Consider the following 101841-nt stretch of genomic DNA (forward strand, 5'->3'; position numbering starts at 1 on the left):
GCGGGAGGTCACCTCGGCGTTGTGGGTCAGGTCGCCGCTGGCGGTGGCGTCCAGCGTCCGGTGCAGCGCGTTCATCGAACGAGTCATCTGGCGGGAGAAGATCTGCGCCAGCGCGAGGGCGAGCAGCAGGCCGGCGACGAGCAGCACGATGATCAGGGTGCGGGCGGACTCGTAGCGGTCGGTGGCGGCGGCGGTCATCGCCCCGGTGGCCGTCTGCTCGTAGTCCGCCAGCCGCTTGAGCGCGTCCTTGAACTCGGTGGTGACGGTGGTGAACTCGTCGACCAGCTTCTTGATCTCGGCGGGGGAGACGGTCGCCGTCGCCGCGTTCTGGCCGAAGGTGACGGCGTCACGCAGGGTCTGGAACCGCTTCCACGCGTCGTCGAAGTCCGTCATGGCCTTCTGCCGCGCGGAGTCCGCCGGGGCGGCGGTCCGGTAGGCCTCGAACTCGCTGGTCACGCCCGCGGTGGCGTCCTCGACGCTCTTCTTGAAGACGGCCTTGAGCTGGGGGTCGGGGACGCTGGTGTAGCCGAGGGTGGCGTCGACCATGTCGGCCATGTTGCCGCGCATGTTGCTGAGGTGCACCAGGCGCTCGACGTTGCCCTCCTTGACGGCGGTCAGGTCGTCGTTCAGCGCGCTCATGCGGGTGAGCGCCACCGTGCCGACGCCCGCGGCCATGGCGGCCATGAGCAGGACGGTGATGAGGATCTTGGTGTTGATGCGGCGGTCGGCGAACCACCCCAGCACGGGGTTGCGCCGCACGGTTATCACGGGGCCCGGGGTGCGGGCAGCAGGGGCGGTCAAGGTCTGATCCTTTCCGGCACACGATCGATGAGCCGCGAAGATGCCGGGTGGCAGAGGCGGCCGGAACACCTCATCGACAGTGGCTGACGCCATATGAGCCGTTCGGGGCGGTGATGTTCGGAAGCGTCCCCCGGTATCACCGCGCGCCGGAAGGGTACGGAAAGTAGCTGTAGTGCTACTTAGCGTGCTGAATGCGAATTCCCGCCGACCATTCAGCCAGACGAGGACGACATGAGCGAACAATACGATCGAAAAACCGACAATCTGGCCCGGATGCTCGGCGTGGCCAGCCTGGGGCTGGGCGCGATGGAGATCATCCGACCGGGAGCCGTCAGCCGGCTCGGCGGCGTCGACGACTCGGGCCTGGCCCGCGCCGTGATGCCGGCGTTCGGGGCGCGGGAGCTGCTGCACGCGGCGCTCCTGCTGGGCGGGCGCAGGCCGGCCTCCCGGGTGTGGACCCGCGTCGCGGGCGACGCCCTGGACCTGGGCGCGCTGGGCAGGGCGATCGCCGCCCGCGACGGCCGGCGGCGCCGCCGAGCCCTGATCGCCATGGCGGCGGTCCTCGGCATCACCGCCCTCGACGTCTACACCATGGTCCGCGCGGGCCGGCGCCGGTCGAAGCCCGGCAGCGCGCAGGGCGAGCACGCCGCGGTCCTGCAGGCGGCCCGGCGCGACGACACCCTCCACGCGGCGATCACCATCGACCGCCCGCGCGAGGAGGTCTACCGCTTCTGGCACGAGTTCGAGAACCTGCCCCGCTTCATGATCCATCTGGAGTCGGTGGAGACGGTCGGCGACGGGCTCTCGCACTGGAGGGCCGCCGGTCCGGCCGGGACGAGCGTCGCGTGGGACGCCGAGGTCGTCGAGGACCGCCCGGGCGAGCTGATCGCCTGGTGCGCCGTCGGCGGCCCCGTGAACGCCGGCGGTCGCGTGCGCTTCGCCGACGCGCCCGGCGGCCGCGGCACCGAGGTGCGGGTGGAGCTCTCCTACCATCCGCCGGGCGGCAAGGTCGGCCTGGCCGTCGCCAAGCTGGCCGGCGAGCACCCCGAGCAGCAGGTCAGAGACGATCTGCGCCGCCTCAAGCAGATCATGGAGGTCGGACAGGTGGTCCGTTCCGAAGGCAGCCCGGAGGGCACCCGCGCGCTGCGGCAGGCCGCCCAGCGCCCAGCCCAGCCCACGAGATGAGGAGAGACCGGTGAAAGCCAACTGCTGGATGGGCCGTACCACCGTCGAGGTCCGTGAGGTCCCCGACCCGAAGATCCTGAACTCCCGTGACGCGATCATCCGCATCACCGCCTCCGCGATCTGCGGCTCCGACCTGCACCTGTACAACGGTTACGTCCCCACCATGAAGAAGGGCGACATCCTCGGCCACGAGTTCATGGGCGAGGTGGTGGAGCTGGGCTCGGAGGTGCGCAACCTCAAGATCGGCGACCGGGTGGTCGTGCCGTTCCCGATCTCCTGCGGCAGGTGCGCCTCCTGCCGCGCAGGGCTGTACTCGGTGTGCGAGAACTCCAACCCCAACGCGGGCATGGCGGAGAAGCTCATGGGCCACTCGCCCAGCGGCATCTTCGGCTACTCCCACATGCTGGGCGGCTACCCGGGAGGCCAGGCGCAGTACGCGCGCGTGCCGTTCGCGGACGTGGGACCGGTCAAGGTCGACGACGACCTGTCCGACGAGCAGGCGCTGTTCCTGTCCGACATCCTGCCCACCGGCTGGATGGGCGCGGAGATGTGCGACATCAAGCCCGGCGACACGATCGCCGTCTGGGGCGCGGGGCCGGTCGGCCAGTTCGCGATGGCCAGCGCCTTCCTGATGGGCGCCGAGCGGGTCATCGCCATCGACCGCTTCCCCTACCGGCTGAGGAGGGCCGAGCGCGCGGGGGCCGAGACGCTGGACTACGAGGAGGTCAACGTCCTGGAGGCGCTGCGTGACATGACCGCCGGGCGCGGCCCGGACGCGTGCATCGACGCCGTGGGCATGGAGGCCCACCACCCCGTCGCCGTCATGCACGCCTACGACCGGGCCCGGCAGGCGACCCGGATGGAGACCGAGCGGCCGCACGCCCTGCGGGAGGCGATCATGTCCTGCCGCAACGGCGGCATCGTCTCGGTGATCGGCGTGTACGGCGGGCTGCTGGACAAGTTCCCGATGGGCGCGCTGATGAACCGGTCGCTGACGCTGAGGGCCGGCCAGTGTCACGTGCAGCGGTACATGGAACCCCTGATGGGCCGGATCCGCAACGGCGACATTGACCCCACCATGGTCATCAGCCACCGGATGCGGCTGGAGGACGCCCCGGAGGGGTTCGCGATGTTCAGGGACAAGCAGGACGACTGCAACAAGATCGTCCTGCGCCCGTAGCCGCGACGGTGAGCCTCCGGACCCCGACGGGCCCGGGGGCTCACCGGTTCAGGTGGCGGGCAGTGCGGTGGCCAGCAGGACCACGCCCACCGAGCCCACCAGCGAGGCCACCGCCGCCGCCCGCGCCAGCGCCGGGCGCCCGCCGCTCGAGGCCCACCCGTGCAGGGCCGCCGTCGCCATCACCGCGCAGAACAACGCCAGCTTGGCCGCCAGGATCCGCCCGTATCCCGGGTCGGCGAGCGAGGCCCAGGTGACGCCCTTGTGCCAGGCCAGCGCGACACCGGTGCCCAGCTGCACCGGCAGGAACACCGCCGCGGTGAACAGCCCGAAGCGGCGCCCGACCGCGCGCATCACCGTCGCGCGCCGCTCGTCGTCCAGCAGCCGCCGCGCCAGCGGCATCACCACCAGCGACACCGTCAGCTGCCCGCCTACCCACAGCGCCGCCCCCATCACGTGCGCGAAGCGCACCACCGACCACCACGTCACGCCAGACTCACCTTTCCCACCACGCTCGCGTCGTCATCATCGCGCGCCCCCCTGGAGCACCGCGCGGTGCCCTCGGAGCATCGCGCGCTCCCGTGGGCACCGCGCGGTGGTCTCGAAGCACTGCGCGTCCTCGTGGATCACGACGCGGTGGCCTCGAAGCACCGCGCGTTCCCCTCAATCACCGTGCGGCATCACCGCGCGGCGACCTCGAACAGGCCGTGCGCGCCGGCCTCGGCGCGGCGCATCGCGTGGTCGACCACCGGATAGCGGCCCGGCTCGGGGAAGACCAGCTCCGCGAAGCCGCCCTGGGCCGGGGCCAGGTCCAGCACCTGCGCCCCGCCCGGATCGCCGGAACGCAGCAGGTAGGCGCCCTCCTCGTAGACGGTGTCGAAGGGCGCGCCCACCATGTGCAGCGCGGTGCCCGAGCTCGGTCCCGCGGCCACCGCCCAGATCCGCACCCGCTCGCCAGCCTTCGCCTTCAGCGGCGCGTGGTCGTAGCCGGCCGCGGCGCCGTTGAACATCCACCCGTCGGGGCGGTCCTCGCGCAGCCTGGCGACCTGGCCGTCGCTGCCGGGCTCACCGAGGTACAGCTCCCCGGAGACCAGCAGGTACTCGCGGTCGGCCCGGGGCAGGCCCGGTGGGTCGATGATCACCGCTCCGTACATGCCGGCGGCGATGTGCAGGCTCATCGGCATGGTCGAGCAGTGGTACAGCCACGCCCCCGCGTGCTCGGCGCGGAACCGGTAGGTCAGCCGCTGCCCCGGGTCGATGGTGCGCATCACCGTGTCGGGGGCGTTGGCGCCGGCGTGGAAGTCGATGCCGTGCCCCACGGTGCCGCCGTTGACGAAGGTGACGGTGAACACGTCACCGACCTTGCCGCGCAGCACCGGGCCGGGCACGGTCCCGTTGAACGTCCACACCCGCTGCCGCACGCCGGGAGCGACCTCCAGCACGGTGCGGTCGTCGACGCGGATCTCCACGGCGTGCTCGGTGCCGCCGGGCGCGGGCTTCAGCGTCGCGTCGTACGGCTTCCACCCGGGCGAGAAGGGCGCGGCCAGGTCCAGCCCCGGCGCGCCGGGATCCGCGCTGCCGGTGCCGCTGCCGGGCGTCGTGTCGCCTGAGCCCGTGCCGCCCGTCCCGGTCGCCGTGTCACCCGGGTCCGTGCTGTCCGCGCCGCCCGCCGTACCGCCGGAATCCGTGCCGCCCGCCGTACCGCCGTCGGAAGACCGCGCCTGCCCGGCCGGGTCGTGCGTTCCGTGTCCGGTGCCGGCCCCGGCGAGCGCGGCGGTGGGCACGATGCGCATCGTCATGCCCGCGGCCCTGTGCCCGGCCACGGTGCACCAGCCCTCGACCGTCTCACCGAGCGGCTCCAGCCTCAGGGTGGCGCTCTGCCCGGCCGCCAGCATCGGCGTGCGCTCGCCGGTGGCCAGGCGCAGGTCGTGCCGCTGGGCGTCGGCGTTGGTGACGCGCAGCGTCAGCACCGTGCCCGGCGCGGCCTCGATCACCGACGGCCGCACCCGCATGCCCGACAGGGTCACCTCGACCGTCCTGGCGCCCGTGGCGGTCACCGAGGCGGCCGGGCCCGGATCCCCGGTGACGGCGACGACGACCGCGGCGGCCGTCAGCAGGCAGCCGGCGACCACCCCGGCCAGCGCGGGGGAGGCCGCCGCCCGGCGTGCGGGATGCTCCTCCGCCGCCGACCGCACCAGGGCGGCCACGGCCAGGACGACGAAGGCCGCGACCGACGCCAATACCAGCGCCCAGCCCAGCAGCGTCAGCGGCTCCGGCACGGGCAGCGCCAGCAGCGGCACACCGGCGTTCAGCGCCGCCAGCCGGACCGGCCAGCCGCGCTCCAGCAGGGCCGCGTTCTGCTTGAACCGGGCCGGACCGCCGCCCAGTACGGCCGGCAGCAGGTGCAGCAGCGAGCCCAGCAGAATCTGCGCGACGAACCCGGCCAGCACCAGCGGTACCAGCGGCTCCAGCGCGGCGGCGACCTGCTCCGTCGGCCGGCCGGCGACGATCACCAGGTCGGCGATGAGGGAGATCTCGAACCAGGCGACACCCGCGGCCAGCATCCAGGAGGCCCCGGTGTGCGGGCGGCGGGCGCGCACCGCCTCCGCCAGCGGTACCAGCGCCGCGCCCGCCCCGGCCGCGTACACCGCCAGGCCCGCGGCGGCGAGGACGCGCAGGTCCGCCAGGAGGCCGCCGGTCAACAGCACCAGGCCGGAGGCGGCCAGCCGCAGCCCGGCCCGCGAGGCCCGCCGGGTCCGCTCCGACATGCGGGTGCGCAGCACCGTCGGCCAGAGCGTGAACAGCGTGCCGAGCACGGTCAGGCCGACCCAGCCGAGCAGGTTCACCTGGGCGTGCGCGGCGTGCAGCCGCTCGTGCAGGCCGCCGTGGGCGACGTGGGCGGCCATCAGCCCGCCGAGGGTGCCGCCGACGGCCAGCGCCCCGGCCGCGGCCGCGTACCAGCCGATGACGTGGCCGAACCGGCCCGGCAGCGCCCGCCGTACCATGCCGACCAGGACGGCGGCGTGCCAGAGCACGACCGCCACCACCGCGGCCGCCCCGGCCGCCGCCACCGGCCACGGCCCGGCCGTCATGCCGTACAGCACGGCCACCGCGCCGGCGTTCAGCACGCCGAGGCGGATCAGGCTCCCGCGCGGCTCGGGGGTGCGGGCGCGCAGCAGCGCGACGGTGAAGTGCTCGCTCCAGATCAGGATGGCGGTGCTGACCGCGCCCAGCAGGAAGAGGTGGATCAGCAGCCAGCGGGGCGCGGGCAGCCCGTCACCGGCCAGCGCGGCCGCGACCGTCGCCGCCAGCCAGGCCACCACGAGCGCGTTGGCCCGCAGATGCCAGGAGGCGCGGTGGCGCACCGGTCCCGGCGGCGGTCCGGGCGGAGCCTTCTCGATGCGGATCTCGGATGTCACCTCGGTGCCTTCCCGGTCGCGGGTCCGGCTTCACGCTAGTGAGCACCGGTGCGCCCGGGACAGGACTCAAGGACCGTCCTGACAGGGGCCAAAGTCCCCGGTCCGGTACGGCCCGCGTGCCGGCGCCGGCGGCGATGCCGGTCGCCCGCCTGGGAGGAGGCGTCGGCTGGGTCATCGTCGCGATCCACGGTCTGTCCGACCTCGTCTACGTGGACCTGCTGCTGCAGGGCCGCTGAGAGGCGGCCGGCGGCGACCGATTCCTGCAAGACCGGAACGCCGCCGCCGGGGAAGGATGGCCCCATGAACGTCGACCTGTCCGCGGCCACCGCCTTCATGGCGACCCATGCCCGCATCCTGGACCGCCGCCGCTTCCGGCTGCTGACGGGTGAGAGCGACGATCCCGCCGCCGTGCTGGCGGCGCTGGACGGCTACCGCAACCCGGACGGCGGCTACGGCTGGGGCCTGGAGCCCGACCTGCGCTCCCCCGAGAGCCAGCCGGGGGCCGCCCTGCACGCCTTCGAGGTGTTCGGCGACGTCGGCCCGGCCGTCTCCCCGCGGGCGGCCGGGCTGTGCGAGTGGCTGGACTCGGTCAGCCTGCCGGACGGCGGCCTGCCGTTCGCGCTGCCGTCCGCGACCACCGCGGGCAACGCCCCCTGGTGGGCGGGCGCAGACCCGTCGGTCTCGTCGTTGCAGATCACCTCCGTGACCGCGGCCGCCGCCCTCCAGGTCGCCGCCCACGATCCGGCCGTGGCCACGCACCCCTGGCTCGAACGGGCCGTCCGCTACTGCCTGACCGCGATCGAGGCGATCGAGGAGACGCCGCACGCGTACGTCCTGGCCTTCGCGGTGCGCTTCCTCGACGCGGTGCACGACACCCGTCCCGAGGCCGCCGGTCTCCTCGCCGTCCTGGGCAAGCACATCCCCGCCGACGGCAGGGTCCGCGTCGAGGGCGGCACCGAGGAGGAGACACTCCACCCCCTGGACTTCGCGCCGTACCCCGACCGCCCCGTCCGGGCCCTGTTCGCGTCCGAGGTGATCTCCGCCGATCTGGACCGCCTGGCCGGCATGCAGGAGGCCGACGGCGGGTGGACGGTCGACTACGCCGTGATCTCGCCCGCGGGCAGCATGGACTGGCGCGGCTACACCACGGTGCGCGCCGTCGACATCCTGCGCCGCAACCTCAGGATCTGATCTCGGGCCGGTCCGCGATCCAGGCGGCGCGCTGCGCCATGCCCTCGGCCAGCAGGTGCCGCAGCTCGGGGCCTTCGACGAGGGCGGAGTCCGGCGCGGAGCTGTACCGCAGCCGGGTGAGCACCCAGATCTCCGTACGGCCCACCTCGGCGGCCTCCTCGGCCAGCTCCGGGGGGATGTCGTCCGGCTCCTCGGCGCGGTAGGCCGCGAAGACGTCGGGAAGCCGCATCCCCCGCCCGGTGGGGGAGAAACGCTCGGCCAGCTCCTCGGCGGGAGGGCGTCCGGACAGCGCGCGCAGCGACAGGGCGTAACCCAGGAAGTCGCCGATGACCTGGTCCGGATCGTCGGTGACGTTGTAGGACGGGCTCTGGAGGCGGACGGTGCGCATGCCGCAGAGTACCCGGCCCGCGGCCCGGACGGATCGACGCCTGTGGAGAGGCGGGGAGCCGGACCCGCGCGGGCGGGCAAGGGCCGGGACGGGGTAGTTTGCAGAGGCCCGACCCCGTCAGGAGGACCATGCCGCCCGCCCGTCCCCGCATCCTGTTCGTCACAGACCTGGCCTACGAGGCGCGCGGGCGCCGCTACTGCGACGAGGACATCTTCCTGACCTCCCGGCTGCGCGAGGACTTCGACCTGGCCCTGTGCCATCCGCTGGAGGCGGCCGCGCTGATGGACGCCTTCGAGATGGTCGTGGTGCGCAACAGCGGCCCGGTCCTGCACTATCGGGCCGGTTACGAGGACTTCCGCGCCCGCGCGCTGAAGGACGGCGTGCGCGTCTACAACGAGCTGACCGGCAAGGGCGACATGGCGGGCAAGGGGTATCTCCTCGACCTGAGCGCCGCCGGATACCCGGTGATCCCGACCGCCGGGCGGCGCGAGGACCTGGGCCGTCTGCCGGAGGCGCGGGAGTACGTGGTCAAGCCCGTGCTGGGCGCCGACTCCATCGGCCTGGAGTTCGTCTCCCGGGACCGGCTGGAGGACAGCGCCCTGGACGGCGTGCTCGTCCAGCCGCGCGTCGACTTCCGCTACGAGGTCTCCTTCTACTTCGTCGACCACGCCTTCCAGTACGCCCTGTACGCCCCCCGGCCCGACCGGCGCTGGGTGCTGGAACCGTACGACCCCACCCCGGCCGACCTGGCCTTCGCGCAGCGCTTCGTCGACTGGAACGCCATCGACCACGGCATCCAGCGCGTGGACGCCTGCCGCACCCCCGGCGGGGAACTGCTGCTGGTGGAGCTGGAGGACCTCAACCCCTATCTGTCCCTGGACCTGCTGTCCGACCGGACCCGGGAGTCCTTCGTCGCGGCGATGAAGGACTCGCTGCGCCGCCTGCTGGCCCGGTAGGACCGGCGGCTCGAAAATCTACGACGTAAAGGCGCTGTCCCTGGTGACACTCCTGGTGACGACTGAGGGGGCCAGCTCACCCAGGCCGCGCACGGTGAGGCGGTCCATCGAGCGCAGCGTGAACGCCCCCTCGCCCGCCAGCTCCTCGGCCATAGCGGGGTCGACCAGCACGGCGCCGGTGGGGGCCAGGGCGGTGAGCCTGCTGGCCAGGTTGACCGTGGTGCCGAACACGTCGCCCATGCGGCCGATCACCTGGCCGACCGCGAGGCCCACCCGCAGCGCCGGCATGCCCTTGGAGCGGGAGTGGACCTCCACCAGCCGCAGGGCGATGTCGGCCGCGGTGGCCGCGGTGTCGGTGACGAACAGCACCGAGTCGCCGAGCGTCTTGACCACCCGGCCCTGCGCGGAGGTGACGACGTCGGCCGAGCGGCTCTCGAACCGCTCGACGAGGGCGGCCAGCTCCTTCTCGGAGATCTGGCGGCTCAGCCGGGTGAACCCGACCAGGTCGGCGAAGCCCACGGCCAGCCGTACGGTGCCCGTCTCCTCCTGGTACACCACGCGCCCCGCGGCGGCGGCCAGCTGCCGCCGCCAGGCGTAGACCAGCAGCCGTTCCAGGTCCGGCACCACCCGGTCGGCCCGCGTGCGCCAGATGTCCGCGCGTTCCTCGCGGGGGACCCCGGCCTGGTCGAGCACCTCGACGCCGATCACGGCCTGGGACTCCGCCAGCCGGGCGGTGGCCCTGCCCAGCGACCGGGTCACCAGGAGCGCGTGCTCCTCGTCGTAGGTGCCGTCGCGGACCAGGGCGATCAGCGTCAGGAGCGCCTCGACGTCGGAGTCGGTGAACTCCACCTCGTCGTCGGCGACGTTGGCGAAGCCGAAGGCACGCCAGAACCGCCGCGCGCGATACATCGGTATGCCGGCCATGGCGGCCACCTGGCGGCTCGTGTAGCGGCGATGCTGTCGGAGGAACGCCCCCGCCAGTTCGTCGGTCACCGTCTCCTCGACCGTCGTCGGCTCTTTCTTATGACCCTATAAGGGGGATTGGCACCATACATCGCGGGGGCCGCGAGATGCCAGAGCGGCGTTGCCGCTACCCTGCGCAGGGTGTATGTGAAGATCTGCGGGCTGCGTGAGCCCGAGCATGTGGCGGCCGCCGTCGAGGCGGGCGCGGACGCGATCGGTTTCGTCCTGACCCGGAGCTCCCGGCGCGTCACCCCCGAGCGGGCGCGCGAGCTGGCCGCGCAGGTGCCCGAGCACGTGCTGACCGTGGCGGTCTTCGCCGGGGAGGGCCCCGAGCAGGTGCGGGCGGCCACGCTGGCCTCGGGCGTGCGCGCCGTCCAGCTGCACGGCGACCACCCGCACGGGGACTTCACCGCGCTGCGCGACCTCGGCCTCACCCTGGTGCGGGCCGGGGCGGCGGGTGTGGACCTGCGCTGCGGCGCCTTCGACGAGGACCTGCTGATCGTCGACGCGCCCCGGCCCGGCTCGGGCGAGCCGTGGGACTGGGCGGCGGTGCGCGGCCGTCCGTCGGGCCGCTGGATGCTCGCCGGGGGACTGGACGCCTCGAACGTGGCCGCGGCGATCGACGCGGCCCGCCCGTGGGGGGTGGACGTCTCCAGCGGGGTGGAGAGCGCGCCCGGGGTCAAGGACACCGGGCGCATCAGGGACTTCGTCACCGCCGCCCGCGAGGCCGCCGCCGGCTGATCCCCGCCGGAGGCACGGCGGCCGGGGCGGGCCGATCGCCGCGAGTGGCGTGGCGGCCGGGGCGGACGCTAGCGGTGCGTCCACTCCGGCTGGAGGAAGTCGGCCACCCGGGCGGTGCGCCCGAGCAGCACGATCTCGCGGAACTGCCACAGCAGCGCCCCGGTGGGGGCGTGGATCACCATCTGCGGGCCCAGGTGCATCTGCAGCAGCTGCCCGCCGTCCGGATGCGGCACCCAGCGCACCACGTCGGGCGCGGCCAGCCGGTGCAGCGGCACGTGGTGCACCGAGTGGACCTCCTCGGCGCTGGGGGTCAGCGGTCCGGGATCGGTCACCGCCACGACGATGGGGGTGATCGTGAAGTTCGACGCGGCGGGGAAGTCGTCGAGCCGCCCCAGTACGGCCTCCGGCGCGGCGCTCAGGCCGATCTCCTCGTGCAGTTCGCGCAGCGCCGCGTGCAGCGGGCTCTCGCCCGGCTCCAGGCGTCCGCCCGGCAGCGCCCACTGGCCCGCGTTGCGGCCCCGGTAGGCCCGCTTGATGACGATCACCGAGGGGAGCCCCTCGCGCTCCACGACGCACAGCGCCACCGCCGCCCGCCGTACCCCCGGCGCGTCGGGGAGCGTCGTGTGCCGGTGCGCCGCCAGCCGGTCGGCGGCGCACGCCCGCAACGCCGCCAGGTCGCCGAGGGGATCGTTCATGGACGCATCATGCCAGACCGTCATCCGCCCTCCGGCGAGGGCGAGCGTGGTCCGGCCGGAGGACCGTGATGCTTAGGTTTGACATAGATATGTGCCAAGGAGAAATTTCGGTCGAGTACATGTATGGTGACGGCATGAGCGAGCAGGCCGTCGGGCTGAGAGAACTGAAGAAGCGTCAGACCAGGGAGAACATCTCGAACCAGGCCACCAGGCTGTTCCTGGAACGGGGCTTCGACAACGTCACGATCGCCGAGGTGGCCGCCGCCGCGCAGGTCGCCAAGATGACCGTCACCAACTACTTCCCCCGCAAGGAGGACCTCGCCCTCGACACGCACGAGCTCTTCGTGCAGTCGCCCGCCAGGACCGTCCGGGAGCGCCGGCCCGGCGAGTCCGCGCTCGCCGCGCTCCGGGACGCCTACCTGGCCGCGGTGGCCGGGCACGACCCGATCATCGGCTTCTCCGGCCCGCGGTTCGCCCGCATGATCGTCGAGAGTCCCGCCCTGGTGGCCCGGCTGCGGGAGTTCCACGACGACCGTGAGAAGGCGCTGGCCGCCGTGCTGGCCGAGGAGACCGGCGCCGGGCCGGACGACATCACCCCCCGCGTGGCGGCGGTCCAGTTGAGCGGCGTCCTCCGGCTGCTGTTCGAGGAGACGCTGCGCCGCACTCTCGACGGGCACGATGACGAGGAGATCGCACAGGTCATCGCCGGCTACGCCCGCACCGCCTTCGGCGCCCTGGAGCCCTCACTCGCCGGCTACGCCGCCCGCCCCGCCCGATAGCCCCGGAGAAGGCCGGAGAAAGGCCGTACGGCGCCGCTTCGCGGCATGCATGACAGGGGCGGAGCGGGGTAGCGACGGCCCATGGCGTGCCGGATCAGTGGACCGGACGATCGGCCGGGGGGTGGATGCTGACCGTGATCGACTGGATGACCCGGTGCGTGCGCCGGTACCGGCTGGACGGCAACGAGCTGCGCCGCCGCTCCGACCGCCTGGAGACGGCGGCGCTGCTGGTGGCCTTGAGCGTGATCGCGCTCAGTGTGTGGCCCGCGGCGGCGCTGGGCCGGCTGGCCTACGCCGACGGGCTGGCCGCCGAGCGCACCGGTCCCGGCGTCAGGGAGCTGGTGACGGCGACGCTGGTGCAGGACGCGCCCGCTTCGGGGGCCGTCATGGGGGAGGGGGCGCCGAAGGTGACGGCGATGGCCCGGTGGAGGACCTCCGCCGGCGCGCAGGTGACCGGTGAGGTGAGCGTCCTGCCCGGAGCCGGGGCGGGCGCCGTGACCCGAGTGTGGGTGGGCGGCGACGGGCGCGTCACCGCGGCGCCCAAGCACCGGCTGGAGAGCGTGACCCGCGCCGTCGCCGCGGGCGCCGCCGTACTGGCCGGGGTGACGGGGGTGATGACGCTGTGCCTGCTGAGCTGCCGCGTGGTGCTGGATCGCGGGCGCTACGCCGAGTGGGAGGCCGCCTGGATCCGGGAGTTCGAGCGAGGCCCTCACCAGGGAGAGCCCAGTTAATCTGCAACCTGGTTAATCTACATCGTAAAGGCGACGGGTCGTTTCGAACCCGTTTCGAACCCGGCAAGGCACCCCGGAAAACGACGAGAGCGGAGGGCGTCCCCGGCTCAGTGGCCGTGCAGCACCTCGATGACCTGGACGCGGGTCTGGTCGAGACCGATGCCCAGGGCCTCGGGGCCCTCCTCGTGGACGAGGGCGAGCAGCAGGTGCTCGGTCCCGATGTAGCCGTGGCCGAGCCCGGCGGCCTGGTGGCGGGCCTGTGCGACGATGCCGTGCAGATCCGCCCCCGGCGCCCGGATGCGCGCGCCGCCGGCGTCGACGCCCAGGCGGGTGAGCACTGCGACGGCGACGTTGTCGTCGCGGGCCAGCGCCGCCAGGAGGTGCTGCGAGGTGGGACGATCGTCACCCCGGGTGCGGGCCTCGCGCTCCGCCGCCTCCAGCGCCTCCCGGGCGCGGTTGGTCAGCAGTCGCTCCAGTGAGCCGTGCAGGACCTTCCTGTGCCGTATGAGTCCGCGCAACATGGCGCCTCCTTGTGAGGAGAGTGCCCCGATTCTCTCACCGCGGCCGGGCGGCCGGTGCTCAGAAGCGGAACATCTCGGCGAACCGGTCGAGGTGGGCCGGGTCGCCGTGCAGGCGCAGGCTTCCCTCGGCCAGCACCTCTTCGGGGGTTCTGTCGCCGCTCATCAGCGCGGATCGGGTGGCCGGCGAGTCTTTCGATGACGAGGTCGGGCCGGGGATGAGGGCCGATGCCGACGGTGAGCCGTCCGTCGGTGACCTGCGCGTTGAGGGTGAAGTCGCCCATGCGGATCTCGTAGCCGGCGGTGAGGCCCCGGGCCGCGTCCGGCCGGTGGGCGGTGCGGAAGGACATGGCGACCGACTCGGCGGTGACGACCTCGCCGGGGCGGGGCTCGGCCAGCGTCCGGGCGCCCCAGCGGCCGAGCGCGATCAGCGCGGGTTCCAGGTCGCGGCCGTGGTCGGTGAGCTCGTAGACGGCCGCCCGCTCGGGATGCGGCAGCGCCCGGCGGTTGGCCAGGCCCGCCTCCAGCTACTTCCCGTCCATCGAGAAGAAGTACGGCCGCCCCGTCCGGGAGCGGATCGACCCGATCGGCTCCTCCGACCTGACCAGGCACTCCGAACTCGTCGCGTGGCTCAAGAGCGAACACGGCCTCGGTCACGGCCACGCCACGGCACTCGTCGCCCGCACTCTCGCCGGCCGCAAGTAGGCCGGGCTCCCCTCAGCAGCGGAACGAGGAGGTCAGGCGGTTCAGTTCGGCGGACATCGAGGCGAGTTCCACGGCGGCCTCGCGGGTCTGCCGGCTGGCCTGGCCGGCGTGGGAGGCGGCTTCGCGGACGTTGGTGATCGCCTCGGTGATCGCGGTGGAGCTCCGCGACACCTCGTCGGCGCCACCGGCCATCGCGCCGGTGACGGCGGTCTGCTCCTCCACGGCCGCGGCGATCACGCCCTGGTGGGAGGCGACCGACTGGATGACCGAGCCGATGCCGGAGACCGCCTCCACGACGCGTTCGGTGCCGGCCTGGATGTCGCCGATCCGCTGAGTGATCTCGTCGGTCGCCGTGGCGGTGGCCTGCGCCAGCTCCTTGACCTCGCCCGCGACGATGGCGAAGCCGCGACCGGCCTCTCCGGCGCGGGCCGCCTCGATGGTGGCGTTGAGGGCGAGCAGGTTGGTCTGCGAGGCGATGGCGGTGATGGAGCGCACGACCTCGCCGATGCGCTGACCGGCCTCCCGCAGCAGGTCGACGTCGGCGGTGGCCCGGTCGGTGTTGACGACCGCCTCGGCGGCCACCGTGGAGACCGCCGAGGTGTTCGTGCTGATCTCCCTGATCGCGCCCTGCATCTCCTCGGTGGCGGTGGCGATGCCCGCCAGGTCGTGGGCCGAGGACTGGACCGCGCGGTAGACCGTCTCCAGTTCCGTCGCCGTCTGCCCGACCGAGTCCGCCATCGCGGCGCTGGCGCCGTCCAGTCCGGCGGCGGCGTGCGAGAGGCGTTCGGCGGCCTCCCTGATGCCTCGGACGGTGCCGCCGACCTGGGTGGTCATCGTGTTGAACGAGCCGGCCAGCAGCGCGAGCTCGTCCTTGCCCATGATCTCCATGCGCTGCGTCATGTCGCCCTCGGCGGCCGCCATGGCCACCTTCGCGGCGTGCTTGAGGCCCTTGACGACGGTGAGCTGTACCGACAGCTGAATGTAGACGGCCAGGGGGATCAGCACGATCGGCAGCCAGAGCGCCACCGTGGAGAAGGTCTCCAGCCTGTCCCGGGCCGGTGCGCCGGCCGGCAGCAGTGCCGCCGCCTCATCGGCCGCACCGCTGCCCATCACGCTCAGCGTGACGATGCCGCCGATGTATCCGAGCAGTGCCATGGCGTTCCGGGCCTTGGCCGGAATCCGTTCTACCAAGCGGTACATATGATGCTCCCTACCTCGATCGGCTCCATCGGCGAGGCGGGGGAGGAGCTGAGGGTTTCCGGGAGTGGAAACCCTCAGGGACGGCAGGAGGCGGTGAAGCGTCGGTCCAGCCGGGTGATGCGCAGCAGCCGGGCGACGGGGCAGGAGACTCCGGCCAGCCGGATCCCGTGGCCGTTGCGGCGGGCGTGGTCGTCGATGTGGACCAGGGCGGTCAGGCCGGAGGCGTCCATGAAGGTGACGCCGCGCAGGTCCAGCACGATGTCCGCCGGGCGCCGCCGGGTGAGCAGCGTTCTGCGGATGTGCGCCTCGAGCAGGGGAGCGGTGGTGATGTCGATCTCGCCCCGGACCGTGACGACGGCGTCGCCGGTGGTGTCGGCGTGATCGGACATCATCAGGGGAACGTGCTGCGGGATCGATCGTGTATGTCTGAGTTTCATTTCCTTCTCCGCGGCGGGAGATCGGCCGGATCGGCCGGTGGTGGGCGGCGCCGTCGGCGGGCTGGGCCTCCTTCGGCGGATGTCCTCCGATGGTGGCTCCCACGGGACACGCAACTGTAGGGCCGAAGGTCCCCGAGCCGACCGGCCGACAGGAGCGTGTCTTTCTAGGACTTTGTGAATCTACAGCGTAAAGGAGGCTGTTTCTGAAAATCCAAGGGATAAAAACAAGACAACCACAACAATGGGAAAAGAGCGAAACGGGCGCCGGCGATGAAGACGGCCGTGACGCCGTGCGGGACGCCCTGCGGCAGGTCCCCGGCGTCGGCCCGGGCCATGCGGTCGTGGATCACCTCGGCGATGCGGCGGCGGATGTGGGCGACGCTGATGCGGGACGGGTCCCGTTCCCCGACCAGCCGGATCAGCGCCCGCGCCAGGGCGGACCGGCTGTCGGCCACCGGCGACGGCGGGCTGTTCAACAGCGAGATGACGCAGCTCATCCTCGACGGCGGGAGGCGCACCGGCACTGGCGGCGCCTGGTCGGCAGGTGGTTCACCGCCAGGCGGATGACCGCCCTGCGGCCCGCGATGGCCCGGATCGCCGAGGACCTCGTCGACGACATGGTCAAGCGCGGCTCGCCCGCCGGTCTGCGGGCGGGCCCGGGCTTCCCGCTGCCGGTGTACGTCATCTGCGACATGCTCGGCGTGCCGGCCGCTTCTCCTACTGGTCCGACACCCTGCTCAACCTCACCGAGTACGGCCAGGCCGAGATCGAGGCCGCCCAGGGCGCGTTCTTCCAGTACATGTCCGACCACCTCGCCGCCGGGCGCGCCGGGCCGGTCAGCCGGTCACCCGGCGGCGGGAGCGGGCCAGGGCCAGTGCGCCGAGGGTCATGGCGATCACTCCGAGGACCAGGTCCAGGTAGCCTCCGACTATTCCGTATCCGGTGCCGGGACCGCCCTCGGCGGCGGCCACGACCAGCCCGCCGACGGCCGCGCAGAGCAGTCCCGCCGCCAGGGCCACGACGGCGCCCCTGCGCCCGGTGCCGGAGCCGATCCGGCCCGCCGCGCGGGCCAGGGCCAGCCCGCCGACGATCACGCCGGTCAGTCCCGGCAGCGCGGCCACCAGGGACCACAGCCGCCCGGAGGTCAGGACGTAGGAACCGACGGGGTCCGGCTGGAGCAGGACGTGCAGGGCCGCCGGTGCGGTCGCGGCGGCGGTGAGCAGGCGATGGACTGACATGAGGTGCTCCTTACTCCTCCTGCGGATGGCGTCACTCCTGCGAGTGGCGTCACTCCTGCGAGTGGCGTCACCTGATCCTGTCGGCCGGACCCGCCGCCGGTCGTCCGGCGGACGCAGGCAATCCGCGATGCCGCCGATGCCGTAGCCGGCCGCCGCGGGCACCGCGGAGGCGGCAGGGGTACCGCGGATGCGGTAGGCGGGCGATCATCCGGGCGCATGAGCCGCCCGTGCGGGCATCCGGTTAAGGTGCGCCCATGGGTACAGAACGGTCCGGTCCGCGGGACGGTGTCGTGGACTGGGCGATCGCCGTCTGCGTGGCGGCGGCGCTGCTGGTGACCGGGCTGTCCGGGCAGGACTCCGCCACCGGTCTCGACCTGCTCGGCTGCGCGCTGCTGGTGACCGGCGGCCTGGCGCTGGCCGCGCGCCGCCGGGCCCCGGTTCCCGTCCTGGTCGTCACCGGAGCGTGCGCGGTGGGTTACCAGGCGGCCGGGTTCGACGTGCCCGCCGTGGCGTACCTGTTCGCGGTGTACGCCGCCGTGCGGGCGGGCCACCGTACCGTCACGGTGGTGGCGAGCACGGCCATGCTGGCCGCGCTCCCCGTCGCGGCCCTGGCCTCGGGTCTGCACGACACGGGCGAGGCGTTCGCGCAGGCCCGCGGCGCTCTGGAGCTGGCCTGGCTGGTCGCGGCCGGCGCCGCGGGTGAGGCGCTGCGCCAGGCCGAGCGGCGGGCCGAGGAGGCCGAGCGGACCCGTGAGGAGACCGCGCGGCGCCGGGCCGACGAGGAGCGGCTGCACATCGCGCGGGAGCTGCACGATTCGCTCACCCACCAGATCTCGATCATCAAGGTGCAGAGCGAGGTGGCCGTGCACCTGGCCCGCAGGCGCGGCGAGCAGGTGCCGGAGGCCCTGCTGGCGATCCAGGAGGCCGGGCGTGAGGCGACGCGCGAGCTGCGCGCGACCCTTCAGGCGCTGCGCGACGACGACACGAGCCCGCCGCGCGGCCTCGACCACCTCCCGGAACTGGTGGAGAAGGCCCGCACCATCGGCCTGGAGACGACGCTGACGATCGAGGGGCGGCGCCACGACGTGCCGGTCGCGGTGAGCCGTACCGTCTACCGGATCGTCCAGGAGTCGCTGACCAACGTCGCCCGGCACGCGGCCGCCGCCACCGCGTCGGTGCGGATCGACTATCGTCCCGACGCCCTGGCGATACGCATCGACGACGACGGCAGGGCCACGCCCGGCACCGCTCCGGTGCCCGGCGTCGGGCTGCTGGGGATGCGCGAGCGCGTCACCGCGCTCGGCGGCCGCCTGCGCGCGGAGCCGCGCAGCGGGGGAGGGTTCACCGTCCAGGCCGAGCTTCCGGTGGAGCAGGCGTCGTGATCCGTGTCCTGCTGGTCGACGACCAGCCGCTCATCCGCAGCGGGTTCCGCGCGATCCTCGATCTCGAGGACGACATCGAGGTGGTGGCCGAGGCCGGTGACGGGCTGCGGGGCGTGGCCCTGGCCCGGGAGCACCTGCCCGACATCGCGCTCGTCGACATCCAGATGCCGGTCGCCGACGGCATCGAGGCGACCCGGCGCATCGCCGCGGATCCGGCCCTGGCCGGGGTGCACGTCGTGATCCTGACCAACTACGGCCTGGACGAGTACGTCTTCGAGGCGCTGCGCGCCGGCGCGGCCGGGTTCCTGGTCAAGGACATCGTGCCCGAGGACTTCCTGCACGCCGTGCGCGTGGCCGCGCGCGGTGACGCGCTGCTCGCCCCGTCGATCACCCGCAAGCTCATCAACAGGTACGTCGCCCAGCCGCTCGGGACCGGCACGGGCACGGGACTGGAGGAGCTGACCAACCGGGAGCGCGAGGCCGTGGCCCTGGTCGCGCGGGGCCTGTCCAACGACGAGATCGCGGACCGCATGGTGATCAGTCCGCTGACCGCGAAGACCCACGTCAACCGGGCCATGACCAAGCTGCGGGCCCGCGACCGCGCCCAGCTGGTCGTCTTCGCCTACGAGTCCGGCCTGGTGGTCCCGGGCGGTTCCTGAGACCGCCCGGCGGCCTCCTGCGCGGCCAGGAAGCCGGCGATCCGGGCGGCTCCGGTCCGCTCCAGCCAGGTGCGCAGATCCATCAGGCCGGGATGCAGCGCGCGGGTGAAGGCGACGTCGGCGCGGTAGCCGCGTTCGTTGAGCCAGGTGTAGGCGTAGGCGAACTCCTCGCCGGCCGCGGCGATCGCCTCGATCGGGATCTGCACGTACGGCAGCCGCCGTCCGACGGCCCCGGAGATGGCCGCGGCGATCTGGCGCGGGGTCAGTTCGTCCCCGGCCAGGTCCACCGCGCGCCCGATCCACTGGCCCGGCCGGGCGAAGGCCAGGGCGGCGAAGGCGCCGACGTCGTCGACGGCCATGATCTGCTGCGGCACGTCGGCGGCGAACGCGGTGGCCACGGCGCCGTCGTGCAGGTGGTAGGCGCCGGTGTAGTTCTCCATGAAGGAGACCGGGCGCAGGAAGGTCGCGGGCAGGCCCAGCCGGGTGATGTGCCGCTCGATCCGCCATTTGCTGACCGTGTTCTGCGGCAGCACCTCGGTGTCGTGGCGGCCGGCGCCCGCGAGCGAGGCGTAGACCAGGTGCCGTATCCCGGCGGTGTGCGCCGCGTCGGCGACGTTGCGGCCCCAGCGGACCTCGTCCTCGGCGGAGAAGCCCGCCGGGGTGCCGGGGGAGCCGACGGTGGGCTGCACGCTGAACAGGCCGTGGGCGCCTTCGGCCGTGGCGGTGAGCGAGGCGGTGTCGTCCATGTCGGCGCGGACGGGCTCGGCGCCCGCCCGGGCCAGCTCCCGGGCCGCCGCGCCGTCCGGATCGCGTGTCACCGCCCGTACCTTCCAGCCGTCGGCCAGCAGGTGCGCCGTCACGGCGCGGCCCTGCGGTCCGGTGGCTCCCATCACCACGATGGTCTTCACGATGTGTCTCCGTTCCGGTGGGCGTGCGGGACGTCCGCATAAGTGGGGTGCCCTTCCGTTTATGGATGGGTACGATATGGAGGGCCACCCCGGTTTTGCAAGCCCCTCGGAGAGCCCATGCCGAAGGACAGCCGTCCCCCCTCGTCCCCACGGCCGATGCGCGCGGACGCGCGCCGTAACTACGAGCGCATCCTGGCCGCCGCGGCCGACGCCGTCGCCGAGCACGGCGCCGAGGCGTCCCTGGAGGAGGTCGCCCGGCGCGCGGGCGTCGGCTCGGCCACGCTGCACCGGCACTTCCCCTCACGCCAGCTGCTGCTGGAGGCCGTCTTCCGCGACAAGGTCGAGGTCCTGTGCGTCACCGCCGGTGACCTGGCAGCCGACCCCGATCCCGCGCACGCGCTGACGGCCTGGCTGCGTGCCGTCGCCGCGCACGCCGTGTCCAACCGCGGCCTGGCCGCCTCGCTGATGCGCGGCGCCCGCGACGGCGACCCCGCCCTGGGCGCCACCTGCCACGCGATGATCGTCGATGCGGGGACCGGCCTGCTGGTCCGCGCCCGCCGGGCGAAGGCCGTACGGCCCGACGTCTCGATCATCGACCTGCTCAAACTCGTCAACGCCATCTGCCTGGCCGTCGAGCGGGAGTCCGACGGCGCGGCCCAGGCCGACCGGCTGCTCGGCCTCGCGCTCGACGGGGTGTACCCCGGGCGGGGGAAGGCGGGGGACGCCCGGGATGCGCGATCCGCGACGGAGTGAGCGGAGGAATCACTCGGGGAGATTTCCTTCACATTCGTCATCGGAGACCGAACGGAGCATGGTCGGGCATATCGAGTCGCCCGGCTGGAAGGAGAGCGATGTTCGGCCTATCGCGTCAGCGCGCCACGCGTCCGCTGCCGCCGGTGCCCCGTGATGTCGAGGCACTCGAGCAGTTGCTGGCGGACATGGAGGCGGCCACCGACGAGAGCAGCATGCTCCGCATCGCGGTCGAGAGCCTGGTGCGCTCGGCCGGCTTCGACTACGGGGCGGCCTGGGTGCCCGATGGCCAGGCGGGACTGCGGCGGTGCATGGCCCTCGGACCGCTGGCCGCGTCGCTGGAGAAGGCCACCTCCGATCACCGGACGACCGCGACCGGGCCGGTCGCCGAGGTGATGCGCTCGCGCCGCCCGTTCGTGGTCAACGAGTTGGAGTCCTGCGGCGACGAGCACGCCGCGGCCGCGGTCCGGCACGGCATGAAGGCCGCCCTCTATCTGCCGGTCACCGAGGCCGAGCGGGTCGTCGCGGTGCTGATGTACCTGCATTCGCAGCACGTCCACATCGACGAGGGCCGCATGGGCAAACTGGTGGCCATCTCCCGCATCGCCAACCAGGCGCGTCAGCGGGCGATCGCCGTCGCGGCGCTGCGTCAGGAGGCCGACGACCGGCTGGCGGTGACCACCGTGGTCAGCAAGGTGGGCCAGGCTCTGACCGCTGACGCGGCGCTGCGCACCGCGCTGGAGTCGGTGCGCACCGCGTTCGGCTGGCAGTACGGCTCGTACTGGCAGATCGACCCGGTCGAGCGGGTGCTGAGGTTCGGCGTCGAGTCCGGTTCGGCCGGACAGGAGTTCCGGGAGGTCACGCTGGCGGCCACGTTCGCCGAGGGGGTGGGCCTGTCCGGGCGGGCGTGGCGCTCGCGCGACCTGGTGTTCGTGCCTGATCTGGCCGAGGTGACCGACTGCGTGCGCGCTCCGGCCGCCCGGCGCGCCGGGGTCCGCTCCGGAGTGTGCTTCCCGATCATGGATGGCGACCGGGTGGTCGGGACGATGGACTTCTTCACCACCGAGAGGATCGAGCTGAGCCCGTCGCGGGCCTCGGCCCTGCGCAACGTGCAGCAGCTGGTCAGCCAGCGTCTTTCGGTACTGCGGCGCGCCGACGACGACGAGGCCAAGGCGCGGGCGTTGCTGGACACCGTGGAGCGGCTGCGGGCCGCCAGCCAGGACGCCGCCGCCGTGGCGCGGGAGGCGGCCACGCGGTCGGAGACGACGACCGGGGAGGTCGACTCGCTGGGTGCGGCGTCGGCGGCGATCGGCGACATCATCAAGATCATTTCCGGGATCGCCGAGCAGACCAACCTGCTGGCGCTCAACGCCACCATCGAGGCCGCCCGCGCGGGCGAGTCCGGCAAGGGGTTCGCGGTGGTGGCCGGGGAGGTCAAGGAACTGGCCCGGGAGACGGCCGAGGCGACCGGCAAGGTCGCCGAGCAGATCGCCGGCATCCAGGCCAGCGCCCGGTCGGTGGCCGCGGGCATCCACACCACCGGCGAGATCATCGGCCGGATGGACGCGGTGCAGGTGCGCATCGGCGAGGTGCTGGAGGAGCAGGCCGACATGGCCCGCGCGTTCGACCGGGGCCTCCAGCGGGGCATCGAGCGGGGCTGAGGCGGAAGCACGCGGTCCGGGATGCGGCGGGCGGCCCTCCGATCGGGGAGCCGGTCAGGGCGCGTCGAACAGGGCGCTGACCGACTCGCCGTCGTGGATGCGGCGCATGGCCTCGGCGAGCGCCGGGGCGATCGACAGGACGTGCAGCTTGGAGTCCGGTTTGGCCTCGGGGACGGGCACGGTGTTGGTGCAGACGATCTCCTCCACCTCGGGCCGGTCGCCGAGCCGGTCGACGGCCCCGTCCGCGAACAGGCCGTGGGTGCAGGCGATGCGCACCGAGTTGACGCCCCGCTCGCGCAGCCGGTCGAGCAGCTCGATGACCGTCGTGCCCTTGGCGATCTCGTCGTCCAGGATGATGACGTCCTTGCCCTCGACCTCGCCGATCACCGAGCTGATGGTGACGCGGTCGTCGCTGAAGCGCTGCTTGGCGCCCACGGCGACCCCGGCTCCCAGCAGGCGCGCGAAGGCCGCCGCCTCCTTGGCGTTGCCCAGGTCGGGTGAGACGACGACGGTCTTGGACAGGTCGTAGCGGCGGAAGTAGGCGGCCAGCTCGCGCAGGGCGTGCAGGTGGTCGACCGGGACGCTGAAGAACCCGTGCACCTGGGGCGAGTGCAGGGTCATGGTCAGCACCCGGCCGGCCCCGGCGGCCACCAGCAGGTCGGCGACCAGGCGCGCCCCGATGGAGATGCGCGGGGCGTCCTTCTTGTCGGAGCGGGCGTAGGCGTAGTGCGGCATCACCACGGTCGTCCTGGCGGCTGAGGCGCCCCTGGCGGCGTCCAGCATCAGCAGCAGCTCGACGAGGTTCTCCTGCACCGGGGGGACGAGCGGCTGGATGAGGTACACGTCGCGTTCGCGGCAGTTGGCCTGCAGCTGCACCTCCAGGCAGTCGTTGGCGAAGCGTTTGACCTGGACCGGGTGGAGCGGGGTCCCCAGATGGGAGCAGATCTCGGCGGCCAGTTCGGGGTGGGCACTACCGCTGAACACGGTGATGTCTCGCACGGGGCGCTCCTTCGGTGAACCGGTGCCGGGGATCGACCAGCCGAGCCGCATGCTACAGGGCCGCCGGGCGGCCGCCTCCTCCGCCTCCTCAGGGCTTGGCCGGGGGCTGCTGCGCCGGCGGCTCCTGCTGCGCCGGCGGTTCCCGGTGTGCTGTCGGTGCCTGCCGCGCCTGCGGCTCCTGCGGTGCAGCCGGCGTCTCCGGTCCCCGGGGCGCTTCGCCCGGCGGCTCCTGGCGCGCCGTCCCCACCTGCTGCTTCAGCGGCACCGTCTCCGCCTGGGGCTCCTGCCGCGCTTCGCTGAGCTGCTCGCGCAGGTAGTTCCACATCACGGCCAGCAGCGCGGCCGCCGGCACCGCGAGCAGGCTGCCGACGATGCCCGCCAGGCTGCCGCCGAGCGCGACCGCGAGCAGGACCACCGCCGCGTGCAGGCCCAGGCCGCGGCTCTGCAGCATGGGCTGGAAGACGTTGCCCTCGAGCTGCTGCACCAGGATGATGATGGCCAGCACGATGAGGGCGTCGGTCGGGCCGTTGGACACCAGGGCGATGAGCACGGCCACGAAGCCCGCGAACAGGGCGCCGATGATCGGCACGAACGCCGACACGAACGTCAGCACGGCCAGCGGGAGCACCAGGGGCACGCCCACGATCCACAGGCCCAGCCCGATGAAGATCGCGTCGAGCAGGCCGACGAAGGCCTGGGAACGGACGAAGGCCTCCAGGGTGTTCCAGCCGCGCGCGGCCAGGGCCGGGACGTGGACCGCGAGCCGGCCGGGCAGCTGGCGGGTCAGCCAGGGCAGGAAGCGGGGTCCGTCCTTCAGGAAGAAGAACATCAGGAACAGGGCCAGCACCGCGGTGACGAGGCCGTTGGCCACCGTGCCCACGCCGGTGAAGGTGGCGGTGACGATGCTGCCGACGCTGCCCTGGATGCGTGCGACCGCCGCGTCGAACGCCCGGGTGATCTCGTCGTCGCCGATGTTCAACGGCGGGCCGGCGGCCCACTGCCGGATCTGCTCGATGCCCTCGACCACACCCCTGCCGAGCTCGCCGGACTGGGAGGCGACCGGTACGGCGATCAGCACCACGATGCCCGCCGCCACCAGGAAGAACAGTATGGTCGACACCGAGGCGGCCAGGGCCGGGGGCCATCCGCGCCGGCGCAGGAAGGCCGTGGGCGGCCACGTCAGGGTGGTCAGCAGCAGTGCGACGACCACCGGCCACACGATCGGCCACATCCGGCCCAGCACCCACAGCGCCGCGACGACCATCAGCAGGATCGAGAGCAGTTCCAGGCAGATGCGGGCCGATGTGCGCAGTGCCGATCGGGTCTTCGCGGAGCTCAGCGTGGCAGGCATGGGATCACCTTAAGGCGCGCGATGTGGATCACGGCTCGCGGCATGCGCGGAGGGTGATGTCGGTTCCGTATCGGGTGTCATGGGGGGAGGCTGGGGTGATCGGGGCCTCTGTCGGCCGATCATCGGGAGGATGCGATGACCGAGGTGACGATCCGCACGCCGTACGGGCAGATGCCCGCCTACGCGGCGGTGCCCTCCGGGCCGGGACCGTGGCCCGGGGTGGTGGTGATCCACGACTTCACCGGGATGAGCCACGACCTGCGTCACCAGGCCGACTGGCTGGCCGGCGAGGGTTACCTGGCGGTGGCGCCCGACCTGTACTACTGGGGAAGCAGGCTGTCGTGCCTGCGCACCATCGTCCGCGACATCGGCGCCCGCCGGGGCCGGACCTTCGACGACATCGAGGCCGCACGCGCCTGGCTGGCCGTACGGCACGACTGCACCGGCGACATCGGCGTGATCGGGTTCTGCATGGGCGGCGGATACGCGCTGCTGCTGGCTCCGGGGCACGGGTTCTCCGCCGCGAGCGTCAATTACGGCGGCTGCCCCGAGGACGCCGTGCGGATCCTGCGCGGCGCCTGCCCGATCGTCGGCAGCTTCGGCGGCCGGGACCGCTCACCGATGGGCCGATCGGCGGCGGTACGGCTGGTGCGGGCCCTGTCGGAGCTGGGTGTGGACTATGACGTGAAGGTGTATCCGGAGGCGGGGCACGGGTTCATGAACGACCACGACCCGGCCGATGCGACCCTCCTGCTGGTGACCCTGGCGAAGCTGTCGGGAACCCGCTATCACGAGCCCTCGGCCCGCGACGCCCGCGAGCGCATCGTCGCCTTCTTCGACCACCACCTCAAAGGAGCCGGCAAAGGAGCCGATGAGGAGGCCGGCGAAGAGGCCGGTGAAGGAGCCGATCCGCCGTGAGGCGCGCGGCCCGCTGGGCTCTCAGGCCCGCGCCGGGGTGCGGGCGGGCTCGAAGAGCTCGATGAGGTTGCCGGCGGGGTCGGCGAGCAGGATCTGGCGTCCGCCGGGACCGGCGACCACGTCGCTGTGGAAGGGCAGCCCGGCGCCGCGCAGCCGGTCGATCTCGCCGTCGAGGTCGTCGACGACGAGGTGGATGCGGTTGCGGCCGGCGGGTGTGTCCCGGGGCGTGGCCCGGGCGCCGGAGCTGGCCGGTCCGGACAGCAGCAGCCGCAGCGGCCCGCGGACCACGTCGGCGAAGGCGGGCGCGGCGTCGGTGCTCAGGGTGAAGCCGAGGTGGGTGGTGTAGAAGCCGACGGCCGCGTTCACGTCGTCGACGAGGTAACGGACACTCGCCAGCCGGTCGGATGCGTTCATGTCGAAGCCTCCTGTGAGGTCAGGACGGGCAGCAGGTGCCCGATGCGGGTGTCGATCTCGGCCGCGGTGCGGACGAAGGCGGGATAGCCGGCCCCGTCCGCGGCGGGATCGGGGATGCTCCAGTGGATGCGCCGAGGGTGACCGCCGATGCCGGAGCACACTTCCCGGACCTTGTCGCACAGGCTGATCACGTAGTCGAAGCGGCGGCCCGCCGTACTGTCCAGGTGGCGTGGGCGCAGGTCCCGCAGGTCGATGCCGTAGCCCTCGCGCAGGGCCCGTACGGCGTCGAGGTGCAGGCGCGGCCGGGGACGGCTGCCCGCGCTGGTCACCTCGACGTGGCCGCCGGCGCGATGGCGCAGCAGGGCCTCGGCGATGGGTGAGCGGGCGCTGTTGCCGGTGCAGGTGAACAGCACCGCGGGCCGGTGCCCGGACGCGGGCGCCGGCGGTGGGACCGGGCCGGGCCGCAGCGCGGGGTGCAGCGCGGCGCCGGTGGCGGCCAGGGCCCGGGCGCAGCGGTCCAGGTCCAGGTGGTAGTAGCCGTCGCGGGCGTCGAAGGTGCTGCGCCTCATGGTGACCAGCCCGCCCTCGCGCAGCAGCCGCAGATGGTAGGAGACCAGGTTCTGCGGCTGCCCGAGGAGGTCCACCAGTTCGCGCACCCGGTAGTCGCTCACGGCCAGCTCGCTCAGCAGCCGCCACCGCAGCGGATGGGCGGCCAGTCGCAGGAAGGCCGGAGCGGCGTGAGCCGAGGACGCCATACCCCGATGATACATCAAACTGTTTTGATGTATCATCGGGGTCGCGGGTCTCAGCCCCGTCCCGGATTGGCCTTGATGACCTTCTTCGCCTTCGTCTGCGCGGCCTTCTGCTTGGCCTGCAGCTTCGGGTTCGCCTTCGGCTTGGGCGCCGGCTTCGGTGCGGGCTTGGGCGCGGGCTTGACCGGCGGCTTGGGCTTGGCCGGGGGGACCGGCTTCTGCGTGGGCGTGGGCGTGGTCGGCGTGGGCGTCGGCGTCGTGGGAGCCGGGTCGCAGGCGTTCAGCAGGACCGACACGGCGTTGGCGGAGATGTTCGCGACGGCCACGTCCTTGTGGCCGTCGCCGTCGAAGTCACCGGTCACGATCTTCTGGGGCACGTTCCCCGGCTCGTAGGTGACGGCGCTCTGGAAGGTGCCGTCGCCGTTGCCCGGCAGCACCAGCAGGTGGCCCGGATCGAACATGCCCGGAGGCTGCGTCGTCACCAGGAGGTCGGCGGCCCCGTCGCCGTTGACGTCCTCGGCCAGGACGTCTTCGAGCATCGCCCCCGGCACGAGGTCGGCGCCCGGCTGGAAGGTGCCGTCGCCGTTGCCGTTCAGCACCGACACCGTACCGTAGAGCGACGTCGCGACCAGGTCGGTGATGTCGTCACCGTCGACGTCGGCCGTGCTGAGGAGCTGGTACTGCCCGCTCCCGTTGTGGTAGGTGACCACCGGGTGGAAGGTGCCGTCGCCGGCGCCGCGCCGTACCCCGATGTACTGGCTGCTGTTGGCCGCCATGCCGTCGAGGGTGAACGCCAGATCGACGTGGCCGTCGGCGTCGAAGTCGCCGGTCACGATCGCCTTGGCGCTGGGCCCGGCCTGGTTGACGGCCGGCTGGAAGGTGCCGTCGCCGTTGCCGGACATGACCCACAGGCCGGTGGTGTGGGCCGCGACGGCCAGATCGGCGCGGCCGTCGCCGTTGAAGTCGGCGGCGGCGATGTCGTCGACGGGCGTGCCGCTCAGCGAGATGGAGGCGGGCGCCTGGAAGGTGCCGTCGCCGTTGCCCGGCAGGATGTGGACGCGGGAGTTGTAGCCGTCGGTCACGGCCAGGTCGAGGTGGCCGTCGGAGTCGAGATCGTGCACGACGATGTCCCACGGATACTGCGCGACGGTGGTGCTGACGGCCGGCTGGAAGGTGCCGTCGCCCCTGCCCAGCAGGACCGAGACGGAGTTGCCGTTGTGGTCGGAGGTGACGACGTCGGTGCGGCCGTCCTCGTTGATGTCGGCGGTGGCCAGGGACTGGGGGCCGGTTCCGACGGCGTAGTCGACCGGGGAGGCGAAGTCCACCGGGCACTGGGCGGGGCCGGCGGCCTGGACGGGAAGGGCGGCTCCCGCCAGCGCGCCGGTGCTGAGCACGACCGCGGTGAGCAGGGAGACCGTACGGCGCCGACCGGCCCTGCCGGACGACACGCGCTGAGACGGATGCAAGGGAAAGCTCCTCCATGAGCCGGTGATGCCCGGCGTGCGGCCTGCCGAGGCCGTGACGTGCACGCCGAATCTGATGACTCCTCATCGGCGGACGGAGGCGATATATGAGCCCTTCTCACGCATCCGGGTACGGCCGGCCCGCGGTGACGCGGGGCGCGTCTGGATAACGCCCGTGTCCCCGGGCACGCTTGCCCCATGTGCCATTCCACCGACAGCCGGCCGCCCGCGCCTCCGGTCCGGGGCGAGGTCGCCTCCCACCGGCAGATCGAGCTGACCGCCGCCGACGGCAACCGTTTCCTGGCCTACCAGGCCGAGCCCGCCGAGCCGAGCGGCCGCGGCATGGTGATCCTGCCGGACGTGCGGGGGCTGCATCCGTACTACCGGGACCTGGCCGTCAGGTTCGCCGAGGCCGGGTTCCGCACGATCGCGATCGACTACTTCGGCCGGACGGAGGGGCTGGGCGGGCGCGATGACGACTTCGACTTCATGACGCACGTCAAGCAGGTCACCACCGAGGGCGTGCGGGCCGACGTGCGGGCGGCCACCGACCGGCTCGCCGCCCACGGGCCGGTGTTCACGGTGGGCTTCTGCCTGGGCGGCGCGCACTCCTGGCGCCAGGCCGCAGAGGGCAACGGCCTGGCGGGCGGCATCGGCTTCTACGGGGCGCTGCGCGCGATCGAGCCGCCGGCGACGGGGCCGGGCGCCCCGCTGCTCCTGCTGCGCGCCGGCGCCGACACGGCCTCGACGCCGGAGGACTTCGCCGCCTACGAGGCCGCTCTCGAACGCGTCGGCACGCCGTACGAGAGCCACGTGTACGAGGGCGCCCCGCACTCGTTCTTCGACCGTTCGTACGCGCAGTGGGCCGAGGCCTGTCAGGACGCCTGGCAGCGCATGCTGTCCTTCACCGAGCGCCACGCGTGATCGCCGTCACGGGCTGGTCAGGATGACGAGCCGCTGGGTCGCCCGGGTCATCGCGACATAGCGGTCGACGGCTCCCTCGATGCCCTCGCCGAAGGTCTCCGGGTCGATGAGGACGACCAGGTCGAACTCCAGGCCCTTGGCCAGCTCCGGGGTCAGCGACCGGACGCGCGACGTCGGCGGGAACGCCGGGTCGCCGATGACGCAGGCGACCCCGTCGGCGTTCTCGGCGAGCCAGGACCGCAGGACCGCCTCCAGCTCCGAAACGGAGCCGTGCAGGACGGGCACGCCGCTGCTGCGGATGGAGGTCGGCACGTTGGCGTCCGGGAGCGCGGCCCGGATGACCGGCTCGGCCTGCGTCATGACCTCCTCCGGGGTCCGGTAGTTGATGCTCAGGGAGGCCAGGGCGATCCGGTCGAGCCCGATCCGCTCGAGCCGTTCCCGCCACGACTCGGTGAACCCGTGCCTGGCCTGCGCGCGGTCCCCGACGACGGTGAAGCTCCGCGACGGGCAGCGCAGCAGCAGCATCTGCCACTGCGCGTCGGTGAGCTCCTGCGCCTCGTCCACGACGATGTGCGCGAACGGACCGGCGAGCAGGTCCGGGTCGGCGGTGGGCAGCTCGGACTCGTCGACCAGGTTGCGCTGCAGGTCCGCCCGGCGCAGCTGGGTCACCAGGCCCTCGCCGTCGTCGTCGGCCTCGATCAGGTTGTCGATGACCTGCGCCATGCGCTCGCGCTGGACCGCCAGGGCGGCTTCCTGCCGGCGCCTGCTCCGCGACGCCTCGGGGTCGCCGAGCCGCTGCCGGGCCGCGTCCAGCAGCGGCAGGTCGGAGACCGTCCAGGCCTGGGCGTCCTCGCGCTGCAGTTTCCGGATCTCCTCGGGGCTGAGCCAGGGGGCGCACATCCGCAGGTAGGCCGGTACCGTCCACAGGTCGCCGACCAGGTCGGCCGCCTCGATCAGCGGCCAGGCCCGGTTGAAGGTCGTCAGCAGCTCCCTGTTCTGCAGCAGCGACCTGCGCAGCAGATGCTCGGGCGCGTCGCCGTCGTGCTTGTCCACCAGGATCGTCAGCAGCTCCTCCCAGATCCGGTCACGTGCCTCGTTGTGCGGGATGCCGGGCTCGGCCGCCTGGAACGCCTCGGCCCAGTCGTCGGCGCCCAGCCAGATGTCGGACCAGTGCGTCGTGACCGTCATCCCCCCGGCCGGCGGGTTCTCGTAGAACCTGACGGCCGGTTCGATCGCCTTGACCATGTCCGCCGAGGACTTCAGGCGCTCCACCTGCGGGTCGGCCTCGATCACCGCCGCGGCCCCCTCGGGCACGAGGTCCCGCAGGGTGCAGGTCTGCACGCCCTCCTCTCCGAGGCTGGGCAGGACGTCGGCGACGTAGGCCAGGTACGGCTGGTGCGGGCCGACGAACAGCACGCCGCCCCGGTGGTGGCCGAGACGGGGGTCGGAGTACAGCAGGTAGGCCGAGCGGTGCAGGGCGACGACGGTCTTGCCCGTGCCCGGACCGCCGTCGACGACGAGGGCACCGCGGGAGCTCGCGCGGATGATGGCGTCCTGGTCGGCCTGGATGGTGCCGAGCACGTCCCGCATCCGGCCCGACCGGCTGCCGCCCAGGCTGGCGATGAAGGCGGACTGGTCGTCGAGCGCGGCGTGCCCCTCCAGCCCGTCCGGTGTGAACACCTCGTCCCAGTAGTCGCTGATCCGGCCGCGGGTCCAGCGGTACCTGCGGCGGCTGGCCAGCCCCATCGGGTTGGCGTGGGTGGCGCCGAAGAACGGCTCGGCGGCCGGGGAGCGCCAGTCGAGCAGCAGCCGGCGGCCCTGGCCGTCGGTGAGGCCGAGCCGTCCGACGTACACCGGCTCGGCGTCGTCCGCGCCGACCATGCGTCCCAGGCACAGGTCCAGGCCGAAACGGCGCAGCGCGCGCAGGCGGGCGGTCAGCCGGTGGACCTCCAGGTCCCGCTCCAGCGCCGCCCGGCCCCGGCCGCCGGGCGCCCTGCGCTCGGCGTCGAGGCGGTCGGACAACTCGGCGATCGCCTGCTCGAGGCTGTCGGCGATGGCCGCGAAATGCCGCTCGTCACCGGCGATCAGCGCCGGGTCGGCCTTGGGAGCCAGATGGTCGGGAAGGTCGAACGCGCTGGTGGCCAAAGGGTTCACGGCATCGGCTCCGATCTCAGATGAACGAGGCACCGCCAGACGATCCCGCGTGGTCCCCGCGGGAGCCGGCGGCTCCCGGCTGATCGCGCCGGTCCCCGCGCGGCCCGTGCGCCGTCACCGGCACACGCACGTCGCGTCCCCGTTTCCGCAGGCAGTGGCCTCGGCTGACGATTGTGCGGCACGACGGGGGTCTTGCCGCAAGCCCCCCGGTGCGCTATAGGTTGATAGTGGAAAGGAGTGGACACTCCCCTTTCCCCTCTCCCTTCGCGAAGCGGCGGCGCGCCGTACCCCTCAGACGGCCGTATCCCTCGAATGAGCGCCATGCCCTCAGGTGAGGACAGGCGGCGCCGATGGAGTGACGTATGTCTCATCGCTTCGAAGAAGGTCTCTGATGCGTCGCTTCATGCGGGATCTGTCCCTCGGCTGGAAGTTCCGGGCCGGGTTCGGCATCGTCTTGATGCTGCTGGTCATAGTGGTCGCCGACGGGTTCGCGGTCCGCCGCGACCTCGACGGGCAGGCCCGCCGGGTGGCCGAGGAGATCGACCCCAAGGCCCGGATGGTGGCGCTGCTGCAGTTCCGCTTCTCCGACATGTACGGCCTGCAGACCGCCTACACGGCCTCCGAGGCGTCCCGGGACGCCAAGCGCGAGTTCTTCCTCGGCGCCCGGGACAAGGTCGCCGGCCTGGTGGGTCAGGCCGAGGCGACGGCCTCGGCCGGGGAGCAGCGTACGGCCGTCGCCACGATCCGCGAGGGCCTGGAGGAGTTCCTCCGCATCGACGAGCAGGTGTGGGCGGCCATGCGGGCCGGTGACCGCGAGGAGGCCGTCCGGCTGAGCAACGTCGCCGAGGCCCCCGTCTACGTCAAGGCCATGGACGCCGCGGCGGCCTTCGACGCCTCGGTCCTGGCCGAGCGCAACACCCACCTCGCCGCCCTGGCCGGCAGCCGCGACGCGGCCGACCGGCGTGCCGCTCTGCTGGCCGGTGCCGCGATCCTGCTCGGGATCGCGTGCGCCGTCCTGCTCACCCGCTCGGTGCGCAGGCCCGCCGAGCGCATCGTCGGCGTCCTGGAGAAGGTCGCCGCCGGGGACCTGACCCCGCGCCTGGGCATCGGCCGCGGCGACGAGATCGGCCGGATGAGCGCGGCGCTGGACGGGGCGCTGGAGCGGATCTCCGGCACCCTGCGCGGCATCGTCGGCAACATCGACGAGGTCGCGCACGCGGCCGACGGCCTGAACGGGTTGTCCGAGAGCCTCAACGGCGACTCCGCCCAGGCCTCCGCCCAGGTCCAGTCGGTCGCCTCGGCCGCCGACGACGTCTCCCGTCACCTGGAGAGCGTGGCCGGGGGTTCGGAGGAGATGGGGGCCTCGATCGGCGAGATCGCCCGCAACACCTCCGCCGCCGCGGTCGTCGCCGACGCGACGGTCGCCAAGGTGGGCGAGGCGACCCGGACCGTGGCCCGCCTCGGGGAGTCCTCCGCGCAGATCGGCAACGTGGTCAAGCTGATCACCTCGATCGCCGAGCAGACCAACCTGCTGGCCCTCAACGCCACCATCGAGGCCGCCCGCGCCGGGGACGCCGGCAAGGGCTTCGCGGTGGTCGCCTCCGAGGTCAAGGACCTGGCCCAGGAGACCGCCAAGGCCACCGGGGACATCGCCGCCCGGGTGCAGGCCATCCAGGCCGACACCGCCGACGCGGTGACCGCGATCGACCAGATCGCCGAGGTGATCGGCAAGATCAGCGAGGCGCAGCAGACCATCGCCAGCGCGGTGGAGGAGCAGACCGCCACCACCGAGGAGATGAACCGCGGCGTCTCCAGCGCCGCCGGCGGCAGCTCCCAGATCGCCGTGAGCATCTCCGGGGTCTCGGCCGTCGTGGAGCGCACCCGCCTGGGCGCCGAGCAGTCGCGCCGGTCCGCCGACGCGCTGGCCACGATGAGCGGGGAGCTGCGGCGGCTGGTCGGCCGGTTCCGCTTCTGACGACGGCCTGCGGCCGGAACGTCCCGGTCGCGTGGACGGCACGGCATCCCGGCCGCGTGGATAGGGCCGGAAGTCATCCGCCGCCGGGCCGTCGCGCCCCCTTCCGGGGTCCTTGGCCTCTACTGCGCCCGGCGGCCGCGCCCGACGATGGGGTCACAGCCCCGTGTCGGAAGGGAACCATCATGAAGATCGGTATCAACGGGTTCGGCCGGATCGGCCGGGCCTTCCTGCGGCGTGCGCTGCCCATGGGCCTGGAGGTCGTCGCGATCAACGACGTCACCGACGCCCCGACCCTGGCGCACCTGCTGGCCTTCGACTCCACCTACGGTCCCTTCGGCCTGGCGGTCACCTCCTCGGCCTCGCGCATCGACGTCGACGGCCGCAGCATCCCGGTCACCGCCCACCCCGACCCGGCCGGCATCGACTGGGCCGCCTACGGGGCCGACCTCGTCGTCGAGGCCACCGGCCGGTTCCGCACCCGCGACCAGGCGGCCGCGCATCTCAAGGGCGGCGCCCGCCGGGTGCTCATCTCCGCCCCGGGCAAGAGCGTCGACGTCAGCATCGTGCCCGGCGTCAACGATGACGCCTACGACCCGCTCCGCCACGAGATCGTCTCGCTGGCCTCCTGCACCACCAACTGCGTCGCGCCGATGGTCAAGGTGCTGCACGAGAACTTCGGCCTGGTCAAGGGATTCATGACGACGGTGCACGCCTACACCGGTGACCAGCGGCTGCTGGACTCCCCGCACAAGGACCTGCGCCGGGCCCGGTCGGCGGCGGTCAACATCATCCCCACCACCACCGGTGCGGCCCGCATGGTGGGCCAGGTCCTGCCCGAGCTGGCCGGCCGGCTGGACGGCATCGCGTTGCGGGTGCCGGTGGAGGACGGCTCCCTGACCGACCTGGCGGCCGTGCTGGCCCGCCCGGTCACCGCCGAGGAGGTCAACCGGGCCTTCGCCGAGGCGGCCGGGGGAGAGCTGGAGGGAATCCTGCGCTACAGCGTCGCGCCGCTGGTCTCCCGCGACATCATCGGCGACCCCGCCTCCTGCGTCTTCGACTCCGCGCTGACCCAGGCCAGCGGCGAGCTGGTCAAGATCTTCGGCTGGTACGACAACGAGTGGGGGTACGCCAGCCGGCTGGCGGAGACGGCCGCCCGCATGACCGAGGCGGAATAGCCGGCCGCCGGGGATCCGCAAGCCGCCGGAGGATCCGGTACGGGCCCAACGTCCTCGTACCCGAGGGACATCGCGCTCTGTCCTGAAACGCTGTCGTCTCCGACGATGAAGGCGAGGTGAGAACGATGACCGATCCGCGCACACCCGCTCCCGGCGCCGTCGTCGTCGGCTATGACGGCTCGGACTTCTCCATGCAGGCCCTGGACTGGGCGATGGACGAGGCCGAGCTGCGCCGGGCACCGCTGACGATCACCCATGCCTGGCGCTGGCCGTACGGCCGGGCCACCGAGGAGGCCCGTCTGCACCTGCGCAAGGCCGCCGAGCACGTGCTCTACCACGGGGTCGACTGCGCCCGATCGACCAGCACGCTCACCGACGTGCGGGCCGACCTGCACGAGGGCGCGGCCGCCGAACGCCTGGTGGAGCTGTCGGACGGCGCGCAGCTGGTGGTGGTCGGCTCCCGGGGCCTGGACGCCCTGGCCCGTTCGGTGGTCGGTTCGGTGGCCGGCTACACCGCCACCCACTCGCACGCCCCGGTGATCATCGTACGGGGACCGGGGCCGATTCCCGCGCCGGTGGATCCCGGGCCGCTGGTGCTGGGGCTGGGCGCCTCCACCGCCGACGCGGTGGTGGACTTCGCCTTCACCGAGGCCGCCCTGCGGCAGCTGAGGCTGGTGGCCGTACACGCCTCCTACCCCCAGCCCATGGCCTGGGGGGTGGCGATGGCGCCGCTGCCGGATCCGGAGGCCGCCCTCGCCGCGGAACGGGATCGCATGCGGGAGCGGCTGGCGCCGTGGCGTGAGCGCCATCCCGGCGTTCCGGTCGAGTACCGGTCCGTGACCGTCTCGGCCGGGGACGCCCTGGAGGCGGCCGGCGCCGAGGCGGTCCTGCTCGTCGTGGGCGCGGGCCGTTCGTGGGGCCGGGGCCGGCTGGGCACGGTCGCCCGGGCGATGACCGAGCACGCGCCCTGCCCCGTGGCCGTCGTCCCCGATCGCGCCGGTCGCCCGCCTGGGTGAAGTGCGGGCCCCATGAGCCACATCATGTCCTCCGCGGGTACGGGGCTCACCTCGGCCGAGGCGGCCGCGCGCCTGGTCGCCGACGGCCCCAACGCCCTGCCGGAGCCCCGCCGCGCGCCCGCGGCGGTACTGCTGCTGCGGGAGATGACGCACTTCTTCGCGCTGCTGCTGTGGGGCGCCGCCGCCTTGGCCCTGCTGGCCGGGATGCCGCAGCTGACGGTGGCGATCGTCGTGGTGATCGTGCTCAACGGGGCGTTCGCCTTCGCCCAGGAGTACCGGGCCGACAGGGCCGGGCAGCGGCTGCGGGAGCTGATCCCGGCCGCCGTCACGGTCCGCAGGGACGGCCGCGTCACCCAGGTCGAGGCCGCCGACCTGGTGAGCGGGGACGTGGTCCTGCTGGAGGCGGGCGACCGGATCTCCGCCGATCTGGAGGCGGTCGAGACGCACGCCCTGGCGGTCAACGAGTCCATGCTCACCGGTGAGAGCGTGCCGGCGCGGCCCCGGGCGGGGGACCGGCTGTCGGCGGGGACCTTCGTGGTGGAGGGTCAGGCCGAGGCCCTGGTGGTGGCGACCGGCGCGCGGACCCGGCTGGCCGAGATCGCGGCCCTCACCCGGGAGGCCCGGCGCCCGCCCAGCCCGCTCGCCCGCCAGCTCGGCAAGGTCGTGCGGACCGTCGCACTGATCGCCCTGGGCGTCGGCGCGGCCTTCTTCGGCCTGGCCGTCCTGCTGGGCATGGAGCCCGCCCAGGGCTTCCTGTTCGCCCTCGGCGTCACCGTCGCGCTGGTCCCCGAAGGGCTGCTGCCCACGGTGACGCTCTCACTGGCCCGGGCCGCGCAGCGGATGGCCTCCCGCAACGCCCTGGTCCGCCACCTCGAGGCGGTCGAGACGCTGGGGTCGGCCACCTTCATCTGCACCGACAAGACCGGCACGCTGACCCGCAACGAGATGACGGTGGCCGAGATCTGGGCCCCCGGCCACCCGCAGGACGAGGTGCTGCGCTCGGCCGTGCTGAGCTCCACCGGCCACGTCGCCGCCGACGGCCGGGCGGTGGGCGACCCGATGGAGGTCGCCCTGCACGTGGCCGCCCTGCGAGGCGGCGTCGAGACGGACACGCCCGTCACCCGGCGCTTCCCGTTCGACCCGGTCCGCCGCCGGGCCTCCGTCGTGGCCGGCGGCGAGCTGCACCTCAAGGGGGCGCCGGACAGCGTGCTGCCGCTGTGCGCGGCCGTACCGGGCGCGGCCGAGGAGCTGGCGCGGATGAGCGGGCGCGGGCTGCGCGTGCTGGCCGTCGCCCGGGGCGCCGGGGAGGCCGAGCGGGATCTGACGCTGCTCGGGCTCGTGGCGCTGGAGGATCCGCCGCGCGAGGACGTGGCCGGGGCGATCGCCACCTGCCGGCGCGCCGGGATCAAGCTGGCCATGATCACCGGTGACCATCCCGCCACGGCCCGCGCCATCGCGGCCGAGGTCGGCCTGCTGGGCCCGGACGCGCTCGTGCTCACCGGTGCGCGGCTGCCGTCCGGCGACGAGGAACTGGGTAGGATGCTGGACCGCGACGGCGTCGTGGTGGCCCGGGTGACCCCGGAGGACAAACTGCGCATCGCCCGGGCGCTGCGCGGGCGCGGTCACGTCGTGGCGATGACCGGCGACGGCGTCAACGACGGCCCCGCCCTGCGCGAGGCCGACATCGGCATCGCCATGGGCGCCTCCGGCACCGACGTCGCCCGCGAGGCCGCCGACCTGGTGCTGCTGGACGACCACTTCGCCACCATCGTCACCGCGGTCGAGCTGGGCCGGGCCACCTACGCCAACATCCGCCGCTTCCTGACCTACCACCTGACCGACAACGTCGCCGAGCTCACCCCGTTCGCCGTCTGGGCGCTGTCGGGCGGCACGATCCCGCTGGCGCTGAGCGTGCTGCAGGTGCTCGCCCTGGACATCGGCACCGACCTGCTGCCCGCGCTCGCCCTGGGCGCCGAACCCGCCAACCCGCGCACCATGGACGGTCCCGCCCGCACCGGCAACCTGGTCGACCGGCGGCTGGTGCGCCGCGTCTTCGGTGTGCTCGGACCCGCGCAGGCGCTGGCCGAGATGGCGGCCTTCATCGGCGTCCTGCTGCTGGGCGGCTGGGTGCCGGGCGCCGATCCGGAGCCCGCGCTGCTGGCCACCGCCTCCGGCACGGCCTTCGCCGCGGTGGTGCTGGGCCAGTTCGCCAACGCCTTCGCCTGCCGCAGCGAGTCGCGCTGGATCGGCCGGCTGCACTGGCGGGACAACCCGCTGCTGCTGTGGGCGGTCGCCTCCGAGATCGTGATGCTGCTGGCCTTCCTCGGCCTGCCCGCGCTGGCGGACCTGCTGGGCGGGACGTTCCCGGACGCGGCGGGCTGGGCGCTGGCCGTCCTGGCGGTTCCCGTCATGGTCCTGGCCGACACCGCGCACAAGGCGTGGCGGGCCCGGCGGGTCACCGCTCGTTCTCGGCCTTCAGCCGCGTAGCCAGCGCCGCGGCCTGGGTACGGCGCTGCACGCCGAGCTTGGCCAGCAGGTTGGAGACGTAGTTCTTGACCGTCTTCTCCGCCAGGTGCAGCCGCTCGCCGACCTGCCGGTTGGTCAGCCCCTCGCTGACCAGCTCCAGGATGTGCCGCTCCTGCTCGGTCAGGCGGGCCAGCGGATCCTTGCGGGCGGACTGCTCGCGCAGCCGGGCCAGCATGGCGGTGGTGGTCTGCGGGTCCAGCAGGGACTGCCCCGAGGCCACGGTGCGCACGGCGCCGACCAGGTCGGAGCCGTGGATCTGCTTGAGCACGTAGCCGGAGGCGCCGGCCATGACGGCGTTGAACAGCGCGTCGTCGTCGGAGAAGGAGGTCAGCATCAGGCAGGCCAGGCCGGGCAGGGCCGAGCGCACCTCCCGGCAGACGTCCACGCCGTTGCCGTCGGGCAGGCGCACGTCCAGCACCGCCACGTCGGGCCTCAGCGCCAGGATGCGGGCGACGGCCGACTCGGCGCTCTCGGCCTCGCCGATGACCTCGATGTCATCCTCGGAGTCCAGCAGCGTCGCCACGCCGCGCCGTACGACCTCGTGATCGTCCACGAGGAACACACGAATCATGACCTCGACGCTAGACCTTCCGGCCCTGTGTGAACAGAAGCATGAATGGAAGCCCATCACGTCCGGCCGCACACGGGACCAGGGACCGACGCCGCGTCACCGGGGACCTTCGGCACTGCCCGGGCCCCGTCCCCGGCGGGAGTCTGAAGGCAGGAACCTCCTCGTCAGAGAGCCCTCATCGGGAACGGGAGGGGGTGAGCATGATGAGGCTGACATGGAAGGACGCGGTCGCCACGGTGGTCGCGGGTGTCATCGTCGCGGTCTACGTGGCGTTCCTGCAGGGGGTGGATATGGCGATCATCTCCAGTGTGCGGGGCGTGGCCACCACCATCCTGGTGCTCGGGTTCGTCGGCGGGTGCGCGCTCAGCTCGGCCGACGAGCTGTACGCCGGCCGCAGGACGCCGATGACACAGCTGTTCACAGCGGTCGCGAGCCTGCTCGGCGTCACGGCGCTCGTCGCCGGGATCATCGCGCTGGCTGCCGAGAGCGAGGTCGCACTGGCGGTTCTGTTCGCCGCCACGATCGCGCTGTGGTTCGTCTCGACGCTGCGGCACGCGCTTCGCGCTCCCGCCGCCGCACCGGCCGGGCGTGACGTGCACGAGGTCATCGAGCCGGAGAGGACGGCACGGGAATGACCATACCGATCGAGGGGCCGGCGGACGCGGTGAGCGTCCGCCGGCCCCTCGCCTGTCCGGACCCGCCGGGCCGGTGAAGCTCTCCAGGCCGGTGACCGCCCGCAGAAGGCGTTGGTCCCTGCAGGAGATGACGTTCGGCCGGTGCCGGAACCCGCGCGCGAGTGTGCGATGGGGGTGAAGGACACCGAAGCTCTTCTCCGGAAGGGAGGCCGGCCGTGACCGGACTGATCGTCGTCGGCGTCGACGGGTCCGCCCCCGCGACGGCGGCGCTGGACTGGGCGAGTGAGGAGGCCGCGCGCCGCGGCGCGGCACTGAAGATCGTGCATGTGCACGAGCCGTGGGCCGCCGCCACTCCCTTCTTCCGGGCGGGAGTGGCGGACGACCCGGCGGCCGGATACGGCCGGGAGACGCTGGAGGCGGCCGAGCGACGGGCCTGTGAACGTGCCCCCGCCATCGAGATCACCACCGACCTGGCGACCGGGGCGGTGGTCGAGCGGCTCAAGGCCGAGTCAGAAGGAGCCGACGAACTGGTGATCGGGAGCAGAGGGCTGGGGGGCTTCGCCGGCCTGGTACTCGGCTCGGTCGGCCTGGCCCTGGCCGGGCACGCGGCCGTCCCCGTCGTGGTGGTGCGTACGGCGGCCCGGACCGCGCACGGCGTGATCGTGGCCGGGTTCGACGGCTCCGAGCATTCGGAGGCCGCGCTGGAGTACGCCTTCACCCAGGCCCGGCTGCGGGGCTGCCGGCTGCGGGCGGTCCACGCCTGGCAGATGCCCATGGTCTCGCCCTACGCGCTGGGCTACAGCCCGGTGGTGAAGGGCCTCTACCGGGACGAGGCCGAGGTGGTCCGGCAGTACCTGGCGCCCTGGCGGGAGAAATACCCCGACATCGAGGTGGAGGAGGCGGCCGTGTGCGACCACCCGGTCCGCGCGCTGTCGGACGCCTCGCGCCGGGCGGACCTGGTCGTGGTGGGCTCGCGCGGGCTGGGCGGATTCGGCGCGGCCGTACTGGGCTCGGTCGGCCATGGCGTGCTGCACCGCGCACACTGCCCGGTCGCCGTGGTGCGACCGCGTGAGGAGGAACGATGAACAACCGGGCGCTGACCGCCGGACAGGTGATGAACCGTGTCCTGGTCACGATCACCCCTGAGGAGTCGCCGCTGATGGCCTGGGAGCTGATGCGCCGGGCGGAGGTCCACCACCTTCCGGTGCTCGACGCCCACGGCCGGCTGCTGGGCATCCTCACCCGCCAGGACCTGTCCGACCACTGGTCCGGCGGCCCCGCCCAGCAGGCCCACCGCCCGATCCGCGACCTGCTCGGCCGGCGCAGGACGCCGCGGGCCCATCCGGACCAGCCGCTGTCGGAGGTGGCCGCGATGATGCTCGACGCCGGCTGTGACGCGGTACCGGTTCTCGGCGACCGCGCCCGCCTGGTCGGGATGATCACCACCGTGGACGTGCTGAAGGCCGTGGCCGGGCGCGCCCCCGACACCGAGCAGGAGGGGGAGGTGCGGACTGCACTGTTCCGCATCGAGCCCGTGGCGCTCTCACCGCAGGATCCCGCCTGACCCCGCCGGCGGGCCGGTGCCGGCCTCTGCGGTGCTCCCCCCCCGCCGGTGCGGCCGCCGTACGAAGCATGAAGGGAGAGCGTGATGCGTCAGCTGAGCGCTCTGGACGAGCAGTTCCTCGACTTCGAGACGGAGGCGGACGTCGCCAACGTCGCGGGGCTGGCGATCCTGGAACGCGAGGTGTCCAGGGACGAGCTGTTCGTCCTGCTGAAGGATCGGCTGGGGCGCGTGGAACAACTGCGGCAGCGGTTGAAAGGCGTCCCGTTCCGGCTCGACCGGCCCTACTGGGTGGCCGACGCCGAAGTCGACCTGGACTATCACCTGCGTGAGCTGGCCCTGCCCTCGCCCGGGAACGACGCCCAGCTGGGCGAGCAGGTCGCCCGGCTGCACGAGCGGCGGCTGGACCGCACCAGGCCGCTGTGGGAGATGTACCTGATCCAGAGCCTGGCCGGTGGCCGCTCGGCGGTCTACACGAAGCTGCACCACGCCGCGATCGACGGCCTGGGCGGCGCCGACGTGCTCGCCTCGCTCATGGACCCGTCCGCCGAACCGGAGCGCGATCACGCGGGGGAACCGCCTCCCTCCGGCCCCGACGGGCCGCTGCACGTGCCGTGGATGCTGGCGCGCGGCGCCCTGCACGCGCTGACCGGCCCCACCCACGTCCTCCGCTTCCTCGCCGAGGCGATACCCCATCTGGACGAGATCCCGGTCGTCTCCCGCATCCCCGGCACCGGGCAGGTGTCCCGGGTCACGAGATGGCTGAGCGGGCGGTCGCGGCCGGAGCTGCCCCACCTGCCCACCCCGCGCACACCGCTGAGCGGGCCGGTCTCCGCCCACCGCCGCTTCGCCTTCGCCGAGCTCCCGCTCGACGAGGTCAAACGCGTCAAGAACGCGTTCGGCGTCACGGTCAACGACGTGGTCCTGGCGCTGGCGGCCACCGCGGTCCGGCGCTGGCTGGCCGGGCACGCGATGCTCCCCGCCGAGCCGCTGATCGTGGGAGTGCCCTTCGCGCTGAGGCGACCCGGTGAAGGCGGACGCGGCAACCAGGTCACGATCATGACCGTGCCGCTGCCGACCCACGTCGCCGACGTCCGGCGGAGGCTGCAGGAGGTGCACGCGTCCATGGAACGGCTCAAGGCCCGGCTCGATCCGGTGCCCGCGAGCTGGATGCGGGAGTTCACCGAGAGCCTGCCGGCCGCTCTGACCGGACTGGCCGACCGGGCCGCGTTCGCGCTGCTCGGGCAGGCGGCGCCGCCGATGAACCTGATCGTCTCGAACGTCCCCGGCCCGCAGGTGCCCCTGTTCGTCGCCGGAGCCCGCCTGCTGGCGCACTATCCGGTCTCGGTGGTGACCGGCGTCAGCGGCGGGCTCAACATCACGGTCTTCTCCTACGACGGCCGCCTGGATGTCGGGATCACCGCCTGCCGGGACATGGTGCCCGACGTGTGGGCCGTCCCCGGCTACCTGAAGGAGGCGCTGGAGGAGCTCACGGCGCTGCTGGACGCCCCCTAGCGCCGTGACGGCGAGCGGCGCCGCCCGACCCGCCCCGGCGGGACGGCGCGCCCGCGTCCCGGCCGGCGGGAGAAGGACGGAGTCATGCTGGGTGCGCTGAACGACCTGCTTGCCGGGCTGCTCGACCTGCTGGCCGGGCAGGGCTTCCTGGTGGTCGGCGCCGCCCTCCTGGCGCTGCTGGCGATGGAGGGTTCGCTGCTGATCGGCCTGCTGGTGCCCGCGGACGCGGCCATCTTGATGGCGGGCATCGCTTCGGAGGGTCCCGCCGAGGTCGCCGGCGTGGTCGTGGCGGGGGTGGCCGGGTGCTATCTGGGCGCCTCCGGCGGTTACCTGATCGGCAGGATGTACGGCACGCGGCTGCGGCGCGGCCGCGCCGGCCGCTGGGTCGGTGCACGGCGCTGGGAGCGCGCCGAGCGCCTCATGGGCGGGACCGACGGCGGGGTGACCCTCGCGGTGGCCTACTTCCTGCCGGTCGCCCACGCCCTCACCCCGGTGCTGGCCGGCACGCTGAACATGCCCTACCGGCGTTTCGTCGGCTGGGCGATGACCGGCGCGGCCGCCTGGGTGACGTTCTACGTGGTGATCGGCGCGGTCGCCGGGAGCGCCGCCAGGCAGCACCAGGATCTGCTGGTCCCGCTGACCGCCGCGGTGGCGGTCCTGGTCGGCGGCACGGTGCTGGCGATCAGGCGGTTCACCGCCGCGCGCCTGTCGCGCGGTCGCGAGCACGCCCTCTCCGGGCCGTTCAGCCGGGACCATGGACTCTGGTGAGCCGCGCCCGCCGGGCGCGCCCCCGACACCGAGCAGGAGGCGGAGGTGCGGACCGCGCCGTTCCGCATCGAACCCGTGGCGCTATCGCCGCAGGAACCCGCCTGACATCCCACCGGACGGCGCTCTGCACGGCGGGTTCCTGGAACGCGCCATAACGAAATTGCAGGTTCGCCTCCGACCGGACGCTGACCAGCGCATCGCTTCCGGGTGCCCGGCTCATCTGTTCCCGTGGCGGGAACGCGGCGTTTTCCGGTGTCCGAAGCGGGTAACCGTACGCCGCCTGGCCGGGCGATCAGAGTGTCGCAGGAGGCGACACTCCGAGCCAAGGAGGCATCAGCCCGATGCAGTTACGAATCGGCATCATCGCAATACTCTCGGCGATAGTCGCCGTGCTCGTACCGAGTACGAGTCACGCCACGTCCTCGTCAGCACCGGGGAACACCTTCGCAGCAGACCCAGGGGGCACCCTCACGGTCGAACAGGTCACCGGAACCGTCGCCGGCGGCGGCAGCGCCGTCGGCACATTCACCCCGACCGCTTTCACCCAGGTCGGCGACACGCTCACGGCGACCGGCACTCTGAACGCCACCCTCACCGACGCGGCCGGTGCCGTCATCGGCACGACCACCCGCACGATCACCCTCGACGTCCAGAGCGCCAACCAGGCGACCTGCACGATCCTCGACCTCACGCTCGGGCCGCTGGACCTCGACCTGCTGGGTCTGGAGGTCCACCTGAACCGGGTTCACCTGGTCATCGAGGCGGACCCGGGACCGGGCAACCTGCTGGGCAACCTGCTGTGCGCCATAGCCAACCTGCTCAACGGCGGTAGCCCGCTGGGTAGCATCGCGGATCTGCTCAACCAGATCCTGCGGCTGTTCGGCTAGCGCCGCTCCGGAACGGCGCTGATCCAGCGCGTCCGTCCGGGGCCGCCGCCACAGCAGGCGGCCCCGGACGCACCTTCCCGTGCGCGAAGCTCATCTCGTCGCTCATCTCGTCTCATCCGATCTGATGCGAGGCACGGTACCGGCGATCAAGCGGTTCACCGCCGCGCGCCTGTCGCGCGTTTCCGGGACCTTCGCCTCTACACGGCGGCCGCACCACCGGCGAGCATGACGGTAGACGGTCCGGGACCCCCGTGCGGGCGTGTCCCCGAGCCGGTGAGGAGGCTGTGAGATGACCGGTAGATCGATCCGGCGTGCGCGCAGGATGCGGTGGGACGACATGTCGCCGCGTCAGCGTGGCGCCGTCATCGCGCTGGCGTCGATCGAGTTCGCGCTCACCTCCGCCGCCGCGGTGGACCTGTGGCTGCGGCCGCAGTCCGGTGTGCGGGGACACAAGGCACTGTGGTGGCCGGTGATCTTCGTCCAGCCGGTCGGCCCGATCCTGTACCTGCTGCTGGGCCGTCACCCCGGCGACACCGGCACCGCGCCGTCGCCGCCGGCCCCCGAGCCGGCACCGGCCGAGCGGCGCGCGGTCGCCCCTTCCCCATGAGGTGACGGTCATGACCCGGGCCGCCGCGCCGAGCGCCCGCCGCCCGCGCCGGGTCTTGGACCGGGTGCAGACGCGCCTGGTCAACCCGGTGGTACGGCGGCTGCTGGGCACCCCCTGGCACGATCTGGTGTCCCGGTGGGTCGTCCTGCTGACGCTCACCGGCCGCCGCAGCGGTGCCGCGATCACGGTGCCTGTCCAGTACGCCCAGGACGGCGACGTGCTCACCCTGGTCAGCAGGCGCTCCCGGAACTGGTGGCGCAACCTGGAGGGCGGCGCCGCGCTCCGGCTCGTCCTGCGCGGCGCCGGGCGCACCGGCCGGGCGGTCGTCAGCCGGGACCCCGAGCGGGTCCGCGCGGCGCTGTCGGCCGTGGGGCGCACCGTCGGCAGGGAGGGGAACCTCATGCCGGTGGAGGAGGCCGTGGCCGTCACCGTGCGCCTGGACCCCCTCGACCCGGCGGACGCCCCGCGGCCGTGGCCCGCGGACCGCAGGTGGCTGCGGCGCTGGATCGTCGCGGTCACCGCGGGGGAGATCCTCGGCTTCTCGGTGCCCGCGCTGACCGGTCCCGCGGTGGCCGACCCCGGGTGGGCCGTACTGGGCGTCGCGCCGCTGCTCCAGGCCGCCGCGATCCTGATGGCCGGCCTGGTCGAGGGGACCGTCCTGGGACTGGCCCAGGCCTACGCGCTGCGGACGGCGCTGCCCTCGGTGGGCACCGGCTCCTGGGTGCGGGCGACCGCGGCCGGGGCGGCCGTCGCCTGGGCCATCGGCGCCGTCCCGATCGTCCTCGGCGAGGGGATCACGAAATGGCCGGTCGCGGTGGTCGTGCTGCTGGGGCTGGTCTTGCTGGCGGCCATGGGCTTGTTCCAGTGGCGGGTGCTGCGCCGCCGGGTGGCCGGGGCCGCGTGGTGGATCGCCGCCAGCGCGGGCGCCTGGCTGGTCGCCCTGGGCGTGTTCTTCGCGGTGGCCTCGCCGCTGTGGCAGGAGGGCCAGCCCGGCTGGCTGACCGCGGTCATCGGGCTCTTCGGCGGCCTGCTCATGGCGGCCACCGCCGCCGTCCTCACCGGCCTGGCGATGCGGCGGCTGCTGCGCCGGCCCGTCGCGGGCCGGTGAAGGCGGCAAGAGCCCGGATCGATAAGAGTCCAAGGTCCCGGTCCGTCCGCCCCGTACGGCCCTGCCGGGCACGCCGGCGATGCCGGACATTGAAGGCCCGGAGCCGGAAGGGCGGGCCTCGGGAGGGCGGCCTTACGGGAGGTGCGAGATGCGGACCGTGACCGACTGGATGACCCGGTGCGTGCGCCGGTACCGGCTGGACGGCAACGAGTTGCGCCGCCGCTCCGACCGCCTGGAGACGGCGGCCGTGCTGACGGCGCTGGCCCTGGTCCTGCTCAGCGTGTGGCCCGCGATCGCCCTGGGGCAGCTGGTCTACGCCGACGGCCTGGCCGCCGAGCGCACCGGTCCCGGGGTGCGGGAGCTGGTGACGGCGACGCTGACGCAGGACGCGCCCGCCCCGGGGTTCGCCGGGGGAGAGAGGGTGCCGGAGCTGACGGTCGCGGCCCGCTGGACGACGGCCGCCGGCCAGGAGACGACCGGCCGGGTGGGTGTCTGGCCGGGGGCCAGGACGGGCGCCGTGACCCAGGTGTGGGTTGACGGAGACGGACGCGTCACCACCCCGCCCAAGCACCGGCTGGAGAGCGTGACCCGCGCCGTCGCCGCGGGCGCCGCCGTGCTGGCCGGGGCGGCGGGTACGGCGGCGCTGTGCCTGCTGGGTTTGCGATGGCTGCTGGACCGCGGGCGCTACGCCGAGTGGGAGGCCGCCTGGATCCGGGAGGTCGAGCGCGGTCACGGCCCCAGCCGGACCTGAGCCTTAGAGCTCCTAACAGAATGTGAGTCAGTGCTGGAGCCGCCGCCAGCAGATAATGGCGGCGGCCAGGATCATGAACGCCTCGTGGATGTCGTCGCGGATCTCCCAGCGGATCCGCAGTCGGCGGAAGTGGTGCAGCAAGGCCAGCGTCTGCTCCACCACCCAGCGATGTGTGCCCAGCCCGGAGCCGTGGCCGGTGCCGCGCCGGGCGAAGATCGGCTCGATCCGGCGCCTTCGCACCTGCCGCCGGTAGATCTCGTGGTCATAGGCCCGGTCGGCATAGATCACCGCGGGTCGGCGCCGGGGCCGGCCACGCTTGCCGCGGACCGGCGGGATCGCATCGATCAACGGAATCAGCTGCAGGATGTCGTTGCGGTTGCCGCCGCCCAAGCCCATGGCCAGCGGGATGCCGCTCCCATCGGTGATCACATGGTGCTTGGAGCCCGTCTTGCCCCGGTCAACCGGGCTCGGGCCGGTTTTGGGCCGCCCTTGAGCGCCCGCACCTGCGCACTGTCGATCACCGCCTTGGACCAATCCAGCCGATCAGCGGCATGCAACTGCGCCAAGAGCAGCTCGTGCAGGGCCTGCCAGACCCCGGCCTGGTGCCAGTCGCGCAGCCGCCGCCAGCACGTCATCCCCGAGCCAAAGCCCAGTTCCTGGGGCAGGAACTCCCAGGGGATCCCGGTGTAGAGCACGAACAAGATCCCGCACAGTACCTTGCGGTCATCCAGGCGGCGACGCCCCGGATGGCGATAGCGCCGCTCGGCCGCCGGCAGCAGCGGCTCAATGCGCTGCCACAGCTCATCGGGCACCACCCACGGTGGCGGCTGGCCCTTCCTCACATTCCCTGGCTACACCGGCCAAGCCGCCTACGCCATACCCCATTTTGTTAGGAATTCTTAAGCCCGGCTGTGCCCTCTCGGCGGTCAAGCTCGGTGGTCAAGCTCGGTGGTCGGGCGGGGATCAGACCCGCTTGGCGAGGAACTCCACTCCGGAGGCCACGGTCGCGAACTCGGGATAGTCGTCCTCGTCGATCCGGTATCCGCTGGCGTCGCTCAGCGTCTCGACGAAGTTGAGGAAGTCGAGGGAGTCCAGTTCGAGGACGTCGCGGAAGTCGGCGTCCGGGGCGAGGGCGCCGATGTCGGCGTCCGGGGCGACCTGGCTGAGGGCGTCCGTGATGAGTTCTCGGGCCTGTTGCGGGGTCATAGCTCCTCCGGGTGGTTGAGCAGCCGGTCGACGGCGGACAGGAAACGGCTGCCGGTGTAGCCGTCGGTGGCGCGGTGGTCGGCGGCGAGGGTGACCTCGACCAGTGGGCGGACGCCGAGCAGGCCGTCCACCGCCCACGGGCGGTCCACGATCTTGCCGAAGCCGACGAGGGCGACCTGGGGCGGGTAGATGACGCCGTGGACGGTCTGCACGCCCTGGTCGCCGAGATTGGTGACGGTGATGGTGGCCTCGGTCATCTCGGCCTGCCGCAGCCGTCCGGCGCGGGAACGGGCGACGAGGTCCTTCAGCCCGGCCATGAGATCGTCCAGGGCGAGGTCCGCCGCCCCGTGCAGCGCCGGGGCGATGAGGCCGCCGCCCTTGAGCGAGACCGCCACACCGAGGTGCACGGCCCGGCCGGGGGCGAAGGCGTCGTCGATCCAGAAGCCGTTGAGCGCCGGGACCTCCCGGGCGGCCAGGGCGGACGCCTTCAGCAGCAGGGCCGCGGGCAGCAGGCGCCGGGCGACGGGCAGGTCGCGGTTGCGCTCCCGCAGCCACGCCAGGGCCGTGCTCATGTCCACGGTGGTGGCGAGGTAGTAGTGCGGGATCTCCCGCTTGGAGCGGGCCATCGCCCGGGCGATGGCCTGCCGCATCGCCCTCTGCCGCCGCGCCGCCTCCGGTCTCGCCCGGCCCTTCGCGACCCGGTCCGGCGCGGCCTTCGCGCTTTTCTCCGGCATGGCCCGCGATTTCTCCGGTACGGCCCGCGCCGGCTCGCCCGTCCGGGAGGCCGCCCGCCGTACGTCATCGGCGCGGATCGCCCCGGTACGGCCGGTGCCGGGCACATCGGCGAGGTCGACGCCGAGATCGCGGGCGAGCCGGCGGGCCAGCGGGGAGGCCTTCGGCCGGGACGGCCGCCCGGCGTGCTCGACGTCGGATCTGGTGATTCTCCCGCCCGGGCCCGTGCCGTGCAGGGCGGCGAGGTCGACGTGGCGCTCCTCGGCCAGGTGCCGCACCAGGGGGGAGGTGACCGGCGGCGCGGGAACGGGCGGGGCCGGGGTCTCCGGGACGGACATCACCGGGACGGGTGTCTCCGGAACGGGCGGAGCCGACGTCTCCGGAGCCGGAACTTCCGCGGCGGGCGGTTCCGGAGCCTCCGCGGCCGGTGGTTCCGGGGTGGGCTTCTCCCGGACGGGCAAGGCCGGGGTCTCCACGGCCGATGCCTCCGGGGTCTCCGCGGACGGCGGTTCCGGGGTGGGCCCCTCCTGGACGGACGGGGCGGCCTGCCGGCCGTCGCCGATGAGGGCGAGCGGGGTGCCGACGGGGACCCGGGACCCGGCCTCGACCAGGACGGCCTCGATGACGCCGCTCTGGAAGGACTCGACCTCGATGACGGCCTTGTCGGTGTCGATGAGAGCGATGGGCTCACCCCTGCCGATCCGGTCACCGGGCTTGACCAGCCATTCGATGACGGTGCCGGACTCCATGTCGGCGCCCAGGGAGGGCATGAGGAACTCCTGGCCGCTCATGACGCGATCACCCGGCGGGCGGCGGCGACGATGGCGGGGACCTGTGGGAGCGCCGCCTCTTCCAGGTGACGGGCGTAGGGGATGGGCACCTCCGCGGTGCAGACCCGCTCGACCGGCGCGTCGAGCTCGTAGAAGGCGTGCTCGACGATGCGCGCGCTGACCTCGGCGGACAGGCTGCCGGAGCGCCAGCCCTCATCGACGATCACCGCCCGGTGGGTGCGGGTCACCGACTCGACGATCAGGGAGTCGTCGAGCGGGCGCAGGACGCGGAGGTCGATCACGTCGGCCTCGACGCCGCCGGAGGCCAGCTCCTCGGCGGCCTTCATGGCCTTGTGCAGGGTGCCTCCGTAGGCGATGAGCGTGATGTCCCGGCCGGAGCGGCGCAGCGCGGAACGGGTGATGCCGACCGGTCCGGGCCGGAGCACGCCGGAGGTGTTGTAGAGCGACCCGTGTTCGAAGATCAGGACGGGGTCGGGGTCCTCCAGCGCGGGCCAGAGCATGCCGCGGGCGTCCTCCAGCGTCGCCGGGGCCAGGATGCGCAGCCCGGGGATATGGGCGTACCAGCCCTCGAGGCTGTGGGAGTGCTGGGCCGCGAGCTGCCGTCCGGCGCCGGTGGTCATCCGGATCACCAACGGGATGTTGAGCTGGCCGCCGGACATGTGCAGCAGCGTGGCGGCGTTGTTGAGGATCTGGTCCAGGGCCAGCAGGCTGAAGTTGACCGTCATGATCTCTACGATCGGCCGCATGCCGCCGAGGGCGGCGCCGATGCCCGCGCCGACGAACGCCGACTCCGACAGCGGTGTGTCGCGGATCCGCTCGGGCCCGAACTCCTCCAGCAGGCCCAGGCTGACGGCGAAGCAGCCACCGTAGGCGCCCACGTCCTCGCCCATGAGGAAGACGCGCTCGTCGCGGTGCATCGCCTCGCGGATCGACTCCCGTACGGCCTCGCGGTAGGTGATGGCGGCCTGGTCCTCGCGCCTGGCGGGCCGGGCTGTCCTGGTGCTCATGACGTCACCTCGCTGTAGACGAACCGGGTGAGGTCCTCGACCGGCTCCAGGGGCGCCCGCTCGGCGAAGGCGACCGCCCGGTCGATCTCCTCGGTGATCTCCTTGTCCATGACCCTGACGTCGTCGTCGGTGAGGTCGCCGGCCGCCTTCATCCGCTCGGCCAGTGAGCTGACCGGGTCGCGGTGCTTCCACTCCTCGATCTCGGTCTTGGTCCGGTAGCGGTCGGGGTCGTACATCGAGTGGGCGCGGAAGCGGTAGGTGCGCAGCTCCAGGAAGTGCGGCCCGGCCCCGGCGCGGATCGACTCGGTGGCCCGTGCCGCCGCGTCCGCGACGGCCGCCGCATCCATGCCGTCCACCGGCCAGGCCACCACGTCGTAGGCGGCCGCGCGCAGCGCCAGGTCGGTCTCGGCCTGTGAGCGGGCCAGCGCGGTGCCCATCGCGTACCGGTTGTTCTCGCAGGCGAACAGCACCGGCAGCCGCCACAGCGAGGCGAGGTTGAGGCACTCGTGGAACTCGCCCTCGGCCATCGCGCCCTCGCCGAAGAAGCACACGGTCACCCGGCTGCGGCCCTGGCACCGGTCGGCCAGGGCGAGGCCGACGGCGATCGGCAGGCCGCCGCCGACGACCGCGTTGCCGCCGTAGAAACGGCGGGAGGCGTCGAAGATGTGCATCGAGCCGCCGCGGCCCCGGCTGCAACCGGCCGCCCTGCCGTACATCTCCGCCATGATCTCGGTCATCGGCAGGCCGCGCGCCAGCGCGTGGCCGTGCTCGCGGTAGGTGGACACGACCGCGTCGTCCGCGGTCAGGACGTGACAGACGCCGGCGGCGACCGCCTCCTCGCCGATGTACAGGTGCATGAACCCGCGGATCTTCTCGGTGCTGTACAGCTCCACGCACCGCTCCTCGAAGCGGCGGATGCGCAGCATCTGGCGGAGCAACTCCGTTTCCCGATGGGGGGATGTTCTCTTCTCGGACATCGGCTCGATCCGTCCTTGCGACGACTTCCAATTTCACCTTGCGACGGGCCCGGCACCGCAGACAGAGACGAAAGTCCCTCTCCACGAGGCAGTTCGGCCGTGGACGTGGAGTCCTGCGGCATGGTGGGCCCGGGGTGCGGCGAGACCGCCGCGCCGGTCGCCGCCGGTCAGGCCCGGTCCTCCCGCGCGGCCGGGCCGCCGCGCACGATCATCGTGATGGCGGCGGGTACCAGCCAGACGACGAGCGCGGGGTACAGCAGGTAGCTCAGCGCGCCGCCGGGCGCCAGCGGACCGTTGTAGGCGAAGGCGCTGACGGACAAGAGCGCGTGCGCCACGGCGGCGGCGGCGCCCAGCCACCCCAGCCAGGGCGGGAAGGCCCCGTGGCGCAGGGAGACCGCCGCGACGGCCGCGAGCATCACCGCCACCGGCACGTTGGCCAGGGTGAAGACGGCGTTCGTCAGCGCCACCAGCCCGGCCGACACCTGCTCCGGAGGTGCCGTGGCCAGCCCGACCTGGAACGCCTGGGCCACGAGGTTGATCGTGACCTGGGCGACGCCCGCGCCGAAGGCCAGCGTGGACAGTCGTTGCGAGCCGCCCTCGGCCGCGGCCAGGAAGGCGCGCAGACCGGCGAGGAACCACAGCAGCGCCGCCGCTCCGATCACGAACAGCGCGCTCTGGGCCAGCATCGCCGATCCGTTGGCGGCGAAAAACGCGGTGATCTGCCCGGCCGGGGCGTCGGGGCTCACCCCGCCCCGCTCGAAGACCGCCGCCGCGGCTCCGGCCGCGACGGCGACCAGGCCCCCGGTGGCTCCCCACCGCTCCCGGGTCGTGATGTTCACTGTTGTCGTGGTGTTCACGGTGACCACCTCCTCGTGGACGGGGTCGTCCGGACTATGCGCCGCTCAGGGGGGAACCTCCCGGCGGGCGCGGCGGACGCGGATGCCGTCCGCACGTTCCAGCTCGTCGAGGGCCGTCTCCAGCTCGGCGAGCGCGGTCTCCAGCGCGGGCACCCAGCGCTCCCGAAGGGCGTGGATGCGGCGGCGGGTGGCGTCCACCTCGGCTCCGACGATGCGGGCGGCCGCCAGCGCGGCGGCGTGCCGCGCCGCGGCCTGCAGCGCCGTACGGCAGGCGGCCCGGGCCGGAACCAGCGCCGCGGTGAGCGGCAGGGATTCCGGTGGCGGGGGGAAGGCGCAGGTGACCCGGGCCGGGTAGCTCGTGCCCATGACGTCGGCCCACTCCAGGCGGACATCGGTGAGCTCGCCGGCGGCAGGCCGCAGGGCCCGCTCACCGCCCAGCAGCGCGGCGCGCAGGGTCCACGCGTCGGCCTCGGCGGCGGCCCGCGCCCACTCCCGTCCGGTCTCCCGGCTGAGCAGGACCAGCCTGTCGTGCTCGCGCCGCAGGATGCGCAGCTTGCGGTCCAGCAGGTCCAGACCGCGGCGGGCGGTGCCGAGCCGGCGTCGCAGCCACAGCTTCCCGGAGCGGCCCGGGGGCAGGCGCAGTCTCATGGCTCCTCCCCGTCTGCGGAGGGCTGACCTTCGCCGCCCGCGCCGGCCGGCCGGTAGCCGGCGTCGAGCGCCTCGCGGCCGAGCATGGTCAGCTCCCGGCGCGGGAGCACCGAGACCACGCACCAGGCCCGACGGAAGGTCTCCTCCAGCGACCGCGTCTCGTCCCCGCGCTGGTCGGCCAGCTCCCTGGTGAAGGCGGCGGCGAAATCGAGATAGCGGCGGTCGGCGAGGCTGAGCGCGCTCGCTCCGACCAGCTCGGCCAGCTCGCCCGCCTGCCGGGCGCGGGCCAGCGCGGCCAGGAGCTGGGCGGCCAAGTCCATGTGCTCGGGCCGGGTACGGCCCGCGCCGACCCCGCCGCGCATCAGCCGCGACAGCGAGGCCAGCGGATCGATGGGCGGGTAGCCCGGAATCTCGGGGGACAGGACGATCTGACCTTCGGTGATGTAGCCGGTGAGATCGGGCACGGGGTGGGTCACGTCCCCGGCGGGCATGGTCAGCACGGGCAGCAGGGTCAGCGAGCCCGGCAGGCCGCGCACGCGCCCGCAGCGCTCGTAGAGGCAGGCCAGGTCGCTGTAGAGGTAGCCGGGGTAGGCGCGGCGGGCCGGGATCTCGCCGCGCACCGCCGAGACCTCGCGCAGCGCCTCGCAGTAGCTGGTCATGTCGGCCATCACCACCAGCACGTGCCGGCCCATGGAGAAGGCCAGGTGCTCGGCGACCGTCAACGCGATGCGCGGCGTCAGCAGCCGCTCGATCACGGGGTCGTCGGCCAGGTTCAGCAGGAGCACCAGCTCACCGGCGGCCGAGCGCGTCTCCAGGGTGTCGCGCACCGCGGCGGCGTCGGCGTGGGTCAGCCCCATAGCGGCGAAGACCACGCTGAACGGCTCTCCGGCGGCGTGCGCCTGCGCGGCGATCTGCGCGGCCAGCTCCAGGTGCGGCAGGCCGGCCGAGGAGAACAGCGCGATCTTCTGGCCGCGCACCAGCGTGGTCAGCAGGTCGATGGCCGACACCCCGGTGAGCACCGGTTCCGCCGGCGGCATCCGCCGGGTGGGGTTGAGCGCAAGACCGTTCACCGGAGCGGTGAGCGTGCCGGACACCGCGGGGCCCCCGTCCAGGGGCTGCCCGCGTCCGCCGCAGACCCTGCCCAGCCAGCCGGGTCCGACGGGGACGCGCAGCGGCGACCCGGTGAAGGTCACCCTGCTCCCTCCGGGGGCCATGCCCGCGGTGCCCTCCAGGACCTGCACCACGGCCAGGTCGCGGTCGGCCTCCAGGACCAGGCCGTGCCGCACCCCGCCGGAGGCCGGCCGGATGACGGCGAACTCGTCCCAGCCCACGCCGGACACGCCGCGGACCACGGCCAGCGGCCCGCGCAGCTCGGCGACGTCGGTGTACTCCAGCTCGATCAGGCTCATGGCGCCTCCTTGGCGCGCAGGACGGGGGAGAAGTCGCGCTCCTCGATCTCGCCGACCGGCACGCCGCGCTCGGTCAGGGCCAGGCACTCGTCGATCGTCTCCAGCACCCGTACGGCCAGCGCGGCCGTGCGCCCGGGGGAGCAGTAGGCGTCGACAGGGCTCAGCGAGCTCTGCTGCAGGAACCCCTCGCGCAGCAACCGCCCGCCCAGCAGGATCACCCTCTCCCTGGCCGGGAGGGTGCCGGTGCCGACCAGCTCGGCCAGCGCGGCCAGCCGGTCGGCCTCGCCCAGCAGGGAGGCGACCCGCGCCCGGGTCGCGCTCCAGCCGTCGCGGCCGTGGCGGGCGTGCCAGCGGGCCAGGGCGTCGCCGTCCCGGGAGAACGACCCGGCCCACGACACCGCCGGGTAGTGGCGCGCGTAGGCCAGGTCGCGCTCCAGGCTCCACAGGGTGCGCACGAAGCGCTGGGTGTGCGTGGTGACGGGCTCGGTCAGGTCCCCGCCCGGCGGCGAGACCGCACCGATGATCGTCACCGAGCCGGTCCTGCCGCCGAGCGTGGTGACGCGTCCGGCCCGCTCGTAGAAGGCGGCCAGCGCCGAGGCGAGGTCGGCCGGGTAGCCCTCCTCGGCGGGCAGGGCCCCGCCGCGCGAGGCGAACTCGCGGCGGGCCTCGGCCCAGCGGGAGGTGGAGTCGGCGATGACGACCGCGTCGTAGCCCATGTCGCGGAAGTGCTCGGCGACCGTGATCCCGGTGTAGACGCTGGCCTCGCGCGCCATCATGGGCATGTTGGAGGTGTTGGCGATCACCACGGTCCGCTCACTCAGCCGCCCGCCGGTGCGGGGGTCGGTCAGCTCGGCCAGCGCGGCGACCACGTCGGCCATCTCGTTGCCGCGTTCGCCGCAGCCGATGTAGACGACCACGTCGGCGTCGCACCACTTGGCGATCTGCTGCAGCAGGACGGTCTTGCCGGTGCCGAAGCCGCCGGGCACGGCGACCGTGCCGCCCTTGCGCACCGGCAGCAGCAGATCGACCACGCGCTGCCCGGTGATCAGCGGGACCTGTTCGCCGAGGCGTTCGCGGTGCGGCAGCGCCCGCCGTACCGGCCAGTGCCAGACCATGGTCACCCGGTGCCCGCCGACCGTGGCGACCGGCGCGTCGGCGGGGTAGGCGCCGGGCGGGCGGATCGAGGAGACGGTCCCCCCGGGCGCCAGGACCAGGTACGGCACCGCCCCGGCGCCCTCCACGGTGCCGACCGGGGTGCCGGGCGCGATGGTCTGTCCCGGTTCGGCCAGCGGGGTGAACCGCCAGGTGCGCCCCTCGCGGGTCCGCGCGGCGCGCGGGTCCAGCCAGACGCCCGCCCCGTCGAGCGGGCGCAGCAGCCCGTCGAAGATCCCGCCCAGCAGGTGCGGGCCCAGCCGCGCCGACAGCGGGACGCCCATGCGTTCGACGGGCCGGCCCGGAGCCAGCCCGCCGGTGTACTCATACGCTTGAACGGTGGCGTGCGCCCCCTTCAGCGCGACGATCTCTCCCGGTACCCCGCCCGCGTCCACCAGTTCGAACATCGACGCTCCGGCCATCCCGTCCACCTCGACGAGCGGCCCGTTCACCCGCGTCACGACAGCCATGACCGCTCGGCCTCCCCCTGCGCGGCGTCGACGGCCCGCTCGGCCAGGGCGGGCAGCGAGGCGTCGACGCGCCGCCCCGGCGCCTCCCCGACGACACCGCCCTCGGGATGCTCGGCCAAGACGAGGTCGCCGCCGCCCCGTCGCCGGGCCATCCGGCCCAGGGACTTCAGCAGCGCAGGGTAACAGGGATCCTCGCGCAGGCCGGTCACCGCCGTTCGCGCCCGCCGCCGGAAGTCCTCGAGGATCTCCCGCCGAGCGGTCAGCTCGATCGTCCGCACCCGTCGCGTGGTCGCGACGCGTTCGGCGGCGGCCTCGGTGTCCGCCTCCCGCTCTCCGCGCGCCCGCGCGTCGGCGAGCACTGCCCGCGCCCCCTCCTCGGCCTCCGCGACCGTCTGCGCCGCCTGACGGCCGGCCCGCTCGCGGGTCTGTTCCGCCTCCCGCTCGGTCCGCCGCAGCAGCGCGGCCGTCAGCGGGGCCAGCGCCTCACCGATCCTGTCGCTCATCGTCGTCCACCTCCGGCAGCACCACCGTGACCGGGCCGCTCACCGGCCCGAGGACCGCGGCCGCGGCGGAGCTGAGGATCACCACCGAGACGTCGTCGCCGAGCCCCGCCCAGGCGGACCTGACCGCCTCGGCGTCCCCGGCGGGCAGCACGAGCGCTCCGGCCAGCCGGAGCCACTCCATCCGGCCGGGCTCGCCGATGACCGCAACCGTGCCCATCACGCTCGTCTCCCCTCACGCCCGGCCGATCAGGATGATGCCGACGACCAGGCCGTAGATGGCGATGCCCTCGGCCAGCCCGACGATCACGATGGCCCGGCCGAACAGCTCGGGCCGTTCGCTCATCGCCGCCAGGGCCGCGGCGCCGGTGTAGGCGACGGCCACGCCCGCGCCGATGGACGAGCCGGCCACGGCGACGGCCGCGCCGAGCAGCGCGGCCCAGTCCCCCTCCGTCTGAGCGGCGGCCGCCGTCTGCGCGCCGGCCGCGTCACCGGTCAGGACGACGACGATGAGGGAGAGTGCGACGAGGATGAGGACGATGTTGAAGGCGAGAAGTCCCCGCCTGATCCAGACGGACATGTGGGTACCTCCTCAAGGGGGATGTGCCAAGGGCGGAACGGCCGTCCCTCGGCCTGGAAAACCCGGGAGAACAGCTCGTAGTACTCCAGCCGCAGCGCCTGTACGGCCACCACGAGCCCTTCCAGGGCGAAGGCGAGCGCGTTGCCCGCCAGGAACACCGCGGCCGCGGCGACGGGGGAGCGCGGCCACAGGCCGGTGGTCCCCTGCCACACGATCGAGCCGATCGCGGCGTGGGTGAGGCCGAAGGCGGCCAGCCGCGCGAACGAGGCGACGTTCGAGCCCAGGCTCACCACGAGGTCGAACAGCCGCATCACGGCCTGGGCGGTCCCGCCGCCCTCGGCGGCGAAGCCGGCGAAGGCCAAGATCAGGCCGGCGGCGCCGGCGGCGAGCCCGGCGGCGGTGAGCCAGCCCCAGCCGAGATACCAGCCGGCGACCGACAGGCCCAGCCCGGTGAACACGGCCGCGCCCGCCACCCCGGCGGGGGAGTACAGCGCCAGCGGCCAGCCGCCCTCCCGCCAGCGGTTGACGCTGCCCAGCAGGTAGGCGCAGCCCAGCAGCACGGCCCCGACGCCCAGAGCGGCCAGCAGCAGCGGGATCGGCTCGGCCAGCGGTTCCAGCCACACCACGGGGATCACTCCGGTCGGTCCGAAGAACTCGCCGTACAGCACCCCGAACACGATGCTCGTCAGGCCCGCCCCGGCGGCGAACGGCCAAGCCCGGCGCAGGCGCGCCAGCCGCCGCGGCCACCGCAGGAACAGCAGCGCGGCCAGCCCGAGCAGCAGCAGGCCGTGCCCGGCGTCGCCGAACATCATCCCGAACATGAGCACGTAGGCGGCCATCGCCAGCGGGGCCGGGTCGATGTCGGCGTACGGAACGGCGCCGTAGGTCTCCACCAGCGGATTGATCGAGCCCCGGATGCCCTCCGAGCGCAGCAGCGAGGGCACCTCGGCCCCGCGTGGGCGGGCCAGGGGGACCACCGCCCCGCCCACCGGCGCGAGCCGCCCGGCCAGCGCCGCGACCGCGGGAGCCGGCGCCCACCCGGCGAGCGCGGCGACGCCGTCCTTGACGATCGCGCCGGCCGCGTACTGGTCCAGGTCGCCCGGGCCGTTCAGCTCGACGCAGCCCGCGTCGGCGACCAGGGCGAGCACCTCGCGCAGGCTCTCCTCGGGGGCGGCGATCGCGATCCGTTCCATGCGGACGGGCCGCAGCCTCTCGCGCCACCGCTCACGCCACGTCATCGCCCCTCCCTCCGCGTACGGCCAGCTCGACGGCGGCGCGGGCGCGCCGTGCGTCGGCGGTGAGCACGGCCAACGCTCCCAGCACCGCCGCCGGGCCGAACCGGGAGTCGGACAGGTGGGAGAAGCCCTCCCGCTCCAGCCGCCGCCACCAGCGCACCTCGCCGAGCCACAGGTCCTCGGGCCGGTCGAGACCCTCCAGCGCCCAGCGCGCGCCGGCGGGCAGCACGGCCGCCGTCGCGGGCAGCGAACCGGCCGCGAGCGCCGGTTCGCCCAGCAGCGCCTCCGCCCGCCGCCGCGCGCCGCCGGTGAGGTCGCGGCCCTGCAGGTGCCGCTCACGGGCGACCAGCAGGGCGGCCGCGCCCGCGGCCAGCGGGGCGGCCGGATCGATCCGGTCGGCGACGGTCACCGCCCATGACAGGCGCATGCCGAGCTGGATCTGCCGTGGCAGGTCTCCTCCGGGATCGCCCCAGGCGGACGTGCCGAGCACGGAGCGGATCTCCGCGGGGGCAGAGAGGCCTCTGAGGCGGGGCCAGGCGGTGCTCAGTGCGCCGAGCGCGAACTCCGGCCCCGCGTCCACGGGGGGTGTCAGCAGCTCGTCGACGTTGGCGATCTCGAACCATCGCGCCAGCAGGCGCAGATCGCCGCCGCCCTCCCGGGGCAGCCATCCCGCCAGCACGCGCAGGTGCCACAGCAGGGTCGCCAGTACGGCGTGCCGGGCCTCGGCGGGGCTGTGCCCGGCCCTGACGTCGTGCCCGTAGGGGGTGGCGGCCAGCGCGGCGACGGCCGCCTCGCCGGAGCCGGCCGCGGCGATCCGGCGCGCCCCCTCCGGGCCCAGGCGCCGCCGTACCAGCCCACGCGCCCGGGTCGTCCCGGCCACCCATGCGGCGGTCATGGCCCGTTCGCCCGTTTCCCGGCGTCCGGGTCCACGGCCGTCGTCACGGCGGTTCCCACGGCGTCCGGGTTCGCAGTCGGTTGCGTGGCGCCCGGGTCCGTCGCGAGGGACCGGACGCGGGCGACGACGCGCTCCACCTCGCCGGGGACGAGCGATGCGGCCCGGGCCCGCAGCGCCTCGGCCTGCCGCCGTGCGGTCTCGGTGGCGGTGCGGCTCTCGGCGCTCATGCGGTCGCGGGTGACGGCGGCGGCCTGCGCCCGTTCGGCGTCCGCCCGCGACCGGGCCGTGGCCAGTACGGCGGCGGCCCGGTCATCGGCCGCGGCGAGCGTGTCACGCGCGTCCGCCTCCGCCAGCGCCCGGATGCCGGCGCACCGGGCGTGCACACCGGTCAGGGCCGCGAAGACCGGTTCGAGTTCGGCGGTGGGGCCGGTCGCCCGGTCGGCGGGCACGCCGGCCGGAGCGGCCGCGCCCGGCACGCCCGCAGGACGGAAGCGTCCGGCGAAGTCACGCAGCCGTACCATGGTCAGTCCCGCTCGTCCGCGTGGGGGAAGCGGGGGAAGCCGCCGTCCTTCAGCCAGGTGTCGATGAGCACGACGCACCTCCAGCGGTCGGCCCGGCAGCGGCCTCCCGCTGCCGCGACCACAGCCTGCCAGGACGCGGCCGCGCCGGACAGAGCCTTAGGTCCCGCCCCGGGCGGCCCAACAGCCCTGCCCCCGGCGGGCGGCCGGGACTTGACTGATGGTGCGGACTTCCGGCCCGTGAGGGCCGGGCGGGTGAGGAGGTGCGGTGATGAGCGCGGTTGAGGAGGTTACGCGGGGACAGCCATACGGGGGCGACCCGCTCGGCCGGTACCTGCGGCGGATCGGCCGGATACCGTTGCTGACGGCCGAGGAGGAGGTCGAGCTGAGCAAACGGATCGAGGCGGGGCTGTACGCGCGGCACCTGCTCGAGACCGATCCGGAGCTGTCTCCGCAGCGGAGGGCCGAGCTGGAGGCGGTGGCGCGCGAGGCGTCGGAGGCAAGAGACCACATGATCCGTGCCAACCTGCGCCTGGTGGTGTCGGTGGCCAGACGGTACGCCCGCCAGGGCCTGCCGCTGCTCGACGTCATCCAGGAGGGCAACATCGGCCTGATCAAGGCGGTGGACAAGTTCGACTACACCCGCGGCTTCAAGTTCTCCACCTGCGCGATGTGGTGGATCCGCCAGGCGATCCAGCGGGGGCTGGCCCAGAAGGGCCGGATGATCCGGCTGCCGGCGCGCGTCGCGGACGACGTCGCCCGGCTCACCCGGATCGAGGGCGAGCTGACGGCGGAGCTGGGACACGAGCCGAGCATCGGGGAACTGGCCGCCGGAGCCGGTCAGCCGGTCGAGAGGGTGGCCGCCGTCAAGCGGCTGCCGTCGGAGCCGGTCAGCCTGGACGCCCTGGTGGGGGATGAGGAGGACACCCCGCTGGGGGAGTTCGTCGCGGGTGGGGAGGACTCTCCCGTGGAGGAGGCCGTGGAGCGGCGCGAGCTGGTGGCCGGGGTGCGATCGCTGATCGACGACGTGCTGCCCCCGCGCCAGGCTCTGATCATCCGGCTGCGGTACGGCATGCAGGACGGGCGCGTGCACACGCCCCGGCAGATCGCCGAGAGGCTGGGGCTCAGCCGCGCCTGGGTGCGGGCGCTGGAGCGGGAGTCGCTGGCACGGCTGCGCGACAGGAAGCGGGCCGGGGCGCTGCCCGCGCGCTCGGGCCGCGTGAAGACGGAACGCGTGAAGACGGAACGCATGGAGCCGAAAGGAGAGCGGTCATGGTGATCAAGGTCGAAGACGTGATGGGAGGCGTCGCGGTCGCGGTCCGGCCGGACACCCCCTTCAGCGGGATCATCGATGCGATGAGGCGCTTCGAGGTGAGCGCGGTCGCGGTGCTCGACGCCGACGGGCGGCCGGTGGGCATCGTGTCCGAGGACGACCTCCTGCTCAAGGAGACCGACACGGTACGGCACGGCGTCCCGCTCTTCGAGAGCGGCAGACGCCGCAGGGAGCACCGCAAGGCCGCGGGAGTGACCGCCGCCGAGCTGATGACCAGCCCGGTCATCACCGTGACCCCGGCCACGCCGGCCCGTGAGGCCGCCCGGCTGATGCACGAGCGGCGGATCAAGCAGTTGCCGGTGGTCGACCCGGGTACCGGCCGGATCACCGGCACGGTGCACCAGCACGACCTGCTGCGGGTCTTCGCCCGCCCGCCGGACGAACTGCACGCCGAGATCGAGGAGGTCGTGCGCGAGCAGGCCGGTCGTGACGCCGGTTCGCTGTCGATCGTCGTGCGGGACGGAGCGGTGACCATCGGCGGCACCGTCGGGCACAGATCCCAGATCACCTACCTGGTCGAGGCTCTGCGCGCGGTGGAGGGCGTCGTCGCCGTCACCTCCGAGATGACCTTCATCAGAGACGACGTCGTCGCCCCTCCGTTCTACTGATCCTGCGGCGATCATCCGGTGAAGGGGCCGACCGGGAGCGGATCGGAGGGCTTTGGTCCCTACACCGGGCGAGCGCCGGACCGTACCTCTGAGGTATGACGACTGCCGGACGCACCTTCGCACTGATCGCGCTGTCCGCCGTGCTGACCCTCGTCGCGGTGGTGGACGCGGCCCGGGACGGATCCTGGGACCTTCTCGCCGTACTGGCACTCGTACTGGTCCTGCAGGCCGCGGTGCTGACCGGTGCCCGCGCGCGCCGTCCGTCCGTCTCGCTCCGCGGTGACCTGCACCGGTGGGTGACGGGCCGCTCGGCCGCCACCGGCGAACCGCTGGAGCGGGTGGTCGACCGCTGCGTCGCCGCCTACCGGGACGGGATCACCCGGGAACCGGGTGAAGGACGATGACCACGACGCGGACCGCCGCCCCGGTCGTCGTCCGGCTCCCGGCCGACCGGCCCGACCTCGGCGGCAAGGGCGAAGGGCTGAACCGGCTGATGGCGGCCGGACTCCCGGTCCCGCCCACCGCGGTGGTCACCGCCGCCGCCTATCGTGACGTCGCCGCCGACCCCAGGGTGCGAGAGCTCACCGAGGCGGCGAGGGCCGGATCGACGGTCGCGGACACGGCGGACGAGGTGTTCCTGAACGCGCCGCTGGACTGCGCGGTGGAGGCCGAGATCGTGGCCGCCGCCCGCGCGGTGGGCGCCGGAGGCCGGCTGGCGGTGCGGTCGTCGGCCGGCGCGGAGGACACCGCCGACTTCTCCTTCGCCGGCCAGTACCGCTCGGTCCTGGACGTGCCCGCTGACGATCCCGGCGCCGTGCTGCGCGCCGTACGCCTGGTCTGGGCGTCGCTGTGGCATCCCGCTCCCTGTGCCTACCGCCGGGCGTGGGGAGTCTCCGAAGAGCAGGCCGTGATGTCGGTGGTGCTCATGCGCATGGTCCCCGCCGTGCTGTCCGGCGTGGTGTTCACCCGAGATCCGGGTGGTGAGACGGGGCGGATGCGGGCGGAGACGGTCACCGGCCTGGCGGAGGGACTGGTCTCGGGCACGCGCACACCGGAGGTCTGGTCCCTGCCGCGCGAACCCGACACCGTACTGCCGTCCCCGCGAGGGGAACTGGCCGCGCTGGCGCTGGCCGCCGAGCGGCTGTTCGGCCGGCCCCAGGACATCGAGTGGGCCTGGGACGGGCAGCGGGTGTGGCTGGTGCAGAGCCGCGCCATCACCACCGTGCCCGGGGACGGCTGCGACACCCCGCAGGATGACGCCGAACTGATGTCCACCGGGGTGGACGAGATGCTGCCCGGCGTGCTGCCGCCGCTGTTGTGGGAGATCAACGCGTTCCTGGTGGAAGAGGCGCTGCGCGCCGTCTTCGACGAGGTGGGGGCCAATCCCGCGCACCGCGACGGCGCCCACGAGCTGCTGCGCAGGGTCCGCGGTCGCGCGGCCCTCGATCTCAGCCTGCTGAAAGAGGTCGCCGCGGCCATTCCGGGAGCGTCCGAGCGCGATCTGGAACGCGAGTACTTCGGTCACCAGGCCCATGACGACGGACCACCGGCACGGCGGCGCCGATCCCCCCTGCAGGACCTGCGCGTCTTCGCCAGCCGCCGCCGGGCGCTGATCGAGGCGGCCACGGTGCTGGTCGCCGTGGATGACCTGGCCGGACCCGGCCTCGAACTGGGGGACCTGGACGACCGCGCGCTGCTGGCCTACCGGCTGCGCCTGCTCGACCTGGGGGCGCGGGCCATGAGCGCGGAGTTCGCCGCAGCGGCCTCGGCCGTGGCCGCTTACCGGCAGCTCGAAGTGATCCTCACGCGCTACCTGGGCGAGGCCGAGGCCGCCGGAGCGGCCCAGCTCCTGACGGCCGGAGCGGGCATGGCGGCCCCGAAGTCCCCCTGGTCGTCGATGGCGGTGTTTGCCGGACCCACCTGGGACGAGCAGGCGACGACACCCCCCGACCGGGTGCCCCGCGCCGCCGAGCGGCGGCGCAGCCGCGCCGGAATCGAGGAGCGGCTGCGCCGCAATCCGCGCTGGCGCCGGATGCGGATCCTCACCGGGCAGGTCGTCGACGTGCGCCTGCACCTGCTGCGGCGGGTCGCGGACGAGGCGACCGAGGGCCTGACCCGGCGCGAGCGGGTCAAGGCCGCGGTGCTGGCCGTGGGAGGGCTCGTGCGCCGGGCACATCTCGAACTCGGGCGGCGGTTGTGCGAGCGCGGGTGGCTCGCCGATCCCGCGGACGTCGACCTGCTCACCGAGACCGAACTGCGGGCCGCGCTGGCCGGGTCCGGCCCGCCCTCCGGCACCTTGGCCGTACGGCGCCGCTGGCTGGAGCGCTACCGTGACGACGGCCCCTGCCCGTGCGGTTCACCGGAGTCCCGGCCGAGCCTCCGCCGCCGGTCTCCGGGGGCGAGACCCTGCGCGGCTGGGCGGCCGGCGTCGGCCGGTCCACCGGCCGGGCCCGGGCGCTGACCGAACCCGACCCCGGCGCGATCGCCGAAGGAGAGGTGCTGGTGGCGCGGGCGACCGACTCGTCCTGGACGCCGGTCTTCCTGCGCGCCGGAGGCATCGTGGTCGAGCGCGGCGGCCCGCTCTCCCACGCCGCCGTGGTCGCGCGCGAGCTCGGCGTGCCCGCGGTGCTCAACGTGCCCGCCGCCACGGCCGCCCTGGACGGGCGGCTGGTGACCGTCGACGGCGACCGCGGCGAGGTCGTGATCCACCGGGAGCCGTCATGACCGTCCAGCCCGATCTGCAGATCTTCGTACCGGCCATCATGAGCGCCGGGCTGCTGTTCTCGATCGCCGCCGTGCTGCGCGACGTGCTGCGCTCGGCGCGGGGCCGGGCCCCGGGCCTGGACCGCCGCCTGGACGTGGCAGGGCACGCGACCGCCCGGCACGTGATCACCGGTGAGCCGCCCGGGGCGGCGCTGGGCCAGGCGCTCAGACGGCCCCTGTTCTACCGGCTCACCGCGATGACCGGCCTTGGACTGTGCGTCTACCTGGTGGTCGGTGCCACCTACAACTACTTCCACACCGACGGTTACCTCAGGGGCATCGCCTGGATGTGGGCGGTGTCGCTGCTGCCGGCCGCCGTCGCCGGACTGGCCGGGACGGCCTCGGCGGCGATCCTGCGCGCCTGGCCGACCCCGCCGCGCTGGGCGGCGGGCCTGGTCGTGGCGACCCCGCTCGGCCGCGACCCCGGCGGCGCCCCCGAGGACTCCCGGCGGATGCTGATCGGCTGGGCGGCGGTCTGGGCCGCGGCGGCCACCGGCATCCTGGCCCTGATCCTGCAGGGCTCGCCGCACATCGCCGCAGCCGTGGACGACATCGCGGCGCCGGTATCGGGTTGGACGTGGCTGACGGCACCGCCGCTGGGCCTGTACGGCGCGGCCGGCACGTCCCTGGTGCTGGCACTGGCCGTTGGCGTCGCGACGTTGCGCTGCCTGGTCTTCGCGCTCGCCTATCCCGCGGCCACCGCCGTCGGCCTGGCGGCCACGCTGGTGCTGCGCTCCTCGGCCGAACATTCATGGCCGGCCGACACCTTCCCCTCGGGCCACGTGGCCCAGGCGGCGCTGATGGCCGGGCTGCTGCCCGTCGCGCTGACCGTGCTGACCCGGCGCGCCTGGCCGGCCAGGGCGCTGGCCGTACCCCTGGCGGCCGCCGCCGTGCTGGTCGCCCTGTCCCGGCTGCAGACGGGCGCCAACCAGGGGACCGACGTGCTCGCCGGAGCCCTGCTCGGCGGGGCGCTCGCCCTGGGCGGGCGCTGGGCGCTGCGCCATCCCGGCTGGCACGTCCGCTGCCACGGTTGCCCGTGGAGCTCGCCGGCCTCCGCGCGGGAGAGCGGGCTGTTCGATCTGCATCCCGTCACCCGCCGGGTGATCCGGCGGGCGGCCCGGGCGTGGGCCGCCGCGGTGGTGGCCGGGTTCGCCGTGTTGTCGCTGACCGTCGGCGTGCCCCGCGATCCGGAGGGCGACGGGCTCGTGGCCATGGTCGAAGAGCCGCTCCAACTCGCTCTGCTGGTCATCGCGGCGCTGGGCTGGCTGGTCGCCTGGCGCCGGGAGGGGGCCGGCGCCGTCCTGCTGGCTCTGGCCGGGGTGGGCCTGGGCAGCACGGCCGCCCTGACCTACCCCCCGCTGGTCAGCGTCCTGGTCACCGTGGTGTTCCTGGCGCCTGCGGTCGCCTTCTGGCTGCTGTGGCAGCACACCCGCAGCCGCCGCGACATCGCCGTCCTGGCCGCGGTCACCGCGCTGTTGATCGGAACCGTCTGGACCGGGGGCGCGCTGGCCTACGACCACTACTTCGGTCCCGCCCACCCCGAGTCCGCCACGCCCGCCCTGCGGGCCGACCGGGTGTCGTGGGTGTGGAGCGGAGCGATCACCCCAAGTTCGTTCCGTGTCACGGCGCGGCTCACCGGCCCGGCGGAGCAGGCCGGGCTCATCGTGCGGCCGAGCCCCCAGATCCCTCCCGCCCCGGTCGCGGTCCCGGACAGCCGAGTGGTCACCTGGACCGTCACCGGGCTGCGGCCGGGCACCCGCCACACCTACACCGTGGTGGTGGACGGCCATCCCGACGGCACCCGCGGCCGGGGCTCGATGCGGACCTCCCCCGAGGGCGCCGGGTCGTTCACGGTCGCGGCGAGCGCCTGCGCCCGCACCGGCTCCGACGGAGCGGTCTACGACGCCATCAGGCGGTCGGATCCGCTGCTGTACCTGATCACCGGCGACCTGCACTACGGCAACGTGGAGGAGGACGACGTCGCCGCGTTCCGCGCCCGCTACGACGAGACCCTCACCGCTCCCGCCCAGGCGGCGCTGTACCGCTCCACGCCGGTCGCCTATGTCTGGGACGACCACGACTACGGGCCCAACGAGGCCGACGCCGCCTCGCCCAGCCGCCGCGCGGCCCGTCTGGCCTACCGTGAGAACACACCTCACTACCCCCTGCCCTCCGAGGCCGTCTACCAGGCGTTCACCGTCGGGCGGGTGCGGTTCGTGCTGACCGACACCCGATCGGAGCGCACCGGCGCCTCCATGCTCGGCCCCGCCCAGCTCGCCTGGCTGGAGGATGAACTGGTGCGCGCCGGCCGTACGCACGCGCTGGTGGTCTGGGTCAACCCCGATCCGTGGATCGTGCGCTCCGGGCCGGGCGCCGACGGCTGGGGGGCCTATCCCGCGGAGCGGAGGCGCCTGGCCACGACCATCGAGCGCAACGGCGTCGACAACCTCGTCATGATCAGCGGCGATGCTCACATGCTGGCGCTCGACGACGGCTCCCACAGCGGCTACGGCCCGGCCCGCAAGGGCTTCCCCGTCCTGCAGGCGGCGCCCCTCGACCGGCCGGGAGCGCCCAAGGGCGGACCGTACAGCGAGGGGATGTGGACGGGGGCCGGCCAGTACGGGACGCTGACGGTTCACGACGACGGATCCCGGACGTTGGCCGTCGACCTCGCCGGCCACGACTGGACCGGGCGGACGCTGTTCTCCCGGACCTTCCGGTTCGATCACCGCTGAGGGCGGCGGATCGGGACCTTCGCCGGGCGTCGGGTTCCCTCCGCCTCTGTCGGTGACGCGCGCACGCCCACAGTGTGGGCGGTGGAGGCGATGACGATGCGTGAGATCGAAGCCGCCTGGCAGGCCGACGAGCTGGGGCCGGTCGAGGTGGTGTTCCTGCGGCCCATGCCGCGGATGGAGGCGGTCGTCGTCCTGGACAACCTGGCCCTGGGCCCGGCCATCGGCGGGGTACGGCTGACGCCGACGGTGACGGCGGCCGAGGTCGCCAGGCTGGCCCGGGCGATGACGATCAAAAACGCGGCCGCGGGTCTGCCGCACGGCGGCGGGAAGGCCGGCATCATGCTGGCCCCCAGCCTGGCCCAGGCGCCCAGGGAACGGGAGATGCGGGCCTTCGCCAGGGCGATCGAGCATCTGACCGGCTACATCCCCGGTCCCGACATGGGCACCGACGAAAGCTGCATGGCGGTGGTGCACGACGAGATCGGCCGGGCCGTCGGGCTGCCCGCGGTGCTGGGCGGCATCCCCCTGGACGAGCTGGGCGCCACCGGATACGGGCTGGCCTGCTGCGCGAGCGCGCTGGCCGAGGCCAAGGTGCTCGAACTGGAGGGGGCCCGGGTGGTCGTGCAGGGCTTCGGCGCCGTGGGCATGCATGCCGCGCTGGAACTGCGGCGGCGCGGCGCGGTGGTGGTCGCCGTCTCCGACAGCCGGGGCGCCGTGCGCCGCGACGACGGGCTGGACGTGGCCGAGCTGGCCGCCTTCAAACGGGCGCGCGGCCTGGTGGCGGAGTTCCCTGGAGGAGACGCGGCGGCCCGCGACGAGATCGTGACGCTGCCGTGCGAGGTGCTGGTGCCGGCCGCCCAGCCCGATGTGCTCACCGGTGACAACGCCGGGCGCGTGCGGGCCGAGGTGATCCTGCAGGGAGCCAACATCCCGGCGACCGCCGAGGCCGAGGAGATCTTCCACCGGCTCGGCATCCTGTCGGTGCCGGACGTGATCGCCAACGCCGGCGGGGTGATCTGCGCGGCCGTGGAGTACGCCGGCGGCGGTCGCGAGCGGGCCTTCGCCGCGATCGAGGAGAAGATCGGCGCCAACACGGCCGAGCTGGCCGACCGGATCGCCCGCACCGGAGACCTGCCGCGCCGGGCGGCCACCGAGATGGCCCTGTCCAGGATCCGCGCCGCACAGGCCTACCGCCGCCGGTTCTGAGCCGGCTGCGCGCCCTCGCGGCGCTCATCGCGGCTCATCCGGAGCAGGCCCCGCCCCACCGGGGCGGGGCCGAGTTCCCTCCGAAGGTCCCTCGGATTGGGGCGGAACGCCTCTCCACCACGGGGACGCACGGCCTGACGGTGGAAGTATGAGACAGAGTCTGCGTCTTGGACGGGTGGCCGGCATCCCCGTGGGGATGCACTGGTCGGTGCTGGTGATCGTCTGGCTGATCGCCGTGACCCTGAGCACGATCGTGCTGCCCGAGGCGGCCCCCGGTGAGGCCGCGGTCCTGTACTGGAGCGTGGGCGTGGTCACCTCGGTGGTGTTCATGGTCTCGCTGCTGGCCCACGAACTCGCGCACGCGCTGGTCGCGCGGGGGCGCGGCCTGAAGGTCGGCTCGATCACGCTGTGGGTGCTCGGCGGCGCGACCGAGATCGAGGAGGAGGCCGAGACCCCCGGAGCCGAGCTGGTGGTGGCCGGGGCGGGCCCGCTGGCCAGCCTGCTTCTGGCCCTGGGCGCGTTCGCCGCCTCCGCGGCCCTGCCGGGGCCGCCGCTGCTGGTGGTGGTGCTGGTGTGGCTGGCCTACATGAACCTGGTGCTGGGGGTGTTCAACCTGCTGCCGGGCGCGCCGCTGGACGGCGGTCGGGTGCTGCACGCCGTACTGTGGCGCGCGCACCGGGACCGGGCCCGGGCCGACCGGGCCGCGGCCGTGGCGGGACAATCGCTCGGGTTCGTCCTTGTGATCCTCGGCTTCGTCCAGATGTTCGCCTGGAACGGGTTCGGAGGGCTCTGGCTGGTGATCGTCGGCTGGTACCTCGCCGGCGCCGCCCGCACCGAGGCCACGGCCAGGATCGCCCGTGAAGGGCTGCGCGGGGTGCCGGTCGGTCAGGTGATGAGCGCCGTGCCGGACCTGGCCCCGGCATGGCAGAGCGTGGAGGAGTTCGTCTCCACCGCCCTGCGTTCCCACCAGAGGGTCTTCCCCGTGGTGGACTTCTCCGGCGCGCCGGTGGGCGTGGTCTCGCTGGAGGCCCTGACGGCGGTGCCGGCCGAGCGGCGCGCCTCGACCCGGCTGAGCACCCTGGCCCGGGAACTGACCTCGCAGCAGGTTCTGGCCCCGGACGACGAGGTCGTCTCGCTGCTGGGACGGCCGGCCGCGGCCGGCCAGGTGGTCGCGGTGGTGGCCGAGGGCGGCCGGGTGGCCGGCATGGTGACCACCGATGACCTGAACCGCGTCCTGCAGCAGGTGCTGCTGCGCGGGACGGCGTAAGGGAGAACAAGACGTCCGAGCCGACCGTCGTGGACGCCGACCGTCGTGGACGCCGACCGTCGTGGACAGGGCGGGGGCGATGGCGGGTCACCGGATGACGGCCACCGGGCAGCGGGCGTGGTGCAGCACCGCATGGGTGACCGAACCGGGGATCGCGCCGGTCAGCCGCCGTCCCCGCAGGCCGAGCACCAGCAGGTCGGCCCGGTCGGAGGCGTCGATCAGCGTGTCGGTGGTGTTGGCATGCGCGCACAGCAGGCGGACCGCGACGTCGGGGAACTTCTCCCGCCAGCCCGCGACCGCCTCGGCCAGCACCCGCCGCTCTTCGTCGGCGACGGCCTCGACGTCGTAGACCAGGGGCAGCATGTCGCCGGGAGCGCGGGAGACCGGATGCGTCCAGGCGTGCACCGCGCGCAGCGCACTGGCCCGCAGATCGGCCTCGGTGAAGGCGAACTCCAGCACCGGCTGCTGTCCGGGATGACCGGTGACGCCGACGGCGATCTCCGCGGTGCGCGGGTGGTGGTGCTCACCGATCACCACCACCGGGCAGGGGGCCGCGTGCACCAGGTGCAGGACGACCGTGCCGAGCAGCAGCCCGGTGAGGCCGCCCTGCCCGCGGCGACCGGCCACCAGCAGCTGGGCGCCGGCGGCGCCGGACACCAGGACCCGATCCGGGGAACCGGTGACGATCTCGGTGTCGAGCTTCAGATGCGGCTGGCCGGCCCGGGCGCGCAGGGCCGCCTCGGCCAGCACCGCCCGGGCCGTCTGCGCGCTGCGGCCGCGCAGCAGCGGCAGGTCCGGTACGGCATGCACGATACGCAGCGGGGCGCGGCGCAGCGCCGCCTCCCGGCCGGCTCAGGCGGCGGCCGACAGAGAGGCGGCGGAACCGTCCACCCCGACGACGACGGGCCTGGTCATGATCGGTTCACCATGACCAGCTCGGCACCGGCGGCTCGGCGAAGCGGGCGATGTCGCGGGACGTGACGACCCGGAGCTTCTCGGCGAGGTCGGCCAGCGCGCGGGCGGCTGCCAGCTCGTCGCCGATCTCGGGCACCGGGAAGTCGGCCGGGTTGCGGCGGGCGTGCCCGGTCCCGGACAGGTGCGTGCCGTCCCTGGTGAGCAGGACCGCCCGCGCGGTGGTGTCGTCGCCGCTTTCGTTGATGTAGATCTTCACACTCCACTGCTTGGCTTCCATGACGGCCTCCTCATCCGGCTGTCTCCAGCGCATCGTGCTCGGGCTCGGCCGGGTAGAGGCGCACGTCATCTGCGAGCGGGACCAACGTCCGATCCGGGAGACGGGACGTCCGGCCCTACCCGGACACCGGCGACGGAGGAGAATTCGAGTCCTCCAGCGATGCCGAGGAGCTCAGGATGCCCAGGACTCGCAGGCTGATCGCACTGGCGGCGTGGGCCGTCACCGGATACCTGTTCGCCGTCCACCCCTGACAGTTGCGGTGAGGCGCCACCGCGGGCGAGGCCCACGCCGACATGGCGGGTGACGACCTCGTCCCGGAGCCCCGGCTGTAGGCCACCCGGGCCGTCACCGTTCAGGCGCCGCCGCGGAAGGTGTGGCCCTGGCTGGTCCAGATGGGCGGCTACACTCGGGCCGGCTGGTACAGCTACGACTGGTCCGACAACGCGGGACGCCCCAGCGCCGACCGTATCGTGCCCGAGCTGCAGGACCTCAAGGTCGGCGACGTCATGCCCACCTCACCCGACGGGCACGGCTTCGTCATGGAGCGGATCGACCCGCCGCACGCTCTGGTGATGGTCGTGCGCGATCCCAGCGCGACCACCGGCTGCTCGATCGCCCTGCACGACCTCGGGGGAACGACGCGGCTGATCTTCCGGATCCGGGTCCAGACGCCGCGCACGGTGCGCGGCGCCGTCTACCTCGCGCTGATGGAGGCGGGGGACTTCGTGATGATGCGCAGGCGACTGCTCGCCATCAAGGCCCGCGCGGAGGCGATCCCATGACCGTCGTCAACCGTCGCATCCTCGTCTCCCGGTACGACGGGCCGTCCGCCCTGCGCCTGGTCCAGGAGCCGCTCCCGCACCCCCGCGCCCGGCCAGGCCCGCGTCAAGGTGACCGTCACCGGATCGTCGTGCTGCGCGACCGCTTCCCCGGAGCCTTCCGCAAGGATCTGACCACCCTGTTCGATCTCCTGGCCAAGGGGGAGACCCGACCGGCTGTCGCGGACCGGCTGCCGCTGGAGCAGGCGGCCCTGGCCCATGAGCGGCTCGCCTCGGCGCGGGTCACGGGCAAGCAGGTCCTGGTCTGCGGCCGGTGACCCCGATCCGGACGGCGGGGCCCAAAGGCATCCCGATCGGGGACCTTGTCCCCGGGCCACCCTCTTGGAACGGCGCCAGGCTGGGGGAGAGGAGGCGTCGAGGATGGCCGGCTCGGAAAGTGGTACCCGTCTGACGGGACCGGTGTGGTTCCTGGCGGTCACCGCCGGGGCGCTGCTGGCGGGCATCGTGCTCCACGTGTTCGGGGCCCGGACCGCCGGTGACGCGGCGTGGGCCGCCGGAACGGCCGTGGCGACGGTTCCGGCGGTGTGGTGGGTGGTGTCGGGGCTGCGGGCCGGCCGGCTGGGCGTCGACGCGATCGCGGTCCTGGCGCTGGCGGGAGCGCTCGCCGTACAGGAGTATCTGGCCGGGGCCGTGATCGCGGTGATGCTGGCGACCGGCCGGGTGCTGGAGGACTACGCGCTGCGGCGGGCGAGCCGGGACCTGACCGCGCTGTACGAGCGGGCGCCGCGCCGGGCACGGCGCTACGCGCAAGGCGTGGCGCAGGAGGTGGAGGTCGGCCTGGTACGCCGGGGAGACCTGCTCCTGGTGCCCACCGGGGAGATCGTCCCGGTGGACGGCGTCGTGACGCGCGGCGGCGCGGTCCTGGACGAGTCGGCGCTGACCGGCGAGGCGCTGCCGGTGGAGTACGCCCGGGGCGACGCGGTGCGCAGCGGCGTGGTGAACGCCGGCGCGGCATTCGACCTGCGGGCCACCGGGACGGCTGAGGAGAGCACCTACGCCGGGGTCGTCCGCCTGGCCCGCCAGACGCAGGCCGACACCGCCCCGGTGGTACGGCTCGCCGACCGCTTCGCCGCCTGGTTCCTGCCCGCGACGCTGCTGCTGGCCGCGCTCGCCTGGGCGGTCTCGGGGCAGGCGGTGCGGGCGGTCGCGGTGCTGGTCGTGGCCACCCCCTGCCCGCTGCTGCTCGCGGCGCCCGCGGCGATCGCCTCCGGACTGTCCCGTACGGCCCGCCGCGGCGTGGTGGTCAAGGGCGGCGCCGCGCTGGAGACGCTGGGCCGGGCGCGCACGCTGGTGCTCGACAAGACCGGGACGCTGACCGTGGGCAGGCCCGAGGTCTGCGACGTCGTGGCCGCCCCGGGGTTCTCGGCCGAAGAGGTGCTGCGGCTGGCGGCCGCGGTGGACCAGATGTCCTCGCACGTGCTGGCCGCGGCGATCGTGCGGGCGGCCGGTGAGCGCGGGCTGGGGCTGCCCGCGCCCTCGGAGGTGGAGGAGGAGCCGGGAGTCGGCACCCGCGGGCTCGTCGAGGGACGCCGGGTGCGGGTGGGCAAGGCGCCGGCCGTACCGGCGTGCGAGTGGATGCGGGCGCAGCGGGCCAGGGCCGCACTCGACAGTGCGATGACCGTCTGGGTGAGCGTGGACGACCGGCCGGTGGGCGTGATCCTGCTGCGTGACGCCGTACGCCCGGATGCGGGCCGTACGCTGCGCAGACTGCGGACTGCGGGCATCGAGCGCGTGGTGATGCTCACCGGAGACCGCCCCGAGGTCGCCGAGAGCGTCGCGGCCGTGCTCGGGGTGGACCGGGTGCTGGCCGAGCAGAGCCCGGCCGCCAAGGTGGCCGGGGTACGCCAGGAGGCCGGGCGCGCCGTCACCGTCATGGTGGGCGACGGGATCAACGACGCTCCCGCGCTGGCCGCGGCGCACGTCGGCGTCGCGATGGGCGCCCGGGGCTCGGCTGCCTCCACCCAGGCCGCCGACGTGGTGCTGACCACCGACCGGCTGGACCGCCTGGCCGACGCGATGGACGTGGCCCGCCGGGCCCGCCGCATCGCCGTGCAGAGCGCCGGGGCGGGCATGGGCCTGTCGCTGCTGGCGATGTCCGCCGCGGCGATGGGCTGGCTGGCCCCGGCGGCGGGCGCGATCGTGCAGGAGGTCATCGATGTGGCGGTCATCCTCAACGCGCTGCGGGCGCTGCGCCCGGCCCGCGGCACCCGCCTGCGCCTGGACGCCCGGACCGACGCGCTGATACGCCGCTTCGAGCACGAGCATGCCGCGCTGCGGCCGCCGCTCGACCTCATCCGGCAGGCCGCCGACACACTCGATCAGCCGCAGGCCCTGGAGCGGCTGCACCGGCTGCGCGACTTCCTGACCGAGGAGCTGCTCCCGCACGAGCGGGCCGAGGAGGAACGCCTCTATCCGGCGGTCGACAGGCTGCTCGGCGATCCTGAGGCGACCATGACGATGAGCAGGGCGCACGCCGAGATCAACCGGCTGGCCGGGCGGCTGGAACGGCACCTGGAGCTGGCCGGGCCCGGCGGTCCGGCCCCGGGACAGCTCGATGATCTGCGCGCCTGCCTGTACGGCCTGTACGCCGTGCTGATCCTGCACTTCACCCAGGAGGAGGAGGCCTACTTCTCGCTGATGTCGGGATAGTCACGGCGGGCCCGCCGCCGGATGCCCTCAGGCGAGAGGATCGGCCTCTTCTTCCTGGCCGAGGAGGGCGCGCAGGGACGCCACGCGCTCGCCGTCCCATGCGATGTCCGGGTCGGGCTCCAGGAAGGTGACGGCGACGCTCGCCGCCGCCAGGCCGATCAACGGCCAGTCGGCGGCGCCGGTCGCGGTGGGATCGGCGCGCACGCGTCGTGTCAGCAGTTCGGCGTCCGACAGCGCCATCAGGACCAGTCCGCGCATCATCGCGCCGGCCAGGGTGGCGATGAGGGAGAAGCTGCCGCCGGAGCCCGGCCGCAGACGGTAGCCCATGGCCCCGGCCACCCGCTCCCAGCCGCGCGCCACCTGCTCGACGAACCGTGCCTCGGACCGGGCCAGCGCGGCCTGGACGTCGTCGCGCAGGTCGCCCTCGGGCAGGCTCAGGAACGTGGCCTGCAGCGCCAGATAGGTACGCCATTCGGCGGAGCCGTGGATGGCCGCGAATTCGCTGCCGGCGCTCACCCGCAGCATCTCGGTGACCAGTTCGTGCCTGCCCTGCGGCGAGGCCAGATCCTGCGTCCGCCCGGCCAGCACCGAGCCGAGCAGCCGCGTGGTGTCCTCCTCGGGGAGCACGGAGGCCGGAGCGGTTCCCCGGGCCAGCTCCCGCAGCAGATCGCTGAAGAACAGGTCCTTGTACGGCCAGCGGCGGTAGACCGCGGTACGTGACACGCCGGCCCGGTGGATGACGTCCTCGAAGCCGATGTGGTCGAGGCCGACGGTCAGCCCGTCCCGGTGCACCATGGCGAGTGCGGCGTCGAGCATGCGCCGCTGCGTCTCCCGGTCGCTCAGCCGGGGCCGGCGCCGGGTCGGACCGCCGGGCGCGGACGGCTCGCTCGGCATGGACACCTCGCTTCCGATCGGATACCTTCCGAGGTATGAAACATGATATCCCAAGTCCCATTCTGGACGCGGCGGCTCCGGGGACTTCTGCGGGCTCATGAAACCGGCGCGGCCGAGGGACACCGGAGCGCGGTCCGGAAGGGGAGCGCGGTCCGGAAAGTCGCCGCGCGCCTTCTTCCTGCTGGTCTTCGCCCTCACCGTGCCCTTCCTGGCGCTCGGCGCCGTGAGCGACGCGCAGATACTGCCCGGCATCCCCCTGACCGGGCTCGCCTTCGTCTGCCCCGCCGTCGCCGCCGTCGTGCTGAGCTACCGCGAGGGCGGGATCGCGGGCGTGCGGGCGCTTCCGGCGCGATCGTCCGGCAGCCGGCGGGCCGTGGTGAAGACCTGGTACCTCCCCGTCCTGCTGCTGTATCCCGCCGTGGTGGCGGCGTCGTTCCTCCTGCTCCGCCTGACCGGGACCGCCGTACCGGATCCGCGCATCTCCCCGGTGCCGACGCTGCTGCTCGTCCTCGGGTTCCTCGTCGCCGCCTGGTGCGAGGAACTCGGCTGGTCCGGCTATGCCACGCAGCCCTTGCAGGAACGATGGGGAGCGGTGAGGGCCGGTCTCATCCTGGGATCCGTCTGGGCCGTATGGCACTGGGTGCCGCTGCTGCAGGTGCAGCGTCCCGTCTCCTGGATCGCCTGGTGGTCGCTGAACACCGTCGCCGCGCGGGTGATCATGGTCTGGCTGTTCAATCACACGGGCCGCGGCGTCCCGGCCATGGCGCTCTTCCACATGACGCTCAACGTCGCCTGGCAGCTGTTTCCGGTGAACGGATCGCACTTCAGCATGCCGCTGGTCGCGGCCCTCATGACCGCCGTCGCCGTGGTCGTCGTCTCCGCCGGAGCGTCGTCGTCAGTGCGGCGGGGCCCGCTGCACTGACGACGGCGGTTCCCGCCGGATCCGCCCGGCGGGCGGACGCACCGGCGCCGGGTTACCAACGGCACCCGATGTCAGGACCTTCTCCCATGCCGGGCGCGAGGTGCCCGGGGCACGCTGGATGGTGAGGAGGGCTGTCATGGCTGACCGTCTGATCGGGTGGCGCAGGCTGGCCGGTGCCAGCTGGGGCCGCCCACGCGATCCGCAGTTCTTCGGCGATCTGGAACCGGACGCCGCGGCGATGCTCTCCTACATCGAGGACGTGCGGCAGCGCTGCGGCGTCCGCCTCACGGTGACCCACCTCGTCGGCCGGGCGGTGGCCCACGCCCTGGCCGCCGTTCCCGAGCTGCGGGTACGGCTGGCGCGCGGGCGCAGCTTCACCAGGGACAGCGTGGATGTGTTCTTCATCGCGGCGGCCGACGAGGGCAGGGAGCTGACCGGCAGGAAGGTCCGCCAGGCGGACCGCAAGTCGGCCGTCCAGATCGCCGAGGAGCTGCGGGACCTGAAGTCGGGCGGTGACGCGCAGCTGGAGCGCGGCAAGGCGCTGCTGGCCGGCCTTCCCCGGCCGTTGCTGCGGGCGGCGCTGGGCCTGTCGGCGTGGCTCACCTCTGATCTCAACCTCGATCTGGGCCGCTTCGGCCTGCCCCGGCAGGCGTTCGGCGGCGCGATGATCACCTCGGTCGGGATGTGGGGGATCCGCCGCGCCTACGCACCGCTCGCCTTCTACTACCGGGTACCGGTCGTGGTGCTGGTCGGCGCGGTGCGCCAGCAGCCGGTGGCCGTCGCGGGCGAGGTCGTGGCACGGCCCGTGCTGCCCCTCACCGCGACCTTCGACCACCGCTACACCGACGGCTTCCACGCCGCGCGCTTCGCCGCCGCGATCGGCGAGTACTGCGCCGATCCGAGGCGCTTCGAGCCGATCACCCCCTCGGAGCAGACCGTCTCCGCCGGAAGCGGGAGGGATCAGAGATGAAACACGCCGTAGTGCACTGGGAGATCGGCGGCCCGGACCACGGACGCCTGCGTGATTTCTACACGGGCATGTTCGGCTGGCCCACGCAGACCGCCGACGAGAACTACACGCTGGTCCAGCCGGAGCAGGGGCCCGGCGGCGGGATCATGCGCACGGGCGGGACGATGCCCGCCTACGTCACCTTCTATGTCGAGGTCGACGACCTCGACAAGATGCTGGACCGGGCCGTCGAGCTCGGCGGAGCCCGGGCCGTCCCGCCCACGAAGATCGGTGAGGGCATGGAGTTCGCCCTGTTCACCGACCCCGCGGGCAACCTCGTGGGCCTCATGGCCCTCGCAGGGGAGTGAGGGGATGAGATGTTCCGTCACTGTGTGGCCGTGCTGGCCGTGGTCGCGTCCACCGGCGGGGCGGTCACGACCGCCCCGCCCCGGTCCCCGACCGGGCCGCCCGCAGCGACGGTGACCGCCCGTGGGCCGGCGCTCCCGTCACAGGGCGCGACCGTCCACCGGCGGCCGGTCCTGCGGCAGGGCGCGAGCGGGACCGACGTACTCGCGTTGCAGCGCCGGCTGAGCGGTCTCGGTTACTGGATCGGCCGGGTGGACGGCAGGTTCGGCCCACTCACCACGCAGGCGGTCTACGCGCTGCAGAAGGCGGCCGGGCTGGGTCGCGACGGCGTGGTGGGTTCCAGGACCTGGACGGCTCTGGACCGCGGTGTCCGCCCGGCCGCCACGACCGTGACCGGGCGCAGGGTGGAGATCGACCTCGGGCGCCAGCTGCTGCTGCTGGTCATGAACGGCAGGGTGGAGCGGGTCTTCAACACCTCCACCGGCAGCGGGCGGACCTACACGGTGGGCGGCACGGTCAAGCGCGCCGTCACCCCGCGCGGCGCCTACACGGTCTACCGCCAGGTCAACGGCTGGGATCGGGGACCACTGGGCTCGCTGTACCGGCCGAGATACTTCAACGGCGGCATCGCCGTCCACGGCTACGGGTCGGTCCCGCCGTACCCCGCCTCGCACGGGTGCGTCCGGGTGAGCCTGGACGCCATGGACTGGATCTGGTCGAGCCCCTGGCTGAAGGTCGGCCACACCGTGGTCGTGCGCTGACCGCAGGAACCACGCGGTCCCGGCCGGATGAGGGAAGACACAGGAGGAGAGCATGACAGCGCATGTGGTGGTGGGAACGGACGGTTCGCCTCCCGCGACGGCGGCGGTCGAATGGGCCGCCGCCGACGCCGGGCGGCGCGGCTGCGCGCTGCGGATCGTGCATGTGTGCGAGCCGTGGTTCTACGACATCCCGTTGCAGACGCCGCCCGGGTTCCGCGACTCGGTGACGGAGTACTGCCGGGGCGTCATCGACACGGCAGCGGAGCGGGCGCGCGAACGCGCGCCGGGGATCGAGATCGGCACCCTGCTGGAGCCCGGCCGGGTGGGGGAGGTGCTGCGGCGCGAGGCCGAGGACGCCGAACAGGTCGTGGTCGGCAGCCGCGGTCTCGGCGGCTTCAGCGGTCTGCTGCTCGGCTCGGTCTCCCTGGCTCTGGCCGGTCATGTGGCGGCACCCGTCGTGGTCGTCAGGAACGTGCCGGCCCGCCCCCGCGGCCGGATCGTGGTCGGCTTCGACGGCTCCGAGCACGCCACCGTGGCGCTGCGGTACGCCTTCGCCGAGGCCGTGCGCCGCAAGGCTCACCTGCGGGTGGTCCACACCTGGCGGATCCCCCCGATCGGGCCGGGCGCCATGGTCTACACCTCGCTGGTGGAGGACGTCGCCGCCGCCGAGCACAAGACGGCCGAGGAGGAGCTGGCCCCGTGGCGGGAGAGCCATCCCGGGGTGGAGGTGGAGCACAAGGTGGTCGGCGGGCACCCGGTCCAGGTCATCTGCGAGGCGTCCCGGGAGGCCGACCTGACCGTCATCGGCTCGAGAGGGCGCGGCGCGGTCGGCTCCGCGGTGCTGGGTTCGGTCAGTCACGGGGTGCTGCACCACGCCCACAGCCCCGTGGCGGTGGTGCGCGCACCGGGAGAGGCCTGAGCTCTCCGGCGTATCCTCCCCAGGAGGGGTCATGACGAGACCCGTCACAGCAGGCAAGGCCCGGTCGCTTTCCTCGGGGGAGCGGCTCAGGATGCGTATCGAGCACGAGGTGGACACCCGGTCCGTCGGCTTCGGAGTGTGGCTGCTGCGCCTGACCCGCGGGCGGGCCGCCCATCTGTGGCGCAGGCAGGCTCTGGTCCTCACCACCCGGGGCCGCAGGACGGGCCGGGAACGCACGGTGCCGCTCCAGTTCTTCCCGGACGGCGACGACGTGATCGTCGTGGCGGCGAACAGCGGGCTTCCCTCGCCTCCCGGCTGGTACTTCAACCTCACGGCCGCATCCGGGGCACGTGTCGAGGTGGACGGCCTGACCCGTCACGTGCGTGCGCGGGAGCTGACCGCCCCTGAGGCGGACGCCTTCTGGCCACGCGTGCTGGATGCGGCTCCCGACTACGCCAGGTTCTCCAGGCGCCTGGGCCGCAGGCCCCCGCTGGTCCGCCTCACACTCGATCCGCCTTCCGGGAACACCGGTGCCGCGGAGTGATGTGAATCTACAATGTAAAGGTGTTGGGTATTTACACATACAACCCGGCCAGCTACCGCCCCAGCTGATGAAGAACACAATCGGCGGCAACGAGGGGAAGGCCGAGGAGTGCGAGACCGGCCGGCGACGGCGGCCGGGGTCTCCTCGCTCGCCTCGTATTCCGCCACGGCCGGTTCCGCCATGACTGAGCATGCTGACACGGACGGCCGGGACCGGTCCTGCCCTTTTCCGGCGGTTACGGCCGTCGCACCGCTTCGGGGATCAGATTATGGCAATAGTCGGGATCTTCCGGATCATGACGTTGTATCGTTCTGCCGTCGATTCGTCGCGGTCAACACGGGGGCCGCGTTCGCTGCCGCCGACTCCGAGAGTCGTTGTGGCCGCCGACAGACGATGACCCAGGTCGACTGAGCGCCCCACGCGCGGGCCCGTCGGCCGATCGGCGATTGGAGCACTGTGCCGGCAAGATTCCCCCTGCTCGCCGCCGCCTTCGCGGTGATGGCGACGCTGTTACCCGTATCACCCGCCGTCGCTGCGGGCCCCGCGGACGCAGCCGCGGCGACCCCTGCGCCGTCGGCCACCCCGAAGCCCTCGGCGACCCCCACGGCGTCGCCGACCCCGACGACCTCACCGGCCCCGCCCCCCGGCAAGGGCCGCATCACCTGGGCGCCCTGTGAGGAGGAGCCCTCCGCCGAGTGCGGCAAGCTGGCGGTGCCGATCGACTGGTCCCGTCCGAACGGGCCGACCGTCGATCTGGCCGTCGCCCGCCGCAAGGCCACCGACCCCGCGGCCCGCGTCGGATCCCTGGTCATCAACCCGGGCGGTCCCGGCGGATCGGGCGTGGAGGCCGCCTACGGCGCTCCCGGTTTCTTCACCCCGGAACTGCAGAAGCACTTCGACATCGTCGGCTTCGACCCCCGGGGCGTGGGCCGCAGCCACCCGGTGATCTGTTCGGCGTCGGTGTACAACCAGATGCCGCACGCCGTCATGAAGAGCCAGGCCGACTTCGCCGAGTGGAGCGCCTACGCCAAGAGGCTGCGCGCGGACTGCCGGGCCCGTACCGGCCCGCTGTACGACCACGTCGACTCCGTCAACGTCGCACGCGACCTGGACGCCCTGCGCGCCGCGCTGGGCGAGGAGAAACTCACCTTCTACGGCATCTCGTACGGCACGCTGATCGGTCAGATGTACGCCGAGTTGTTCCCGAACCGCATCCGGGCCATGGCCCTGGACAGCAACATGGACCACAGCCTCGGCGTCAAGGCCTTCCTCGACAGCGAGGCCGCCGCCGTCGAGGACGCCTTCGACCAGTTCGTCGGCTGGTGCGACCAGGAGCCCGCCTGCGCCCTGCACGGCAAGGACGTGCGGGCGGTGTGGGAGCGGATCCTGGCCAAGGCCCACAGCGGCAAGCTGTACTACCCGGGCGTCACCGACCGCCCGATGACCGAGATCCAGGTGCTGTGGCAGGGCGTGCTGGGCAACGAAGGGCCCGCCTGGCAGCTGCTGAGCGAGATGCTGCGCGCCCTGGACGGCGGTGCGCCGCCGGAGTGGGTGCCCCCGCTGCCCGGCCGCCAGCCCGTCTCGGGCGAGGTCGCCCACCTGCCCACCGCGATCCTGTGCCAGGACTACCGGCTGCGGGTGCGCAACTACAAGGAGTACGCCTACCTGCTGCGCAGCAGCAACCGCCGCGCCCCGGACATGCGCTACAACCCGATGCCGATCGAGGACCTGCCCGTCTGCCTCGGTCACCCCACCACCAACCCGCAGCACCGGCTGCGCTACACCGGCAGCGCCCCGATCCTGCTGGGCAACTCCCTGCACGACCCCTCCACGCCGTACTCGTGGTCGGCCAACGTGGCCCGCCAGCTCGGCCCCAAGGCGCGCCTGATCACCTATGAGGGCTGGGGCCACCGCATCTACGGCAAGGACGAGTGCAGCACGGTGCCGATCGACAACTACCTGATCTCACTGACCCTGCCCCCGCACGGCTTCCGCTGCCCGGTGGGCGGAAGAGTCGAGACCCTGACCGCCAAGAAGAAGCAGCAGCGTGAGCTGTGGCCGACCGACGGGCTCCCCTGGAGCGCCCCGCTGCCGGCCGCCTTCTCCCGCCCGTGACCCGCTGTGCGGCCGGCGCCGGAGCGTCCCGGACGTCCGGCTGAGCGCAGAGCGGTTTCGACCCGGCTCCGCCATGCCGCCGCGGCATGGCGGAGCCGTCGCGTCCCCGCCGCGCGCGACTCTCAGGCAGCGCCCTCGGTGAGGGCGTCCCAGGCGGCCATCGCGCAGGTGATGACCTCCTCCAGCTCGGCGCGGCCGGCGCCGTCGCGGGCCTGCACCGACAGGCCCTGCACCACGGTGGTGTAGTAGCGGGCGACGGCGTCGAGACCGGCGGGCGGCGCGGTGAGGTCGCCGTCGGTGACGCCGCGGGCGAGCCGGTCCCTGATGGCGCTGAACATGCCGCGCCGCAGGTCGGCCAGGAACTCCCGGACCGTGTGGTTCTCCACGGCTCCGGTGGGCGCGGCCAGGATGAGCATGCAGTAGTGCGGTGTGCCGGGGCGGGTGATCTCGTCGGCGGTGGCGCGCAGCATGGCGTGGATCGCGGCGCGCGCGGTCGGCTGCTCGCGCAGCGCGCGCCTGGGCGGCTCGCCCGAGGTCGCGCCGTACAGCGCCATGACCTTGCGGAAGAGGTCCTCCTTGCTGCCGAAGCAGGCGTAGATGCTGGCCGAGGCGATTCCCATGGCCCGGGCCAGGTCGTTGAGCGAGGTGCCCTCGTAGCCGCGTTCCCAGAACAGGTCCAGCGCCGTGCGCAGGGCGGTGTCCGGGTCGAAGGTGCGCGGCCTGCCGCGAGTAGCCATCCAGAGCCCTTCCGGAATTCTTTGTCGTTCGATCAATTTTACCTTGACCTGCGCTGGAACGCCATGACACGTTTTATTTGTCGTTCGATAAACAATAGAAGGCGGGTTGTCATGAGCATCCCCTCCACCATGCGCGCCCTGCAGCAGAGGTCCCTGAACGGCCCGCAGGACCTGCACCTGATCACCGACGTGCCGGTACCGAGTCCGGGCCCGGGCGAGATCCTCATCCGGGTCACCGCCGCCGGCGTCAACTTCGCCGACATCTCACAGGCCCGGGGCGCCTTCCCGGACGGCCCGCAGCCGCCCTATCTGGCGGGCATCGAGGGCGCCGGTGAAGTCGTCGCCGTCGGCGAAGGAGCGACCGGCCCGCGGACCGGTGCCCACGTCGTCGGCGTCGGCATCGGAGGCGGCGCCTTCGCCGGGTACATGGCGCTGCCCGCGGCCGGCGCGGTGCCGGTGCCGGCGGGCTGGGCCGATGAGCAGGCGCTGGGCCTGGTCGTGAACTGGCCGACCGCGCTGGCGGCGCTCAAGCCGCTGGGCGGCCTCACCGCCGGGCAGAGCGTGCTGATCCACGCCGCGGCCGGCGGGACCGGTCAGGCCGCGGTGAAGATGGCCAAGCACTACGGCGCGACGGTGATCGCCACGGCCTCGCCGGGTAAGCACGAGGTGGTACGGGCGCTGGGCGCCGACCACGTCATCGACTCACGCGACGCCGGCCTCGCCGCCGAGGTCCTGGCCCTGACCGGAGGCGCGGGCGCCGACCTGGTACTGGAGTCGGCCGGCGGTGCCACCCTCCGGGCCAGCCTGGCCGCGGCCAGGCGGGTCACCGGCCGGGTCGTCGTGTACGGCCTGGCGGGCGGCGAGGCCGCGATCACCAACCGGGACCTGGTCTACGAGCACCAGGTCCACCTCGTCGGCCTGAACATCGGCACCCTGATCCGATCCGCGCCGCAGATCTTCGGTGAGGTGATGGGCGAGCTGTCCGGGCTCATGGCGGCCGGAGTGCTCGGTCCCGGTCGGCCTGCCACCTATGAGCTGGCCGAAGGGCCGAAAGCGCTCGCTGACCTGGAAGCGCGGGCCACCGCGGGCAAGCTGGCGCTACTGCCCTGAACGGGCCCCTCGGACGGTGACCGGCGCGTCGGGGCCGGGAGCGCGTACGGTGCGCTCCCGGCCCCGGGAGGGCCGTTCCGCCGGCAGGGCGGCCGCCCGCCCCTCGGGATACGGAACCGCGTGATGCGGGACCCCGGGATACGGGACCGTGTGATGCGGAACCGTGTGATGCGGGACCTCAGAGGCGGAACCGTCCCACCAGCGTGTTGAGGTGCGCGGAGTTCTGCGCCGGTTCCTCCGAGGCCCGCCGCACCTCATCGATGCCGCCCACCGTGGCCTGCGCGGTGGCGGCGATCTCCCGCATGCTCTGGGCGATGGTGGTCGCGCCGCCGGCGGCCTCGGAGCTGTTGCCCGCCATGCTGTCGGTGGCGCTGCCCTGCTCCTCCACCGCGCTGGCGATGCTGCCCTGGTGGTCGTTGACCTCGCCGATCACCCGGGCGGTGGTGGAGATCGCCGCGACGGCCGTGGCCACGTCGGCCTGGATGGCGGTGATGCGCGCGGTGATGTCTTCGGTGGCCTTGGCGGTCCTGGGCCAGGTCCCTGACCTCGGAGGCGACCACGGCGAAGCCCCTGCCGGGGTCGGCCGGTGCCGCGCCCACGGAGCTGCACCTGCCGCGTTCGTTCGCCCCGGCGGGCACCACCGTCGTCAGCGACCTCGGCACGGTCAGCGGCGTGCCCGCCTCCGGCCCCGTCAGGGCCGTCCACGAGTCCGGCTCCTCCTCGGCGTACCGGCTGCAGCTCACCGCGGCCGCCGGATCCCCGCATGCGGTGCACCTCGCCCTGGTCGTCAACACCACGACCGGCGCGCCCGTGACCCCCGAGCAGCCGGCCGCGGCCCGCACCGAGCTGTCCGTCTGGGCGAACCGCCACTTCCCCGCCGGCTGAGGCCCGGGGACGGGATCGGGCCGGGTCTGCGGAAAACGGCTGGACGGGACGACGTCCGCGCCGGTAGTGTGCCGCGAGCCGTGACAGACCCAAGGAGGTGAGACCCGTGAACGCTGTTCGATGTGGGTGCTCCCTCTCGCAGTCACGGTCGGGCGACTGACGCAGGTGTCGCCGGGAGTGCCTCGACAGGGCGATCCCGAAAGGCGGCAACCAATGAATTCAGCGCGTTTCATCTCGGATATGGGCAAGCATGCCGTAGTCGTCAACCGGGTCGCGGAGACGCAATGGCACGCGGTGGAGGATGACCTGACGATCGGCCGCGGCCACACCTCGCGCAGGCCCGACGGGCGGATGTTCCTCAGCATCGACGCCTGGCACGGCGCGGCCTTCGACCGGCTCGCCGACACCATGCTGGCGGACCTGCCCAAGCCGCTGTACACGATCGCCGACGAGGCCGACCTCGACCTGATCTCGCAGTGGGAACGGGCCGGCTTCACGATCCGGCGCCGCGAGGGGGAGTACCTCGTGCCCACCGATCCGCGGGTCACCGGACTCGGCTCGGCGCCGCCGCCGGCGGGCGTGACGATCGTGGCCGTGGGCCGGGCGCGGCGGGGGCCCCTGCTCACGCTGGACCGCCTGATCCGCGAGGAGGTCGAGGCCACCGTCGGATGGCAGGAGATGCCCGCCGAGGTGCTGCCCCGCCCGGACGGCGCCGGCGCGGTGGACCCGTCGCAGTACGCGGTGGCGGCGCAGGGCGACGAGTACGTCGGTCTGCTCCGGGTGGCGACGGTGCTCCGGCAGCCGCGGTGCAGGCGGATCGGGCTGATCGCGGTCCGGTCCGGCCTGCGACGCCGTGGCGTCGCCCGGGCGCTGCTGGCCCATGTGCTGGGCTCGCTGCACCGCTGCGGGATCGAGACGGCATCGGCCGATGTGAACGAATCCAACAGGGCGGCCGTGGCGCTGTTCGAGGGGGTCGGCGCCCGGCGCGCCGGCGGAAACCTGGAACTGGTGCTGCGCTGAGGCCGGCCCCATGAGCACCGATCGGACAAGGACGAGAACATGGTCAGAACGACAGAAGGCATCGAAGTCGAGGGCACCGTCATCGAGTGCCTGCGCAACGCCACCTTCAGGGTGGAGCTCGAGAACGGGCACAAGGTGCTGGCGCACATCAGCGGGAAGATACGCAAGAACTACATCAAGATCCTGCCGTACGACCGGGTGCTCGTGGAGCTCAGCGCCTACGATCTCAACCGCGGCCGGATCCTCTACCGCTACAGGACGTAGCGGCGGGCGGGACGGCGCGTCCGTGGGCCCCCGTCTGCGTGCTCTCAGCTGGTGGCGCCCCAGGTGAGGGACAGACCGGTGGCGGCGCGTTCGGTGCGGATCTCCATCATGCTGCCCAGGATGGTGGCCTGGTCGGCCACCACGGGCGTGGCGTCGAGGGTGTAGGTGATCCGGGTGCTGACGAGCACCGGGCTGCCCGGCGGCTCGTGGAGGTGGCGGGCGGCGGCGGGGTCGAGCAGACCGGGCCGGACCACCTCGGCCGCCCGGGCGACCGTCACCCCCGCGTCGGCCAGGGCGGCGTACAGGGAGACGGCGGTGAAGTCGCGCTCGCGGATCTCATCGGCCACCGGCCGCCGTACCCAGGACACCTGGTGCACGGCGGGGCGTCCGGCGAACTCGCGGACCCGCTCCAGCCGCAGGGCGGTCTCGCCCGGAGGCAGCCTCAGCTCCGCGGCGATCCGGGCGGGCACCCGGCGCACCGCCCGCCCGGCCACCGCGGTGCGCACGTCGTGGCCCTGTTTACGCAGGTCGTCGACCAGGCTGCGGAGCGAGTCGAGCTGGTAGGCCAGGTGGGGCGGGGCGACGAAGGTGCCCTTGCCGGGCCGCTGCACGATCAGCCTCTCGTCGCTGAGCTCCCGCAACGCCTGGCGCAGCGTCATGAGGGTCACCCCGTAGGAGGCGCTCAGCTCCCGTTGCGGCGGCAGGGCCTCACCGGGGGCGTAGTGTCCCGAGCGGATCTTCGCGGCGAGGTCGGCGGCGATGGCGCGGTATCTCGCCTCGTGCCCGGCGTCGGGACTCATCGTGCTCGGTCACACTCCTGGTCGAGGGCTTGCGTCGAGGGCCTGCCTCAGGGTCGCGAGGAAGTCCCGCAGGTCGTCCGGCTCCGCCCCGTCGAGCACCCGACGCATGATTGCGGCGCCGACCACCACGCCGTCGGCGTGCCGGCGGGCCTCGCGTGCCTGCTCCGGGGTGGAAATGCCAAATCCTAACAAGACCGGCCGGTCGGTGACGCGCCTGATCCGCCCGGCGAGCTCGGCCGCCGACGCGGCGAGGGCGGCCCGCTCACCGGTGGTGCCCATCAGCGACACCGCGTAGACGAATCCGCGGCTGCGGCGGGAGATCTCGGCCAGCCGCGGCTGCGGCGTCGAGGGCGAGGCCAGCAGGGCCGGCTCGATCCCGGCGTCGGCGGCCGCGTCCGTCAGCTCGCCGGCCTCGTGCACCGGCAGGTCGGGCACGATCAGGCCGGCGACGCCGGCCCGGCGCAGCGCGGCGCAGAACGCCCCGGGGCCGTCGTGCAGCACCAGGTTGTAGTAGGTGCTGACCACCAGCGGCACGCCCAGGTCCGGCATGCCGGACAGCTCGGCGAGGATGCCGCGGGTGCTCGCCCCCCGGGCCAGCGCCATGTGACTGGCCTGCTGGATGGTGACGCCGTCCAGGGTGGGGTCGGAGAAGGGCAGGCCGACCTCGATCGCGTCGGCCCCGGCGGCGGCGAACGCCCGCAGGTAGTGCGTCCAGCCGGGCGTGATCCCCCCGGTGAGGTACGGCATGAGCAGGCCGCGGCCGCTGTCGCGGCGGGCACGCAGGTGGCGTTCGACCGTGCCGGCGGCCAGGGCGGGGTTCGTCACAGCAGCTCCTTGTAGGTTGAGACGTCCTTGTCGCCCCGGCCGGACAGCGTCATCATCACCGTCGATCCCGCGGGCAGGTCGCCGTCGCCCGCCGCCCGGATCACCCAGGCCAGGGCGTGCGCCGACTCGAGCGCCGGGACGATGCCCTCGGTGCGCGCCAGCCGTACCGCCGCGCCGACCGCCTCCTCGTCGGTCACCGTGACGTAGCGGGCCCGGCCCAGGTCGCGCAGGTGGGCGTGCTCCGGGCCGACGCCCGGGTAGTCGAGTCCGGCGGCGATGGAGTGCGCCTCGATGATCTGCCCGTCGTCGTCCTGCAGGAACAGCGAGCGGCAGCCGTGCAGGACGCCGAGCCGGCCGCGGGCCGCCCCGGCGCCGCCCTGCGCCTCGACGCCGACCAGGCGCGCCGGGGTGCCGGCGAATCCGGCGAACGTGCCGGCCGCGTTGGAACCGCCGCCGACGCAGGCGACCACGTAGTCCGGGACGCCGGTGCGCAGCTCGGCGGCGCACTGCCCGCGGGCCTCCTCGCCGATGACGCGCTGCAGCTCCCTGACCATCCACGGGTACGGATCCGGCCCGACGACCGAGCCGATGCAGTAGTGGGAGTCACCGGTCGCGCCCACCCAGTGCCGCATGGCCTCGCTGGTGGCGTCCTTGAGGGTACGGCTGCCCGTGGTCACCGGGACCACCTCGGCGCCCAGCATGCGCATCCGGAAGACGTTCAGCGCCTGCCGCCCGATGTCGCGCTCACCCATGAACACCGTGGCCTCCAGGCCGAGCAGCGCGGCGGCGGTCGCGGTGGCCACCCCGTGCTGGCCCGCTCCCGTCTCGGCGATCAGCCTGCGCCGTCCCATCCGGGTGGCCAGCAGAGCCTGGCCCAGCACGTTGTTGATCTTGTGGGATCCGGTGTGGGTGAGATCCTCGCGCTTGAGGTACAGCCGCACGCCCAGCGCCTGCGACAGCCGGCGGGCCGGGGTGAGCGGGGTCGGCCGCCCGGCGTGCAGGGCGAGCAGCCGCGCCAGCTCGCCGCGGAACCCCGGATCCGCCCAGGCCCGCCGGAAGGCCTCCGCCACCTCGCGGCAGGCCTGCACCAGGGACTCGGGCGCGTACTGCCCGCCGTACTCGCCGAACCGGCCTCTCGCCCCGGGATCGCCCATCGTCGCGTCCGGCGGGGCCGGCTCGCGCCATGCCGGCACGTCTCGCATGTCACACTCCAATCGTTCTATAACTCTTGAAAGAGTTCTATAACACGGAGTGTGGCATGGGCAGCCCGGGCGCGCCACCCCGCCCGGGCCGGGACGTCAGCGCAGCGGCCGGAAGAACGTCCGGATGTCGGCGACCAGGAGATCCGGCGCCTCCATGGCGGCGAAGTGCCCGCCGCGGTCGAACTCCGACCAGTGCACGACGTTGTCGTCCTGCTCGGCGACCCGGCGGATCCCCGCGTCCCCGGGGAAGACCGCCACACCGGTCGGGACCTGCGAACGGCCCAGCGGCTGCGACCAGTCCATGGCGCCGTCCTTGTACAGGCGCGCCGAAGATCCCGCCGTGCCGGTCAGCCAGTAGAGGCTCACATTGGTGAGCAGCTGGTCGCGGTCGACGGCATCGTGCGGCAGCTCCCTGGCCGGGTCGGTCCACTCCTTGAACTTCTCCACGATCCACGCGAGCTGGCCGGCCGGGGAGTCGTGCAACCCGTAGGCCAGGGTCTGCGGCCGGGTGGACTGGATCGCCGCGTAGCCGGAACGGTCACCGGTGTCGGTGTAGAGCCGCATCCGCGCCTGTTCGGCCTCGTTCAGACCGGGGTAGGCGTCCGGGCCGCCCCGGGGGTAGCCCAGCGCGCCGTTGACGTGCACCCCGACGACCTCACCGGGCGCGACGCGGCCGAGCACGGGGGAGATCAGCGAACCGGTGTCGCCGCCCTGGGCGCCGTAGCGCCCATAGCCCAGCCGGCGCATCCACTCCTGCCAGGCGCGCGCGATCCTGCGCAGGCTCCAGCCGGTGCTGCGGGTCGGGCCCGAGAACGCGAACCCCGGCAGGGAGGGCGCCACCACGTGGAAGGCGTCGGCCGGGTCACCCCCGTGCGAACGCGGATCGGTGAGCGGCCCGATGACCTTCATGAACTCCACGATCGAACCCGGCCAGCCGTGGCTCATGATGAGCGGCAACGCCTCGGGTTCGGGGGAGCGCGCATGCACGGCGTGCAGGCGCTCCCCGTCGATCACGGTCGTCACCTGCGGGAACCGGTTCAACGCCGCCTCATGGACACGCCAGTCGTAGCCGGTCCGCCAGTATTCGGCCAGTCGCCGCAGATAACCGACCGGGACGCCGTGCGACCAGTCGCCGACCGGCCCGTCCTCGGGCCAGCGGGTACGGGCCAGCCGCGTACGCAGGTCGTCCAGATCCGCCTGCGGTACCGCGATGCGAAAGGGCCGCAGTGTGGTGTCCTCCGTCATGTCCGCACCTCGCAACCTTCCTCGGGCATCGGTGATCCATACGAGCCGCAGGCACCCTTACCCCGGCGGATCCGCACTCACCTCGCGCGGCCCGGGCCGCTCACTCCGGCAGGCCCACGAGCCTGGCGCTGTCGTTCCACAGCGCCTTCGCCAGTTCGTCGCTGCGTGCCGATCGCGACGGGTCCGGCCAGGTGAGCCGTGCCCGGCGCAGGGCGGCGTAGGTGCGCAGGTCCGGGGGCGCGGCGAGACCGAGAGCCAGGTCGGCCAGCGCGTTCCCCGCGGCGGCGCGGCCGTTGAGATGGGGGTTGAACCTGCCCAGCGGCCGTCCCAGCACCGGTGCGCCCAGCAACGACCAGCCCGTCCGCATGGGGAGCGGCAGATGCTTGGCCAATCCTGTCCCGAACACCTGCCCCGGATCGTAGGCGATCACGGTGAGCGGCCGGGCCCGGCCGTCGCGGTGCCCGGACAACGATCGTGCGGTCAGTACGGTGCACAGTTTGGACGCGGTGTAGGCGTGCTCGCCCGCCTTGCGCGGCCGCCGGTCCCGGCCGGGATCGAGGTCGGGGTGCGCCAGCAGTTCCGCGTCGGCGTGGCGCGGCGGCGCCAGCCCGGCGCGGGTGGCGGGGTCGTGCGCGCCGCTCGTGGTCAGTACGACGATCGCTCCCTCTGCCAGGACCGGCAACATCAGGCGCAGCAGCAGGTAGTGCGCCAGATGGTTGACGGCGAACGTCGTCTCGAAACCGTCGGCGGTCCGGCCGGTGGCATCGGCGAGGATCACCCCGGCGTTGAGCACCAGTGCGTCGAGGAGAGTGCCGTCCAGTCGCTGGCGGACCGACGCCGCGAAGGCGCGCACCGAGTCCAGCTCCGTCAGGTCGAGCGGGACCGACTCGCCGACGGACGCCGGCCGGCGCCCGCCCAGGATCAGCCGGGCGCCCGGCGGCAGTGTCAGCCGTTCGGCGGCGACCGCGCCGAACCCGGAAGTGCCGCCGGTCATCACCATCGTCGACACGCTGCCTCCTCCAACGGGTGCCTTCTCAAGCGTCGGACGCCGGGTGTCACAGGGCGGTCTTCGCCAGATGCCGCAGTGTCTCGCCCAGCCCGGTCGTGCAGGTCAGGAGCCTGTCGCCCACGGGATGCAGGAGATCGCGCTGCTCGGCGTCGTACAGGCCGGCGAGCTCCTCGGCGAGCTGGGGCGGAAGGCCGGCCTCCACCATGGCGGCGACCCACTGCGGCTGTGCGATGGTGACCACCCGAAGCGGCCTGCCGAGGACGGCGGCCAGTTCCTCGGCCACCTGCCGCTCGGTGTATCGAGGGCCGTCCAGATCGATGACCTCGCCGGCCGGGGGAGTGGCCAGCAGGGCTTCGGCGACCACTCCGCCGACGTCGCGCGTGGCGACCATCGGAATCGGCACGTCGGGCGAGTCGCCGAAGACGTGGTAGAGACCGGCTCCGGCGGCGGCGCCGAGCACCGTTTCCACCTTCTCCTGGAAGTGGCAGGAGCGGATCGCGGTCAACAGCACACCCGTGCGGCGCAGCCGGCCCTCCAGATGATGGAGCCAGCGGATGGGCCCGGTGCCCTCGGCCAGCTCGGCCCCGATCGAGGACAGCATCACCACGTGCGGGACACCGCTGTCCAGGACCGCCCCGGCGATGGAGTCGGCCAGCCGGCGATGGTAGGCGTCGGCCTCGGCCGCCGCCGGATCGGTCGGCAGCAGGACGAACGCCGCACGGCAGCCGCGGAACGCCTCAGCCAGGGCCGCCCTGTCGCCGAAGTCGGCGACGACGGCCTGCGCGCCGGCCCCGGCCCAGGCTCCGCCCCTGGCCGCGTCGCGGACCACGGCCCGCACCGGCGCCCCCCTGTCCAGCAGCCGCCTGGCGGCCGCGCCGCCGACGTGGCCCGTCACTCCGGTGATCGCGTACATCGGGTACCTCCGGTAGATCGTCGTTGTGCGTCACGATCCAGTGAACCCACCCGCGCAGAGACGATCCATATTCCGAACGCTTGGTTCCATTTCTGCCCGTCTACACTGAGCCGATGGACCCGCTCGCTGCCCTCCTCGATGGCGTCCGTGCCCGCAGCGCGGCGTTCTGCCGGGTGATCCTCGAACCGCCCTGGTCGCTGCGGATCGCCGACAGGGCCGCGCTCGCCCTGGCCACCACGCTGCACGGCGCCGCCTGGATCGTGCCCGACGAGGGTGAGCCGGTGCTGATGCGCACCGGGGACGTGGCCGTCATCAAAGGGCCGAACCCGTACACCATCAGCGACGACCCGGCTACCACGCCGAAGATCATCGTTCATCCGGGCAACCGCCTGACCACCGTGGACGGCGCCGACATCACCGAGGACCTGCGGCTCAGGCCGCGCACGACCGGAGACGCCCCCGAGGGGGCGGCGATCGTGGCCAGCGGGACCTACCAGGTCAGCGGGGATGTGAGCGAGCGGCTCCTGAACGCCCTGCCGGAGATCGTGCTCGTGCCGCGGCCGGGCGCCCAGGCCCCGATCATGGAACTGCTGGCCCAGGAGGTCAACGGCGACGGACCCGGCCAGCAGGTCGTCCTCGACCGGCTCCTGGACCTGGCACTGATCGCGACCCTGCGCGCCTGGTTCGCCCGCCCCGAGGCCCGGGCGCCCGGCTGGTACCGGGCGCAGAGCGATCCGCTGATCGGCCCGGCGCTGCGGCTGATCCACGAGAACCCGGCCCGTCAGTGGACGGTGGCCTCACTGGCCGAGAAGGTGGGCGCCTCACGTGCGGCGTTCGCCCGCAGGTTCGCCACCCTCGTGGGGGAGCCGCCCATGGCCTACCTCACCGGCTGGCGGATGACGCTGGCCGCCGATCTCCTGCGCTCCTCCGAGACCACGATCGACTCGGTCGCCCGGCACGTCGGCTACGCCAACGCGTTCGCGCTGAGCGTGGCCTTCAAACGGGTCCGCGGAGTGTCCCCGAGCCGCCACCGCGCAGGCGGGTGACACGCCTTGCCGACCGTCACCCCGGGCAGTCGCGGGGGTCGACCTCCTGCCCGGCGCCGGCGACGGTGACCCGGGCGGGGCTTCGCGGCACCGTGGCGACGGCCGTGCACACGATCTGCCCGACGGCCAGGGCGGACAGCTCACCGGCCGCGGCGGAGGGGGTCACCACCAGGCGGCCGGCCGGCTCGATCGTCACCGAGAACGGGCCGGCTTCGGGCGGGACGTCGCTGGTGAATCCGTGCGACTGTTCCCTCGCGGTGGGCCCGGCCGCCAGCAGCGCGAGGGAGTGGGCCGGGAACAGCAGCCGGCCGCCGGGCCGCGTCACCGGGTGGAGCCGGCCGTTCTTCACCAGATAGACGGTGATCGCCGTGGCCGGTGCGGCCGCTCCGCTCGGCGGCTCCCCGGCGAGGATGACGTCGCTGGGCTGCACGCCGCAGCCGGTCATGGCGATGAGCGACACGAGGCCCGCGGCGAGCGCGCGGCGGGCCGGTCCGGTCCTCACTCGGGGCCTCCGTCCAGGTCGTGTGCCCGGCGCGGCAGGCGCAGGGTGAACACGGCGCCGCCGTCCGGGGCGTTGGCGACGGTGAGGTCGCCCCGGTGCAGGCGCGCGTTCTCCCGCGCGATGGCCAGGCCCAGGCCGCTGCCCTCGGACCTGGCCCTGGCCGCGCTGGCCTTGTAGAAGCGGTCGAACACGTGCGGCAGCACCGCTTCGTCCAGCCCCGGCCCGTGGTCGCGGACCTCCACGGCGATCCGGTGCGGGTCGGCGCCAAGCCGTACCGACACCGGCGGCTCGCCGTGCCGCAGGGCGTTGCCGACCAGGTTGGCGAGGACGACGTCCACCCGGCGCGGGTCCAGCCGTGCCGTCACCCCGTCCGGAAGCTCGGTGGTCACCTGCTCCGACCAGCCCCGGGTCCGCAGGCTCGCGCGCACCAGCTCGGCCACGTCGACCTCGTTCAGCGCCAGGGCCGCGACGCCGGAGTCGAACCTGCTGATCTCGATGAGGTCGTTCACCAGAGCGGTGAGGCTGAGCGTCTCCTGGCTGACCAGCCGGGCGGCCCGGCCGGCGGGCTCGGGCAGCCGGGCCGCCTCCTCGTCCAGGACGTCGGCGACCGCGGCGAGCGCGGCCAGCGGGGTGCGCAGCTCGTGGGAGACATCGGCCACGAACCGGCGGGCGTCGGCCTCCATCCCGCGCAGCTGCTCGACGTGCCGTTCCAGCTCCGCGGCGGTGTCGTTGAACGTGCGCGCCACCTCGGCCAGCTCGTCGGAGCCGCGGACCGCGATCCTGGTCTGCAGTTCGCCCTCGCCCAGCAGCCGGGCCGCCCGGCCGAGCTCACGCACCGGGCGCAGCACGCCACGGGTGGCCAGCGACGCCAGGACGACCGCGAACGCCAGGGCCGCCCCGCCGGTGAACCAGGCGCGTGCGGCGAGCCCGTCGATGCTGCGCTGTTCGGGACTCAGGTCGCGCGCGAGGTAGACCTCGATGCCGGAGAGCCGCGCGGTGCGGTCCTGCTCGACGATCAGCAACGGCGTACCGATGATCAGCAACGGCGTGCCGTCCCGCACCACGCGCTGCCACGCCACGTCGCCGCCGGCCACCGCCTCCCGCAGCCCCTCCGGGATCATGCCGGGTTCCAGGACCGTCCCGTCCTGCTCAGGCTCCCCGCTCCCCGGCAGCGGCGGCGGGCCGGGCCGATGCCCCGGCGGCGACTGGACCTGCGAGTGCGCCCCCCGGTAGACGGCGATCGCGGAGCCGTGCTGGTCGCTCACCGCGCCGGCGATCAGGTCGAGCTCCTGCGGGCCCGGCGCCGCGCTCCGCAACGGGTAGAGCGCCTGCAGGCGGCCGGTCATCGTCCGCACCGCGGCGTCCTGGGCCCGCTGCAGGATCTCGTTGCGAGCCTGGACGTACAGCCCGCCGGCCACCGCCGCCGCGGTGACCACGCACAGCAGGGCGAAGGCGGACAACAGCCGGGCACGCAGCCCCAGGCTCGGCCAAGATGCCATCGGCGGCTCACACCGGCCCGAACCGGTACCCGAACCCACGCACCGTCTGCACGTAGACGGGCGCCGCCGAGTCGTCCTCGATCTTCGCGCGCAACCGCTGCACGCACGCGTCCACCAGACGCGAGTCGCCGAAGTAGTCGTGCTCCCACACCGACTCCAGCAGCTGCTGGCGGCTGTGCACCCGGCCCGGCGTGCCGGACAGCTCCAGCAGCAGGCGCAGCTCGGTCGGGGCCAGGCCCACCGGTACGCCGCGTTTGGCGACCACCAGCCCGGCCCGGTCGACGGTCAGGTCCCCGTGCCGCTCCAGCTCCGCCTGGTCCCGGCCGATCCGCCGCAGCACCGCGCGGATGCGCGCCTCCAGCACCCTGGGCTGCACCGGCTTGACCACGTAGTCGTCGGCGCCCGCCTCCAGCCCGGCGACCACGTCGATGTCGTCGCCGCGCGCGGTCAGCATGATGATCGGCACCTGTCCGGCGGCGCGGATGCGGCGGCAGACCTCGAAGCCGTCCATGCCGGGCAGCATCAGATCGAGCACGACGACGTCGGGGAGGTCGGTACGCAGCCGTTCCAGCCCCTGCTCGCCGGACTCCACCGCGCGCACCCCGTGCCCGTGCCGGCTCAGGGCCAGCTCCAGGCCCTCCCGCACCGCCGGGTCGTCCTCGATCAACAACACTCGCGACACGCCGCCGAGTATCACAGCACGCCCCCGTAACTCGCCCGCCGGACCATCCCGTCCACTGTCGGCCGGCCGTGTCCCCGCCCCGTCCGCGCCATGTCATGGTTGTGTCACGGTCGCACGGGCGCCGGGCGCCGTCGACAAACGGTGACATGCGGCGGACGACGCACGCATATTCGGCGCCAATCGTAGTTCGGCATGAGCGAACCACGCACTCTTCCACCCCGGCCCCGGGACCGGCTGTACGCCGCGCTCACGCTGGTGCTCGCCGTACTGCTGTTGCCCGCGGCGTTCGCCCGCCATCCCGGCCGCGCCCGCGAACTGGCCTGCCGCTGGGCTCTGGGGATGCGATTTCCCGCCGAGGACCTCACCGGGCTCACCGACGGCGCCATGGCGGCGTTCACCGCGGCGCGCACCGAGGCGCTGTGGCGGTACGGCCAGCTCATCGGCCTCACCTCCGGATATCGCGATCCCGCCGTCCAGCAGCGGATGTTCGACGAGGAGGTGCGCCGCTCCGGCTCCCCGGCCTCGGCGCGCATGCTCGTGCTGCCACCGGCCGAATCCGGCCACGTCAGGGGCATCGCGCTGGACGTGCGCCCCCACGAGGGCGCGCGCTGGCTGGAGGAGCACGGCGCCCGCTACGACCTCTACCGCATCTACGACAACGAGTGGTGGCACTTCGAGCACCGCCCGGGCAGCGGCGGCAGGCCGCCACGACGACGGCCCCACCCCGGCGCGGACCATCTCGGCGCAGACCCCCGGGCCTTGCCGGTGAGCGGCCGGTCAGGACAGGATCTCGACGTACCCGTCGCTTCCGTGCACGCGGATCCGCTGCCCGTCGGCGATCAGCCGGGTGGCGTCCACCACGCTGACGACAGCCGGCAGGCCGTACTCCCGTGCGATCACCGCGCCGTGCGTCATCAGCCCTCCGACCTCCGTCACCAGGCCCGCGACGGCGACGAAAAGGGGCGTCCAGCTCGGGTCGGTGTGGGTCGTGACGAGGATGTCACCCGGTTCGAGATCGGCCCGGGCCATGTCCACGATGACGCGGGCGCGCCCTTCGACGGTCCCGGCGGAGACCGGTAGGCCGGCCAGCGCGCCGGCCGGCACGTCGTCGCGCCGGTACGCCCCGGTGACGGCCTCGCCGTCCGAGGTGAGCACCCGGGGCGGCGTGAGCGCCTGGTGGTACCGGTGCTCCTCCTTGCGCCGCCGGATGAGCCGCCCGTCCACCCGGTGGGTGCGCACGACCTCGTGGAGCTCGTGGAATGTGAGATAGAAGGCGTCCTCCTCCCGGGCGAGCACGCCGGCCCGCACCAGCCGCCCGGCCTCCTCCAGCAGGGCCTGCTTGTAGACGAAGTAGCGGCTGACGATGCCGTACTTCGGGTACTCCCGGTAGCCGATGAAGGTCCGGACCCGCTCGATCATCCGCTCGGTTTCGCCGGCCTTGCGCTCCCCGTCCGGCAGGGCCCGCAGGCGTTCGAGCACCTCCTGCGCCTTCTCGCGCGCCTGCTGCCGTCCCTGCTCGAAGCGCCGCTTGGCGGCGCCCGGCTCGAAGTTCCTGACGTTGTCGAGGATCACGGGCACGAGCGTGGCGGGGCGCTCGCGCCAGCGCGGCCTGGTGATGTCGATCTCGCCGACGCAGCGCATGCCGTACCGCTCGAGGTAGGCCTCGATGGCGTGGCGCGCCTGGCTCCCGCCCTCGAACTTCGGCAGCTCCTCCAGGAAGCCGTCATCCTGGACGCCCTGCAGGAATGCCACCACCTGCGGATGGGGGCGGATCACGTCGGCGACGTCGAGCAGCGCCAGGCCCATCTCCGAGGTGATGTTGCCGGGGGCCGACAGCGTGAGGGTGTCGGCCGCGTTCTTCTCGCCCAGCCATTCCTGCAGCCGGTCGTTGAGCCACCAGGTGGCCTCCATCCCCGCCATGATCGCCTGCATGCTCAGCGGATCGCCGAGGACCCGCTTGTGCTCCTGGAAGGCCTCCAGCAGGAAGTCGAACAGCGCCGGTCCGCTCTTCGCCCGGATGTCGCGCCGCAGAGCGGCGATGGAGGCCCGGCTGCGCTCGATCAGCTCGGTGACGACGGCCGGATCGGTCTCGATCGGCGCGGGCGGGCTGCCGATCGGCGGCCCGCCGGGACCGCTGTCCGGCAGCGTGGGGACGAAGTCGCCGCGGTCGAGGACGGTCTGCAGCGCGTCCCTGATCAGCGGATCGGACCTGCCCGTCATCTCCAGGAACCCGGAGCGGCTCGCGGGCGAGGCCAGGTGCCGGGTGGCGTCGACGAACAGCCGCCCGCCGGCCTCGTGCATCGGCGCCATGGCCGTCAGCTGCCACATGGACAGCCCCAGCGGCTTCATCGGGTCGGTCATCATCTGCTGATGGCCGACGGACAGGTAGACGTGGTTGTCCCGGTCGGCGGCCGCGGGGACGGGGAACAGCGTGGTGATCGGCCGGCTCTGCACGATTTGGAAGTCGTCGCCGACCAGGCACCATTCGATGTCCTGCGGGTGGCCGAAGTGCGCTTCGATCCGCCGCCCGAGCTGCACGAGCCGTACGACCTGGGCGTCCGTCAGCGCCGGCTGCCGCTGTCGCCGCGGGTCGATCGCCACTTCCTGCGTCCCGCCGGCCGGCAACGGGCGGATGGCGCGCTGTTTGTCGGCGACCGCCTTGGCGATGATCTCGCCGTCGCGCACCTTGAACACATCCGGGTTGACCAGGCCGGAGACCAGGGCTTCACCGAGGCCGAAGCCGGCGTCCACGGTGGCGACCTTCCGGTTGCCCGTGACGGGGTCGGCCGTGAACAGGATGCCGGCCGCGTCCGGGAGGACCATCTGCTGCACGACCACGGCCATGTGGACCTTGCGGTGGTCGAAGCCGTTGCGCCGGCGGTAGGTCACGGCCCGCTCGGTGAACAGCGAGGCCCAGCACCGGCTGACGTGCCGCAGGATCGCCGCCGGGCCCACGACGTTCAGGTAGGTGTCCTGCTGGCCGGCGAAGGAGGCCGTCGGCATGTCCTCCGCCGTCGCGCTGGATCGTACGGCGCAGGCGGCGTGCTCGCCGAGCCGGGCGAGCGCGCGGGTGATCGCCGCGGCCAGATCGTCCGGGACGGCGGTCTCCTCGACGGTCCGGCGGATCTCCGCACTGAGCGTGCGGATCGCCTCCCGGTCCTCCGCCTCCAGGCGTGACAGCCGATCGAGCAGGTCGGTCATCGCCGGCGCATCCGCCACGACGCGCCGGAAGGCGTCCGTCGTCACGCAGAACCCGGCCGGTACGCGGACGCCTTCGATCCGCGACAGCCCGCCCAGATTCGCGCCCTTGCCCCCCACGACCGCGACCTGCGTCCCGTCGACCTCTCGAAGATCCAGAACCTCTTGAAGCTCCAGCACACCCACGTCGTACCCCCGTCTCCTCGCCGGTGCGGTGTCCGGCCGCCGATTCTGCGGCAGGACCCGGGTCTTGCCGCAAGCCCCCCTGCGCGCTATACGTTAGAAGCGGCAAGGAGTGCGAGCTCCTTGCCCTCTGCTTTCGCAGGCTCTTTCAGCCGCCGGTGGCTGAGACGACGAACATGGGCAGGGCGAGGAAGAGCCGGTCGCGCCCGGCGCGGGCCTTCTGCTCGGCGGTCCATGAGTCGTGCTGCTCCTGCGTGATCGCGCCGCAGTCGAGTGCCGCGTGAGCGGCGCCGGTCAGCAGGGGGAGGATCATGCCGTCGGTGAAGACCGCGGTGCGGACCTCGACCTCGACGCTCTCGAACCCGCACTCCAGCAGGAGATTGCGATAGCGGCGGGCGGCCCGCGGGCTGGTGATCAGATCGGCGCGGGCGTGGACGATGGCCCGGGTCAGCTCGGGCCGGTCGGAGTCGATGACGAACGTGTCCCAGTCCTGGCCGATCAGGACGATCCGCCCGCCCGGAGCGAGCACCCGGGCCGCTTCGCGCAGGGCCTGTCCGGCATCGGCCAGTTCGTGAAGCACCTTGTCGGCGCGGTAACCGGTGACCTCGCCGGTGTTCAGCGGCAGCTCGTAGGCGGTGCCGGGGCGGAAGTCCGATGAGGGGTAGCGTTCCTTCGCCACGGCGATCATCTCGTCGTCGAGGTCCACGCCGATGGCCCGCACTCCCTGTCCGGCCAGCTCGCGGACGGCCAGGCCGGCCCCGCATCCCACATCGACCACGGACGCCCCGGGCGAAAGGCGCAGCAGCTCATAGGAGCGCGAGCGCAACGCCTGTGCGGCGGGGAGCGCGTCGACGGCGTCGAGCAGGGGGATCAGTTCTCTCGCGTTGGACATGTCACCCAGCATCGGACTTGAAGTCGACGTGAGGTCAAGCGTGCGGCTCCGCCTGCCCGTCGGCTGCCCGCGGCCTCAGGAGCACCGCGACGGCCTGTGCGACCTGTTCCGGCTCGGCCAGATGGGACAGGGGAAGATCTTCGACGCGGTCATCGAGCGGGTTTCGCGCCCTGAAGAGCATCCAGTACCAGCCGTCGCCGGATTCCTCGGCGCTCGTGAGCTGATCCGGTGCCCTGGTACGCCAGAGGACACACACTTCGAGGCAGCCCGACCGGTGTGCCTGCTCCGGTGCGAGGTCGACGACGGAGTAGTCCCAGTCCTCATCGCGTTCCGCCCGGCACACGCCGATGCCGACGGCGTTCAGGGCCTCTTCGACGGCGCCGAAGTAGGCGTCGGAGGTCCACCCGTCAGGGCGCTGCCAGGGAGAGAGTCGCGGCACCATACCTACCGATATTGACGTACCGCATCCGCCGCCGACAGGGCGCCGGAGTTTCCGGCTTCCAGACATGTATGCGTTTCGCATATATTTCCGATATGGAGTCGGCACTGGAAGCAGCCATCAACGAGTGGCACGCGAGCGTGAATGACGGCGACCTGGAGCGTTCGGCGAGGGCGGTCGGCGATTCGATCATCGTCCTGGGCCCGAAGGGCGTCGGACCGATCACGCCCGGGCAGTTCGCGCAGTGGGTGGAGCGCTCCGGGATCACGTTGCAGCCGCGGTCGTGGCATCCGGTCGGCGAGCGCCTCATGGTCGTGGAGGAGGACGCCGCCTGGCCCGGGAGCGAGGCCCCGACCCGGGTGGCGACGGTGTTCCGGGTGGCCGATGGGAAGGTGACGGCAGCCCTCCGGCTGCCGGATCTGAAGCAGGCGCTGGAACTGGCCTACATCTGCCGTGAGATGGCGGCCACCGAGTGAGCACCCCGGGGCCTGGACAGGCCTTGTTCGCGTTCGTCCGGTACTGGTCACGCAGGCCTCCGGCCGGCGACGACAAGGTGGCCGAACGGGGCCGGCTCGTGCTCGTCACCGAGGCCGTCGATGCGCTGACCGAGCGAGGAGCCGCGGCGACGGTCAATGCCGTGGCGCGCGAAATCGGCATCGACCAGAGCGGTGCGTCGCGACTGGTCAAGAGCGCGGCGGAGGCCGGGTACCTGACCATGCGGTCGTCGGATGCCGACGGCCGTCAGCGCCGGGCGGCACTCACCCCAACCGGCCACACCATGCTGGATCAAGCCAGGGCCTGGCAGGAGCAGGTCTTCGACCGGCTGACGGAGGGCTGGAGCGAGCAACGGCGTCGCGGCTTCCAGCGGGCGATGACGGAACTGATCGACCGGTCCCGCGCACTGGACGCGTGACCTGGGAGCTGCCGCTGCTGTACGTGACCACCCTGATCACTTTGACCACCCTGACCGCCTGACCGACGCCGGAGCCACGCGTGAGGCCGAAACGGTCCTTGAAAGTGCTCATTTGATGAGTACTTAAAGGGCGAGGATGGTCACAGGTTCCCGATCGAGACCCGGAAGGTCATGACCGATGATGCACTTCACCGACGCCGCCCAGTGGGAGTCGTGGCTGGCCGCACACCACCGGGACGAGGGCGGCGCCTGGCTGGTGATCGCGAAGAAGGACTCGCCCGTCGCGGCGATTACGATCGAGCAGGCGCTGGAGGTGGCGCTGTGCTACGGCTGGATCGACAGCCACCGCCGTGCCCTGGACGAGCACCGTTTCCTGCAGCGCTACTCGCGCCGCCGCCGGGGCAGCGCCTGGTCACGGGTGAACGTCGAGCGCGCCGAGGCACTGACCGCCGCCGGGCGCATGCGCCCGCCCGGCCTGGCGCAGATCGCCGCCGCCCGGGCGGACGGCCGCTGGGCGGCGGCCTACAGCGCCCAGCGCGAGGCCACCGTCCCGCCGGACCTGGCCCGGGCGCTGGCGCACTGCCCGCAGGCCGCCGCCCGCTTCGAGGCGCTGGGCAGGACCGGCCGCTACCGGATCATTCTGCCGCTGCTGAAGGCCAGGACCCCGGCCGGACGCGCGGCACGCCTGGACAAGGCGATCTCCGGCCTGCTGGCCTGACCTCCCGCCCCGGCCACGCCCCGGGCGGCCGCTTCCCCGTGACATCTGCCGTGCGGGCAGACCGTACGCGCACCGGACGTCACCGCAGCGATGGACACCCGCGGCGCGGCAGGGCTTTACGGCGACTGCGGGACGGCATCCGGACTCGGTCATGCGGGGCTCTCGG

General features: G+C 73.3%; 105 protein-coding genes and 3 pseudogenes. 54 read left to right on the top strand and 54 right to left on the bottom strand.

Annotation, left to right across the window (positions count from 1 at the left end; all coding sequences use genetic code 11):
• The coding region (locus Psi01_RS34310) for an MCP four helix bundle domain-containing protein (protein WP_204068312.1) at positions 1 to 801 on the bottom strand (801 nt) is incomplete at its 3' end.
• A gap of 231 nt (positions 802 to 1032) precedes the next feature.
• On the opposite strand from Psi01_RS34310, the gene Psi01_RS34315 reads away from it, so the two are divergent.
• A complete protein-coding gene (locus tag Psi01_RS34315) occupies positions 1033 to 1986 on the top strand; it encodes an SRPBCC family protein (RefSeq protein WP_204068313.1) in 954 nt (317 codons plus the stop codon).
• Between the two features lie 10 nt (positions 1987 to 1996).
• Entirely contained in the window at positions 1997 to 3166 is a 1170-nt protein-coding gene (locus tag Psi01_RS34320; RefSeq protein WP_204068314.1) for a zinc-dependent alcohol dehydrogenase, read from the top strand.
• A 48-nt stretch (positions 3167 to 3214) separates the two neighbouring features.
• Here Psi01_RS34320 and Psi01_RS34325 read toward each other — a convergent pair whose 3' ends face one another.
• Together Psi01_RS34325 and Psi01_RS34330 are read right to left on the bottom strand one after the other, a co-directional pair.
• Positions 3215 to 3652, bottom strand: a complete 438-nt coding sequence (locus Psi01_RS34325) for a hypothetical protein (RefSeq protein ID WP_204068315.1) — start codon at positions 3650 to 3652, stop codon at positions 3215 to 3217.
• A 191-nt stretch (positions 3653 to 3843) separates the two neighbouring features.
• Complete coding sequence (locus tag Psi01_RS34330) at positions 3844 to 6582, bottom strand: multicopper oxidase domain-containing protein (RefSeq protein WP_204068316.1); 2739 nt, start codon at positions 6580 to 6582, stop codon at positions 3844 to 3846.
• Positions 6583 to 6882: 300 nt separating this feature from the next.
• On the opposite strand from Psi01_RS34330, the gene Psi01_RS34335 reads away from it, so the two are divergent.
• Entirely contained in the window at positions 6883 to 7773 is an 891-nt protein-coding gene (locus tag Psi01_RS34335; protein ID WP_204068317.1) for a hypothetical protein, read from the top strand.
• On the opposite strand, the gene Psi01_RS34340 is transcribed toward Psi01_RS34335, so the two are convergent.
• A complete protein-coding gene (locus Psi01_RS34340; protein ID WP_204068318.1) occupies positions 7763 to 8161 on the bottom strand; it encodes a hypothetical protein in 399 nt (132 codons plus the stop codon). The genes Psi01_RS34335 and Psi01_RS34340 overlap by 11 nt on opposite strands.
• A 128-nt stretch (positions 8162 to 8289) precedes the next feature.
• Between Psi01_RS34340 and Psi01_RS34345 the strand changes: the two genes are divergently transcribed.
• The gene (locus Psi01_RS34345) at positions 8290 to 9117 is read left to right on the top strand and encodes an ATP-grasp domain-containing protein (RefSeq protein ID WP_204068319.1); all 828 of its coding nucleotides are present in this window, start codon (positions 8290 to 8292) and stop codon (positions 9115 to 9117) included.
• A gap of 18 nt (positions 9118 to 9135) precedes the next feature.
• Here Psi01_RS34345 and Psi01_RS34350 read toward each other — a convergent pair whose 3' ends face one another.
• Positions 9136 to 10110, bottom strand: coding sequence for an adenylate/guanylate cyclase domain-containing protein (locus tag Psi01_RS34350; RefSeq protein WP_204068320.1), 975 nt, complete (start codon positions 10108 to 10110; stop codon positions 9136 to 9138).
• A gap of 111 nt (positions 10111 to 10221) precedes the next feature.
• Here Psi01_RS34350 and Psi01_RS34355 point away from each other — a divergent pair, with 111 nt between their 5' ends.
• Positions 10222 to 10821, top strand: a complete 600-nt coding sequence (locus Psi01_RS34355) for a phosphoribosylanthranilate isomerase (protein ID WP_204068321.1) — start codon at positions 10222 to 10224, stop codon at positions 10819 to 10821.
• Positions 10822 to 10889: 68 nt separating this feature from the next.
• On the opposite strand, the gene Psi01_RS34360 is transcribed toward Psi01_RS34355, so the two are convergent.
• Positions 10890 to 11516 carry an NUDIX hydrolase gene (locus tag Psi01_RS34360; protein WP_204068322.1) on the bottom strand — a complete coding sequence of 209 codons (627 nt, stop codon included), beginning with the start codon at positions 11514 to 11516 and terminating at the stop codon, positions 10890 to 10892.
• 134 nt (positions 11517 to 11650) lie between these two features.
• Here Psi01_RS34360 and Psi01_RS34365 point away from each other — a divergent pair, with 134 nt between their 5' ends.
• Together Psi01_RS34365 and Psi01_RS34370 are read left to right on the top strand one after the other, a co-directional pair.
• Positions 11651 to 12295 carry a TetR/AcrR family transcriptional regulator gene (locus tag Psi01_RS34365; RefSeq protein WP_204068323.1) on the top strand — a complete coding sequence of 215 codons (645 nt, stop codon included), beginning with the start codon at positions 11651 to 11653 and terminating at the stop codon, positions 12293 to 12295.
• 125 nt (positions 12296 to 12420) lie between these two features.
• Complete coding sequence (locus Psi01_RS34370; RefSeq protein WP_204068324.1) at positions 12421 to 13026, top strand: Rv1733c family protein; 606 nt, start codon at positions 12421 to 12423, stop codon at positions 13024 to 13026.
• 107 nt (positions 13027 to 13133) lie between these two features.
• Here the strand turns inward: Psi01_RS34370 and Psi01_RS34375 are convergent, their stop codons facing one another.
• Positions 13134 to 13547, bottom strand: a complete 414-nt coding sequence (locus tag Psi01_RS34375) for a Clp protease N-terminal domain-containing protein (RefSeq protein ID WP_204068325.1) — start codon at positions 13545 to 13547, stop codon at positions 13134 to 13136.
• A 452-nt stretch (positions 13548 to 13999) separates the two neighbouring features.
• Positions 14000 to 14071: pseudogene (locus Psi01_RS44625) on the bottom strand (winged helix-turn-helix transcriptional regulator); the annotation flags it as partial.
• On the opposite strand from Psi01_RS44625, the gene Psi01_RS34385 reads away from it, so the two are divergent.
• Positions 14052 to 14249, top strand: coding sequence for a DUF4287 domain-containing protein (locus tag Psi01_RS34385; RefSeq protein WP_204068326.1), 198 nt, complete (start codon positions 14052 to 14054; stop codon positions 14247 to 14249). The pseudogene Psi01_RS44625 and the gene Psi01_RS34385 overlap by 20 nt on opposite strands.
• 12 nt (positions 14250 to 14261) lie before the next feature.
• Here Psi01_RS34385 and Psi01_RS34390 read toward each other — a convergent pair whose 3' ends face one another.
• The 5 genes from Psi01_RS34390 to Psi01_RS34410 form a co-directional block, all read right to left on the bottom strand.
• Entirely contained in the window at positions 14262 to 15404 is a 1143-nt protein-coding gene (locus Psi01_RS34390) for a methyl-accepting chemotaxis protein (RefSeq protein ID WP_204068327.1), read from the bottom strand.
• Positions 15405 to 15523: 119 nt separating this feature from the next.
• Complete coding sequence (locus Psi01_RS34395) at positions 15524 to 15841, bottom strand: STAS domain-containing protein (protein WP_204068328.1); 318 nt, start codon at positions 15839 to 15841, stop codon at positions 15524 to 15526.
• 209 nt (positions 15842 to 16050) lie between these two features.
• Complete coding sequence (locus Psi01_RS34400) at positions 16051 to 16362, bottom strand: hypothetical protein (protein ID WP_204068329.1); 312 nt, start codon at positions 16360 to 16362, stop codon at positions 16051 to 16053.
• A 17-nt stretch (positions 16363 to 16379) separates the two neighbouring features.
• Positions 16380 to 16571, bottom strand: coding sequence for a hypothetical protein (locus Psi01_RS34405; protein ID WP_204068330.1), 192 nt, complete (start codon positions 16569 to 16571; stop codon positions 16380 to 16382).
• 151 nt (positions 16572 to 16722) lie between these two features.
• Positions 16723 to 17124: a DUF6223 family protein gene (locus Psi01_RS34410; protein WP_204068331.1), complete on the bottom strand. Its 402-nt coding sequence runs from the start codon at positions 17122 to 17124 to the stop codon at positions 16723 to 16725.
• Positions 17125 to 17378: 254 nt separating this feature from the next.
• On the opposite strand from Psi01_RS34410, the gene Psi01_RS34415 reads away from it, so the two are divergent.
• Entirely contained in the window at positions 17379 to 18506 is a 1128-nt protein-coding gene (locus Psi01_RS34415; protein ID WP_204068332.1) for a sensor histidine kinase, read from the top strand.
• Positions 18503 to 19165, top strand: coding sequence for a response regulator (locus Psi01_RS34420; RefSeq protein ID WP_204068333.1), 663 nt, complete (start codon positions 18503 to 18505; stop codon positions 19163 to 19165). The genes Psi01_RS34415 and Psi01_RS34420 overlap by 4 nt, the downstream gene beginning before the upstream one ends.
• On the opposite strand, the gene Psi01_RS34425 is transcribed toward Psi01_RS34420, so the two are convergent.
• Positions 19129 to 20073 carry an NmrA/HSCARG family protein gene (locus tag Psi01_RS34425; RefSeq protein WP_204068334.1) on the bottom strand — a complete coding sequence of 315 codons (945 nt, stop codon included), beginning with the start codon at positions 20071 to 20073 and terminating at the stop codon, positions 19129 to 19131. The two genes, Psi01_RS34420 and Psi01_RS34425, sit on opposite strands and share 37 nt — an antisense overlap.
• A 117-nt stretch (positions 20074 to 20190) precedes the next feature.
• On the opposite strand from Psi01_RS34425, the gene Psi01_RS34430 reads away from it, so the two are divergent.
• Together Psi01_RS34430 and Psi01_RS44440 are read left to right on the top strand one after the other, a co-directional pair.
• Positions 20191 to 20826, top strand: a complete 636-nt coding sequence (locus Psi01_RS34430) for a TetR/AcrR family transcriptional regulator (RefSeq protein ID WP_239128242.1) — start codon at positions 20191 to 20193, stop codon at positions 20824 to 20826.
• A 143-nt stretch (positions 20827 to 20969) separates the two neighbouring features.
• Positions 20970 to 22484, top strand: coding sequence for a GAF domain-containing protein (locus tag Psi01_RS44440; RefSeq protein WP_204068335.1), 1515 nt, complete (start codon positions 20970 to 20972; stop codon positions 22482 to 22484).
• Between the two features lie 54 nt (positions 22485 to 22538).
• Here Psi01_RS44440 and Psi01_RS34440 read toward each other — a convergent pair whose 3' ends face one another.
• Both Psi01_RS34440 and Psi01_RS34445 read right to left on the bottom strand, forming a co-directional pair.
• Positions 22539 to 23483: a ribose-phosphate diphosphokinase gene (locus Psi01_RS34440; RefSeq protein ID WP_204068336.1), complete on the bottom strand. Its 945-nt coding sequence runs from the start codon at positions 23481 to 23483 to the stop codon at positions 22539 to 22541.
• 88 nt (positions 23484 to 23571) lie between these two features.
• A complete protein-coding gene (locus Psi01_RS34445) occupies positions 23572 to 24834 on the bottom strand; it encodes an AI-2E family transporter (protein ID WP_204068337.1) in 1263 nt (420 codons plus the stop codon).
• Positions 24835 to 24969: 135 nt separating this feature from the next.
• Here Psi01_RS34445 and Psi01_RS34450 point away from each other — a divergent pair, with 135 nt between their 5' ends.
• Complete coding sequence (locus Psi01_RS34450; RefSeq protein WP_204068338.1) at positions 24970 to 25752, top strand: dienelactone hydrolase family protein; 783 nt, start codon at positions 24970 to 24972, stop codon at positions 25750 to 25752.
• A gap of 21 nt (positions 25753 to 25773) precedes the next feature.
• Here Psi01_RS34450 and Psi01_RS34455 read toward each other — a convergent pair whose 3' ends face one another.
• The 3 genes from Psi01_RS34455 to Psi01_RS44260 are packed head-to-tail and all read right to left on the bottom strand — an operon-like array spanning position 25774 to position 28384.
• On the bottom strand, positions 25774 to 26166 hold the full coding sequence (locus Psi01_RS34455; RefSeq protein WP_204068339.1) for a VOC family protein: 393 nt from the start codon (positions 26164 to 26166) through the stop codon (positions 25774 to 25776).
• Positions 26163 to 26921 carry an arsenate reductase/protein-tyrosine-phosphatase family protein gene (locus Psi01_RS44255; RefSeq protein ID WP_204068340.1) on the bottom strand — a complete coding sequence of 253 codons (759 nt, stop codon included), beginning with the start codon at positions 26919 to 26921 and terminating at the stop codon, positions 26163 to 26165. Before Psi01_RS44255 ends, Psi01_RS34455 begins: the two co-directional genes overlap by 4 nt.
• A gap of 50 nt (positions 26922 to 26971) precedes the next feature.
• Entirely contained in the window at positions 26972 to 28384 is a 1413-nt protein-coding gene (locus tag Psi01_RS44260) for an FG-GAP repeat domain-containing protein (protein WP_204068341.1), read from the bottom strand.
• Positions 28385 to 28579: 195 nt separating this feature from the next.
• Between Psi01_RS44260 and Psi01_RS34470 the strand changes: the two genes are divergently transcribed.
• Positions 28580 to 29305 carry a dienelactone hydrolase family protein gene (locus Psi01_RS34470; protein ID WP_204068342.1) on the top strand — a complete coding sequence of 242 codons (726 nt, stop codon included), beginning with the start codon at positions 28580 to 28582 and terminating at the stop codon, positions 29303 to 29305.
• A 6-nt stretch (positions 29306 to 29311) separates the two neighbouring features.
• Here Psi01_RS34470 and helR read toward each other — a convergent pair whose 3' ends face one another.
• Positions 29312 to 31459 (bottom strand): RNA polymerase recycling motor ATPase HelR, encoded by a 2148-nt coding sequence (helR, locus tag Psi01_RS34475; protein WP_204068343.1) that lies wholly within the window; start codon positions 31457 to 31459, stop codon positions 29312 to 29314.
• Between the two features lie 391 nt (positions 31460 to 31850).
• Here helR and Psi01_RS34480 point away from each other — a divergent pair, with 391 nt between their 5' ends.
• The 4 genes from Psi01_RS34480 (at position 31851) to Psi01_RS34495 (ending at position 38112) form a co-directional block, all read left to right on the top strand.
• Entirely contained in the window at positions 31851 to 33434 is a 1584-nt protein-coding gene (locus Psi01_RS34480) for a methyl-accepting chemotaxis protein (RefSeq protein ID WP_204068344.1), read from the top strand.
• 182 nt (positions 33435 to 33616) lie between these two features.
• Entirely contained in the window at positions 33617 to 34609 is a 993-nt protein-coding gene (gene gap / locus Psi01_RS34485) for a type I glyceraldehyde-3-phosphate dehydrogenase (protein ID WP_204068345.1), read from the top strand.
• Between the two features lie 125 nt (positions 34610 to 34734).
• Positions 34735 to 35625, top strand: a complete 891-nt coding sequence (locus tag Psi01_RS34490; protein ID WP_204068346.1) for a universal stress protein — start codon at positions 34735 to 34737, stop codon at positions 35623 to 35625.
• A 24-nt stretch (positions 35626 to 35649) separates the two neighbouring features.
• Positions 35650 to 38112 carry a cation-translocating P-type ATPase gene (locus Psi01_RS34495; protein ID WP_239128243.1) on the top strand — a complete coding sequence of 821 codons (2463 nt, stop codon included), beginning with the start codon at positions 35650 to 35652 and terminating at the stop codon, positions 38110 to 38112.
• Here Psi01_RS34495 and Psi01_RS34500 read toward each other — a convergent pair.
• Positions 38081 to 38722 carry a response regulator gene (locus Psi01_RS34500; protein WP_204068348.1) on the bottom strand — a complete coding sequence of 214 codons (642 nt, stop codon included), beginning with the start codon at positions 38720 to 38722 and terminating at the stop codon, positions 38081 to 38083. The genes Psi01_RS34495 and Psi01_RS34500 overlap by 32 nt on opposite strands.
• 200 nt (positions 38723 to 38922) lie before the next feature.
• Between Psi01_RS34500 and Psi01_RS34505 the strand changes: the two genes are divergently transcribed.
• The 9 genes from Psi01_RS34505 to Psi01_RS34545 all read left to right on the top strand — a co-directional run bounded on the left by Psi01_RS34505 (position 38923) and on the right by Psi01_RS34545 (position 46554).
• Positions 38923 to 39357: a hypothetical protein gene (locus Psi01_RS34505; RefSeq protein ID WP_204068349.1), complete on the top strand. Its 435-nt coding sequence runs from the start codon at positions 38923 to 38925 to the stop codon at positions 39355 to 39357.
• A 215-nt stretch (positions 39358 to 39572) separates the two neighbouring features.
• Positions 39573 to 40442, top strand: a complete 870-nt coding sequence (locus Psi01_RS34510; RefSeq protein WP_204068350.1) for a universal stress protein — start codon at positions 39573 to 39575, stop codon at positions 40440 to 40442.
• Positions 40439 to 40921 (top strand): CBS domain-containing protein, encoded by a 483-nt coding sequence (locus Psi01_RS34515; protein ID WP_204068351.1) that lies wholly within the window; start codon positions 40439 to 40441, stop codon positions 40919 to 40921. The genes Psi01_RS34510 and Psi01_RS34515 overlap by 4 nt, the downstream gene beginning before the upstream one ends.
• Before the next feature lie 84 nt (positions 40922 to 41005).
• Positions 41006 to 42433 (top strand): WS/DGAT/MGAT family O-acyltransferase, encoded by a 1428-nt coding sequence (locus Psi01_RS34520; RefSeq protein WP_204068352.1) that lies wholly within the window; start codon positions 41006 to 41008, stop codon positions 42431 to 42433.
• Positions 42434 to 42517: 84 nt separating this feature from the next.
• The gene (locus Psi01_RS34525; RefSeq protein ID WP_204068353.1) at positions 42518 to 43201 is read left to right on the top strand and encodes a DedA family protein; all 684 of its coding nucleotides are present in this window, start codon (positions 42518 to 42520) and stop codon (positions 43199 to 43201) included.
• Between the two features lie 341 nt (positions 43202 to 43542).
• Positions 43543 to 44088, top strand: coding sequence for a hypothetical protein (locus Psi01_RS34530; protein ID WP_204068354.1), 546 nt, complete (start codon positions 43543 to 43545; stop codon positions 44086 to 44088).
• A 289-nt stretch (positions 44089 to 44377) separates the two neighbouring features.
• The gene (locus tag Psi01_RS34535) at positions 44378 to 44695 is read left to right on the top strand and encodes a PLD nuclease N-terminal domain-containing protein (RefSeq protein ID WP_239128244.1); all 318 of its coding nucleotides are present in this window, start codon (positions 44378 to 44380) and stop codon (positions 44693 to 44695) included.
• Positions 44696 to 44705: 10 nt separating this feature from the next.
• Positions 44706 to 45803 (top strand): nitroreductase/quinone reductase family protein, encoded by a 1098-nt coding sequence (locus Psi01_RS34540; RefSeq protein WP_204068355.1) that lies wholly within the window; start codon positions 44706 to 44708, stop codon positions 45801 to 45803.
• A 148-nt stretch (positions 45804 to 45951) separates the two neighbouring features.
• Positions 45952 to 46554: an Rv1733c family protein gene (locus Psi01_RS34545; protein WP_204068356.1), complete on the top strand. Its 603-nt coding sequence runs from the start codon at positions 45952 to 45954 to the stop codon at positions 46552 to 46554.
• A gap of 27 nt (positions 46555 to 46581) precedes the next feature.
• Here the strand turns inward: Psi01_RS34545 and Psi01_RS34550 are convergent.
• The 15 genes from Psi01_RS34550 to Psi01_RS34620 all read right to left on the bottom strand — a co-directional run bounded on the left by Psi01_RS34550 (position 46582) and on the right by Psi01_RS34620 (position 59534).
• Positions 46582 to 47369 (bottom strand): IS5 family transposase gene (locus Psi01_RS34550; protein ID WP_373872532.1). Its coding sequence is split into 2 segments (ribosomal slippage): positions 46582 to 47036 and positions 47036 to 47369, totalling 789 coding nucleotides; the frame shifts between segments, so codons are not numbered across the junction.
• A 148-nt stretch (positions 47370 to 47517) separates the two neighbouring features.
• The gene (locus tag Psi01_RS34555) at positions 47518 to 47760 is read right to left on the bottom strand and encodes an acyl carrier protein (protein WP_204068358.1); all 243 of its coding nucleotides are present in this window, start codon (positions 47758 to 47760) and stop codon (positions 47518 to 47520) included.
• Positions 47757 to 49283 carry a dihydrolipoamide acetyltransferase family protein gene (locus Psi01_RS34560; protein WP_204068359.1) on the bottom strand — a complete coding sequence of 509 codons (1527 nt, stop codon included), beginning with the start codon at positions 49281 to 49283 and terminating at the stop codon, positions 47757 to 47759. The genes Psi01_RS34555 and Psi01_RS34560 overlap by 4 nt, the downstream gene beginning before the upstream one ends.
• Entirely contained in the window at positions 49280 to 50290 is a 1011-nt protein-coding gene (locus tag Psi01_RS34565) for an alpha-ketoacid dehydrogenase subunit beta (protein ID WP_204068360.1), read from the bottom strand. The genes Psi01_RS34560 and Psi01_RS34565 overlap by 4 nt, the downstream gene beginning before the upstream one ends.
• A complete protein-coding gene (gene pdhA, locus Psi01_RS34570; RefSeq protein WP_204068361.1) occupies positions 50287 to 51228 on the bottom strand; it encodes a pyruvate dehydrogenase (acetyl-transferring) E1 component subunit alpha in 942 nt (313 codons plus the stop codon). Before pdhA ends, Psi01_RS34565 begins: the two co-directional genes overlap by 4 nt.
• 206 nt (positions 51229 to 51434) lie before the next feature.
• Complete coding sequence (locus Psi01_RS34575) at positions 51435 to 52124, bottom strand: hypothetical protein (protein ID WP_204068362.1); 690 nt, start codon at positions 52122 to 52124, stop codon at positions 51435 to 51437.
• 45 nt (positions 52125 to 52169) lie between these two features.
• On the bottom strand, positions 52170 to 52772 hold the full coding sequence (locus Psi01_RS34580; RefSeq protein ID WP_204068363.1) for a V-type ATP synthase subunit D: 603 nt from the start codon (positions 52770 to 52772) through the stop codon (positions 52170 to 52172).
• Positions 52769 to 54181, bottom strand: a complete 1413-nt coding sequence (locus Psi01_RS34585) for a V-type ATP synthase subunit B (RefSeq protein ID WP_239128245.1) — start codon at positions 54179 to 54181, stop codon at positions 52769 to 52771. Before Psi01_RS34585 ends, Psi01_RS34580 begins: the two co-directional genes overlap by 4 nt.
• Complete coding sequence (locus tag Psi01_RS34590; RefSeq protein ID WP_204068364.1) at positions 54178 to 55803, bottom strand: V-type ATP synthase subunit A; 1626 nt, start codon at positions 55801 to 55803, stop codon at positions 54178 to 54180. The genes Psi01_RS34585 and Psi01_RS34590 overlap by 4 nt, the downstream gene beginning before the upstream one ends.
• On the bottom strand, positions 55791 to 56306 hold the full coding sequence (locus Psi01_RS34595; RefSeq protein WP_204068365.1) for a V-type ATP synthase subunit E family protein: 516 nt from the start codon (positions 56304 to 56306) through the stop codon (positions 55791 to 55793). Before Psi01_RS34595 ends, Psi01_RS34590 begins: the two co-directional genes overlap by 13 nt.
• The gene (locus Psi01_RS34600; protein WP_204068366.1) at positions 56287 to 56526 is read right to left on the bottom strand and encodes a hypothetical protein; all 240 of its coding nucleotides are present in this window, start codon (positions 56524 to 56526) and stop codon (positions 56287 to 56289) included. The genes Psi01_RS34595 and Psi01_RS34600 overlap by 20 nt, the downstream gene beginning before the upstream one ends.
• Before the next feature lie 12 nt (positions 56527 to 56538).
• Complete coding sequence (locus Psi01_RS34605; protein ID WP_204068367.1) at positions 56539 to 56883, bottom strand: ATP synthase subunit C; 345 nt, start codon at positions 56881 to 56883, stop codon at positions 56539 to 56541.
• Positions 56799 to 58121, bottom strand: coding sequence for a V-type ATPase 116kDa subunit family protein (locus tag Psi01_RS34610; protein ID WP_204068368.1), 1323 nt, complete (start codon positions 58119 to 58121; stop codon positions 56799 to 56801). The genes Psi01_RS34605 and Psi01_RS34610 overlap by 85 nt, the downstream gene beginning before the upstream one ends.
• On the bottom strand, positions 58108 to 59013 hold the full coding sequence (locus Psi01_RS34615) for a hypothetical protein (protein WP_204068369.1): 906 nt from the start codon (positions 59011 to 59013) through the stop codon (positions 58108 to 58110). Before Psi01_RS34615 ends, Psi01_RS34610 begins: the two co-directional genes overlap by 14 nt.
• Positions 59010 to 59534, bottom strand: a complete 525-nt coding sequence (locus tag Psi01_RS34620) for a hypothetical protein (RefSeq protein WP_204068370.1) — start codon at positions 59532 to 59534, stop codon at positions 59010 to 59012. Before Psi01_RS34620 ends, Psi01_RS34615 begins: the two co-directional genes overlap by 4 nt.
• Before the next feature lie 268 nt (positions 59535 to 59802).
• Here Psi01_RS34620 and Psi01_RS34625 point away from each other — a divergent pair, with 268 nt between their 5' ends.
• From Psi01_RS34625 to Psi01_RS34660, 8 genes are all read left to right on the top strand, one after another.
• A complete protein-coding gene (locus Psi01_RS34625) occupies positions 59803 to 60810 on the top strand; it encodes a sigma-70 family RNA polymerase sigma factor (RefSeq protein WP_204068371.1) in 1008 nt (335 codons plus the stop codon).
• Complete coding sequence (locus Psi01_RS34630; protein WP_239128246.1) at positions 60804 to 61472, top strand: CBS domain-containing protein; 669 nt, start codon at positions 60804 to 60806, stop codon at positions 61470 to 61472. The genes Psi01_RS34625 and Psi01_RS34630 overlap by 7 nt, the downstream gene beginning before the upstream one ends.
• Before the next feature lie 95 nt (positions 61473 to 61567).
• A complete protein-coding gene (locus Psi01_RS34635; protein ID WP_204068372.1) occupies positions 61568 to 61876 on the top strand; it encodes a hypothetical protein in 309 nt (102 codons plus the stop codon).
• Positions 61873 to 63933 (top strand): PEP/pyruvate-binding domain-containing protein, encoded by a 2061-nt coding sequence (locus Psi01_RS34640; protein ID WP_204068373.1) that lies wholly within the window; start codon positions 61873 to 61875, stop codon positions 63931 to 63933. The genes Psi01_RS34635 and Psi01_RS34640 overlap by 4 nt, the downstream gene beginning before the upstream one ends.
• Positions 63934 to 63968: 35 nt before the next feature.
• Positions 63969 to 64196 (top strand): PEP-utilizing enzyme, encoded by a 228-nt coding sequence (locus Psi01_RS44630; protein ID WP_373872531.1) that lies wholly within the window; start codon positions 63969 to 63971, stop codon positions 64194 to 64196.
• On the top strand, positions 64193 to 66970 hold the full coding sequence (locus Psi01_RS34650; RefSeq protein ID WP_204068375.1) for an alkaline phosphatase D family protein: 2778 nt from the start codon (positions 64193 to 64195) through the stop codon (positions 66968 to 66970). Before Psi01_RS44630 ends, Psi01_RS34650 begins: the two co-directional genes overlap by 4 nt.
• A 96-nt stretch (positions 66971 to 67066) precedes the next feature.
• The gene (locus tag Psi01_RS34655) at positions 67067 to 68176 is read left to right on the top strand and encodes a Glu/Leu/Phe/Val family dehydrogenase (protein ID WP_204068376.1); all 1110 of its coding nucleotides are present in this window, start codon (positions 67067 to 67069) and stop codon (positions 68174 to 68176) included.
• A 148-nt stretch (positions 68177 to 68324) separates the two neighbouring features.
• Positions 68325 to 69443: a site-2 protease family protein gene (locus Psi01_RS34660; RefSeq protein ID WP_204068377.1), complete on the top strand. Its 1119-nt coding sequence runs from the start codon at positions 68325 to 68327 to the stop codon at positions 69441 to 69443.
• An 87-nt stretch (positions 69444 to 69530) separates the two neighbouring features.
• On the opposite strand, the gene Psi01_RS44635 is transcribed toward Psi01_RS34660, so the two are convergent.
• From Psi01_RS44635 to Psi01_RS34670, 3 genes and pseudogenes are all read right to left on the bottom strand, one after another.
• Positions 69531 to 70004: a universal stress protein gene (locus Psi01_RS44635; RefSeq protein ID WP_373872533.1), complete on the bottom strand. Its 474-nt coding sequence runs from the start codon at positions 70002 to 70004 to the stop codon at positions 69531 to 69533.
• Positions 69984 to 70283, bottom strand: a pseudogene (locus Psi01_RS44640) (universal stress protein); the annotation flags it as partial. The gene Psi01_RS44635 and the pseudogene Psi01_RS44640, both read right to left, overlap by 21 nt.
• A gap of 82 nt (positions 70284 to 70365) precedes the next feature.
• A complete protein-coding gene (locus tag Psi01_RS34670) occupies positions 70366 to 70635 on the bottom strand; it encodes a dsRBD fold-containing protein (RefSeq protein ID WP_204068379.1) in 270 nt (89 codons plus the stop codon).
• Between the two features lie 392 nt (positions 70636 to 71027).
• Between Psi01_RS34670 and Psi01_RS34675 the strand changes: the two genes are divergently transcribed.
• The 3 genes from Psi01_RS34675 (at position 71028) to Psi01_RS34685 (ending at position 74123) form a co-directional block, all read left to right on the top strand.
• Positions 71028 to 71417 (top strand): hypothetical protein, encoded by a 390-nt coding sequence (locus Psi01_RS34675; RefSeq protein ID WP_204068380.1) that lies wholly within the window; start codon positions 71028 to 71030, stop codon positions 71415 to 71417.
• A complete protein-coding gene (locus Psi01_RS34680) occupies positions 71414 to 71731 on the top strand; it encodes a zinc-binding dehydrogenase (protein ID WP_204068381.1) in 318 nt (105 codons plus the stop codon). The genes Psi01_RS34675 and Psi01_RS34680 overlap by 4 nt, the downstream gene beginning before the upstream one ends.
• 103 nt (positions 71732 to 71834) lie before the next feature.
• Complete coding sequence (locus Psi01_RS34685) at positions 71835 to 74123, top strand: heavy metal translocating P-type ATPase (RefSeq protein ID WP_204068382.1); 2289 nt, start codon at positions 71835 to 71837, stop codon at positions 74121 to 74123.
• A gap of 27 nt (positions 74124 to 74150) precedes the next feature.
• Here Psi01_RS34685 and Psi01_RS34690 read toward each other — a convergent pair whose 3' ends face one another.
• Entirely contained in the window at positions 74151 to 75017 is an 867-nt protein-coding gene (locus tag Psi01_RS34690) for a TetR/AcrR family transcriptional regulator (RefSeq protein WP_239128247.1), read from the bottom strand.
• Positions 75018 to 75114: 97 nt separating this feature from the next.
• On the opposite strand from Psi01_RS34690, the gene Psi01_RS34695 reads away from it, so the two are divergent.
• The 7 genes from Psi01_RS34695 (at position 75115) to Psi01_RS34725 (ending at position 81593) form a co-directional block, all read left to right on the top strand.
• A complete protein-coding gene (locus Psi01_RS34695) occupies positions 75115 to 75939 on the top strand; it encodes a CPBP family intramembrane glutamic endopeptidase (RefSeq protein ID WP_204068383.1) in 825 nt (274 codons plus the stop codon).
• A 136-nt stretch (positions 75940 to 76075) separates the two neighbouring features.
• On the top strand, positions 76076 to 76909 hold the full coding sequence (locus tag Psi01_RS34700) for a 2-oxo acid dehydrogenase subunit E2 (RefSeq protein WP_204068384.1): 834 nt from the start codon (positions 76076 to 76078) through the stop codon (positions 76907 to 76909).
• The gene (locus tag Psi01_RS34705; protein ID WP_204068385.1) at positions 76906 to 77256 is read left to right on the top strand and encodes a VOC family protein; all 351 of its coding nucleotides are present in this window, start codon (positions 76906 to 76908) and stop codon (positions 77254 to 77256) included. Before Psi01_RS34700 ends, Psi01_RS34705 begins: the two co-directional genes overlap by 4 nt.
• Before the next feature lie 9 nt (positions 77257 to 77265).
• Entirely contained in the window at positions 77266 to 78015 is a 750-nt protein-coding gene (locus Psi01_RS34710) for a L,D-transpeptidase family protein (protein WP_204068386.1), read from the top strand.
• Between the two features lie 52 nt (positions 78016 to 78067).
• A complete protein-coding gene (locus Psi01_RS34715; protein ID WP_204068387.1) occupies positions 78068 to 78934 on the top strand; it encodes a universal stress protein in 867 nt (288 codons plus the stop codon).
• Positions 78935 to 78965: 31 nt separating this feature from the next.
• The gene (locus tag Psi01_RS34720; protein ID WP_204068388.1) at positions 78966 to 79478 is read left to right on the top strand and encodes a nitroreductase/quinone reductase family protein; all 513 of its coding nucleotides are present in this window, start codon (positions 78966 to 78968) and stop codon (positions 79476 to 79478) included.
• Between the two features lie 456 nt (positions 79479 to 79934).
• Positions 79935 to 81593, top strand: coding sequence for an alpha/beta fold hydrolase (locus Psi01_RS34725; protein WP_204068389.1), 1659 nt, complete (start codon positions 79935 to 79937; stop codon positions 81591 to 81593).
• A gap of 122 nt (positions 81594 to 81715) precedes the next feature.
• Here the strand turns inward: Psi01_RS34725 and Psi01_RS34730 are convergent, their stop codons facing one another.
• The gene (locus tag Psi01_RS34730; protein ID WP_204068390.1) at positions 81716 to 82330 is read right to left on the bottom strand and encodes a TetR/AcrR family transcriptional regulator; all 615 of its coding nucleotides are present in this window, start codon (positions 82328 to 82330) and stop codon (positions 81716 to 81718) included.
• Positions 82331 to 82441: 111 nt separating this feature from the next.
• Here Psi01_RS34730 and Psi01_RS34735 point away from each other — a divergent pair, with 111 nt between their 5' ends.
• Positions 82442 to 83440, top strand: a complete 999-nt coding sequence (locus Psi01_RS34735; protein WP_204068391.1) for a zinc-binding dehydrogenase — start codon at positions 82442 to 82444, stop codon at positions 83438 to 83440.
• A 178-nt stretch (positions 83441 to 83618) separates the two neighbouring features.
• Here Psi01_RS34735 and Psi01_RS34740 read toward each other — a convergent pair whose 3' ends face one another.
• Entirely contained in the window at positions 83619 to 83912 is a 294-nt protein-coding gene (locus Psi01_RS34740; protein ID WP_204068392.1) for a methyl-accepting chemotaxis protein, read from the bottom strand.
• A gap of 200 nt (positions 83913 to 84112) precedes the next feature.
• On the opposite strand from Psi01_RS34740, the gene Psi01_RS34745 reads away from it, so the two are divergent.
• The 3 genes from Psi01_RS34745 (at position 84113) to infA (ending at position 85609) form a co-directional block, all read left to right on the top strand.
• The gene (locus Psi01_RS34745; RefSeq protein ID WP_204068393.1) at positions 84113 to 84325 is read left to right on the top strand and encodes a hypothetical protein; all 213 of its coding nucleotides are present in this window, start codon (positions 84113 to 84115) and stop codon (positions 84323 to 84325) included.
• 240 nt (positions 84326 to 84565) lie between these two features.
• Positions 84566 to 85345, top strand: a complete 780-nt coding sequence (locus tag Psi01_RS34750; RefSeq protein WP_239128248.1) for a GNAT family N-acetyltransferase — start codon at positions 84566 to 84568, stop codon at positions 85343 to 85345.
• A gap of 39 nt (positions 85346 to 85384) precedes the next feature.
• Complete coding sequence (gene infA / locus Psi01_RS34755) at positions 85385 to 85609, top strand: translation initiation factor IF-1 (RefSeq protein WP_204068395.1); 225 nt, start codon at positions 85385 to 85387, stop codon at positions 85607 to 85609.
• Between the two features lie 44 nt (positions 85610 to 85653).
• On the opposite strand, the gene Psi01_RS34760 is transcribed toward infA, so the two are convergent.
• The 6 genes from Psi01_RS34760 to Psi01_RS34785 form a co-directional block, all read right to left on the bottom strand.
• Positions 85654 to 86409 carry a GntR family transcriptional regulator gene (locus tag Psi01_RS34760; RefSeq protein ID WP_204068396.1) on the bottom strand — a complete coding sequence of 252 codons (756 nt, stop codon included), beginning with the start codon at positions 86407 to 86409 and terminating at the stop codon, positions 85654 to 85656.
• 9 nt (positions 86410 to 86418) lie between these two features.
• A complete protein-coding gene (gene trpA / locus Psi01_RS34765) occupies positions 86419 to 87234 on the bottom strand; it encodes a tryptophan synthase subunit alpha (protein WP_239128249.1) in 816 nt (271 codons plus the stop codon).
• On the bottom strand, positions 87231 to 88436 hold the full coding sequence (trpB, locus tag Psi01_RS34770) for a tryptophan synthase subunit beta (RefSeq protein ID WP_204068397.1): 1206 nt from the start codon (positions 88434 to 88436) through the stop codon (positions 87231 to 87233). Before trpB ends, trpA begins: the two co-directional genes overlap by 4 nt.
• 96 nt (positions 88437 to 88532) lie before the next feature.
• The gene (locus tag Psi01_RS34775) at positions 88533 to 89681 is read right to left on the bottom strand and encodes an epoxide hydrolase family protein (RefSeq protein ID WP_204068398.1); all 1149 of its coding nucleotides are present in this window, start codon (positions 89679 to 89681) and stop codon (positions 88533 to 88535) included.
• Between the two features lie 100 nt (positions 89682 to 89781).
• A complete protein-coding gene (locus tag Psi01_RS34780; protein ID WP_239128256.1) occupies positions 89782 to 90681 on the bottom strand; it encodes an SDR family NAD(P)-dependent oxidoreductase in 900 nt (299 codons plus the stop codon).
• Between the two features lie 55 nt (positions 90682 to 90736).
• Complete coding sequence (locus Psi01_RS34785) at positions 90737 to 91603, bottom strand: NmrA family NAD(P)-binding protein (RefSeq protein ID WP_204068400.1); 867 nt, start codon at positions 91601 to 91603, stop codon at positions 90737 to 90739.
• Positions 91604 to 91716: 113 nt separating this feature from the next.
• Here Psi01_RS34785 and Psi01_RS34790 point away from each other — a divergent pair, with 113 nt between their 5' ends.
• Positions 91717 to 92649 (top strand): AraC family transcriptional regulator, encoded by a 933-nt coding sequence (locus tag Psi01_RS34790; protein WP_204068401.1) that lies wholly within the window; start codon positions 91717 to 91719, stop codon positions 92647 to 92649.
• Positions 92650 to 92665: 16 nt separating this feature from the next.
• Here the strand turns inward: Psi01_RS34790 and Psi01_RS34795 are convergent, their stop codons facing one another.
• From Psi01_RS34795 to Psi01_RS34805, 3 genes are read right to left on the bottom strand one after another with little or no spacing between them, the layout of a single operon-like run.
• Entirely contained in the window at positions 92666 to 93151 is a 486-nt protein-coding gene (locus tag Psi01_RS34795) for a hypothetical protein (protein ID WP_204068402.1), read from the bottom strand.
• On the bottom strand, positions 93148 to 94650 hold the full coding sequence (locus tag Psi01_RS34800; RefSeq protein ID WP_204068403.1) for an ATP-binding protein: 1503 nt from the start codon (positions 94648 to 94650) through the stop codon (positions 93148 to 93150). The genes Psi01_RS34795 and Psi01_RS34800 overlap by 4 nt, the downstream gene beginning before the upstream one ends.
• 7 nt (positions 94651 to 94657) lie before the next feature.
• Positions 94658 to 95332, bottom strand: coding sequence for a response regulator (locus Psi01_RS34805; protein ID WP_204068404.1), 675 nt, complete (start codon positions 95330 to 95332; stop codon positions 94658 to 94660).
• 192 nt (positions 95333 to 95524) lie between these two features.
• Here Psi01_RS34805 and vanY-N point away from each other — a divergent pair.
• A pseudogene (vanY-N, locus tag Psi01_RS34810) lies at positions 95525 to 96055 on the top strand (D,D-peptidase/D,D-carboxypeptidase VanY-N); the annotation flags it as partial.
• A gap of 54 nt (positions 96056 to 96109) precedes the next feature.
• Here the strand turns inward: vanY-N and rph are convergent.
• The 3 genes from rph to Psi01_RS34825 all read right to left on the bottom strand — a co-directional run bounded on the left by rph (position 96110) and on the right by Psi01_RS34825 (position 100047).
• The gene (gene rph, locus Psi01_RS34815) at positions 96110 to 98710 is read right to left on the bottom strand and encodes a rifamycin-inactivating phosphotransferase (RefSeq protein ID WP_204068405.1); all 2601 of its coding nucleotides are present in this window, start codon (positions 98708 to 98710) and stop codon (positions 96110 to 96112) included.
• Between the two features lie 151 nt (positions 98711 to 98861).
• Positions 98862 to 99605 (bottom strand): methyltransferase domain-containing protein, encoded by a 744-nt coding sequence (locus Psi01_RS34820; RefSeq protein WP_239128250.1) that lies wholly within the window; start codon positions 99603 to 99605, stop codon positions 98862 to 98864.
• Between the two features lie 34 nt (positions 99606 to 99639).
• Complete coding sequence (locus Psi01_RS34825; protein ID WP_204068407.1) at positions 99640 to 100047, bottom strand: hypothetical protein; 408 nt, start codon at positions 100045 to 100047, stop codon at positions 99640 to 99642.
• A gap of 92 nt (positions 100048 to 100139) precedes the next feature.
• Between Psi01_RS34825 and Psi01_RS34830 the strand changes: the two genes are divergently transcribed.
• The 3 genes from Psi01_RS34830 to Psi01_RS34840 all read left to right on the top strand — a co-directional run bounded on the left by Psi01_RS34830 (position 100140) and on the right by Psi01_RS34840 (position 101675).
• Positions 100140 to 100520: a hypothetical protein gene (locus Psi01_RS34830; RefSeq protein ID WP_204068408.1), complete on the top strand. Its 381-nt coding sequence runs from the start codon at positions 100140 to 100142 to the stop codon at positions 100518 to 100520.
• A gap of 23 nt (positions 100521 to 100543) precedes the next feature.
• The gene (locus Psi01_RS34835) at positions 100544 to 100957 is read left to right on the top strand and encodes a MarR family winged helix-turn-helix transcriptional regulator (RefSeq protein ID WP_239128251.1); all 414 of its coding nucleotides are present in this window, start codon (positions 100544 to 100546) and stop codon (positions 100955 to 100957) included.
• 178 nt (positions 100958 to 101135) lie between these two features.
• Positions 101136 to 101675: a YdeI/OmpD-associated family protein gene (locus tag Psi01_RS34840; protein WP_204068410.1), complete on the top strand. Its 540-nt coding sequence runs from the start codon at positions 101136 to 101138 to the stop codon at positions 101673 to 101675.
• The last annotated feature ends 166 nt before the right edge of the window (positions 101676 to 101841 follow it).

The sequence above is a fragment of the Paraplanobispora siamensis genome, assembly GCF_016863175.1.
In the GTDB taxonomy this organism is placed as follows: domain Bacteria; phylum Actinomycetota; class Actinomycetes; order Streptosporangiales; family Streptosporangiaceae; genus Planobispora; species Planobispora siamensis.

Coding starts and splice junctions, on each gene's coding strand:
- Psi01_RS34315 (WP_204068313.1), top strand. CDS start 1,033: ATGAGCGAACAATACGATCGAAAAACCGACAATCTGGCCCGGATGCTC.
- Psi01_RS34335 (WP_204068317.1), top strand. CDS start 6,883: ATGAACGTCGACCTGTCCGCGGCCACCGCCTTCATGGCGACCCATGCC.
- Psi01_RS34340 (WP_204068318.1), bottom strand. CDS start 8,161: ATGCGCACCGTCCGCCTCCAGAGCCCGTCCTACAACGTCACCGACGAT.
- Psi01_RS34345 (WP_204068319.1), top strand. CDS start 8,290: ATGCCGCCCGCCCGTCCCCGCATCCTGTTCGTCACAGACCTGGCCTAC.
- Psi01_RS34360 (WP_204068322.1), bottom strand. CDS start 11,516: ATGAACGATCCCCTCGGCGACCTGGCGGCGTTGCGGGCGTGCGCCGCC.
- Psi01_RS34365 (WP_204068323.1), top strand. CDS start 11,651: ATGAGCGAGCAGGCCGTCGGGCTGAGAGAACTGAAGAAGCGTCAGACC.
- Psi01_RS34370 (WP_204068324.1), top strand. CDS start 12,421: ATGCTGACCGTGATCGACTGGATGACCCGGTGCGTGCGCCGGTACCGG.
- Psi01_RS34375 (WP_204068325.1), bottom strand. CDS start 13,547: ATGTTGCGCGGACTCATACGGCACAGGAAGGTCCTGCACGGCTCACTG.
- Psi01_RS34390 (WP_204068327.1), bottom strand. CDS start 15,404: ATGGCACTGCTCGGATACATCGGCGGCATCGTCACGCTGAGCGTGATG.
- Psi01_RS34395 (WP_204068328.1), bottom strand. CDS start 15,841: ATGATGTCCGATCACGCCGACACCACCGGCGACGCCGTCGTCACGGTC.
- Psi01_RS34405 (WP_204068330.1), bottom strand. CDS start 16,571: ATGACGTACACCGGCAGCGGGAAGCCCGGGCCCGCCCGCAGACCGGCG.
- Psi01_RS34410 (WP_204068331.1), bottom strand. CDS start 17,124: ATGTCAGTCCATCGCCTGCTCACCGCCGCCGCGACCGCACCGGCGGCC.
- Psi01_RS34415 (WP_204068332.1), top strand. CDS start 17,379: ATGGGTACAGAACGGTCCGGTCCGCGGGACGGTGTCGTGGACTGGGCG.
- Psi01_RS34430 (WP_239128242.1), top strand. CDS start 20,191: ATGCCGAAGGACAGCCGTCCCCCCTCGTCCCCACGGCCGATGCGCGCG.
- Psi01_RS34445 (WP_204068337.1), bottom strand. CDS start 24,834: ATGCCTGCCACGCTGAGCTCCGCGAAGACCCGATCGGCACTGCGCACA.
- Psi01_RS34450 (WP_204068338.1), top strand. CDS start 24,970: ATGACCGAGGTGACGATCCGCACGCCGTACGGGCAGATGCCCGCCTAC.
- Psi01_RS34455 (WP_204068339.1), bottom strand. CDS start 26,166: ATGAACGCATCCGACCGGCTGGCGAGTGTCCGTTACCTCGTCGACGAC.
- Psi01_RS44255 (WP_204068340.1), bottom strand. CDS start 26,921: ATGGCGTCCTCGGCTCACGCCGCTCCGGCCTTCCTGCGACTGGCCGCC.
- Psi01_RS34470 (WP_204068342.1), top strand. CDS start 28,580: ATGTGCCATTCCACCGACAGCCGGCCGCCCGCGCCTCCGGTCCGGGGC.
- Psi01_RS34480 (WP_204068344.1), top strand. CDS start 31,851: ATGCGTCGCTTCATGCGGGATCTGTCCCTCGGCTGGAAGTTCCGGGCC.
- gap (WP_204068345.1), top strand. CDS start 33,617: ATGAAGATCGGTATCAACGGGTTCGGCCGGATCGGCCGGGCCTTCCTG.
- Psi01_RS34490 (WP_204068346.1), top strand. CDS start 34,735: ATGACCGATCCGCGCACACCCGCTCCCGGCGCCGTCGTCGTCGGCTAT.
- Psi01_RS34495 (WP_239128243.1), top strand. CDS start 35,650: ATGTCCTCCGCGGGTACGGGGCTCACCTCGGCCGAGGCGGCCGCGCGC.
- Psi01_RS34500 (WP_204068348.1), bottom strand. CDS start 38,722: ATGATTCGTGTGTTCCTCGTGGACGATCACGAGGTCGTACGGCGCGGC.
- Psi01_RS34505 (WP_204068349.1), top strand. CDS start 38,923: ATGATGAGGCTGACATGGAAGGACGCGGTCGCCACGGTGGTCGCGGGT.
- Psi01_RS34515 (WP_204068351.1), top strand. CDS start 40,439: ATGAACAACCGGGCGCTGACCGCCGGACAGGTGATGAACCGTGTCCTG.
- Psi01_RS34520 (WP_204068352.1), top strand. CDS start 41,006: ATGCGTCAGCTGAGCGCTCTGGACGAGCAGTTCCTCGACTTCGAGACG.
- Psi01_RS34525 (WP_204068353.1), top strand. CDS start 42,518: ATGCTGGGTGCGCTGAACGACCTGCTTGCCGGGCTGCTCGACCTGCTG.
- Psi01_RS34530 (WP_204068354.1), top strand. CDS start 43,543: ATGCAGTTACGAATCGGCATCATCGCAATACTCTCGGCGATAGTCGCC.
- Psi01_RS34535 (WP_239128244.1), top strand. CDS start 44,378: ATGACCGGTAGATCGATCCGGCGTGCGCGCAGGATGCGGTGGGACGAC.
- Psi01_RS34540 (WP_204068355.1), top strand. CDS start 44,706: ATGACCCGGGCCGCCGCGCCGAGCGCCCGCCGCCCGCGCCGGGTCTTG.
- Psi01_RS34545 (WP_204068356.1), top strand. CDS start 45,952: ATGCGGACCGTGACCGACTGGATGACCCGGTGCGTGCGCCGGTACCGG.
- Psi01_RS34555 (WP_204068358.1), bottom strand. CDS start 47,760: ATGACCCCGCAACAGGCCCGAGAACTCATCACGGACGCCCTCAGCCAG.
- Psi01_RS34560 (WP_204068359.1), bottom strand. CDS start 49,283: ATGAGCGGCCAGGAGTTCCTCATGCCCTCCCTGGGCGCCGACATGGAG.
- Psi01_RS34565 (WP_204068360.1), bottom strand. CDS start 50,290: ATGAGCACCAGGACAGCCCGGCCCGCCAGGCGCGAGGACCAGGCCGCC.
- Psi01_RS34580 (WP_204068363.1), bottom strand. CDS start 52,772: ATGAGACTGCGCCTGCCCCCGGGCCGCTCCGGGAAGCTGTGGCTGCGA.
- Psi01_RS34585 (WP_239128245.1), bottom strand. CDS start 54,181: ATGAGCCTGATCGAGCTGGAGTACACCGACGTCGCCGAGCTGCGCGGG.
- Psi01_RS34590 (WP_204068364.1), bottom strand. CDS start 55,803: ATGGCTGTCGTGACGCGGGTGAACGGGCCGCTCGTCGAGGTGGACGGG.
- Psi01_RS34595 (WP_204068365.1), bottom strand. CDS start 56,306: ATGAGCGACAGGATCGGTGAGGCGCTGGCCCCGCTGACGGCCGCGCTG.
- Psi01_RS34605 (WP_204068367.1), bottom strand. CDS start 56,883: ATGTCCGTCTGGATCAGGCGGGGACTTCTCGCCTTCAACATCGTCCTC.
- Psi01_RS34610 (WP_204068368.1), bottom strand. CDS start 58,121: ATGACGTGGCGTGAGCGGTGGCGCGAGAGGCTGCGGCCCGTCCGCATG.
- Psi01_RS34615 (WP_204068369.1), bottom strand. CDS start 59,013: ATGACCGCCGCATGGGTGGCCGGGACGACCCGGGCGCGTGGGCTGGTA.
- Psi01_RS34620 (WP_204068370.1), bottom strand. CDS start 59,534: ATGGTACGGCTGCGTGACTTCGCCGGACGCTTCCGTCCTGCGGGCGTG.
- Psi01_RS34625 (WP_204068371.1), top strand. CDS start 59,803: ATGAGCGCGGTTGAGGAGGTTACGCGGGGACAGCCATACGGGGGCGAC.
- Psi01_RS34630 (WP_239128246.1), top strand. CDS start 60,804: ATGGTGATCAAGGTCGAAGACGTGATGGGAGGCGTCGCGGTCGCGGTC.
- Psi01_RS34635 (WP_204068372.1), top strand. CDS start 61,568: ATGACGACTGCCGGACGCACCTTCGCACTGATCGCGCTGTCCGCCGTG.
- Psi01_RS34640 (WP_204068373.1), top strand. CDS start 61,873: ATGACCACGACGCGGACCGCCGCCCCGGTCGTCGTCCGGCTCCCGGCC.
- Psi01_RS34650 (WP_204068375.1), top strand. CDS start 64,193: ATGACCGTCCAGCCCGATCTGCAGATCTTCGTACCGGCCATCATGAGC.
- Psi01_RS34655 (WP_204068376.1), top strand. CDS start 67,067: ATGCGTGAGATCGAAGCCGCCTGGCAGGCCGACGAGCTGGGGCCGGTC.
- Psi01_RS34660 (WP_204068377.1), top strand. CDS start 68,325: ATGAGACAGAGTCTGCGTCTTGGACGGGTGGCCGGCATCCCCGTGGGG.
- Psi01_RS34670 (WP_204068379.1), bottom strand. CDS start 70,635: ATGGAAGCCAAGCAGTGGAGTGTGAAGATCTACATCAACGAAAGCGGC.
- Psi01_RS34675 (WP_204068380.1), top strand. CDS start 71,028: ATGGGCGGCTACACTCGGGCCGGCTGGTACAGCTACGACTGGTCCGAC.
- Psi01_RS34680 (WP_204068381.1), top strand. CDS start 71,414: ATGACCGTCGTCAACCGTCGCATCCTCGTCTCCCGGTACGACGGGCCG.
- Psi01_RS34685 (WP_204068382.1), top strand. CDS start 71,835: ATGGCCGGCTCGGAAAGTGGTACCCGTCTGACGGGACCGGTGTGGTTC.
- Psi01_RS34690 (WP_239128247.1), bottom strand. CDS start 75,017: ATGCCGAGCGAGCCGTCCGCGCCCGGCGGTCCGACCCGGCGCCGGCCC.
- Psi01_RS34695 (WP_204068383.1), top strand. CDS start 75,115: ATGAAACCGGCGCGGCCGAGGGACACCGGAGCGCGGTCCGGAAGGGGA.
- Psi01_RS34700 (WP_204068384.1), top strand. CDS start 76,076: ATGGCTGACCGTCTGATCGGGTGGCGCAGGCTGGCCGGTGCCAGCTGG.
- Psi01_RS34705 (WP_204068385.1), top strand. CDS start 76,906: ATGAAACACGCCGTAGTGCACTGGGAGATCGGCGGCCCGGACCACGGA.
- Psi01_RS34710 (WP_204068386.1), top strand. CDS start 77,266: ATGTTCCGTCACTGTGTGGCCGTGCTGGCCGTGGTCGCGTCCACCGGC.
- Psi01_RS34715 (WP_204068387.1), top strand. CDS start 78,068: ATGACAGCGCATGTGGTGGTGGGAACGGACGGTTCGCCTCCCGCGACG.
- Psi01_RS34720 (WP_204068388.1), top strand. CDS start 78,966: ATGACGAGACCCGTCACAGCAGGCAAGGCCCGGTCGCTTTCCTCGGGG.
- Psi01_RS34730 (WP_204068390.1), bottom strand. CDS start 82,330: ATGGCTACTCGCGGCAGGCCGCGCACCTTCGACCCGGACACCGCCCTG.
- Psi01_RS34735 (WP_204068391.1), top strand. CDS start 82,442: ATGAGCATCCCCTCCACCATGCGCGCCCTGCAGCAGAGGTCCCTGAAC.
- Psi01_RS34750 (WP_239128248.1), top strand. CDS start 84,566: ATGGGCAAGCATGCCGTAGTCGTCAACCGGGTCGCGGAGACGCAATGG.
- infA (WP_204068395.1), top strand. CDS start 85,385: ATGGTCAGAACGACAGAAGGCATCGAAGTCGAGGGCACCGTCATCGAG.
- Psi01_RS34760 (WP_204068396.1), bottom strand. CDS start 86,409: ATGAGTCCCGACGCCGGGCACGAGGCGAGATACCGCGCCATCGCCGCC.
- trpB (WP_204068397.1), bottom strand. CDS start 88,436: ATGCGAGACGTGCCGGCATGGCGCGAGCCGGCCCCGCCGGACGCGACG.
- Psi01_RS34775 (WP_204068398.1), bottom strand. CDS start 89,681: ATGACGGAGGACACCACACTGCGGCCCTTTCGCATCGCGGTACCGCAG.
- Psi01_RS34780 (WP_239128256.1), bottom strand. CDS start 90,681: ATGGTGATGACCGGCGGCACTTCCGGGTTCGGCGCGGTCGCCGCCGAA.
- Psi01_RS34785 (WP_204068400.1), bottom strand. CDS start 91,603: ATGTACGCGATCACCGGAGTGACGGGCCACGTCGGCGGCGCGGCCGCC.
- Psi01_RS34790 (WP_204068401.1), top strand. CDS start 91,717: ATGGACCCGCTCGCTGCCCTCCTCGATGGCGTCCGTGCCCGCAGCGCG.
- Psi01_RS34800 (WP_204068403.1), bottom strand. CDS start 94,650: ATGGCATCTTGGCCGAGCCTGGGGCTGCGTGCCCGGCTGTTGTCCGCC.
- Psi01_RS34820 (WP_239128250.1), bottom strand. CDS start 99,605: ATGTCCAACGCGAGAGAACTGATCCCCCTGCTCGACGCCGTCGACGCG.
- Psi01_RS34825 (WP_204068407.1), bottom strand. CDS start 100,047: ATGGTGCCGCGACTCTCTCCCTGGCAGCGCCCTGACGGGTGGACCTCC.
- Psi01_RS34830 (WP_204068408.1), top strand. CDS start 100,140: ATGGAGTCGGCACTGGAAGCAGCCATCAACGAGTGGCACGCGAGCGTG.
- Psi01_RS34840 (WP_204068410.1), top strand. CDS start 101,136: ATGATGCACTTCACCGACGCCGCCCAGTGGGAGTCGTGGCTGGCCGCA.